The sequence below is a fragment of the Magnetococcus sp. PR-3 genome (assembly GCF_036689865.1).
Classification (GTDB): domain Bacteria; phylum Pseudomonadota; class Magnetococcia; order Magnetococcales; family Magnetococcaceae; genus Magnetococcus.
The window spans coordinates 1-115,343 of the sequence record NZ_JBAHUQ010000015.1; the positions used below are offsets into that span (position 1 = coordinate 1).

Annotated in this window: 91 protein-coding genes (1 of these 91 running past the window's edge); 52 read left to right on the forward strand and 39 right to left on the reverse strand. The window is 48.6% G+C overall.

What is annotated here, in order from left to right:
• The first annotated feature begins 102 nt into the window (after positions 1-102).
• Together V5T57_RS20930 and V5T57_RS20935 are read left to right on the forward strand one after the other, a co-directional pair.
• Entirely contained in the window at positions 103-297 is a 195-nt protein-coding gene (locus V5T57_RS20930; RefSeq protein ID WP_442918197.1) for a transposase, read from the forward strand.
• Positions 281-556 carry a transposase gene (locus V5T57_RS20935; RefSeq protein ID WP_442918198.1) on the forward strand — a complete coding sequence of 92 codons (276 nt, stop codon included), beginning with the start codon at positions 281-283 and terminating at the stop codon, positions 554-556. The genes V5T57_RS20930 and V5T57_RS20935 overlap by 17 nt, the downstream gene beginning before the upstream one ends.
• A gap of 59 nt (positions 557-615) precedes the next feature.
• Here the strand turns inward: V5T57_RS20935 and V5T57_RS10130 are convergent, their stop codons facing one another.
• The 4 genes from V5T57_RS10130 to V5T57_RS10145 all read right to left on the reverse strand — a co-directional run bounded on the left by V5T57_RS10130 (position 616) and on the right by V5T57_RS10145 (position 5,314).
• Positions 616-1,515 carry a substrate-binding periplasmic protein gene (locus tag V5T57_RS10130; protein WP_332891092.1) on the reverse strand — a complete coding sequence of 300 codons (900 nt, stop codon included), beginning with the start codon at positions 1,513-1,515 and terminating at the stop codon, positions 616-618.
• Positions 1,512-2,885: a pentapeptide repeat-containing protein gene (locus V5T57_RS10135; RefSeq protein ID WP_332891093.1), complete on the reverse strand. Its 1,374-nt coding sequence runs from the start codon at positions 2,883-2,885 to the stop codon at positions 1,512-1,514. The genes V5T57_RS10130 and V5T57_RS10135 overlap by 4 nt, the downstream gene beginning before the upstream one ends.
• Before the next feature lie 157 nt (positions 2,886-3,042).
• The gene (locus V5T57_RS10140; protein ID WP_332891094.1) at positions 3,043-4,986 is read right to left on the reverse strand and encodes a secretin GspD/PilQ domain-containing protein; all 1,944 of its coding nucleotides are present in this window, start codon (positions 4,984-4,986) and stop codon (positions 3,043-3,045) included.
• Between the two features lie 112 nt (positions 4,987-5,098).
• The gene (locus V5T57_RS10145; protein WP_332891095.1) at positions 5,099-5,314 is read right to left on the reverse strand and encodes a hypothetical protein; all 216 of its coding nucleotides are present in this window, start codon (positions 5,312-5,314) and stop codon (positions 5,099-5,101) included.
• 1,467 nt (positions 5,315-6,781) lie between these two features.
• Between V5T57_RS10145 and V5T57_RS10150 the strand changes: the two genes are divergently transcribed.
• The 4 genes from V5T57_RS10150 to V5T57_RS10165 all read left to right on the forward strand — a co-directional run bounded on the left by V5T57_RS10150 (position 6,782) and on the right by V5T57_RS10165 (position 19,373).
• Positions 6,782-12,298, forward strand: a complete 5,517-nt coding sequence (locus V5T57_RS10150; protein WP_332891096.1) for a transporter substrate-binding domain-containing protein — start codon at positions 6,782-6,784, stop codon at positions 12,296-12,298.
• 48 nt (positions 12,299-12,346) lie between these two features.
• Entirely contained in the window at positions 12,347-13,693 is a 1,347-nt protein-coding gene (locus V5T57_RS10155) for a sugar ABC transporter substrate-binding protein (protein WP_332891097.1), read from the forward strand.
• Positions 13,694-13,699: 6 nt separating this feature from the next.
• Complete coding sequence (locus V5T57_RS10160; RefSeq protein WP_332891098.1) at positions 13,700-18,055, forward strand: response regulator; 4,356 nt, start codon at positions 13,700-13,702, stop codon at positions 18,053-18,055.
• 487 nt (positions 18,056-18,542) lie between these two features.
• Positions 18,543-19,373 (forward strand): FkbM family methyltransferase, encoded by an 831-nt coding sequence (locus V5T57_RS10165; RefSeq protein WP_332891099.1) that lies wholly within the window; start codon positions 18,543-18,545, stop codon positions 19,371-19,373.
• A 30-nt stretch (positions 19,374-19,403) separates the two neighbouring features.
• On the opposite strand, the gene V5T57_RS10170 is transcribed toward V5T57_RS10165, so the two are convergent.
• On the reverse strand, positions 19,404-20,933 hold the full coding sequence (locus V5T57_RS10170) for a hypothetical protein (RefSeq protein WP_332891100.1): 1,530 nt from the start codon (positions 20,931-20,933) through the stop codon (positions 19,404-19,406).
• 666 nt (positions 20,934-21,599) lie between these two features.
• On the opposite strand from V5T57_RS10170, the gene V5T57_RS10175 reads away from it, so the two are divergent.
• From V5T57_RS10175 to V5T57_RS10200, 6 genes are all read left to right on the forward strand, one after another.
• Positions 21,600-22,448, forward strand: a complete 849-nt coding sequence (locus V5T57_RS10175; protein ID WP_332891101.1) for an HAD-IIA family hydrolase — start codon at positions 21,600-21,602, stop codon at positions 22,446-22,448.
• A 554-nt stretch (positions 22,449-23,002) separates the two neighbouring features.
• Positions 23,003-23,731 carry a class I SAM-dependent methyltransferase gene (locus V5T57_RS10180; RefSeq protein ID WP_332891102.1) on the forward strand — a complete coding sequence of 243 codons (729 nt, stop codon included), beginning with the start codon at positions 23,003-23,005 and terminating at the stop codon, positions 23,729-23,731.
• A gap of 108 nt (positions 23,732-23,839) precedes the next feature.
• Positions 23,840-27,655, forward strand: coding sequence for a class II fructose-bisphosphate aldolase (locus V5T57_RS10185; protein WP_332891103.1), 3,816 nt, complete (start codon positions 23,840-23,842; stop codon positions 27,653-27,655).
• 77 nt (positions 27,656-27,732) lie between these two features.
• Positions 27,733-29,265 carry an NTP transferase domain-containing protein gene (locus tag V5T57_RS10190; protein WP_332891104.1) on the forward strand — a complete coding sequence of 511 codons (1,533 nt, stop codon included), beginning with the start codon at positions 27,733-27,735 and terminating at the stop codon, positions 29,263-29,265.
• Positions 29,262-29,987 carry a glycosyltransferase family 2 protein gene (locus tag V5T57_RS10195; protein WP_332891105.1) on the forward strand — a complete coding sequence of 242 codons (726 nt, stop codon included), beginning with the start codon at positions 29,262-29,264 and terminating at the stop codon, positions 29,985-29,987. The genes V5T57_RS10190 and V5T57_RS10195 overlap by 4 nt, the downstream gene beginning before the upstream one ends.
• 22 nt (positions 29,988-30,009) lie before the next feature.
• Positions 30,010-30,600: a PI-PLC domain-containing protein gene (locus tag V5T57_RS10200; protein ID WP_332891106.1), complete on the forward strand. Its 591-nt coding sequence runs from the start codon at positions 30,010-30,012 to the stop codon at positions 30,598-30,600.
• 130 nt (positions 30,601-30,730) lie between these two features.
• Here the strand turns inward: V5T57_RS10200 and V5T57_RS10205 are convergent, their stop codons facing one another.
• From V5T57_RS10205 to V5T57_RS10215, 3 genes are all read right to left on the reverse strand, one after another.
• Positions 30,731-32,515 (reverse strand): inositol monophosphatase family protein, encoded by a 1,785-nt coding sequence (locus tag V5T57_RS10205; RefSeq protein ID WP_332891107.1) that lies wholly within the window; start codon positions 32,513-32,515, stop codon positions 30,731-30,733.
• 531 nt (positions 32,516-33,046) lie between these two features.
• A complete protein-coding gene (locus V5T57_RS10210) occupies positions 33,047-36,022 on the reverse strand; it encodes a methyl-accepting chemotaxis protein (protein WP_332891108.1) in 2,976 nt (991 codons plus the stop codon).
• A gap of 586 nt (positions 36,023-36,608) precedes the next feature.
• Positions 36,609-37,523, reverse strand: coding sequence for a LysR family transcriptional regulator (locus V5T57_RS10215; RefSeq protein ID WP_332891109.1), 915 nt, complete (start codon positions 37,521-37,523; stop codon positions 36,609-36,611).
• Between the two features lie 306 nt (positions 37,524-37,829).
• Between V5T57_RS10215 and V5T57_RS10220 the strand changes: the two genes are divergently transcribed.
• Positions 37,830-38,834 (forward strand): zinc-binding alcohol dehydrogenase family protein, encoded by a 1,005-nt coding sequence (locus V5T57_RS10220; RefSeq protein WP_332891110.1) that lies wholly within the window; start codon positions 37,830-37,832, stop codon positions 38,832-38,834.
• A 109-nt stretch (positions 38,835-38,943) separates the two neighbouring features.
• Here V5T57_RS10220 and V5T57_RS10225 read toward each other — a convergent pair whose 3' ends face one another.
• The 10 genes from V5T57_RS10225 to V5T57_RS10270 form a co-directional block, all read right to left on the reverse strand.
• The gene (locus V5T57_RS10225; protein WP_332891111.1) at positions 38,944-39,873 is read right to left on the reverse strand and encodes a CheR family methyltransferase; all 930 of its coding nucleotides are present in this window, start codon (positions 39,871-39,873) and stop codon (positions 38,944-38,946) included.
• A 10-nt stretch (positions 39,874-39,883) separates the two neighbouring features.
• Entirely contained in the window at positions 39,884-42,181 is a 2,298-nt protein-coding gene (locus V5T57_RS10230) for an adenylate/guanylate cyclase domain-containing protein (RefSeq protein WP_332891112.1), read from the reverse strand.
• Positions 42,178-42,570, reverse strand: a complete 393-nt coding sequence (locus V5T57_RS10235; protein ID WP_332891113.1) for a hypothetical protein — start codon at positions 42,568-42,570, stop codon at positions 42,178-42,180. Before V5T57_RS10235 ends, V5T57_RS10230 begins: the two co-directional genes overlap by 4 nt.
• On the reverse strand, positions 42,567-45,428 hold the full coding sequence (locus V5T57_RS10240; RefSeq protein ID WP_332891114.1) for a chemotaxis protein CheA: 2,862 nt from the start codon (positions 45,426-45,428) through the stop codon (positions 42,567-42,569). Before V5T57_RS10240 ends, V5T57_RS10235 begins: the two co-directional genes overlap by 4 nt.
• Positions 45,429-45,437: 9 nt before the next feature.
• Positions 45,438-45,854, reverse strand: a complete 417-nt coding sequence (locus tag V5T57_RS10245; protein ID WP_332891115.1) for a response regulator — start codon at positions 45,852-45,854, stop codon at positions 45,438-45,440.
• Positions 45,855-45,958: 104 nt separating this feature from the next.
• On the reverse strand, positions 45,959-47,077 hold the full coding sequence (gene cheB, locus V5T57_RS10250) for a chemotaxis-specific protein-glutamate methyltransferase CheB (RefSeq protein ID WP_332891116.1): 1,119 nt from the start codon (positions 47,075-47,077) through the stop codon (positions 45,959-45,961).
• On the reverse strand, positions 47,074-48,507 hold the full coding sequence (locus V5T57_RS10255; protein WP_332891117.1) for a chemotaxis protein CheW: 1,434 nt from the start codon (positions 48,505-48,507) through the stop codon (positions 47,074-47,076). Before V5T57_RS10255 ends, cheB begins: the two co-directional genes overlap by 4 nt.
• Positions 48,491-50,260, reverse strand: coding sequence for a methyl-accepting chemotaxis protein (locus V5T57_RS10260; protein ID WP_332891118.1), 1,770 nt, complete (start codon positions 50,258-50,260; stop codon positions 48,491-48,493). The genes V5T57_RS10255 and V5T57_RS10260 overlap by 17 nt, the downstream gene beginning before the upstream one ends.
• 147 nt (positions 50,261-50,407) lie before the next feature.
• Complete coding sequence (locus tag V5T57_RS10265; protein ID WP_332891119.1) at positions 50,408-50,887, reverse strand: hypothetical protein; 480 nt, start codon at positions 50,885-50,887, stop codon at positions 50,408-50,410.
• Between the two features lie 757 nt (positions 50,888-51,644).
• On the reverse strand, positions 51,645-52,301 hold the full coding sequence (locus tag V5T57_RS10270; protein ID WP_332891120.1) for a glutathione S-transferase: 657 nt from the start codon (positions 52,299-52,301) through the stop codon (positions 51,645-51,647).
• Between the two features lie 141 nt (positions 52,302-52,442).
• On the opposite strand from V5T57_RS10270, the gene V5T57_RS10275 reads away from it, so the two are divergent.
• The 3 genes from V5T57_RS10275 to V5T57_RS10285 all read left to right on the forward strand — a co-directional run bounded on the left by V5T57_RS10275 (position 52,443) and on the right by V5T57_RS10285 (position 53,838).
• Complete coding sequence (locus tag V5T57_RS10275; RefSeq protein ID WP_332891121.1) at positions 52,443-52,940, forward strand: GNAT family N-acetyltransferase; 498 nt, start codon at positions 52,443-52,445, stop codon at positions 52,938-52,940.
• Between the two features lie 265 nt (positions 52,941-53,205).
• Positions 53,206-53,373, forward strand: coding sequence for a hypothetical protein (locus V5T57_RS10280; protein WP_332891122.1), 168 nt, complete (start codon positions 53,206-53,208; stop codon positions 53,371-53,373).
• 57 nt (positions 53,374-53,430) lie between these two features.
• The gene (locus V5T57_RS10285) at positions 53,431-53,838 is read left to right on the forward strand and encodes a hypothetical protein (protein ID WP_332891123.1); all 408 of its coding nucleotides are present in this window, start codon (positions 53,431-53,433) and stop codon (positions 53,836-53,838) included.
• 84 nt (positions 53,839-53,922) lie between these two features.
• Here the strand turns inward: V5T57_RS10285 and V5T57_RS10290 are convergent, their stop codons facing one another.
• A complete protein-coding gene (locus V5T57_RS10290; RefSeq protein WP_332891124.1) occupies positions 53,923-54,246 on the reverse strand; it encodes a sulfur globule family protein in 324 nt (107 codons plus the stop codon).
• A gap of 575 nt (positions 54,247-54,821) precedes the next feature.
• Here V5T57_RS10290 and V5T57_RS10295 point away from each other — a divergent pair.
• From V5T57_RS10295 to V5T57_RS10315, 5 genes are all read left to right on the forward strand, one after another.
• A complete protein-coding gene (locus V5T57_RS10295; RefSeq protein ID WP_332891125.1) occupies positions 54,822-55,163 on the forward strand; it encodes a zinc ribbon domain-containing protein YjdM in 342 nt (113 codons plus the stop codon).
• Between the two features lie 64 nt (positions 55,164-55,227).
• Positions 55,228-55,509 carry a pyrimidine/purine nucleoside phosphorylase gene (gene ppnP, locus V5T57_RS10300; protein ID WP_332891126.1) on the forward strand — a complete coding sequence of 94 codons (282 nt, stop codon included), beginning with the start codon at positions 55,228-55,230 and terminating at the stop codon, positions 55,507-55,509.
• 124 nt (positions 55,510-55,633) lie between these two features.
• Positions 55,634-55,981: a translation initiation factor Sui1 gene (locus V5T57_RS10305; RefSeq protein ID WP_332891127.1), complete on the forward strand. Its 348-nt coding sequence runs from the start codon at positions 55,634-55,636 to the stop codon at positions 55,979-55,981.
• Between the two features lie 794 nt (positions 55,982-56,775).
• Positions 56,776-57,576, forward strand: coding sequence for a transglutaminase-like domain-containing protein (locus tag V5T57_RS10310; RefSeq protein ID WP_332891128.1), 801 nt, complete (start codon positions 56,776-56,778; stop codon positions 57,574-57,576).
• 47 nt (positions 57,577-57,623) lie between these two features.
• On the forward strand, positions 57,624-58,808 hold the full coding sequence (locus V5T57_RS10315) for a glycosyltransferase family 4 protein (RefSeq protein WP_332891129.1): 1,185 nt from the start codon (positions 57,624-57,626) through the stop codon (positions 58,806-58,808).
• Here the strand turns inward: V5T57_RS10315 and V5T57_RS10320 are convergent.
• The 5 genes from V5T57_RS10320 to V5T57_RS10340 are packed head-to-tail and all read right to left on the reverse strand — an operon-like array spanning position 58,805 to position 65,949.
• On the reverse strand, positions 58,805-59,800 hold the full coding sequence (locus tag V5T57_RS10320; RefSeq protein ID WP_332891130.1) for a hypothetical protein: 996 nt from the start codon (positions 59,798-59,800) through the stop codon (positions 58,805-58,807). The two genes, V5T57_RS10315 and V5T57_RS10320, sit on opposite strands and share 4 nt — an antisense overlap.
• Positions 59,797-61,107, reverse strand: coding sequence for a PIG-L family deacetylase (locus tag V5T57_RS10325; protein ID WP_332891131.1), 1,311 nt, complete (start codon positions 61,105-61,107; stop codon positions 59,797-59,799). The genes V5T57_RS10320 and V5T57_RS10325 overlap by 4 nt, the downstream gene beginning before the upstream one ends.
• 4 nt (positions 61,108-61,111) lie before the next feature.
• On the reverse strand, positions 61,112-62,398 hold the full coding sequence (locus tag V5T57_RS10330; protein WP_332891132.1) for a type III PLP-dependent enzyme: 1,287 nt from the start codon (positions 62,396-62,398) through the stop codon (positions 61,112-61,114).
• Positions 62,399-62,443: 45 nt separating this feature from the next.
• Complete coding sequence (locus V5T57_RS10335) at positions 62,444-64,369, reverse strand: methylaspartate mutase subunit E (protein ID WP_332891133.1); 1,926 nt, start codon at positions 64,367-64,369, stop codon at positions 62,444-62,446.
• Positions 64,370-64,377: 8 nt separating this feature from the next.
• Positions 64,378-65,949 (reverse strand): AMP-binding protein, encoded by a 1,572-nt coding sequence (locus V5T57_RS10340; RefSeq protein ID WP_332891134.1) that lies wholly within the window; start codon positions 65,947-65,949, stop codon positions 64,378-64,380.
• Positions 65,950-66,252: 303 nt separating this feature from the next.
• Between V5T57_RS10340 and V5T57_RS10345 the strand changes: the two genes are divergently transcribed.
• The 12 genes from V5T57_RS10345 to V5T57_RS10400 all read left to right on the forward strand — a co-directional run bounded on the left by V5T57_RS10345 (position 66,253) and on the right by V5T57_RS10400 (position 80,268).
• The gene (locus V5T57_RS10345) at positions 66,253-66,492 is read left to right on the forward strand and encodes an acyl carrier protein (RefSeq protein WP_332891135.1); all 240 of its coding nucleotides are present in this window, start codon (positions 66,253-66,255) and stop codon (positions 66,490-66,492) included.
• A 45-nt stretch (positions 66,493-66,537) separates the two neighbouring features.
• Positions 66,538-67,671 (forward strand): glycosyltransferase, encoded by a 1,134-nt coding sequence (locus V5T57_RS10350; protein ID WP_332891136.1) that lies wholly within the window; start codon positions 66,538-66,540, stop codon positions 67,669-67,671.
• Between the two features lie 156 nt (positions 67,672-67,827).
• Positions 67,828-71,001, forward strand: coding sequence for an ATP-binding protein (locus tag V5T57_RS10355; RefSeq protein WP_332891137.1), 3,174 nt, complete (start codon positions 67,828-67,830; stop codon positions 70,999-71,001).
• Positions 70,991-71,467: a nucleoside deaminase gene (locus V5T57_RS10360; protein ID WP_332891138.1), complete on the forward strand. Its 477-nt coding sequence runs from the start codon at positions 70,991-70,993 to the stop codon at positions 71,465-71,467. Before V5T57_RS10355 ends, V5T57_RS10360 begins: the two co-directional genes overlap by 11 nt.
• 325 nt (positions 71,468-71,792) lie before the next feature.
• Positions 71,793-72,767: a glycosyltransferase family 2 protein gene (locus V5T57_RS10365; protein WP_332891139.1), complete on the forward strand. Its 975-nt coding sequence runs from the start codon at positions 71,793-71,795 to the stop codon at positions 72,765-72,767.
• 134 nt (positions 72,768-72,901) lie between these two features.
• Positions 72,902-73,492: a cytochrome c oxidase subunit 3 family protein gene (locus tag V5T57_RS10370; protein WP_332891140.1), complete on the forward strand. Its 591-nt coding sequence runs from the start codon at positions 72,902-72,904 to the stop codon at positions 73,490-73,492.
• Between the two features lie 9 nt (positions 73,493-73,501).
• The gene (locus V5T57_RS10375) at positions 73,502-73,768 is read left to right on the forward strand and encodes a hypothetical protein (RefSeq protein ID WP_332891141.1); all 267 of its coding nucleotides are present in this window, start codon (positions 73,502-73,504) and stop codon (positions 73,766-73,768) included.
• A 90-nt stretch (positions 73,769-73,858) separates the two neighbouring features.
• Entirely contained in the window at positions 73,859-74,239 is a 381-nt protein-coding gene (locus V5T57_RS10380) for a hypothetical protein (protein ID WP_332891142.1), read from the forward strand.
• A 180-nt stretch (positions 74,240-74,419) separates the two neighbouring features.
• Positions 74,420-75,856, forward strand: a complete 1,437-nt coding sequence (locus tag V5T57_RS10385; protein ID WP_332891143.1) for a protein adenylyltransferase SelO — start codon at positions 74,420-74,422, stop codon at positions 75,854-75,856.
• Between the two features lie 538 nt (positions 75,857-76,394).
• Entirely contained in the window at positions 76,395-77,954 is a 1,560-nt protein-coding gene (locus V5T57_RS10390; RefSeq protein WP_332891144.1) for a cyclic nucleotide-binding domain-containing protein, read from the forward strand.
• A 325-nt stretch (positions 77,955-78,279) separates the two neighbouring features.
• The gene (locus tag V5T57_RS10395) at positions 78,280-79,278 is read left to right on the forward strand and encodes a serine/threonine protein kinase (protein ID WP_332891145.1); all 999 of its coding nucleotides are present in this window, start codon (positions 78,280-78,282) and stop codon (positions 79,276-79,278) included.
• Between the two features lie 360 nt (positions 79,279-79,638).
• Complete coding sequence (locus V5T57_RS10400; protein WP_332891146.1) at positions 79,639-80,268, forward strand: trimeric intracellular cation channel family protein; 630 nt, start codon at positions 79,639-79,641, stop codon at positions 80,266-80,268.
• A 7-nt stretch (positions 80,269-80,275) separates the two neighbouring features.
• On the opposite strand, the gene V5T57_RS10405 is transcribed toward V5T57_RS10400, so the two are convergent.
• Positions 80,276-81,562 (reverse strand): adenylate/guanylate cyclase domain-containing protein, encoded by a 1,287-nt coding sequence (locus V5T57_RS10405; protein ID WP_332891147.1) that lies wholly within the window; start codon positions 81,560-81,562, stop codon positions 80,276-80,278.
• 233 nt (positions 81,563-81,795) lie between these two features.
• On the opposite strand from V5T57_RS10405, the gene V5T57_RS10410 reads away from it, so the two are divergent.
• A complete protein-coding gene (locus tag V5T57_RS10410; protein ID WP_332891148.1) occupies positions 81,796-82,257 on the forward strand; it encodes a rhodanese-like domain-containing protein in 462 nt (153 codons plus the stop codon).
• Here V5T57_RS10410 and V5T57_RS10415 read toward each other — a convergent pair whose 3' ends face one another.
• The 6 genes from V5T57_RS10415 to pdxR all read right to left on the reverse strand — a co-directional run bounded on the left by V5T57_RS10415 (position 82,258) and on the right by pdxR (position 89,387).
• Entirely contained in the window at positions 82,258-82,416 is a 159-nt protein-coding gene (locus V5T57_RS10415; protein WP_332891149.1) for a hypothetical protein, read from the reverse strand. It lies immediately after the preceding gene.
• Positions 82,417-82,496: 80 nt separating this feature from the next.
• Positions 82,497-82,706 (reverse strand): DUF1653 domain-containing protein, encoded by a 210-nt coding sequence (locus V5T57_RS10420; RefSeq protein ID WP_332891150.1) that lies wholly within the window; start codon positions 82,704-82,706, stop codon positions 82,497-82,499.
• Between the two features lie 13 nt (positions 82,707-82,719).
• Positions 82,720-83,190: a Cys-tRNA(Pro) deacylase gene (gene ybaK / locus V5T57_RS10425; RefSeq protein ID WP_332891151.1), complete on the reverse strand. Its 471-nt coding sequence runs from the start codon at positions 83,188-83,190 to the stop codon at positions 82,720-82,722.
• A gap of 187 nt (positions 83,191-83,377) precedes the next feature.
• Positions 83,378-83,989 (reverse strand): LysE family translocator, encoded by a 612-nt coding sequence (locus tag V5T57_RS10430; RefSeq protein ID WP_332891152.1) that lies wholly within the window; start codon positions 83,987-83,989, stop codon positions 83,378-83,380.
• A 1,457-nt stretch (positions 83,990-85,446) separates the two neighbouring features.
• Positions 85,447-87,081, reverse strand: coding sequence for a hypothetical protein (locus V5T57_RS10435; protein WP_332891153.1), 1,635 nt, complete (start codon positions 87,079-87,081; stop codon positions 85,447-85,449).
• A gap of 890 nt (positions 87,082-87,971) precedes the next feature.
• Positions 87,972-89,387, reverse strand: coding sequence for a MocR-like pyridoxine biosynthesis transcription factor PdxR (gene pdxR / locus V5T57_RS10440; RefSeq protein WP_332891154.1), 1,416 nt, complete (start codon positions 89,385-89,387; stop codon positions 87,972-87,974).
• 107 nt (positions 89,388-89,494) lie between these two features.
• On the opposite strand from pdxR, the gene V5T57_RS10445 reads away from it, so the two are divergent.
• Positions 89,495-90,163, forward strand: coding sequence for a pyridoxamine 5'-phosphate oxidase family protein (locus V5T57_RS10445; protein WP_332891155.1), 669 nt, complete (start codon positions 89,495-89,497; stop codon positions 90,161-90,163).
• Here the strand turns inward: V5T57_RS10445 and V5T57_RS10450 are convergent.
• Together V5T57_RS10450 and V5T57_RS10455 are read right to left on the reverse strand one after the other, a co-directional pair.
• The gene (locus V5T57_RS10450; protein ID WP_332891156.1) at positions 90,160-90,828 is read right to left on the reverse strand and encodes a glutathione S-transferase family protein; all 669 of its coding nucleotides are present in this window, start codon (positions 90,826-90,828) and stop codon (positions 90,160-90,162) included. The two genes, V5T57_RS10445 and V5T57_RS10450, sit on opposite strands and share 4 nt — an antisense overlap.
• Positions 90,829-90,866: 38 nt before the next feature.
• Positions 90,867-91,286 (reverse strand): rhodanese-like domain-containing protein, encoded by a 420-nt coding sequence (locus tag V5T57_RS10455; RefSeq protein WP_332891157.1) that lies wholly within the window; start codon positions 91,284-91,286, stop codon positions 90,867-90,869.
• 586 nt (positions 91,287-91,872) lie between these two features.
• On the opposite strand from V5T57_RS10455, the gene ada reads away from it, so the two are divergent.
• The 3 genes from ada to V5T57_RS10470 all read left to right on the forward strand — a co-directional run bounded on the left by ada (position 91,873) and on the right by V5T57_RS10470 (position 95,371).
• Positions 91,873-92,925, forward strand: coding sequence for a bifunctional DNA-binding transcriptional regulator/O6-methylguanine-DNA methyltransferase Ada (gene ada / locus V5T57_RS10460; RefSeq protein WP_332891158.1), 1,053 nt, complete (start codon positions 91,873-91,875; stop codon positions 92,923-92,925).
• A gap of 208 nt (positions 92,926-93,133) precedes the next feature.
• Positions 93,134-94,672, forward strand: coding sequence for a transporter substrate-binding domain-containing diguanylate cyclase (locus tag V5T57_RS10465; RefSeq protein ID WP_332891159.1), 1,539 nt, complete (start codon positions 93,134-93,136; stop codon positions 94,670-94,672).
• 60 nt (positions 94,673-94,732) lie between these two features.
• Positions 94,733-95,371: a class I SAM-dependent DNA methyltransferase gene (locus tag V5T57_RS10470; protein ID WP_332891160.1), complete on the forward strand. Its 639-nt coding sequence runs from the start codon at positions 94,733-94,735 to the stop codon at positions 95,369-95,371.
• Here V5T57_RS10470 and V5T57_RS10475 read toward each other — a convergent pair.
• Positions 95,368-96,243, reverse strand: coding sequence for a LysR family transcriptional regulator (locus V5T57_RS10475; RefSeq protein ID WP_332891161.1), 876 nt, complete (start codon positions 96,241-96,243; stop codon positions 95,368-95,370). The genes V5T57_RS10470 and V5T57_RS10475 overlap by 4 nt on opposite strands.
• Before the next feature lie 115 nt (positions 96,244-96,358).
• On the opposite strand from V5T57_RS10475, the gene V5T57_RS10480 reads away from it, so the two are divergent.
• Both V5T57_RS10480 and V5T57_RS10485 read left to right on the forward strand, forming a co-directional pair.
• On the forward strand, positions 96,359-96,586 hold the full coding sequence (locus V5T57_RS10480) for a CDGSH iron-sulfur domain-containing protein (protein WP_332891162.1): 228 nt from the start codon (positions 96,359-96,361) through the stop codon (positions 96,584-96,586).
• 15 nt (positions 96,587-96,601) lie between these two features.
• Positions 96,602-97,474, forward strand: a complete 873-nt coding sequence (locus V5T57_RS10485) for a pirin family protein (protein WP_332891163.1) — start codon at positions 96,602-96,604, stop codon at positions 97,472-97,474.
• On the opposite strand, the gene V5T57_RS10490 is transcribed toward V5T57_RS10485, so the two are convergent.
• Together V5T57_RS10490 and V5T57_RS10495 are read right to left on the reverse strand one after the other, a co-directional pair.
• Positions 97,475-98,224 (reverse strand): sulfite exporter TauE/SafE family protein, encoded by a 750-nt coding sequence (locus tag V5T57_RS10490; protein WP_332891164.1) that lies wholly within the window; start codon positions 98,222-98,224, stop codon positions 97,475-97,477. It lies immediately after the preceding gene.
• A gap of 219 nt (positions 98,225-98,443) precedes the next feature.
• Positions 98,444-99,019 (reverse strand): TMEM165/GDT1 family protein, encoded by a 576-nt coding sequence (locus tag V5T57_RS10495; RefSeq protein WP_332891165.1) that lies wholly within the window; start codon positions 99,017-99,019, stop codon positions 98,444-98,446.
• A 251-nt stretch (positions 99,020-99,270) separates the two neighbouring features.
• On the opposite strand from V5T57_RS10495, the gene V5T57_RS10500 reads away from it, so the two are divergent.
• The 6 genes from V5T57_RS10500 to V5T57_RS10525 all read left to right on the forward strand — a co-directional run bounded on the left by V5T57_RS10500 (position 99,271) and on the right by V5T57_RS10525 (position 107,159).
• Complete coding sequence (locus tag V5T57_RS10500) at positions 99,271-99,909, forward strand: TetR/AcrR family transcriptional regulator (protein ID WP_332891166.1); 639 nt, start codon at positions 99,271-99,273, stop codon at positions 99,907-99,909.
• A gap of 340 nt (positions 99,910-100,249) precedes the next feature.
• Positions 100,250-101,314, forward strand: a complete 1,065-nt coding sequence (locus tag V5T57_RS10505) for an efflux RND transporter periplasmic adaptor subunit (RefSeq protein ID WP_332891167.1) — start codon at positions 100,250-100,252, stop codon at positions 101,312-101,314.
• 27 nt (positions 101,315-101,341) lie between these two features.
• Positions 101,342-104,482: an efflux RND transporter permease subunit gene (locus tag V5T57_RS10510; protein WP_332891168.1), complete on the forward strand. Its 3,141-nt coding sequence runs from the start codon at positions 101,342-101,344 to the stop codon at positions 104,480-104,482.
• 18 nt (positions 104,483-104,500) lie between these two features.
• Complete coding sequence (locus V5T57_RS10515) at positions 104,501-105,262, forward strand: sulfite exporter TauE/SafE family protein (RefSeq protein WP_332891169.1); 762 nt, start codon at positions 104,501-104,503, stop codon at positions 105,260-105,262.
• 19 nt (positions 105,263-105,281) lie between these two features.
• Entirely contained in the window at positions 105,282-106,409 is a 1,128-nt protein-coding gene (locus V5T57_RS10520; RefSeq protein WP_332891170.1) for a DNA alkylation repair protein, read from the forward strand.
• A gap of 15 nt (positions 106,410-106,424) precedes the next feature.
• Positions 106,425-107,159: a sulfite exporter TauE/SafE family protein gene (locus V5T57_RS10525; RefSeq protein ID WP_332891172.1), complete on the forward strand. Its 735-nt coding sequence runs from the start codon at positions 106,425-106,427 to the stop codon at positions 107,157-107,159.
• 206 nt (positions 107,160-107,365) lie between these two features.
• Here the strand turns inward: V5T57_RS10525 and V5T57_RS10530 are convergent, their stop codons facing one another.
• Positions 107,366-107,563, reverse strand: coding sequence for a hypothetical protein (locus tag V5T57_RS10530; protein ID WP_332891173.1), 198 nt, complete (start codon positions 107,561-107,563; stop codon positions 107,366-107,368).
• A gap of 429 nt (positions 107,564-107,992) precedes the next feature.
• Between V5T57_RS10530 and V5T57_RS10535 the strand changes: the two genes are divergently transcribed.
• Genes V5T57_RS10535 through V5T57_RS10560 form a run of 6 tightly spaced genes read left to right on the forward strand, consistent with a single transcriptional unit; the run spans position 107,993 to position 113,905 of the window.
• The gene (locus V5T57_RS10535) at positions 107,993-109,129 is read left to right on the forward strand and encodes a hydrogenase small subunit (RefSeq protein ID WP_332891174.1); all 1,137 of its coding nucleotides are present in this window, start codon (positions 107,993-107,995) and stop codon (positions 109,127-109,129) included.
• A gap of 10 nt (positions 109,130-109,139) precedes the next feature.
• Positions 109,140-110,165, forward strand: a complete 1,026-nt coding sequence (hybA, locus tag V5T57_RS10540) for a hydrogenase 2 operon protein HybA (protein ID WP_332891175.1) — start codon at positions 109,140-109,142, stop codon at positions 110,163-110,165.
• Positions 110,162-111,310, forward strand: a complete 1,149-nt coding sequence (gene hybB / locus V5T57_RS10545; protein WP_332891176.1) for a Ni/Fe-hydrogenase cytochrome b subunit — start codon at positions 110,162-110,164, stop codon at positions 111,308-111,310. Before hybA ends, hybB begins: the two co-directional genes overlap by 4 nt.
• A 26-nt stretch (positions 111,311-111,336) precedes the next feature.
• Positions 111,337-113,040 carry a nickel-dependent hydrogenase large subunit gene (locus V5T57_RS10550; RefSeq protein ID WP_332891177.1) on the forward strand — a complete coding sequence of 568 codons (1,704 nt, stop codon included), beginning with the start codon at positions 111,337-111,339 and terminating at the stop codon, positions 113,038-113,040.
• A gap of 56 nt (positions 113,041-113,096) precedes the next feature.
• Positions 113,097-113,648, forward strand: a complete 552-nt coding sequence (locus V5T57_RS10555) for a HyaD/HybD family hydrogenase maturation endopeptidase (RefSeq protein WP_332891178.1) — start codon at positions 113,097-113,099, stop codon at positions 113,646-113,648.
• Entirely contained in the window at positions 113,639-113,905 is a 267-nt protein-coding gene (locus tag V5T57_RS10560; RefSeq protein ID WP_332891179.1) for a HypC/HybG/HupF family hydrogenase formation chaperone, read from the forward strand. The genes V5T57_RS10555 and V5T57_RS10560 overlap by 10 nt, the downstream gene beginning before the upstream one ends.
• A 7-nt stretch (positions 113,906-113,912) precedes the next feature.
• Here the strand turns inward: V5T57_RS10560 and V5T57_RS10565 are convergent, their stop codons facing one another.
• Together V5T57_RS10565 and V5T57_RS10570 are read right to left on the reverse strand one after the other, a co-directional pair.
• Positions 113,913-114,566, reverse strand: coding sequence for a YkgJ family cysteine cluster protein (locus V5T57_RS10565; protein ID WP_332891180.1), 654 nt, complete (start codon positions 114,564-114,566; stop codon positions 113,913-113,915).
• A 65-nt stretch (positions 114,567-114,631) separates the two neighbouring features.
• Positions 114,632-115,343, reverse strand: the 3' end of a protein-coding gene (locus V5T57_RS10570; protein ID WP_332891181.1) for an adenylate/guanylate cyclase domain-containing protein. Its footprint extends 1,121 nt past the window's final position; only the last 712 of its 1,833 coding nucleotides appear in the window; the start codon falls outside the window, past its right edge; the stop codon is at positions 114,632-114,634.

Sequence of the window (115,343 nt, forward strand, 5' to 3'; positions counted from 1 at the left end):
TACGTTAAAAAAAAGATGCGCTATACGGAATGAAACCACAAGAAAAGAGTGGGTTATCTAAATAAACTGCGTCAGTGCTGGACTGAATATGGTAAAGAGAACATGGCTTTCTTTGATGAAAGTGGCTTTGAGGATGCGGTATGTAGGCAGCACGCTTGGGCAAGAAGAGGTAAGAAGCTCTTTGGTGAAAGGCCAGGCAGAAAACACAATCGTACCAATTTGATTCTGGCACAGAGGGTTGGTGAGTGGTTGGCTCTAGTGGTTTTCCACTTCTCGTGCAATGCGGAACTTGGTTGAGACCTGGCTAGAGGAAATGTTGTTACCCTTGCTGAACTCACCCAGTGTCCTCGTGATGGACAATGCAGCGTTTTACCGCACAAGACCTATTAAGGAATTACTGGAGGCCCATGGCCACAAATTGCTTCCATGGCCACCCTACAGTCCAGACTTTAATCCAATGGGGCAAGCCTGTGCTGTTCTGAAAAAGTGCCGAGAGTTTGCTCAACCTCCACCATCAATTGAAGACTTATTGATGTGTGATTTTGGTTTCACCTGACTAGAACATACAGCTGTTTATCTTTAGTACGGTGTTCCCTCTTGTTTACCCATAATGAGTTAAGGTTCATACGGTTCGGGCTCTTGACCGATGGGGGGTAAACGAGTTTCGGTCTGGATGAGTGGCCATTGATGAATCAGATCACGCATGCCATTGCGTTCTAAAATGCGTTGCCATGTTGGACTTTGCATAAATGTAGCAAGCCGTTGATTAAAGGCATCCCGTTGTGTTTGGGTAAACGTATTGTGTGAGAAAGCAGATCCGATCTCTACAAACCCCACAGCTGTCTTCATGACCGTCAGTTCAAGCTCCCGCATAACCCCTTCAGCCGTAAATTCAAAAATATCTGAGACCGAGCCAACAATAATGGCATCCAACTCACCAAGCATGAGCTTGCGTGCATTTTCACCATCTTTTAGATGGTAAATAAGGGTGATGTTGGGGTCATCTTGAAGCAGTGGGTAAAGAAAATTCTTACGTGCGCCAATGCGTTTACCATAGAGATCAGATCTTCTGTTTAATGTAAAACTGTCGCCATTACGCACCATGAGTACGTTGTATTCACGAATCAAAGGAGCACTGTACAGGAAGTGGTCTTCCTGAGAAGAGGGGATTGGTAGGCTGGTTCCGACATCAATACTCCCCTCTTTTAGAGCTTCTTTCATGGCGTCCGGTGACATGCGGATAAGTTTAACTTGGTAGCCTAGTTTTTTTAGAAGATGGATCGTTGCTTCACTGATAACCCCAACAGGATGACCATTACGCAGGGAAGAGAAAATTGTATTAGGCAAAGCAACAAGTAGAGTTTGGTTACTCTGTGCTTCCTCTACCACGGTTGCGTGATCAGCCTGTTCCCATACCTTTGGGTCGCCCGCCATGGATTGAGCATGTGTAGCAGGGCTATTGAACAGCACGATTGCGCTTATCAGTAGAACCGCAAAAGGTCTTAAATAGTTCATATCTCTTGCTCCTGTATGACAGGAAAACTCATGGGTTGTGATGGAGGGGGCGGTTTCTGTGCATGGTTATGAAGAGGGTTCGCCGGTGCCGTATTCCCCAACAGTTTATTATGGGGTGTCAAAGTATGAGGATCCACATCAGGCAACGGAACAGAATGTTCTAGAACGTCATGGGATGTTCCTACGAGAAGTTCCAAGCCAGGTAATGAATTTGAATGTAGAGGGTGTGTGCTAGGACCCTTTGTCGTGTGGGTGCCCGCTGTTTGGTTCGCCTTCGGCTGAGGGGCGGTATTGACCCAGAGATGAGAACGCCTTTGGTTAGAAAGAGAGCCCGCGGGTTGCTCTTTGTACGGGGCTACCTGGGGTTCTCTATATGCACTATTATGCGGCCCCATTGTTTCATTAGGGGTCAGATCAAGGGAGCGGTGATGGGTTCCCTTTGTACAAGGTGCCTTTGTGCCATTGGGTAAAATAGCACCACACAGATTGGCATTGATTAAGATTACATTCTTAAAGTGAGCCCCCCGAAAATTAGCAGACGAGAGGTCTGCCCCATGAAAGTTCACGGTATGCAAAGAGGAGCCTGAAAAATTGGCGCCTTGCAGTTTGGCGCTGCGAAAATTGGTTTGGCGAATAAAGGTTTGAGAGATATCAACATGGCGCATGTGGGCCGTGACAAAACTGGCATTTTTTAAATTGGCTCCACTTAGCTTGGCTTTCCAGAGTGAAGCACCTTGAAAATCACTATGGCGTAGATCTGCATCTGTAAGGTCTGCTTCACGAAGGTCAGCATTGCGCATATTGACCTCTTTGGCTTGCACACCGGTCAGACGTGCTTCATGCAGATTGGCCGTTAATAAGTTGGCCCCTTCAAGGACACTGGTAGAGAGGTCGGCATAGGCCATGTTGGCTCGGCGTAGATTGGCCCCACGAAAAGTGGAGCGGAACATAGCGGCCTCTTCTAAATTGGCTTTATTAAAGGAGGCATGGTCAAAGTTGGCCCACTCCATACGGGCAGTGGTTAGAATGGCCGATTTAAAATTGGCCCCTTTTAGGTCAGACCAGGCAAAGCTGCTTCCAAAAAGAAAAGAGCCTGTCCAGTCGGTACCTGCCAGTTGCTGCCGTGAGAAGTTCTCATACCTCAGATCACAAAGGTGGCAGCCCTTTTTATGCATACCTGTCATACGTTGGCTATTAATCATGGTCTGGCCGGTGTTTTTTACAGAAGCCGACTCATCATGCTTTGACCATAAACCAGCATAGGCTGCTAAGGGCAGTAGCAGGAGAAGGGCGTTGAGCACACTTATGAAGGCGACCTTAGCAAAAGGTGGTAGGGCACCCGTGAGGTTATGTTTGTTTGTTTGATACATATCCTTGCCCCCTTAGGGCATAAATAACAGTATTAGGCCAGTTTTGTTGTTTATAGAGCGCATGTGAACAGCTGGCTCTATAGAGCTTGCCGCACCGTAACCAGCATTACTCGGGTTGGGGTGCTCTACTTAACGCCATGACTAAAAGAGGTCGCTTTTAATACCATAAAAAGGTTAATGCCTGTTTTAAGCGGTCTTGCAGGTTATTGATGTTGCTCCAATGTTCCAGTTCAACATCACCTGTACGAAACTCCCGATAAAGGCTGTTTTGTTGCATGTGATGAAAAATGGAAGCCCAGTTGGGGTAGGGGCGGAACCAATCACTATAACGGGCTCTTAAGGCTGCAATGGCCACACCTTCCCCGTCATAGGTTTGTTGGGCTGAACGGCGCTGGTTCTCTTTGGGCTGGTAGACATACTGAACGGGACGAGGGGTTAGCAGAATAAGTACCGACTTTTGAAACTCTTTGGTCAATTGACGGGATGTTGCATACTGAATGACGGGAATATCTTGTAAGCCCGGTACGCCATCCCGGCTGGATTCCGACTCTTTTTCACTTAATCCACTTAGAATAACCGTTTCACCATAGCGCATAATCACATTGGCATTAACTGTGGTTTTTGAGGTCTCTAAACGGAAAGTAAAATTAACATCGGTACTTGGTGATTTTAAGAACGTACGTTCTGCGTAGACCTGCAACTGAATTTGACCATTCTCTTTAAACAGTGGCAGTACTCGAAGTTTTACCCCAATCTCTTTTTCAATGCTGATGGACTCTCCCCCTTGAGCCCCTGTTGCAACTGCAGCGGCATTGAGCTCTGTGCCGGAAAAAAATTCTGACTCCTGGTCGCTGGTCGCCAAGATGGTCGGTCTGGCTAAAATTTCATTACGTTGATTGTTGGCATTAACAATATTGAGTGTGTAAGTAATGGCAGGAATGGTCAGAGCACGGGTAATGGTATCGGTAAAGTAACTGCTTTCAATGGTGCCATCTGCAGCTTGCTGTACAGACTGTTTACGGAAAGCGGGAACCGAATTGTCGCTATCCCCAAACTGAATCTGCAAACCACTAAGAAGGTTAACGCCTTTGGCTGTGTTTAGTGTCTCTTCACTACGGATGATGACGACATCTACGACCACAGATTTTTCAGTCTCATCTTCATCCGTCAGACTTTCCTCAAGCTCTTCTTCATCTTCTTCACCCGATGCTTCAAAACCTTGTACCTGTTGAATAAAGGTCGATTTAACCTGCATCAAAGCGGGGGAGGGAGTTGTTACCAAGGGGGAAGCAGGTTTGGTCTGACTTGTTGTGTTGTATCGCGTATAGATGGACTGCCAGTCTGCAAGGCGTTGGTCAACACGTTGTGCAAGGGGGGCGGATGGGCCGGTTCGATCAAGTTTAGCTTGGTAATGGGCTGCTTTTTGTTGATGACCAACGGCGGACATAATAATCGCTGCATTGGTGATCTGACGGGGTGTTTGAATGTCCCCTTTGGCTTCCAATCGTACAATCATGGATGCTGCAACATCGACTTTGGCGGTCTTATAGGCCGCTTTAGCTGCTTGCCAAAGCAGTTGTGAAGAGTCGCCATGTAAAGATAGGGCCTGCAGGGTGTGGTAAAGAGATTTTTGGTGCTGCCCTTTTTCACTATAAAGAGCACCGAGCATGGCATGAGCGGACCAAAAACTGGTATCAAACCGTAAAGCCTGTTTATAGCCCTGTTCTGCTAAGTCCAGTGTCGTGGCTGACTGTTTAACTCCTTGTAAATGATAGGTTAAACCATTCAGGTAGTGTATGAGTGCGGACCTTGGATCGAGCTTTAGGGCTTGGTTGAAAACTTTGGATGCCGCATCGAGTTCCCCGTCTTTCAGGTCATTTAACCCCTTTAAAGCCATTTTTTGTGAAGCTGAATAGCTATGGGTTTTGGCTTGGGAGAGCAGGGTGTTCCAACTGGCCTGAGCGGATTGGGGGTCATGCACAGCCGTCATTGCCCCGCCAACTTGAGTCGGTGGGAATGGTGTGGCTTTGCAACCGCTCATGAGGGTTAAGAGTACCAATAACCCTGGGATCATCCCTTTAAAATAGGGCTGAAAAATCATGGTTAGAACCTTGCTGTAATATAGAAAACTCAAAGTAACTTCGCCAGTTGTGCTTTTGTACGGACTTACACAAAACAAGTTCTTATACATGGTTTGAGTTTCGTCATATGGCTTACTTCATGCCTTTTAGTACCATGGAGAGGCTCTTGAAGGCCTGGATCAAGCCAAAGACAAACATGCCATGATGCGCTTTTGGGTGGGTAAACTCCTGCTCAAGTTCATGAATGGTTTCAGCCAGTCCACACGCCAAGAGAAAAAGGCCAATAACGAGGTTAAGCATGGGGCTATTAGCCACACTGGCCATCATATCTACAGTTTTTTGCTTCATGACATCTCATCCTGTGGGTTTGACAGACTGCTCTCTCTTTTGAGCGAGTTGAACATATTTTGATGGTGAAAAGATTAAAGGTCGTGTTGAGCTTGCACCCATACTGGTTATTTATGAATAAGACCTGGCATCTTGACTTGCATCAACTATATGTCTTTAAAATTGTTGACAAAAAAATCCAAGCAAAGAGCTTTAGGTTGTTATCATTCATATTTTTTCGTCTATTATTTGACCGTATCATTTCTTAAGATACTTTTATGTATTGTATCCTAAAATATAAGAAACTATTTATCTAGCATAAAAATGACTGATTTTGTGGTATGTCGCAGCAGAAATTATTCCATTCAAATGGGGGAGAAGTATCATTTCTGCATCATATATATGTATGAATTTAGGGTCATCGAGGGGGTAGGGGAGATGACGGTTCTGAGTACAGCGCTGATTCTGCCCTACCGGTTTATGCTAAATGAACCTTATTCACATAGAGCGTTCAGCATCCTTTTGTAGTCCTTCCCCACATAAGTTCTAGCCTGGGCCCTCAAAGAATGTTAAAGCGGGCTGTGTATGATCCCCCCCCCATTACCTGGTCGTTACGGATGGGGCAATACTTTTATGGGTGGTTTTTTACGCACAAAGTTAAAAACCCAGATCGCCTTGCTCTGGTAGCATATAGCCGATGGTAGAATGCTTCTTCTGACGGCTTAGAACCCTCTTAATCGTCGTGTGCCTCTCTAAATAGGCGTCCTATACTCCCTGAGAACTGGTATCCAGAGAATGGTATCCACCGCCAATGATCCTTTTTCTAAAATATAACTTTCTATAGTTTGAGATACAAAATGATAAAATTACTCTGAGTAAAACTACTCAAAGCGTTAAAGGGTTGTGAAGGCAAATGTGTACCGACTGCAGCATCCACTCTTAATCGTTGAAAAGTCACACCTTTGTTTTGTTGATCTCTTTTAGCAACGTGATGAGAGGTTGAACAAAATGGTGTTGTAAAAATTAATGTACGTGATGTTTAGCTTAGGTGGTCGTGATCTTAGCGGGCTAACGTAGAGAAGTAAGGTGGTGTTTTAGGAATGGCCGAAGATGCGTGACACAGGAAGAGGGCTTTTTTTCGCTTTCTTGTCTTACTGAGGCTTTATGTGCAAACACCGTCACGATTTCGTAAAATACGGCCTTAGGAGGGGTAGGTCGCAAACGGACTTACTGGTTTAGTCTCGCCCTTCGTCATTATAGATTCTTGGCATGACTGATGAGAGAAATTGAAATAATATTTTCAAGCAGGTATGCGTAAGGTTAGTTATGCTAAGTGTGTGAACATTTCTTTACAAAAGGCATTTAGAGCATGCGGAATTAATTCGTTAGCTACTTGTCTTTATTAAGAGATCGTATGAATAGGGTGGGGTCGGTACCAATCGCCTTAGATCATCATTTTGACCTCTTTTGGGGTATGAGTTAAATAAGATGAAGAAAAAACAGTTTAATATACGGATAAGGTTGATCTTTTTTCTGATCGCTATCCTGCCATTTCTTCATATGGTCCCCCTGTATGCCACGCAAAAAGCGCCTGATCACGCGCAGCTCTTTTCGCAGGATCCTATCCGTATCGCTTACTGCTCAGATTGTGTGCCCTTTCATTTTCAAGATAAGGAAGGAAAACCCGCCGGTATACTGATCGATCTTTGGCGCCTATGGGCTCAAAAAACAGGTCAAACCGTAGCGTTCGATCCTTTTTCCTGGGATGAGAGCCTTAAAAAAGTAGGGGGGGGGGCTTACGATGCCCACGCGGGGCTGTTTTATAACGAAACGCGAGATCAATATCTGGATTACGGCAGCTCTTTAAGCCGTACCAGCACTCATATTTTTCTGCATAAAGGCTTACCCGCCATTACCAATATGGCTGAGATTACAGCCTACCGTATTGGGGTTTTGAGTGGCGATTATGTTGAAGGTTTTTTAAAGGATAAGTTCCCATCAGCAACCATTGTGCCCTACGCCAGTTATGAGGCCATTGTCCAAGCGTTAAACCAAGGAGAAATTAAAGCTTTTGCAGCCGATACCCCCTCGGGGATCTATCATCTTAAAAAAGCGGGCCGCTTGCATGAGTTTAACATTTCACCTTCTCAACTTCTGTATGCCAATGATTGGTTTGTTGCCGTTACGGCAGGTTCGAATGATCTTTTACACTATTTAAATGAAGGGTTTAAGCGCGTTAGTCGCCAAGAGAGGCTGGATGTTATACGGCGTTGGAGTTCTCAAGATCATGGAAAAGCGCTGGTCATTGCTATTGATCGTGACTATCCGCCGTTAACTAAAATGACCTCTTTTGGTGAGCCCGCAGGTTTGCTCGTCGATTTTTGGCGAGCATGGGCCAAAAAGAGTGGGCACGATGTTCGTTTTCGTATGAGTGATGGTGCAGGCACATTAAAAGCGCTCAAAGCGGGTGAGGCGGATATTCATTCAGGCCTTTTTTTAAATAAAGAACGTAAGGAATATCTCTCTTTTTCTAAGCCTATCTACAAAATAAATTCGAGCTTCTACTTTAGACGTAATCATCAACTTCCTAATGATCCCGCTCGATTTGGGGCGAGCCGTGTTGGGGTGATGGAAAGTAGTTATCAGTTAACGGCGCTCAAGCAGCAGTTTCCAGAAATGTCTTTGGTCTCTTACTCCAGTTGGCAAGGGGTTTTGCAGGCCTTGAAATCTGGCGCTGTCGATGCCGCGATTGGTGAAGATCCCACCATGGAGGTCTTGCTCGATGAACTTGGGTTACGCGGTGCCATTACCGTTGCGCCTGCCCCTTATTTTTCAAACAACGTGTATGGGGCCGTGGTTAAAGAGCAGCAAACTCTGTTAGAGAACGTAGATCAAGGGCTTGGCAGTCTGAGCCTTGAACAGAAGGCACAACTGGAGCGTATATGGATAAAAAACCCACGGCATTGGGTTTTTAAAGCCTCCCCAGAACAGGTTAAACGTTCGCTCAAGTTAACGGATGAAGAGCAGCAGTGGCTGAAAGACAACCCGGTAATTCGTGTGGGTAATGAAATGGATTGGCCACCATTTGATTTTGTTGAAAAGAAGAAAGCAAGCGGCTTTTCTATTGATCTTATGCGCTTATTGGCCAGAAAAAGTGGTCTGCGCTTACAGTTTATCAATGGTCTAAAATGGTCTGAACTGTTGGCGCGTTTTAAAACAGGCCAGATTGATGTTTTACCGGCCATTATGGATATACCCGAAAGACGAGTGTTTACTGATTTTACCGAGCATTATATCACCAACCCAACGGTCATTGTGGTTGATAAGAGGCATAAAAATATCCGTAATATTGAGGACATGCGGGGTAAACGTCTGGCCATTGTTAAAGGGTACTATTACGAACAGTCTGTGCGTGATCATTTTCCTGATATCACTGTGGTTCCTGTCCCTGGTTTTTTAGAAGGGTTAGAAGCGGTTGTGTATGGAAATGTGGATGGATTTGTCGGAAGCCAAATGGTGATCAACCATACCTTGGAAAAACATGCTTTGGCTGGATTACAAATCACCGGACGTTCGGGTATTGATGATATGGACCGGTTTAAAGTTAGGATTGGTGTCCGCAAATCCTACCCTAAACCCTTGCATAGTATTTTAGAAAAAGCCTTGCAAAGCGTGACCTCCGAAGAGCGGCAAGAACTTAGAAAACGCTGGTTGGGACTGAGTGCTCCAGAGTTTTTTCCTGCCCTTACCATTCAGGAGCGCCAATGGCTGAAGCAACACCCTGTTATTCGAGTCGGCAGTGAGTTGGATTACCCCCCTTACGCCTTGGTCAATCAAGCAGGAGAGGCCGACGGCTATAGTGTTGATCTTTTCAAAGCGGTGGCAAAGGTTATGGGGCTTGAGGTCCAATTTCAAGTGGGCCCCTGGGATACCGTACGTACCGCTCTGGAACAGGGGCATATTGAAGCTCTTCCCCTGGTAGGATACTCCCCAGAACGCGATAAGCTCTTTGATTTTACCCCCCCGCATACCATCTCCTATGCTGCTGTATTCAAGAATAAAAACACGAAAATGCCTAGCCGAATAGAAGATCTTAAAGGGCAGAGAATTGTCGTGATGCAAGGGGATGCAACCCATGATTATCTGGTGGAGAACAAGCTTGATCATCAGCTTGTTTTGGTGAAAACCATTCCTGAAGCGTTAAAAAAGCTGGACGCTGGTGACGCTGAGTTGGCGCTGGTGCCCCGCTTGGTGGGGGTGTTGACCCTTAAAGAGTTGAACCTGTCTAAGGTTGAGCTAACCAGTATGCAGTTTGATCTCTATGGACGGGGGTTTGGGTTTGCCGTGCAGGAAGGAAACTCTGCACTTTTAGCTCAGCTCAATCATGGATTGAAAATTATTAAGGAAATAGGGGAATACCAACGCATTCAGGATAAGTGGTTTGGTGTGGCTCAAGTTTCCACGCCTCCCCAAGAGGATGAGTATGATAAAGATCTACAGCTGACAACGGCTGAAAAAGCATGGCTAAAAGCCCACCCAGAGATACGGATGGGGGATGATTTTGCTTGGCCACCCTTTAGCTATCAAAATGATGATGGGCAGTTCAGTGGTATTGCTTCAGGCTTTGTGGATGTTCTATCTAACAAACTGAATCTCCAGTTCAACCCTGTGTGGGATCTTAAGTGGCCCCAGGTGATACAAGGGATAAAGGCGCGCAAACTGGATGTGGTGCCAATCATTGTACCCACCGAAGAACGGCGTAAAGAGTTTCTCTTTACTAAGCCTTATATCTCTTTTCCTGTCATTATCGCGACCCGTAAAGATGGGCAGTTTATCGATCAACTTTCTGACCTGGAAAAACAGAAGGTTGGTGTGGTTAATGGCTATATTACCCATGAACATCTGAAGCGGGATCACCCCACATTGAACCTGGTTCCTCAAGATACCACCCTGGCGGGTTTGCAGGCGTTGGAGCAAGGTAAGATTGATGCTTTTATAGGTAATTTGGGGGTTATTACCTATACCTTGGATAAACGACAAATGGACCAAATTCGGGTGGCAGCACCGACCCCTTATTCCTATGACCTGGCGATGGGGGTTCGTAAGGATTGGCCTGAACTGGTGAGCATACTTGATAAAGGTTTGAACACGCTGGATGCCCGCGATCGTGCCGCCATTAAAAACAGTTGGATGGCCATTAATATCCAGTTTGGGACAGATCTTCGTACCATTTTAATCTGGGTTTTACCGATTGGTATCGTGCTGTTATTGATCATTGGTATGACGTTATTTTGGAACCGGCGTTTGGGGCAGGAAATTGAACAGCGGCAGAGAGCTGAAGGGGAGATGAAAAAGCTCTCACTGGCTGTGGAGAACAGTCCATCCATGGTGATGATAACCGACCCCCATGGAATAATAGAGTATGTGAACCCCCGGTTTGTTGAGGTTACTGGTTTTGAGTGCTCAGAATTAGAAGGAAAAACCGCCAGTATTTTAAAATCTGAACCAACGGTACCAGATCATTTTCAGACGATGTGGCAAACCATTAATAAGGGTCAGATTTGGCGGGGTGAGGTAGAGAATTGCAAAAAAAATGGAGAGCGTTACTGGGCATCCATCTCTATTAGTCCGGTTTTAAGGGAGGGGCAAATTGACCATTTTATCTCTCTACAGGAGGACATTACCGAACAGAAGCAGGTGGCCGAGGCGATCAAGGAGCGTGAAGAGCGCTTAGATTTAGCGCTACGGGGTGGAAACCTGGGGTTTTGGGATGTGGATTTGGAGACCGGTCATACGGTGGTTAACCATCGCTATTCTGAGATCTTTGGCTATGCCACCAAAGATATTAAGCAGATCCGTCAGTTGTGGATGGACTCCTTACACCCTGAGGATCGGGAGCAGGTACTCAAAGTAGGTGAGGCGTACCGTCAAGGTCGTATGGATGATTATGAAGTGGAGTATCGCATCCTGACCAAGGAAGGAGAGACCAGGTGGGTTGTCTCTAAAGGGGCTGGTGTGGTTTGGCACCAAGATGGACGCGTACGGCGTATGGTTGGAACCGTCCAAGATATTACCAACTTTAAGCAAGCTGAGTTGACCATTAAACAGAGTGAAGCCCGGTTTAGAAATTTAGTGGAAGGCTTTGGCTCAGGTTACTTTTTTTACTCCCATGATCGTGATGGTGTCTTTACCTATGTCAGCCCATCTGTGGAGAAAATGCTTGGCTATACCCCTGATGAATTCATGGTAAACTTTACTGAAATCCTCACCGACGCACCGATGAATGAGGGGGCTGAATTAAAGGCGCAGCACGTTATGCAGGGTGAGAAAGTTCCGGCCTATCAAGTAGAAGTAAAGAATAAGGATGGCCGCGTCTTTCAATTGCAGGTCTCAGAGGTACCCCATTATGATGAAAATGGAGAGGTAGTTGGGCTGGAGGGCATCGCCCATGACATTAGTGAGCTTAAGAAAGCTGAGAAGGAAATTCGTGATAGTCAGCATTTGATGACCATGTTGGTTGATAGTATTCCGTCGATTGTGTTTATGAAGGATCGCGATGAAAAGCATGTGCTGATCAACGACTATTTTAAAACAGCGCTGGGTGTGACGAGCGACGATGTTATTGGAAAAACAGTTTATGACTTTCCAATACCTAAAGAGGCGGCTGATCTCGTTCATCAACAGGATCGTAAAGTATTGGATGATGATGTTCGGATGGAATATGAAGAGAGCCTACCTAACCCAGAAGGTGAAATGCGTCACTATTTTACCCGAAAAATTCCCTTTCGTGATGTCCAAGGCCAGCCCATTGGCCTAGTGGGTATTGCTACGGATATTACCGAACGGAAAATTGCAGAGCAGGGTATTCAAGAAAAATTAACCGAGTTGGAAAAATTCAGCGCCGTCGCCATTGGTCGGGAACTACGCATGATCAACCTTAAACAGGAGATCAATGAACTGCGTACCCAGTTGGGTCATGAGACGCGCTATGAAATTCCGGAATAGGTTTAAGTATACGTTTATCGGTTCTTAGGTATAAGTAGGTGCAAGAAAATGAAAAACCATAAAAAAAACATGTTACGTGGGGTTGTACTATCTCTCACCTTATTGATGTTTACGCTTGTTCCTACACTGCTGTATGCAGGCACTATTGATTGGCATAAAGTACGTCGTTTGCAAGGGGAGGCTTTTTTAGAGTATGTCTCCTCTTTGGATCTTAAGGGCCAACAGGCCATCGATTTTTGGAAAAAAATCCCTCTAAGCCGGGCTAATAAACAGGTGAGTAACCTGTTTAGAAAAGAAGCCTTCGCCATCTATATGAAAAAATATCCTCGACCTGGTCTAAAAAGGGTAGAAGCCTTTGTTGCTGGAACCGGGCAAGATATTACAGGTCCCATCAGTGGCCAAAAACTCAAGCTACCCTTTACCTCTCTCTATCCATTGGCAGACGGTCCGATCGGTGATCCTAACCGTACCTACCGTGTTGCCTATACCATTCATGGTTTAAGTCACCCCTGGTTATTGAATAATGCGGACTCTGCCCAGTGGCAAGCGGACAGACACCCCAATGTAGCGTTAACCGTTTTAGACCCAGAGTTTGATAATGATAAGCAGGCGGCTCAGATCGATGCTTTGATCGAACAGAAGGTGGATGGCATTCTTGTTTGGCCGATGCAGGAGGCGCCCACAGGACCCCCGGTTGACCGAGCAAGTAAAGCGGGTATTCCCACAGTTTCTGTTGATCGTTTAGTGGGTAGCCGTGCTGTGCGGGCCCAGGTAACAGGTAACTTCCCAGCCAATGGTGCCCAGCAAGGGCTCTATCTTGTCCATCGCTTGCGCCAGGAGACGGGCAAGGTTGCGGGTAAAATTGTCATGATCCGCAAACCCCACGGCAGTACAGCAGACTCTATGCGTACGGGGCATTTTTTAAAAGTCATCAGCTATTTTCCAGATATCCAAATTTTAGAGAGCCATCATAACAGCAGTAACCGTGCGGTTTCTAAACAGCAGGTGGCTGCGGTTCTAGAAAAATATCCACACATTGATGCCATTTTTTGTACAGGTGCCGAACAGAGCATGGGGGCTGTTGCTGCGGTTGATGAAGCCAAACGCTGGCACAGTCGTACAGAGGGTCGGCGTATGATTATTCTTAATAATGATGACCTCTTTGAAGCATTAAAGGCTGTGGAAGAGGACAAAATAGCCATGACAGCACCCTATACACCCCTGCTTGGTGCGTTGGGTTTGCGGGTTTTACTTAAGACAATCATTGGCGAGCCTATACCTAAAAATGTGACCTCTCCTGATCTACCTATGGTTACACACCAAGGAGAAAACATCTTTGGTATCCCTACCATCCCTGTCAAAACGTGGGTTCCCTATTCTTATGGGCGGCGGTAGTTGGTTATGGCATCTTCTCTGAAAATTCGAACTCGGCTTCTGCTGTTGTTGTGTGCCATTAGCTTGGTTCCTTTAACGCTGGTCACACTTTTTTTATTAGACCGCTCACAGCAAGCGCTCTCTGAAGCTGCGTACGCTCAGCTACGTACGGTACGTGATACTAAAATTATTAATATTCAGCGCTATTTTGCTGAGAACCGTTCTGATATCAGTGTTCTTTCCAAAACATCCCACATGAGTAATGCGCTGGATGCCTTCTCTTCTGCCTTAACCGAAGAGGGGTTGGATCAATCACAATACGATTATTATGAGAGTTTAGATTTTGGCGATGGCTTTAAAAATTTTATGACCGAAAATGGTCATTACGATCTGATGTTAATCACGCTGGAAGGGGATATTGTTTACTCCGTCCGCAAGGAGTCTGATCTAACCAAAAATGTGTTGGCAAAACCGCTGGCAAAGACCCTTTTGGGGCAAAGTTTCAAAAAGGGCTTGGAGCAGGTTGTGACAACGGATTTCTCCCTTTATGGACCTTCAAAAGATCAACCCATCTCTTTTTTGCTGGCCCCCATTATTAATTTGGGGCAGACCCTTGGTGTGGTGGTGCTTAAAACCACACCTGAACGTATTAATGAGATTATGTCTGATCGCTCTGGTATGGGTAAAACCAGTGAGTCCTACCTGGTTGGTGCAGACTATCTTATGCGCTCAAATTCCTATTTAGATCCAACGAACCGTACCATGTCCACCTCCTTTACCAACCCGGATAAAGGGCATGTTAAGACCTATGCCAGTAAACAGGCCATGCTTGGTCAGACCGGCCAGAACATTATTCTCGACTACCGTCACATACCGGTCCTGTCGGCTTATGCTCCCCTTGAATTGGAGTTTGGTCGGTACGCCTTAATGGCAGAGATTGATGAGTCGGAGGCTTTTGCCCCGATCTATCAACTGCAACGGCTGATGTGGCTTGTTGGGGGAGGGGGGTTGTTGCTGGTATTGGCCACAGCACTCATTTTTGCCACGCTGATCAGCCGGCCCATTGTTCTTTTAACCCAGGCTTCTAAAGAGATTTCAGAAGGTAATTTAGAGCAGAATATCGTGGTTAAAAGTGGTGATGAGTTGGGGATTTTATCGGACAATTTTAACCGAATGCGTCTCTCTATTCGTGAGAATTTACACCAGCTTCATGAAAAAAAAGAGGAGCTGGACCAAACCAACGCCGGTTTGGAGCATAAAGTGATTCAGCGAACCCAAGAGCTTGAAAAAGAGCGGGATCAGCTGAAAGAGATTTTTAATACCAGCCCGGTCGCGGTATCGATTATTACCGATGGCACGTTTCGTTTTGTCAATAAAATGATGCGCGATACGTTTGCGATGGAAGAAGGGGATGCGGCTGCCCAGGTTTTTGTAGATATTCAAGTATGGGATGAGATCTTAGCATCCATATCCCAGTGTGGTATTTACCAGGACTCTGATGTCTGTTTTCATGGGCGTGATGGTCAAATCCACCATATGGTGGCCACCTTTTACACCATTCACTTTCAAGGGGGAAATGGGCTGTTGGGGTGGGCGATTGATATTACCGAACGTAAACGTATGGAGGATGAAGTTCGCCGAATTGCTTTTCAGTCTGATCAGGCCCTGGATCTGGCGAAATCAGGATATTGGTATGTCTCCTTTGATGATCCGGATCATTACATCTCCTCTGAACGGACGGTGGCGTTGTTTGGTGACCCGCCACGACCCCCGAACTATCGCTATAATATTCAGAATGAGTGGTACAACAACCTGTTGGCGGCAGACCCCGACGTGGCAGCAAAGGCACTAAAAAATTATCAGTCTGCTATTTTAGGTGAGGTGCCGTTTTATGATGCAACCTTTGCCTATAAACGTCCTTTAGATGGTCGCGTTGTGTGGATCCATGCCCTGGGCCATGTGGTGCGGGATGATGATGGTAAACCCACAGACATGTATGGCGTGACCATGGATGTGACCGAAAGTAAGCGTTTGGAGCTTGAGTTAAAGGGACGTATTGATGAGCTGGCGGATGCCCGGCGCGCAAGCCTCAATATGATGCTGGATCTGGAAGAAGAGAGAAAGCTTGCGGAGCAATTGCGAGAAAAGGCGGATGAGGCCAACCAGGCAAAATCAGACTTTTTGGCCAATATGTCCCATGAAATCCGTACGCCTATGAATGCCATTATCGGTATGAGCCATTTAGCACTGCGTACAACACTGGATGCCAAGCAGAGAAACTATATCGAAAAAGTCCATCGCTCGGCGGAGGCTCTCTTAGGCATTATTAATGACATTCTCGATTTTTCAAAAATTGAGGCTGGTAAACTGGATATGGAGCAAGTGCCCTTCCGGTTGGAGGATGTCCTGGAAAATCTCGCCAATCTGGTTGGTTTAAAGGCAGAAGAGAAAGGTTTGGAGTTGCTGTTTGATACCGACCAAGAGACCCCAATGGCATTGGAAGGGGACCCGCTACGACTGGGGCAGATTCTTATTAATTTGGGTAATAATGCGGTTAAGTTTACCGATCGTGGAGAGATTGTTCTCTCCACCAAAGTACGTGAAATTGAGCATGGAGAAGCCCTCTTCCATTTTGCTGTTCGAGATACCGGTATTGGTATGACACCCGAGCAACAGGGCAAGCTATTTCAATCCTTCAGTCAGGCAGACAGTTCAACATCACGTAAATATGGTGGCACAGGACTGGGCCTAACCATTTCCAAACGGCTCTCTGAAATGATGGGTGGAGAGGTGTGGGTTGAGAGTGAGCAAGGGGTGGGGAGCACATTCCAGTTTACCGCTCGCTTTGTGATCCAAGCCAACCCCAAACCCCGTTTAATCGTTAAAGAGGAAGAGCTAACAGGGCTTAGGGTTTTGGTGGTGGATGATAATGCAACGGCACGGGAGATTCTCTCCACCATGGCTGTGAGCTTTGGTATGGAGGTGGATGTTGTAAGTAATGGTTCCCAGGCATTAACAGAAACCGCGGTGATGGATGAAAAGGGTATTCCTTATCATATCATTCTCATGGATTGGCAGATGCCGGGTATGGATGGGGTTGAGTGTTTAAAGCAGTTACAACAGTCTGTGCAGCATGCCCCCCCTGCAGTCATTATGGTGACAGCCTTTGGACGTGAAGAGGCCATGCATGCTGCTGAGCAAAAAGGGGCAGATGTACCCTTTGTGTTATCCAAACCCGTGACACCTTCTTCTCTGTTAGATGCCATTGGCCATGTGCTTGGCCGGGGTGTGATCCGAGGTGCAGGCAGTGAACATAGAACCGTTGAAGATAGTGATGCAGAGCGGCACTTAAGAGGGGCGCATGTGCTGCTGGTTGAGGATAACGAGGTGAACCAGGAGTTGGCTTTGGCTCTGTTGGCCAATGCTGGGGTAACGGCCAAAACAGCGGAAAATGGTGCCTTGGCACTGGAGCTTCTTAGCTGTGGTGAAGTCTTTGATGGTGTGTTAATGGATGTTCAAATGCCGGTTATGGATGGCTACACTGCAACCCAAGAAATTCGCAAGCAGAGTCAATATGATGCACTCCCTGTTATTGCCATGACGGCTAATGTTATGGCCGATGATCTGGAAAAAGCTCGGAATGCGGGGATGAACGGCCATATTGGTAAGCCCATTAATGTACGGGAAATGCTATCCACCATGGCAAAATGGATCACCCCTGCACACCCAGTAGAGAGCGTGGTCAGAGATGATTCTGATGATGTGCAAGCGCCCTCTGCCTTCATCGCTTTGGCGGGGATTGATACCGAAGCGGGTATGGAGCGTATGGGGGGGAATGCAGTTGCTTACGGTAAGCTATTGAAAAAGTTTGCTCAGAACCAGTCAGATGCCATTGAGCAAATCACAGAGGCTATGGCACAACAGGATCAAACCTTATCCATTAGGCTGGCCCATACACTTAAAGGTGTGGCAGGAAATATTGCTGCCCAGATGTTGTACCAAGTGGCTGAAAAGTTGGAAACTTCACTAAAAGAAGGGGATGACATACAGGCGGGTCTGGATCTTACAGAGGTTTCAGATCAGCTCTCTGTGGTATTGACGGCCATTGCCTCGTTGGATGCTGAGCAAGCAACCGATCATGTCGGCACGTCAACGGTCGATGAACAAGTGATCCAGTCTGAACTTCAGCGGCTACGTGATCTGCTGGAAGATGATGATTCAGAAGCGACGGATGCTGTGGAACATTTAAGAACACTGCTGCCTGAACAAAGCTTGGCCAGTGAGCCGTTGAAGATGATTGAAACAGCCGTTGATGGTTATGATTTTGATGAAGCTTTAGAAGCTTTAGACCAGCTGACGAATTTATTAGAGCTCTCTTCCTAAGTCGCCGCATGGGGTGACGCAGACTTTGTTCTAAGTGCTTTAAGGTGGCTGTGGTTTAGATCGCTGCGTATCGATGGTTACCGTGGGAAGAGTCAGGCTACAACCGTGTGTGTTAAGTGAGCGTAAAAGTTGGGCAGGGGGCTTGGTTTTCTTCACCGAGTGCAGGGTAGGCGCTCTCCCTGTATCCAAACTGTTTTAGCGGCATAGTCAAAATAACCAGTCGTGTGTCTCACTCTTTTCAAGACTTTGGCTGGTTGTTATGACAAACCCTTGAACCTAAGATATTTGTATCTCTTAAAAAGGGGGAAAGGGCCTTTATGGCCAATCAACCGCTGTGCCATGGGGTATGGATCCTGGGCTATATCCATTCCTTAGCGGCGTTGGCTGCTGGAGGCTTGTGCTTGTTTGGCGTGAATAGTGCTAATTATTTGTGTGTTCAATCTATTCTCTCCTGGCCTATAGCAGGCAAAGAAAACGGTTCGCCCTTATGTCTCCTTTGAAGCGTCTGATATTCCTTTTTGCGGTCATTCTAAAAAAGAACCCCATCACATTTATTTGGGCTTGGAACCTGTTACGCAAGTTTGCTTTTTATAAGCCTGCTCTGCTGCTACCGCATGATAAGAGCTATTTGGGGATCGGGCTTATTCCAGAGCTTGAAGGTGGCTTTTATCTGGATGTTGGCGCCAACAATGGGCTTTCTGCGCTATCGATTTTGGCCATAGATCCCAAGGCCAATGTGCTCTCTATTGAGGCAAACCGTTATCATCAGCGCTCCCTGAATGCCATCCATCAACGTTATCCACGTTGTGATTTTAAAATTGTCGCTGCTGGAACGGAACCAGGCACTTTGACCTTCACCACTCCAGTATTTCTTGGCCAGCCCATTACACTCTATACCTCACTTGATAAAGCGTATCTGCAGCGTGAGATGGGACGGGTCTTTCCTCCCCTGTTCAGACGTATGATGCGTTATGAACAGGATACTGTAGAGGTAATCCCTTTAGACCAGTTAGAGCTAAAGCCAGCTTTTATTAAAGTAGATGCCGAGGGTGTGGATCATCTGGTGCTTCAAGGTTTGAGACAGACGATCGAAAACGCTCAAGCTGTGGTGATGTTTGAGTATGATCCAGACAATTTTGAGCATATTGCCCAGCTGTTTACGCAACTGAACTATCATCTTATACAGTTCGATGCCCAGCAATCATGCTTTACACCGTTTGATATAAGCTCTACGCAGCAAGAGTATGATCAAGGCGAGCTGGCTGTTAATCCCTATGCCGTTCCAAAGGCCATGAAAGAGCGCTTGTTAAACCTCTAATCTACGCGTGTCTGGTGCCATCCATAGCTTTTAGAGCTTTGGCCCGAGAATAACCATATAGCGCCCATTTTTAAGATGGTGGGGGATGATCAATGGTGAGTTTTCTGGGGTAAAACGGCTGCTTATTTCAAAGCTTTCATATTCTACATAACCGTTCATCTGTTTAATGGACTGAATGATATCTTCATGAATGGCGTAGCTTTGGCTAAGTAGCGCAATGGGTTTTCCATCGGTTTTCAGTTCAGTTAAATGGGTGAGCTTATTGGTGAATGCTCTGGTTGCATAAATCCGGTATTGATCAGACAGTTCAGGCATAAAATTGGCGTTAATGGTTAGGTTAAGCTGCAAAACCGTCGCAACATCATGTTTTTCCAAGGTGGGGATCAGTATCTCTGGGTCCAGTTGATCGTTTCCCTGTTGCATCAGGTTTGGGTGGTGAGATAGAGCCGCACCTGCCATCAATACAACCAAGATGGATGCTGTCCATACCGGGTTGAATTGTTCCTTCCAGATCCGTTCAAGCACTCGGCTTACCGCCACAAATCCCGCCACAAAAAGTAGAGCAATAAAGGGTAGAAATACCAAACCATGGCGCGTGGGTGAGATGGGAGCCAGTCTCAGTAGGTGGAGTGAAAATACAGTTAACGCAAACAGCACTGTAAACCATCCAAAATAACGACTCTCTCTATTCTTTGACACCAAAAGCGATACTAAACCGACCCCCACAAGTGGTATGACCAATAGAGGGACTAGAGGATAAAGCAGATCATTGGAGGGGACAAAGGCGGTAAGATCCTGGATAACCTGCCAGGTCATGGTCACTAGAAACTTCAGGGGAATTAAAAAACTCTCTAAAGTGCCGCCATAAGGGGGAAGAGGAAAGAGAAACTCATGGTTTGTCCCGACATTCCACGACATGCCAGCATTGGTCTTAGAGCTTAGAAAAATCAAATAGATCGTTATAAAAAACGGGATGAAGATGAGGGTGAACAGAGCGATGTCTGCAAAAGATTTTTTTAATGGGCGTCGTAATGCGACATGGCTATTCCAAAGCAAGATTAAGCTAAGAGGTGGTAAAAAATAGATCGTTTGATAATTAAATGAAAATAAAATACCAACGAGAAGAGCAAAAGTAGTGACTCTTTTATATGAATAAGCACCTGATCTTAGGAATGAAAATAAAATAAGTATACATGTCGTGGCAACAAACGGGCTTGTAATATGACTGCTTATACCTTTGCTGTAGTTAATAAATAGAAGGGGTAAAGAAAAAAGAGCAGTGGCCATTAAAGCAGGGGATAACCATTTTGCTGCCCCATATAAAAGCCGTACGACCCACAGTAGTAGAACCATTGCGATCATGGAAAAAGCGACAGAAACCAGCCGGGCTTCCTGTTTAACTTCTTGATATGTGTTCGTGGCCGGATCCATAAAAGAGGCCGTTAACACATACATGGAGGGTGCATAGGTTGTATTATAACCCACGGTAAAGCCTGGACGGATAAAATTAAGGCCATGGATCATAGGCTCAGCAAGCCCAATATGATCCAGCTTTTTCAAGGCTTTCATAATGGAAGGGCAGATGGGGTTGCCCACACAAGGTGGTGGGTGCGTACCATCCAGATGTTTCATCTCAAAGGGGGTTTTCTCTACATTTTGGATAATCTGAATGGGTAAACAGTTATCCCAGTCACAGTAAAAGGTTTTAGAGTCTGCCCACCGTAAATACAAGCCTGTACCCAATATAAAAATGAGCACAACCCAACCAACGGAAACGGTGTTGAACTTAGGCATAAAAACCACCATGCTGTTTAACGGTGTATGATTTTAAGAGGGTAATAAGCTAAGCGATTTAGCCTATTTAGGGTGATGTTGTTTTACAATATGTTCGTCATATGAATACCGCTTAAAAGGCTACAAGAGCGCTCTATACATTGCAAGATGTCTCCCGCGTTTTGTGGTGCGTTGTCTCTGTTTGTTTTATGCACATACGCGTATGAAAAGATAGCGATCGAGCATCTGTTGATTCTTTCAGGCACGCTTGAGGTATGTTTTTTTTGACGGTTTTTTAATAGAGCATGGAACGTTAGTGGGGGAACTATGCCTTTGGCACAATCTAAACTAGCTCATATTGACCTTAACCAAGTAGCTGAAATATATGGGTCATATAAAGATCGTCTCTGCCAGACCTCGCCATCCCTTAAAACAGACCTAGGCAAAGGGGAGATGACCTATGTTGCAGGGCTTAATAGCCTGACAGAGCATTATCGTGCCGTGTTTTTAGATGCTTTTGGTGTGCTTTATAGTGCTGGAAAAGCCGTAGAGGGTACCGCAAAACTCTTGAAGCAACTTCGTGAATCCGGGCTTCTGCTGCGGGTGTTGACCAATAATGCTTCTCTGTCATCCCAGCAGTTGGCCGACAAATTTCTCAAGCTGGGGTTTGACATATCAGCCGAGGAGATTATCACGTCAGGCCAAGCCATTTTTAGTGATGCAGGGCAGCAAGCGCTTGGAGATCAGCCTTATCTCTTTATGGGGCGGTCTGCCAGTGTTGAACATTATGCACCGAATGCTGCTGAGAAAATGGTGAATTATCCGGGGAGGCAAACCGCTTTTTCACAGGCAGAAGCCCTGCTGATCTGCAGTGATTCTGAATTTTATGGAACCCCACTTCAGACACAAATAGAAGCTGAACTGGCTCAACGCCCTAGGCCTATTATTCTGGCGAACCCAGATCTTATTACCCCTGCGGGTACCTGTGGACTAGAGATGGTCGCCGGAATGACGGCCCACATGCTGGTAGAGCAGTATGGTGGATCTCTACTGTGCCTGGGGAAGCCCTTTCCCCCCATTTACCAAATGGCTATTGATAGCTTACCCACCATCCCCCGCAATAAAATTTTAATGGTTGGGGATACTTTGGAGACAGATATTTTGGGGGGGTGTCATATGGGGTTAGATACCTGCTTGGTTCATCACGGTATCTATCACTCACTATCACATGATGAGCTGGTGGCGATGTGCCAACGCCAAGGTATTCATCCTTCTTGGATCGTTCCAACCATTGCGGGATAATCTCCCTTCTCAACTACAGATGGGGGGCGTGTCAGCATACGTAGCTGAGTGCCAGCGATGGCCCCCTTCCTCTATTTTTACCATAATCCCGCCTTGTGACTGATCTGCGAGCTGAATTTCTTTGATTCTAAATCATGTCCCTGTCTGAACTAAATCATTCTACTCTCGGGTTTCATACGAACGATGGATTGATCCTTTATCCCCGTTGAGGGTCTAAAGTAGAGACGCCCTGTTTTAGACAAGACCATTCCGCCGGACTGTGGGGGAGGCGTTAAGGCTAAGCATTAAACGTATAAAGGGTGTGCACATAAAATAGCTTACACAAGTCCTTGTAAGCCCGTTGAGGTATGAAAGTGTTGTACCCTGCTCAACCTCTGGTGCTGGGTACATAGGATAAATCCAGTCTGTTCACTCTCTTAACACCATGGGGGGGGAAATCACCTTTATAGCAGCATTATGGACCATACATTGCATGATTCTCCGATACCTTTTGAGATGGATGTAAAGAACCTGTTCCCTATCGTAGATACAGGAACTTTTGGGAGATTTCATGAATGGCCGGTCGTTTTAATTTACTATCCAAGCTCTATTTTTTGCAGGACATAGTCTCTTGGTTTATTGCCAAGTTGGATGTTTCTGTTGTTCATAATATTGAAAAATATCAGGCCATTAAGAAATCCTTTTTTTTCTCAATGTCAGAAGGTGGTGGCGGCAGCTATTTGGAGTTTGGTGTCTATACAGGCAGCTCTTTTTGCCATGCTATGCGCTGCCACCACGCCCAAGCTTTTTTTGCACCTGACACACCGATGGATTTTTATGGGTTTGATTCCTTTGATGGTTTTGGGGAAATTCAAGAACAGGATAAACATCCGTTCTATACAGATATTAACTTTAAGACGGACTATCAGCAGGTCAAAAAACGTGCTGAACGGGCGTCCAAAGGTCTTTCTTGGCAGTTAATCCCTGGTTTTTTTGAAGAGTCACTTCAACCAGGAGCAAAACATTTTGGGATTAAAAAAGCGTCCATCATTTTTATAGATTCTGACACCTATGGAAGTGCCTCTGCCGCTTTGGATTTTTGCCGACCCATAACCGCGGTAGGGACTGTGATCATTTTGGATGACTACTTTGCTTACAAGGGCAGTAAAGACCATGGTGTTTGCCGGGCGTTTAATGAGTATCTCACTCAAGGTGGTTTTAAGGCACGTCATGCCCTGCACTATGGTAATGGTGGCGCTGTTTATGTGATTTCGTCTGTCAATGAAGACAACAAAGCACCATGACCGAGCGTTTAACGTGCGTCATGTAGAGATAAAATTGGTTGTTTGCGTTCACAACCGTGCTGGTGTTGTGGATATGTTTTCCCCATATTTAACATGGATACCATGCCCATGAGAGAGCAAGCCCTCCTACCCACTCTCATCACTCCTTTGTTGGAAAAAATCTCTTCTGCAGGGGAGAACCGCGTAACTGTCATAGGTGTGGATGGTCCAGCTGGTGTCGGCAAAAGTCATTTTTGCACAGCCTTGGAAAGTGCCATACAGAACGCGGGACAAAAGGTGTGGCGATATCAGCTTGATTGGTTGCTTGCCGCTCGTGAAGCGCGCACCCGTGATCTAGCTCATTTGCAGACACTGGAGGAGCCTTTTCTTTATGAATACCAGCACCATATGCATCTTGAAAAAGCGGTGCAGTTTCTGCAAAAAGTCGCTCAGTTCAATGAACGGCTTGCAGAGCTGGATGCACAACAAAGTGCACAGCTCAGTGAGTCAATAGAGCTGCTAGAGCTGTATAACCGGGATGATCAGGGGCAACTGACCGGTACCAGCCAATGTACTTTACACCCTGGGTTGGTGATTGTTGTGGATGGTCACTATACCTTACGCAGTGAGCTGGATGCGCATATCGATCTCAACCTTCTGTTGCTGGCTGATGCAGATACGCTGCGCCAACGTAAGGTGGATCGGGTTGAAAGTTATCGGGACCGTACACAGGCTTCGGACTATTTTGACCGTATTGATCTGCCCTCTTTTCGACACCACTTAGCGCGGTTTGGGTGTCGAGCTCATAAGGTGATCAATAATGATGACCCGACCAACCCCATTATCCAGCCCTTAGATGCTATTTCACACTGGCTAAACGAAAACCCGGTGAACCTACCCAGTACGGCAGATAGCGCATTGGATCTATCCCAGATCTCCTGTCGGATTTTTTCGCAATCGCTGTTACAAGACAAAGCCACAACCCATGCGATGGAACAGTTGATAGAAGCCATTAGTGAATGGGGGCGTTATGTGGGAAGTACTTTGGGCTTGCGGTGTGATCAGGTTAAGGCAGGGCTGCGGGAAAGAGGTTTGCAAATTCTGCAAGAAGCTGAGAAGCAGCTTCAAAGTGACACCCTTCGCTTTCATATCCGCCACACCAACTCTTTAAGCAACGTCTACCATCGACTGCTGCCAATCTCGCTAGGGGTTGGTATTGAAGATCGTGAGGCGGGGGTGCTGGCTAATGTGATTGTGGAGGTCCATAGCGACCATCTTGCTTTTCAGGTCGTGGCAGAAAGTGGGTATCATGCTTTTTCCATCTATGGGGCTTATAGTGCACCAGAAAAAGCGTTAAACCCGGTGCTCTCCTGGCAACCCGTCACTTTGGTTACGGAGGTCGAACGGGGGGCATTCCGGTTGCTCACACCTGCTCCGTTCATTGTGCCGGCCTTTCTTCACGGCTATGGCTATGACATTGTGACAACCAGTCTGGAAGATCGGAATATTTCGCCATCTGAGGCCATGGGGAGGTTGTTTCAAGAGGGGGGCTGCTGGATCCACCGTTTTGCCAAATTTGAAGAGTTACGCTTTTTCTATAACAGTGTCACTTGGGCTGGTGGCATGGCTATGCGGGTGGGGAACTACCTTATTGCGCTCTGGCATATGGATGAGCCTTTACTCACAAAGTTTCGTGCCTTCCGACAGGGCTGGACACCCCGCCTGAGCGATGCCTGTCGAATCGCCAACGATGAATCAGCTTATGATGCCATGGTTGATCAGGAGCGAGAGGCGGTTAAAGCCTTTATTGCCAACCATTGTGCCGATTTTGTCTATTTAGATGGTTTTCTGCACTATCGCTATGACCGTTATAGTCATGAGGGTCTACAGCAGGTTGCCGATCAGCTTGAGCGTATGCTGAACAGTGACCAGCGTTTATTGCGTAAGCGTGCGGTTAACTTTATTCAGTTTAATTTTCCAGATCTGAACCTGCCGACTTTGGATCTATGGCCAGATCTGCTGGATCATGCCCCTGCACACATTACCCTGGAAGATTTAAGTACCCTTTCGCCAACCATTTTGGCGGAAGTGTATCTGTGGATCGCTCTACGGGAAGATCAGAGTGCCGTACTTGGGGCCAATATCTATGATATCCGGCAAGATTCATTAGACTGTCGTGCGCACTTAGATGTTGCGGCCCAAATTGGGTCACCTGTTGTATTGCAAGGTTCCCTAAATGCGTTAGGGCAAAAGGAAACAACGGAAGATGGGCAAGAGGTCCATGGTTATCTTAAGGGTAAAGAGGGCCCGTTGGATCTGGTGGAAGCGGCATTGAGTGCCGCCCGGGACAATCTGCTCTTTAATGGGCAGGAGGTTCCTCTGTTTGGGATTGGTTTAGATCATATTGATGCCGCCCACGATACACCACCTGGCCGTGCACGGCGCTTTATGAATCTGGCCCTGGAAAGTCAGCACGTTACCCATTTTGTTTTGGATGGATCTTCTCTCTTTGAAGTCGATGACCGTAATCCTGAATCCATTTCAAAGGCTTTTGAAAAAGTCGTTGATTATGTGATGAGTTTGGTCAGTGGGGACCCCTCTACATACATCTATGATCGTGAAGTCTGTACAGGGGAGCTTAACTATGTGGGGGGGCGGCATCGTGCCATGATTCCCACCCCAAGTGAGATGTTTAGCTATACCGAGCTTTATAACGATAAGATGAGCTCCACAGGTTTAGGGGCACTGAATATGCGCCCCACCGTTTTTGTTGGCAATGTGGGAACAACCCACCATGACTTTGATGATGGAGATATCGATCTTCAAATTGCCCAACAATGGCGTGATCACCTCAAGAAAAATAACTTTGTCTCTGCTGTTTTACACGGTACATCCAACAGCCACCCGGACATTCTTTCTCGGGCGACCTGTGGTTGCCACAAAATTAATGTCGCGGGTGATCTTTTACAAACCTTGATCCAGGGTCTGCCCGAATCAATTAGGGCCAAGCTGACCGCACCTGAGGCTGAGGTTAAAAAAGAGCTTCACACCATCCGTGATCAGATGGACCGTATGACCTACAGTCAGAGAAAAGCGCTGTTAAACTCTCTGGCCGCACACTCCAGGCGCTTACAGGATATTATTAATTCTCCTCGACTTAGCCCTATGGATAGTGAGTACTTCCGCTATCGTTTTTATCGTTTCTCCAAAGCTCATGTCAAAGTCATCACAGATGTCATTCGTCACCATGCCATGAATGAAGTTTCAACTGCAGAGGTCCAACCTCTTTGCCCTGAAAGAGGCTTTCAGTTTGCAGCATCCATGATTGAAGTGACCTTTGATGCACACTACAAGGCGTTGGTTCATACGCTGTGGGATGAAGGTATTAACCACTACCATATTGATGTCTGTGATGGAAAGTTCACCCCCCGACGTATTGAGGCGTTGGATAAAGTGGACTTTTTGGTGCAAAACTACCCAGAAGCCACATTGCATGCGCATTTGATGGTGGAAAATCCCCATTTACCTGAACGGGATAGTTCTGGGGAAAAAGATTCTCCCATCGCGCGTTATATCAAGGCAGGGTGCCATGCGGTTGCGATCCATGCCCGAGCTGTGCATGGCAGTAATGGGTTGGATATGGCCATTGCACAAATTCGTGAGCTTGGGGCTCGGCCAGGTTTGATTATTGAAACCTCGCAACCGATCAACTTCCAGCTTGAACAGCTTTTAGAACGCCATAAGATCGACTGGCTGGTTGTGATGGGGGTTCCCATCGGTTTTGGTGGCCAAATTTTTGATATTTCCACCCTGCAGCGTATTACCAGCCTGCATACCCTTGCTCAACGACGTTCGGTGCCCATGTTGATTGAAGTGGATGGGGGCTTGACCATGGAGACCGCGCGGTTATGCCGTAGTGTTGGGGTGCAGCTCTTCTCAGGGTAGTCCATCGTTAAGGATGATTCCTTGGATGGTGTCCGTGGAAAAGTTGCTCAACTCAATAAGGTTATTGGCCATTAATAATGAGTAATCCGCTAAAGCCGCTCTATGTGATCATTCCCATGGTGGGAAAAGGCAGTCGCTTTAAAAAAGCAGGCTATGAGACCTATAAGCCTTTTATCTCTATTGAGGGACAAAGCATGCTGGCCCACGCTTTGAGTGCTTTTCCCTCAGATGTGCAGCCAATCATCATCACTAACCAAGCGCTCATTACCCCTCAACAGCAGCAGTATATGGAGCAAACGTTAGGGGCGCGTGTTCTATTTGTTCCTCAACATGCCGATGGACCGGCAGCTTCCATCTTGGCTGCACGGGAACAACTGCCGTTGGATGCCTCTTTCTTTATCGCCTACTGTGACATCATGTGGCGTTGGGATTTTGAGACGGTGCGACCTCTGCTTGATCATGATGGTGTCGTGTTTACCCATAAAGGGTTTCATCCACATTTGGTGCAAGACAACTTTTCGGCCTTTTGTCGGCCGCAAAAAGATCAGCCCAACCAGTTGGCACAGATACGAGAAAAAAGCTCTTTTACCGAAGCGTGGATGGAAGAGCCGCTCTCTATCGGCTCATTTTATGTCAAGCATGGACACCGTATGATTGCAGCGCTTGAACAGATGGTGGCCGAAGAGCAACGGGTTGCAGGTGAGTTTTTCCCCTCCCTCATGTTTAACCATCTTGTGGCGGATGGCGCTTCGGTTGCCCTTTCTCAGGTCTCGTTCTTCATCCATTTTGGTGTTCCCGATCAGCTGAATGATTACCTAAGGTGGCATCATGTTCTGGGTGTGCAAGCCGCACCAGAGGCACCACAGCTCTCTTCACTGCCCCACAATGCCGTGACGATGGCGGGGTTGGGGGAGCGTATGTCTGCGATCTCTCAACTACCGAAGGCGTTAATTCCTATTGATGGCCAGCCCATGTATGCCCATGTGGCGGAGAGATTTCCCAGTCGTGGTGGCTCCGTTATTACGACAGAGCCATTAAAGCCCCATCTCTCTGTACGGCCAGATGGCTTTGAACTGCTGGTCTTACCCAAACCGACCCGTAGCCAATTTGAGACCCTGCAAGCGTTGGCTCAAAGGTTACCTGAGACAGACAACCTCTATATTACTTCGTGTGATGCTTATGGGGTGTTTGATGTTGAAGATCTGTTAAAGCAGGTTGAGCAAACAGAGGCAGATGCGGTTATTTTCTGTTTTGCGCCTTCTTTGATGCAGAAAAAATTAAAAGGCCACCATACCCATGTCAGTGTGGATGATGGCCGTGTGACTAAGGTACACATTAAATCATTTGATCAACCTGATGACCCCGGTCTAGCAGGCTTTTTTTGGCTGCGTGACAGTCGTTTGCTGTCTCAGTTATCAGAGGTTCCACACGATGCCACCAATGAGATGTGTGCGGATCATTTCTTTAAATATCTTGTGGATAAAGGCTACCGGGTTTTAGGTTACGATCTGCAGCAATATGTGCATTTGGGGACAGTGGAAGAGCTTCTGGAGTATCACTGGTGGAGCGCCCATGCAGATGTGTTGTTTTCTGAAGAGGGTCCATCATGACACAGTTGTCCATTGTTCTACCCTGTTATAACGAGGGTGAAAACCTCCTTAATGTCGTCAAAGATTACCAACTCTGTTGCCAGAACAGAGAAGAGGTTGAGTTGATTTTGGTCGACAATGGCTCGCAGGATGAAACACCACAGCTGTTAAAAAAACTCCTGGATGATCCACACCCCTTTAAACTGAAAGTGGTGACCGTCGCTCAAAATAAAGGGCTGGGGGATGGTGTCATGCGTGGCATGCAGCAAGCTGAGGGTACATATGTCGCTTGGTCCCATGCAGATCTTCAGACACCGGCCAAGGATGTCTTTGCCCTGTATGATCGGTTACAGCAAGAACCGAATGCAGAACACTGTTTTGGTAAAGGGTTTCGTACAAATGATCGAGGGGGAGATGGTCTGATGACCCGTTTGCACACCCTCTGTTCTAGGGTCATCCTGGGTTACCAGATGTATGAGATTTATGCCCAACCAAAACTCTTCCATCGCTCCTTTTTGGATGAGCTGAAGAGCCATCCTGAGGGTTTTGAGTTGGATACCTTTGCTTTTTATAAGGCAATGATCTTAAAAAGACCCATTATTGTGGTGCCCGTGCACTTTTTAGCGCGACAAGCTGGGGAGTCTAAGTGGTCAACCACTTCACTGTCACGCCTGCGCTTTATGGCAAGAAACTTCTTTTATTTGATCGAACTGCGTTTACGTCGGTTGAGTGGACGTTTGTAATCGGTGATCTGGAGTGTAGAGCATGCAGCGTATTGTGCACCGGGTAAATACCCGTCAGCATCTGCGTGAAATACCGACGCAATATGGTGTGGAAATTGATATCCGCTCTCAGGGTGAGGCGTTGATTCTCCATCATGACCCTTTTCAGCCTGGTGAACCGCTCTCATCATGGCTGCCACATTTTAAGCATAAAACGCTGATTCTCAATGTGAAGGAAGAGGGGCTGGAAAAACGCTTATTGGCCCTTATGGAAAGCTATGGGATTGATGATTTTTTCTTTCTCGATCAAACCTTTCCATTTCTTATTAAAACCGTCAACGCCGGTGAACCACGGTGTGCGGTGCGTCTTTCTGAGCATGAACCCCCGCAGATTGCACTTAGCTTAAAGGGTTTGGCAAAGTGGATTTGGGTAGACTGCTTTACCCGTCTACCTTTGGATGGCACGGTTGCGCACACGCTACAACAGGCGGGATATCGGCTCTGTTTGGTCTCACCGGAGTTGCTGGGAAATGATCCAGAAATCGCCATTCCGCAGATGCATAAACAGCTTTTAGACCAAAAGATAGTTATGGATGCCGTCTGCACCAAAAGGCCAGATTTGTGGGATGAGTAGCACCGTGTTTGCTTGGGTAGAACCTAGTTAAACACTGAGTATCCCTTGCCCGTTTGGTGCGGGTTTTTAACAAAAACGACGTGTATACAGCTTGCTCTTATGGTGGTCTGCAAAGGGCAGGGTGACCTGATTAAAGTGTGCTTCTAAGTTTATCTGGCATACTGGGGTGTGAACAGATCATCAAGCCTTCTTGGTTAAAGTATAGGGTCTCTGCCCGGTTATAGGTCAGCTCCTGGCCCGCAAACCCCGTTATTATACCGCCGGCCTCCTGCACAATCAGTGCAATGGCTGCCAAATCCCATATGGCACATCCGCCAACCGCTTCTTTAGGGTATTTGAAATAACAGGCATTGGGGTGGTTCAGCACCTGTAGCGTATTGATGACCGCACCTCCGGTAAAGTGCAGGGTAAAGCTATTCTCTAGATCCGTGTAGTTTGGGGCCTCTTTTAAGCTGCGATCTACAAATAGATGCAGATCATCGGTATGGGCTGTGTGAGCCGTGGTGTGAAAACGCACATGATTTTTAAAGCACCCTTGGCCACGAACTGCATGGTAGAGCGTCTCAGAAACAGGGTCATACACAACCCCTAGTTGTGTTTCACCTGTTTGGCTAATCAGGGCAATAGAGACGGCAAATCCAGATTTACCCTCACTAAAAAACAGGGTGCCATCCAGCGGGTCAATAGACCAAAAGTAGGGTTGTGTTAAACGGTTGCCTGTATCCTGCTCTTCTTCCGTTAGTAGGCCCAGGCCATAGCTGTGCATGCTGGGTGAGAGTTCCGCTAGGATGATTTCTTGGCTGAGAACATCAACCTCTGTGACAATTTGCGCAGAACGGCTGGAGCCAGCCTTTTTCATCACCTCAAACTCTTTTTTCCAATAGTTTCTAATCAGCTTTCCCGCTTTGACAGCTGCTGTTGTTGCTGTGGTTAGCAGCTCATTCTGGATGCTCTCCATGACTTTTTGCGTGGTTTTTTCACTGTAGCTATTGATCTTCCAGTGGTCAGGGCTCCAACCTTTGAGAAACCGGTGAAAATCTGCCCAAGCAAATGGGTAGAGAGCCCGCCACTGAGTTTGCAGGTCATCTGTATCTATAGGGCTGTCTTGCAGGTGGTGACTGAGTACTTTGAAATAGTAGGTTAGAATCTCTTCTTCCAGGTGTTCCGCGGCCTCTTCATCCAGGCAGCTTCCAATAAAATAAGCCACATCCTTCATACCACAACCGTGGCCAATATATTGAAAATCTACAGCTGCGACTTGGTGAGCATCTTCAGAGAAACAAAAGTTGGCCAGCTTAGCATCACCATGTATTAGGGTGAGATAAGGGGTGTTGTTAAGCTTTTCGTCTATAAGGGGTGCGGCATTCCGTAAGTGTGGATCTTCAAGTGCTTGCAGTTCATCTGGCCGGGTTTTAAGGTGCCAGTAAGAGCCTGTGTTCCAAAGACCGTTCGGTTGGTAGCCCATGAATTTGGCATGGAAGCAGGCCAGCCAAGCCAGGACTACTTGAATGGCCGCCCAGTTGGCGTGGGTAAGTCGGCGGCTATAGCCTGTTGTGTCGAGATCTTCTAACAGGATAAAAAACTCATCAGCTTTTTGAAAACTGGCCAAACAGTGGGCCGTGCGTGACCCATTATCTTGAAGGTTAATGGGGTTGTAATCTTGATACCAGCTTGTCTCTACCTGGTAGGATTTAATTTTTCTCTGTTTGGCATGTGCGGAATTAAAGCCTTTTGGGTGGCTCTGCTCCAAGGGCAGGCGAATATGTTTTAAAATAACACTCTGAACATTCCCCCCCTTTAGGTAGACCCGTTGTAGGACGCCATAATCATTCCACAGTTTTTGAATCAATTGTGTGGACTCAATCTCTGTAGCTTGAGTTGCCTTGAGTATGTGTTGCTTGGCGTAAGGGTCCATGCCGTAGGGTTTCCATCCATTAGGTCAAAGGTCGATTGGGCTGGCGAGGTGTATTCTGCCTGATAAGCCCTTCGTAATCCAACCATGATGAGATTTAAAAGATCACCCATAAACGGGTGGCGGTCGAGCCGCTCAATGAGAGCGTATGAGGCGAGCTGGTTTGGAAGAGGTAGAGATACGTTGGCGCGACGCTGTTTCTCATGATGAAGCGTGCTGTTAGAGCTATTAGGTCCCTCTTACTCTCCATTCGTGTGTGGGTGCCCATGAGCAAACCGGTACAGTGGGGAGGCGTGAAGAGCCGCTCGTTTGGTGTGACGTGGGGCTGAATGGTTTTAAGGATAAGGGCGATGTCTAAAACAAGGGGGCATGATCAACTCGGCTGTGGCGTGATCATGCCCCCGCTTGTTCAAGGTTTATTGTCTGTCGTGCCCTAGCCCTTAATGAGTTCTCTACAAAAAAGGGCTTTTCCTCTGTAGGTTCACAAGGACTTTGCTTTCCCATAACGCTTAAAGGTAGAAGCAAGTGCATGGATCAATAGTCTTGCTCTTCCTCCAGCTTTTGGGTCATTTGGTCTAGGTTGGGTACATTCTCTTTCATCCACTTCGCGTAGACCCGATCTTCAACACTAATATGCTCAGATAACCAGGTTTCAACAAAATCTGAAAGTTCTTTGCCTAGGTTCTCAGGGTTCGTACCCGGTGCCCCCAAGCGCTCCCCAAACTTATCAAGGTCGGCGCGTAGATCCTTGTGGAGCTGGGCATGTTCTGCAATCCCGGGCCAGCCTGTTTGTTTAAAGAGGATCTCTTCAAACTGAAGGTGCCAACGGGCGTAGGAATCCATCGCCATAACGATGGGCATAAGAGGTAGCCCTTTTTCGATGGCTCGGCGTAAGCGAGCGGACAGTGCAAAGAGCCGCATATGCTGCAGATCAATAACCGGAATATTCAACATATACTTGGGGCCCCAGACACTGACACGTTTGAAGTCACTCTGGATATCCACCGCTTCTTCTGGGATCTTAAAGCGAACAACCTGCTGTTCAAGCAGTTGAGCAATAGCGCTAATATCTTGTGAGAACTGAGCAACCATGGCGCCCATGCCATCCATTTGCTGAATATCAATATTGATACGCTGCATGGACTCCGACATGGTTTTGGATTTGACTTGAGCTTGGGATACATTATGGGAGATCTCCTGACTGCTCTTGGAGGACTCCACCACATTGCGAGACATCTGTTCAACCCCAGAAGCCGCGGTGGCTACATTGCGGGTTACCTCAGAGATGCCTGTTGAAATTTCCGTAGCACTACGGGTCACTTCATCAATGCCCGCGCTGGATTCAGAGACCCGTTGGTTGACCTCTGTGGTCTCTTCAGAAACCTGCCGCATGGAACCGTAAATGGTATTGAGGTTTTCCTGCTGATCGGTTATGGACTCTTGAATGATCTGGTTTTTCTCATTGATGGAGTTAACAATATCACTGACCTCTGTCATCGAACGAACAGTCTCGCGGGCATTGGCCCGGATATCCTCAATACGTTGTGAGATCTGTTGTGTAGCATTACTGGTTTGGCTGGCCAGATCTTTAACCTCGTTGGCCACCACAGCAAAACCTTTACCGGCTTCACCCGCTCCAGCGGCTTCAATGGAGGCATTTAAGGCCAGCATGTTGGTTTGGGCCGCAATGTTGTTAATCATCTCCACAACCTTACCGATCTCTTGGGCAGAGTCAGAAAGTTGCCGGGATACTTGCGCTGAGTTAGCCACATACTCGGTGGCCTGACGGGAGGCCGCGCCAGCCTCTTCAGACTCTACGCAGACACTTTCCATCGCCTGTCGCATTTCAGCCATGGAAGTTTCTACCGAGGTGACGTTTTCATTCATACGTTCACTGGCCTGGGTAACCGACTGCATACCTGCGCCCGCTTCTTCTGTGGCACTGGCTACGGTTGACAGGTTCACACTTGCCTCTTCTGAAGCGGCTGAGATGGCACCCATATTTTCACTCATCTCATCTGCAGAGTGAGATACCTCCTGCAAGCGAGAGCTGGCCAGTTCTGCTGAGTCTGCAATGGCGGACATCTGCTGGCTCATCTCAGAAGTGGCATTGGCCGAATCCTGAGCAGAGTGGGTTACAAGGTTGGATTGTTGGTCCATCCCTTGGGTAACCCCGACTAAGGTAGAGGAGAAGCCTTGTAGATCTATGGAGGCATTTTTAATTCCGGTGATAATACCGGTCAGATTTTTAACCGTGCCTTGCAGAGCTCTGAGTGCGCGTCCCACTTCATCCGCACCAGCTTTGGGTGGATCTACGGTCAAATCACCTTCACCAACACGGCTGAGCAGGTCAGCCAAGCGGGTGACAGGTTGGATAACCGAACGGTTTAAAAAGACCGTAATGGCCATTAACAGCAGTGCCACCAACGCGCCGCCCATACCTAATGCCCAGAAGATCTGTGCGCGGTTTTCATCCGCCACTTGAGCGGCATGAACCACCAAATTATTACTTAACGTACGCAGTTGGTTGGATTGAACCAGCACAGCCTCTCGAGCGAGTGCCAAGTGGTTTTCATCCAAACCTGGGGTTAGAAGTTGTTGAACGGAACGGTCTAGCTCTGTGAATTTTTTTTCAACGTTGGCGATCAGGTGTTGGGCTGTTTCACTCTGCATGGCTTCCAGGCGTTTGTTGGTACTCATTTTCAAGTTAGCCGGATAATCGCCCCCAACTTTTACCGCCTGTAAGGTCCGCTGAAAAATGGTTTTTGCTGTTTTATACTCAGCTAAAGAAGGATTAATGGTGCGCAGCCCAGCAGCATAATCCTTGGAGACCCGGACATCAAAACGACGAATACCTAAAACATCACCTAACGCATACGTTTCTCCGCTACCCATGGCGTTATGACAATCCACACAGGCCTGTGCGGTGGCACGATCTGCGGAATAGTAGGAGAGATACAGAGCGCCATTTACATTTAGCGGTTCAGACATGAACAGTGATGAGCTGTCCTTTTTTAAATGTAGTTGGGCCTTGCTATCTTGTTCAGTTTTTAACTTTTGGGCTGGGTTAATGGGTGATTTGGCCAAAATATCTACAGAAATCTCACCGCCAAGCCCGCCGAAGGCTTCATTGACCAATCGCGTATACGTCGCGGGAAAGGGCAGGGCAGGATGAGAGAGCGATTGAGGATTTTTAGAGAGTCTCCACTCCCCTTGTTTGGCGGCTTTAACCACTGTTTGCGTATAGACCTTGCGCATGTTGGTGATGTAGCTGTTCAAGGTATTGATCTGCTTCAGTCGAGCGGTGTTACCAGCTTGGGCCGCGGCATATCCTAACGCCGATTTGCCCATGGCTTGTGACAACATTCTTTGACGACCTAAGGCGTTGATGCGCGCCGTATCATCCTCTGAAGCCGCCAGTCGGTAAACAACCATTGCACTTGAAGCGGTAACGAGTATGGCTATGGATGCCAGAGCGGCAAGAATTTTAGCGCGAACACTGGTCAACATGATGGAACCTTTCTCCAAGTTTTTAGGCTGAGCTTAGGCAGAGCAATACGATTTCTTGAAGAAATAGTTTTTTTAGAATGGAGTAATTAAGGTCACCATATCATTAGCTATAAGGCCGTTCAATAAGTTTGAAAATGAATAACTTATGCAGGCCTTTCTTTTAGTGACTATTTGACTGTGAGTAAAATTGATGTGTGTTAGTTCCGTCAATTACCTCTCACCAATGACGGTTTTAAATACAAAGAGAAAGTTGATGGAAGTAAAAGAAGGCTTATGGGGTATGATATGCGGATTAAATGAACAACCGGCCAATGATTAGCTGTACTCTGAACCCTTGGGCTTTAAATAGAGTTGATGTTTAAAAGAGTCGAAAATTATGTGTTTATACTGCAGATAAGGTCTTTTTATTTGAAGTATTAAAAGGTTTTTATATCGATAGTCTCTTAGTACCTGCCTTTAGAGGTGTTCTATCCTTCTATGAATCTGTTGGAATACTTCTAAATAGCGCGGTGGTCTGTCAGCCGCTCTAGTCTTGTGTGTCTTATATCTGATGATGTTTCATAAACGTAGTTGCTGGGTGGATATTCTATTTACGGTTAAACTTTATGGATTTATGGGTCTCAATACGTTCTTCAATACAGGCCAGTAAAAAGTCGATAAACCGTTGTGCATAGGGGTGAGACTGATCCGAATTAACATAACTCATCACAGATGTGTTGGGCAGTTTGGGTAGTGTGTTTTCAATAATGGGCATATCATCCACAACAGCTGAAAGGGGGAGAATGCTCACACCCAGTCCTGCGCGAATGGCAGATTGCACCGCATGCACTGAGTTGGCATCAATAGATAGTTTCCAAGAGGTACCTGTTTTGGCGAGAGCATCAAAGGCGATTTGCCGGTAACTACAAGGGGGGTGCATAAGAATAAGCTCTATGGGGGACTCTGGATTTTCCACAGGGTTGTTGGTCCCGGTCCAAACCAGGGGTTCTTCCCAGAGTACCTCTCCTTGATAAGGTTGGGGGCCGGCAAAAACAACATCTAGCTGGTTAGATTGCAGAGCTTCAATCATTGGGGCGCCAGATCCAAGGACCAAACTGAGGTCGCAATGGGGATGCGCCCGACGAAAACGGGCCAGTAAGGTGTGCAGGTGTTGGGGAACAAGGTACTCGGCAAACCCCACCCTTAATCTTGTGGTTTCATCAGGGGCCGAGACCGCCAGAATGGCTTCATCTGCCAGCTCAATTATCCGACGGGCATAGCGGACAAATGTTTCACCTGAGGGCGTAACCGATAAGGTGCGACTGGTTCGTTTCAGTAGTTTGGTATTCAGTCGTTGCTCCAACTTGGCAATTTGTAGGCTAATGGCCGACTGTGTTCGGTTAATCCGCTTAGCCGCAGCAGAAAATCCCCCCTCATCAATAACCGCTATCAAAGAACGAAGCGTGATTAGATCGGTCTCAAGCTTAAAGGGTGATCTATGTGTTTTGCTTGTAGAAGGCATGAGTATTACCAATTTTACTTATGTTTCAGGTCTGCTTATAATTTCTCATAGATTGCAGTCTATCAATAAAAAAATAAAATAGAGTGTGGCGATGCTTTTACCTGCACCTGTAATGTCGGGTCAGCCACGGTGAATGCTGTGCAAACAGATAATAGGCTGACTTCTGGTCTGTTGTCTGTATGAGGGTCGTTATATTGAAGGGTGTATATGATCATAGGGTAAAACCCTTATGCCTGAACCTTCGGTCGCGTCGATACAAAGTGCGGTATTTAGTCGGTAAGCGACATAACCAAGAGAGATCGTGATATGAAAGCCATTGGATACAAGCATGCCGGACCCATTGACCAAACAGATGCACTCGTTGCGTTTGAGGCGGAGGTGCCTGAAGTGGGGCCTCGTGATCTACTGGTGGAGGTTCGGGGGATTTCCGTTAATCCTGTGGATGTGAAAGTTCGGAGCAATATGACACCAGAACAGGGGATGAAAATCATTGGTTATGATGCATGTGGTGTTGTTCAGCACGTTGGCTGTGAAGTAAGCCTTTTTAACGTCGGTGATGAGGTTTTTTATGCTGGCGATCTTACACGTCCAGGTACCAATGCTGCTTTGCATGTTGTGGATGAACGCATTGTGGGGAAAAAACCAGCCTCTCTAGGCTATTCTGAAGCGGCAGGTTTTCCCTTAACTTCCATTACCGCGTGGGAAATTTTGTTTGACTCTTTTGCCTTTAAAGAGGGCGATGGCCAAGGCGAAAGTGTGTTGATTATCGGTGGTGCTGGTGGGGTGGGATCTATCCTTATTCAGTTGGCCAAAAAGCTAACAAACTTAACCGTTATCGCCACAGCGTCGCGCCCAGAGACGGTTGAGTGGGTAAAAAAAATGGGGGCTGACCATGTGGTTAATCACCATCAATCCCTGGTTGATCAGGTCAAAGCCCTGCAACTGGAGCCCCGTTATGTGGCCTCTCTTTCAGGTACCGAGGGGCACTTTTCTGCCATATTGGAGCTGATAAAACCCCGTGGTCATGTGGCACTGATTGATGATCCAGGGGCGGTTGATATTAAAGCGGCAAAGCCTAAGTCTCTGAGCTTTAGCTGGGAATTTATGTTCGCACGTTCCATGTTCCAAATGGAGGATATGGATCAGCAGCATAAACTGCTCAATCGGGTATCTGCATTGATTGATGAGGGAACATTGATCTCAACCGTCACCAATAACCTGGGAAAAATGAGTGCGGAAACCCTAACGGTTGCCCATAAACAGCAGGAGAGTGGCCGGGTGATTGGTAAACATGTATTGGATGGTTTTTAATCCGGTATACATTCTAAACAGGGCTTTAAGCCATGCTAGAGTCGCCACTCTACCGTAGCTGCTTTGGCCTGTAGTAGATGGCGGAGATCTGCCCTGTTTTATGGGCTGCTCAAGCGGGTTTGCGGTAGACCACGGCCTGATCCCCCCAAATGCTCTCAAACCTATGGGGGGCAGGGTCGGTTGGACCTAATATCAGGTGATGAGCGGGTTTGATGCGCTGGGATAGATGCGACAGCACTTGTTGCTTAGCCTCTGGCGTAAAGTAGATAAGAACATTACGACATGAAACCAAGTCAAAGAGATCTTCATCCCTAGACATGGGGTGCATGAGGTTATGTTGTTTAAAACGACAGAGCTTTTTTAGGGCTGTGTGTACCGCATAGATCGCGGTCACACTGCTTTGTTCCACCTCATCTGAGGCTGTAGCTTCTTTAAACCAAGTACGGTGTCTCTCGGGCAGGTTACGAAAAGGGGAGAGCCCGGGGAATTCCAGATAGTGCCCCCGTTCAGCCCGGACCAGAACGGGGCGGGAAATATCACTCCCCAAGATTTCCAGCCCCCATCCTGCACGAAAAATGATGTGATCAGATGTTGCATCAAACTGAGCCAGATTACGTTTAATCAGCTCTGTGACAAGCAGCATGGAGTAGGTGTAGACCTCCTCTCCCGTGGCGCACCCTGCCACCCAAATACGAATAATTTTTCCCCCAGCCTGCTGTAAACGGTCTAAGAGCTCGGGAATAATGGTCTCTTCAAGAAACTTTAACTGGTTGCGGTCACGGAAGAAGGAGGTTTCATGGACCGTCAGGTTCTCAATGAGGGATAACCACTCATAGTGATCACCGGGTAGTGCTTCCAGTTGTTTAATCCAACCACTGACCACGGTTGTGGGTAAGGCTTCAAAGACCCGTTCCAGCTTGCTCAAGACCTGTTCGGTTACCTTAATGCCAGTACGTTCATTCAAGGCACTGGCCAGTTGATGGACCGGATCATTCAAAGAGCGGATGCTCTCTGGCTTTGCAGAGGATGAAGCGCACATAGATCAGACCTTAACTGTTATAGGTCCATACCCCATCCCAATTGGGCATGGGGGAGAGCATAAGGTTGCGACACCGTGATAAGAGTGTAATGGCCGGCCCATACTGAATTTCTCCCTCCGCTGCATTTTGGAAGTAGCGTACAGCCCGGTCCCAGTTACCTATGCGGTAGGCTTCAAAAGCAATTTCATAATTCTCCATGGCAGCGTCAATGGCTTCGGATTGTTCGGTGTGGTGGTCATGGATGGCAAAGATCTTAGTGGGCATATGTTGGCCCCGCACCCGTATGATATCCACACAATGGCTTCTGAACTCACGTTGGCATTGAGACAGCGTATTACCGCAGATCATGACATCTAACCGATAGAGTTTGGTTAAACTTTCAATACGCGCAGAAAGGTTAACCGGGTCACCAATGGCGGTGTAGCTCATACGCTTACTGGAACCAATATTACCAGTAATGACCGACCCGCTTGATACCCCAATACCAATGGTTAGGGGCTCTTTTTTTGCAGCTTGTCGGCGGGCGTTGAGCATTTTTAGCACAATCTGCATATCTACTGCGCACTGTACGGCATTGTCAGCGTCCTGGCCCGCACGATTGGGGGCGCCAAACAGTGCCATAACAGCATCACCAATATATTTATCCACCATACCTTTATGGTTGGTGACCACATCTTCCATGTAGGAGAAATACTCGTTAAGCATGGCCACGGTTTCTTCCGGGCCTAAGCGCTCGGTCAAAGAGGTAAAGCCCCGGATATCCGAAAAGAGTACACTGATGTCATCGGTTTGCTGACCGAGTAACAGCGGGTTGGCATCTTCTTCAGCCAGTTTTTTAACCAATTCACCATCCAGGTAGCGCACCATGGTGCGCTGAATGCTCTTCTCTCGGGTGATATCTTCCAGAGTTATAACCACCCCGGATTGGAAGCCTCGTTCATGGTAGAGTGACTTTAGCTTGATATTGAGGGTTAGCCACTCTTCGGTACCAACGTCGTAGTCTGCTTCCTGTAGCTGTTTCTCTTCTCCACTCTCCAGAGCGCTGAGAATCTCCTCGACCAACCACTCATTCATACCAGAGAAAAGTTTTGCCAGAGGAATGTGTGTCTCTGGCTCCAAGGTGACACGGGTTAGTTTGCTCGCGGCTGGATTGATGTAGGTGACCAAGCCGTCTGGATTAACGGTGATAACACCATTGGTTAAGGTGCGTAGCACAGCTTCTTGGTTGGTCTTTAAGGTATGCAGTTGAGATAGGGCGTTCAAATTCCCCACAGAGAGGCCAGCTTGGGTGGCCATGGCCTGTAGGCGTTTTTCATCAACCAGTGAATAATCACCATATTTACGGTTAAGGACTTCCAGCACACCAAGCCGGTTGCCTGTGGCATCATCAATGGGGGCCACCATCACATTGCGGCTACGGTAGCCATTATGTTGATCACCAATGGGATCAAAACGGGGGTCATCATAGGCATCACGCAGGCGAACACACTCTCCCGTGCCGTAGACAAAACCAGGTAGACTCCAATACTCGGGAACCAGCTTTAGCTTAACGGATGTGCCACTGGTATGTGATATCTCCAGTGCATCATGTTCTGGGCGATGGATGTAAATACGCCCTGCGTGGGATTCTGTAATATCTGTCGCAATTTCCAGAATGTTCTGTAGGCTTTGGTGCATTCGTTCCCGGCCTTCCGGGTCCAAATCCTCCATGTCCTGTAACATGAGTGGGGCTTTTAAACTTTCTGGGTTGAGCTGTGCGACCATGCCCAAGGCAAGGGCACCGGCCATCTTGAGTAGGGTTGTTGCCTCTTCGGTGCTTTCATCCAGATGGGGATTATCTAAAATCAAAACCCCTTTGCGATTACCCGGGTCGGTAATGGGCAGAGCCAGCAGGGCATCAATCTCTTCTCCCGTGGGCAGGTCAATGTCCGCATCAAACCGTTCATCTTCATGGGGAGTGGCCAGTTTAAGAGGCTCATTTTCTTCCCATACCGCACTGACAATACCCCGTTCCGTAGTTGAGGGAACGCTCAGACGTGTACCGTTGGTACTCCAACAGAAAATATCGGCATCCGTCATAAGGTAGAGGCGCCCACTGCTGACTTCAACGGCGGCTAAAGCTGGCTCTAAAATACGTCTCAGCTTTTCAGCGGGCTGTTGATCCAGCTGCCCGGACTGTACAGCAAAGAGCTCACTTAGTGCATGGGTGACCCGGTTAATATGTGCGGGGTTGCCATTACCAGTACGGATCTCCAGCTGTAAAAGCAGCTCAGCCAGAGCTGTGAAGGAGTAAGGTTGTGTCGTCACGTCTTGGTTTTCCATAAGGGGTAGAGATTCTCACCTTGTTTGATAATGCCTTCAAACCACTGTGTCAGTTGAAAAAAACTGATAGGCAGTGGGTAGACCGGGCAGTTTTCCAACGGGATCATGCCTTCGACCTCATCAACGTACAGGCGTACATGTTGGTTTTGGCTAAACAGTACCAAAGCCACATCACCTGATTGAGCTAAACCCTGGCTAAAGTGGGTGGAAAGCTCAATGGGTTCCTGTTCACGCTGTATGAACATCTCATTACTGGTTTCAGCTTGGGCTGTTCGTGTGCCAACATGTTGTACAGAAGTTGCCGGAATTAAAAAACGGTAATCCGCCGCACGAACACATAAATAGTGACCACTTATACAAGAAGCATGGCTCACGATACCGCTTCCGAAGCTTTGGCATACTCCAACGCCAGCCCAAGAACAGCCAGAGCATCCAGAATAATCACCACTTTACCATCCCCCATAACGCCAGCTCCGCCCACAGAGGGAATGGCTGCCAATGCAGGGTGAACTTCTTTAAACATAAGCTCTTGGCGGCGAACAAACTCATCAACCTCAATGGCGATTCGTTGTTGACCATGACCTAGAATAATGAGGGATAAGGTCACGGATGGTGCCTGCTCTTGGGGTTGAGGCGGTGAAATTTCCGCGCCCACAATGGTGCCCAAAGGAACCAGAGGGATAAAATCCTGTCCATCAAGCATTACCCCTGGCACACCGTGCACCGTGGCCTTTTGCTGGCGGGGGACCACACAGGCTTTTCGCATATAATCTTCAGGAAAAGCCCAAAATTGGTCAGCTTGTCGAAGAATGACAACCCGCTGCATGGCGGTAGACAGTGGCATACGTAGGGTAAACGTGGTGCCTTTTCCAAACGTGGAGTCAATGTGTAGGGCACCCCCCAATTGGGTGATGGTGGTCAGGACAACATCCATACCAACACCTCGACCAGAGGTCTCACTGATCGCCTCACGGGTTGAAAAACCCGGCTGCAATATTAACCGCATGGCCTCGGCATCCGTCATATTGGTCGCAGTTTCTGGGGTAACCAGTCCTTTATCAATGGCTTTAGCTTTAATACGCTCTACATCTAGGCCGCGTCCATCATCCTGAATGGTAAGAACAGCTTCGCCACCTTGTTGTTCCGCATGAATAGATAGAAAACCCAAAGCGGATTTGCCCTGTTGTTCCCGTTCATGAGGCTCTTCTAGCCCATGATCACAGCTGTTACGTACCATATGTAGAAGTGGATCGCTTAAGCTATCAACAATGCTTTTATCCAACCGAACGTCACCACCAGAGCTATCAAATTTAATCTGTTTTTCTTGTGTCGTGGCAAGATCGTGCACAGTCCGGGTTAGACGTCCATATAGGAACTGTAGCGGTGCCATGCGTAGTTCAAGGGTGTTTTGATGTAAGAGACGCAGGTCACGGTGGATGCGATGAATTTGATCACGCATTTGGGTCAAAAGCGGGGTGGATGTCTGCTCGAGCTTGCAGCTGCTCTGTACGGCATCATCATGCAGCCGTTCGTTTAAACCACTCACCGCTGTGAGTAACTCGGATGCTTGATCAATCAGGGTGTTGACCGTACTGGCACGTACACGCAGGGTTGTCTCTACGGTATTTCCACTGCTACTTTTTGGGGCGGCCTCTTGAGCCGGCTTTGGTGCTTGTGTAAAGCTAATCTGTGCTGCGTGTTCTGGGGTAATGTGTTTTAAATCGTGTAAACATTTACCGTCGGCATCGACTTCAGCCAACATGCCGCTGAGCTGCTCTGGACCGTGGGGGGTCATGAGTAAAAATTCCAGCCCGGTCTCTTCATCTTGAAAGAGCGTACGGTTGGTAACAGAGAGTACTTCACGCAACCAAGTTACAAAGGTCTGCGCTATGTGGGCGTCCCGTTCTAAAAAGGCATGAACAATATAGATCTGCCAACCATCCCGTAAATGCTGTTCAATCTCTTGTATTTGGCTTTCTGTCAAAACCGCAACAAGTTCATCATTAATACGGTGCTTGTCAAACAAAGGGGTGGGCTCGGCTGATAGGCTGACAGCTTGTACCGTTTCCCCGTCATCACAGGTCTCTTTGATCTGTTTGAGCAACTCATCGGCAATGTCTGGGTCTAGGTCAGGATATTCTGGATCCAGCAGGGTTACACCATCGGCCAGTATGGAGAGCTCTTCTAACAGTGCTGTGGCCATGCTGGTCTGGCTTTCGTCAACCTTCCGTAACAGCTCTGCAATACGTAAGAAAATATCACCCATGCGTGGGGCACCCACCAGTTCACAGAGGCGGTGGAGTAGGGTCAGGGCTGGGGTGAGTGCGCGTACTTGCTCAAGGTTAGGATTGTTGACATCCAACGCGTGTAAATAGTCGGCAAGACCGTTGCCCTGTTTGGCCAACTCTTCAAATAAGGGGCTGGCTACAGCCTGCAGGAAGGCCTGCTGTCCGGTTTCAAAGCCGGTCATCTCTGTAATTAGTTCAGTCTGCGCACCAATTTCATGAAGTAGATCAATATACTGGCTAAGGGGACTGTCATCCCTTAAACAGGCCAGTTGAGACAGTTCATCCGATAACCCTTCAAAACCGACAACAGAAGCTCCGTGGGCCAGCTCTTCCGCATATTGACGGGCTTGGTTGCGGGCTTGGGCATCCTCTTCCAGCAATGCGGGTAGCAGGGGGAGTTGCTCAGAGAGGTTTTCAGCATAAAGGCTGATCATCTCATCATTGTCATCCAACGCCAAATCCTGTTCGGGCGTTTGTGTCGGCGTCTGGGGTTGAGGTTCCTCTATGGGGGCAACCGTGCTTGGTTCTGGCGCTTTGATGGCTGTAGCGGGTTCATTGAGAGAGGTGTAGAGTTTTTCTAATGTATTTACAAAGGATTGTGGTGCTTGGCCGTCTGATCGGGTTTCCAGCCCAGACTCCCGTAATGCACGCAGTTCATCCACAGATTGAAGCAGTTGAGGATTAATCTCCGTGAGGTTGGGCAGTGTCCCATTGCGTACAAGGCCCAGTAGATTCTCTGCATTATGGGCAACCGTCTCCATGGCATGAAGACTCATGGCGCGTGAAAGCCCCTTTAGGGAGTGAAAGGCACGAAACAGTGCGGCGATTTCATCATGGGCCAGATCTCGACTATTGCTTTCGAGCAAATAGGTTTCGATTTGCTCGAGATGCTCTTCTGTCTCAGCAGAGAATTCCTGCCATAAACTCTCAATGAAATCAGACATTATCGTGACTTATCCAGCCAATGGAGGTAGACCCAGAGCTGCACGGGAGGCGGCGACAATATCGTGGCCTCGTTTATCTGCCAAATCCAGACTCATGGCGCCTGAAGGTTTGGCGATCACATCCGCAGCGCCTAGTTTACGCGCTTGTACCGCTTCTTCAGAGCCAACTTGGCCAACTGAAGAGACGATGATGGTTTTGAATTTACCCAGTAGGCGCAGGCGTTTAAGCATCTCAAGGCCTGTCATCTCGGGCATTTCAATATCCAGAAGAATAAGGTCGGGTGTGTGTTCACGGACCATTTGTAGTCCAATCCGGCCATTCTCAGCTTCTGCAATAACAGAGAAGTCGTCATCACTTTCGATAATCTCTTTTACAATGGCTCGCATGATAAACGAGTCATCGACGATCAGAACTTTTTTACTCACGGTATCACCTGTTCCATTGGTTGAAAGGTTTGCCTTCCATAGCTTGTCGGATATGGGGCGCAAACCTGAAGAGCATTGGTACACAGTACGCTCTCCATGTAGATCTATGGACCGTGGCAATGTTTAGCCATCCATTTAGCCAAGTGTCGACCGATGTGGGCGACATCTAAAATCCAGCTGCCCGGACTCTTCGCAATGGCTGAGTCAGGCATGCCTGAAATAACGGCAGTGTGGGGGGTCTGTACCACCGTGGGGAACCCCCGTCGTGCCATATCTGCCAAGCCTTCTGCACCATCATCCCCCATACCTGTAAGCACAACCCCAATCGCACTGCTGGAAACCAGGGTAGAAGAGCGAAAAAGCAGGTTGGCTGCAGGGTGGTAGTTACCCGCATGTTGTTTGGGCCTAAGCTGAAAACCCGCCCGGTCCGCGGTACGGGCCAAAATGGCATCTTGGCCACCCGGGAGTATATAGACGGTTTGTGGGTCCAGAGGTGTGTTAAAGGTGGCCTCTTCCACGGGATAATCCAGATCAAAACTTAGATTTTCGGCAAAACTATTGGTAAATGTAGCAGGCATATGTTGGGCAATAATGACGGGAACACGGGGCCTGCCCATCTCTTTAAGTAGAACGGGTAATGCTGCTGGGCCCCCGGTTGACGAACCAATAAGGATACACTGTAAATTGGCTTTGGGTTGATGTTGCCCCTGTTGCTCGTGCTCCAGCAGTTGTTGGGGGTCTGCAGGGATGGTGGTGACTGGCTGTCCAACGCTGCGTTGTTGGACTATTTGGCGGCTAGGCTGTTCTCTGTGCCTTTTGGCCCAGGCTTGCAGCTTAGGTATAAGCTCATTGTCAATACGGCTCATATCCAACGCCGCTACATTGCTCTTTTTAGACACAAAGTCGACAGCCCCCGCACGGAGTGCTTGAACCGTTGCATGGGCGGATTCTGACGTATGGCTGCTCACCATAATAATGGGAGGTGCACTCTCTCCATGCTCTTCTAAAATATGACGAACAGCGGTTATGCCATCCATGGTGGGCATTTCGACATCCATGGTGATGACATCGGGTTTAAGTGCGCGTACCTGCTCAAGCGCCTCTTCACCATTGGCGGCTTCACCCGCCACCTGAAGTGTGCTGTTATCCACTTCAATCAGCTGACGCAAGATGGTTCGCATCATGCGGGAGTCATCCACAATCAAAATGGAGTAGGGGGTCATACACTCTCTCCTACCTGGTTGGCCCCAGCGGCCAAAACTTCATTGGATAACAACCAATGGGGGCGCCCTTCTCGGCGTACGGTACCCAAAACACCTTGTGCTTCCAGATGATGTTCAATCGCTGATTCTGGAACGGCATGTACTTTAGGTGTGCCCTGAACAGCCAAGGCGATTAGTTTGGGGGGGGCGCCCGCAATAATATGACTACCTGCTTGAGCTTGGCCATCGCTGTAGAGACCAAAGAGTTTATGCGGGTTGCCCACAGGAACGACCTGTTCACCGACGCTAATCACCCCTTCAATCGCATGGTGATCAAATTGAGAATTGGGCACCGGATCGGGCTCTTTCCACGGTAAAATACGCCAAGCACTCTCAAGTTTCATGCAGCAGCCCTCATCCCCAAGGTCAAAAAAGAGCATGCGATGGGTTTGTTCTTGCTGATGCAAGTTGCTTTCGGTCTGTGAAAGCCCCCATTCGGTTAAGTGCTCAATCAGCCCTATATGCTCTAACGCTGTCAAATCAATGATGGGTAAAGGGAGGGCGCCAGATCTTTGATAACATCCTGAGATGCCAGGTTCTCCCCGCATGAAATCACTGAGGGTGGTGCTTAGGGGGTTTTCCAAACCCAAAATACGATCCACGATCAGACCAATTCGGAAGTCTTGGTGGTGTACAATAACCAGGGCTTGCTCTTCGGGCTGTATGGTCTGAGGCTGCTCTATGGTGGAGGGGCAGGGCGGTTTGCCGAGCAGCCAGCCAAGATCAAGTACTGCGACGGTCAGTTCTCTGAGTTCCAAGAAACCCGAGACCATCTGCGCGCCATGAAAATTATGGCGCAGTGTCGGCAAGTGCATCACTTCAATAATATCAGTCAGTGGAATAGCCAGCGCTTCTTGGTTGAGCTCTACGACCATTAAACGGTCCCGTTGCTCTAACTGGCTGGGTTTATGACTGGTGACAGAAACATCAGGCACGATAAAGCTGTTATCACCGGCAACGGCGGCAATTTCCATCGCTTTAAGGTCAAGTATTGAGATGATTTGATCTTGGTAATGGCAGGATCCAATCCATGCCTTCCCCAGGTTTTGTTGTGGCTCACTGAGGGAAATATCCGGGTCTGTGCTCAGGCCCGTTACCATCGTAATCACTTGATCCACGCGTAGAGCAACACCCCAACCTGATTCGTCTCGATAACAAACCAGGGGGCTTTCTCTCCATTGAACCATACACCCTTGTGCATAGGCTTTTAACTCAACCTGAAGCCGAATTCCCCCTCGTTCAGCGATCATGCCGTCTACGTAGGGGGGCAGAAGGGGGAGTTTGGTTATTGGCAGGGCATCACAGACCAGCTCGACCTGATCTACCTTTATGGCATAGGTGTAGATACCGGCTTTAACCAGTAGATATCGACCATCAGTTGCCGCGGTCACTTTGCGCCTCTGCCAATAGCTCTTCGGTTTCCTGATCTTGTTCTGCAATGCTGCTAATTTGTTCACTGCTTTGGCGGGCAATATCCACAAGGTTATGCATGGTTTGATCAATCTCTTCAGATGCCGCAGCATTTGATTGACCAATACGGTTCAGTTCACTGACGCGGGTATTCAGCTCAGCCACGGTCATCTGTTGTTGCTCCATCGCTGTGGCAATGGCGGTGACTAGGTTGTCACTACGTCGGGCGTTGGCGCCAATGGTCCCCATATTGGTGGCCACTTGATCCGACATCTCAACCCCCCGTTGTACCTGCTCATTGGCGCGTTCCAAGATGACACCGATCTCCTGGGTCAAATTACGCGTACCTTCTGCCAGTTTACGGACCTCATCTGCCACCACAGAAAAGCCTTTTCCATGTTCACCTGCACGGGCAGATTCAATGGCGGCATTGAGGGCCAGCATATTGGTTTGGCTCGCAATTTGTGTGATATCGTCAGAGATTTTATTGATTTTTCTGCTCTCTTCGGCAATACCACGAACAATGCCCGTCAGATCAATCATCATCTGGCTGCCATCTTCAACCATGGTGGCAACATTTCGGGACTGTTCAGAAGCCATTTTGCTGCTTTCAGCAACTTCAGCAATGGCCTGTGTGCTTTGCGACAGAGATACGGCAACCTGTTTCAGGGCATCCATCTGAGTCATGGCACCCGATGAAATTTGAGAAACGGCTTCACGGGCCTGGTTGGCCGCCATGGCCACTTGACGTGCACTCTCCATGGCCTTATCGGTCAATTCACTCATTTGGTTGGAGTTGGCCACCATGGTTGCTGAATTCTGACGAAGTACCTGCAGTGACCGAGCCATACCACCAATTTCATCCCCACGGTCCATATCAGGAATGGTTGCTTCATACTCACCGTGGGCAATGCGGTCCATGACGCTGTGTAGTTTTTTTAGGCGGTTCGCAACAAGGTTGCTGATCATCAATGAAATAAACACGGCGATGGTCATGGTGATCAAGTTAGCAGGGGCAACCTGATAAAAGACCTGGGTGCCCATATCTTTGAGCTCTTGTACATTGATAACCATCCATAAGGAGCCCCCCCCCTTATTACCGGTTGGTAAGATCAAATGAAGCTTCAGTTGCTCTTGATCAAAGTAGACGGTATCCCCCGCCAATTGCTGAGCGGTTGGGCGTTGGTTGGCTTTTAAAAGAGCATCGGCCTTTTTAACTTCGCTTCGGTATAGGGCGACTTCGCTGCCCCATTCCGCAATTTTTTCTTGAATTTTGGTGTGCCTAGGTGTACCAGGCTCTGCCTTTAATAGTGCAGGCTGTGCGGCCCGCATTTTATGTTGCAGGCCACTGATATAGCCCGGGTTCAGTATGCTGCGAAAGGTGTCGCCTTTTTGAGCGTCATAGACAATAGCAAAAGGCTCTTTTTTATTGTCTGTTTTGCCTGAAAGTTGGAAAAAAAGGAGATTTGGGTTGGCCTTATAAAGTTTGTCGGCTGAGCTCGTCAACAGTTGAGCATAGTTACCACCAGCCATGGCACTGCTCACACGGTTAAGAATAGGCTGCGCCCCAATACGGCTTTGGTTGATCACCGACTGAAGAGCTCCATCGTAAGCTGAATAGTAACGTTCTAACCCTAGAACTAAGCTTAGCAAAACCAACAAAGCCACAGGGCTTAATAAAATGGTTTGTCTCAGGGTCAATCGTGCAGTCGGGGTTTGAGACGCATCAGCCATTGAAATCTCCATGGGCTATACCGATTATCTGAATCAGTGTTGCCTTTTATGCGGGTTCAGCCTGTGGGGTTAAGGTCGTTTGGTGTGTGCGCAGGCATATATGTGCGTTTATTTGCACCGATATGCCTACGCTACACAACCGACCTATTAGCGCATGTTGCACATACCAGTTTGACAGTAGTCGGAAAAACCGGAATGGCACTCTTGGCAGACCTTTGGATCCAGTGAGGGGTGGGCCGCTGTGATATCTTTACCATCATAGGTAAAGGCACCGTACTGAGCTTCCCCAAGAAAGTGCTCAGTGACCAGTAGAACCTTGATATCTTTTAGGTTCAAGACAGCTGTTGGCCCATCTTCATAGGATTCAGCACGTTTAGGTTTGCTGGGGACAATCCGGACATCATAGCTGCTTCCAGCGCCATCATTGACCCAGTTGTAGGTCTCGACGGTAGAGATAACGATGGGTGGCAAAGAGGCAGGAATTTTACTGCTCTGACCAAGAATGGTGCCTTCACCCAGGACGGGCCAGTTTTCCCAGCCTGTAGGAAAAGAGGCTTGAGACCCCGCGTGAGCTGTGACCGATGACAACATTAACAAAGCAGTGAACAGTTTAATGAGCGTGCGCATGGTTTCCTCTTAAATCACGATTATAACATGTATGACAAACTAGCATTTATGTTTGTCTTTAAGTTGGCTGGAATGTGTGCCTGAGCAGATTGTCTGACCGCAACGCGTATACATAGAATCTAGACAGAAAATCGCTTGTGTTTAGGTCCAATATCCAGCTTTAAAAGTTTCGTTATACGATGGTATGACAGACTTGAAAATGATATCTAAATCTATCAAGAAAGTGTCAAAATATATCCTTTTGTAACTGCCATATAATGTTACACGGGGCAGGAAACTGCAATCTCTTTTTTTGATTTTTATCAGGAAGTCAAAAAGATAGGTTTCATTTGTGCTTCATATGACAAAATGTCATTTCATGGGTTTTTATAAGATTGTATAAAGTACTGTATCTCTATGTATAAAACTTCTGTGTAAAATATTGATATTTATCAATAGTGATGATTTAGTCTGAAAAAATATACAAATAGGGATTAAAAACCCCAGGAGATTTTTTGTTATTTTTCTAACTTAAAACGTTGCAGATTATGTCATAAGTAAAGAACAGGCGTAAACACAAATTACTGGGAGGAGAGAAAAAGAGAACTCAAATCAGCTCAAGGCGGAACCTGTTTAAGGGGTGACCCATAGGTGTGGTTAAAGAGCTGTGTCAAATCGAGTGTGTACGGCCCATAGAGCGGAGTGTTTCATGAAATGAGGATGGTGACAGAGGCCTGTTGGACCACATATCTTTGGTGATCTACGATAGCGTTGGAGATCACTTTTTTGGCAATGTGGGCAGATATACCGGGCTGTCATCTTCATGCCACTGTGCATATTTTTGCATGATTGCTGTAAACAGAGGGGATTCTAAAAAAGTGGCAAGCCAGTGCTGTAGGGCGGTATAGGGGGTGCTGTCAAACCAGGCTTTATCCACAAAAGCAAACTGGCGGATAAAAGGTAAAATGGCAAAATCTGCTAAGCAGGGGGCATTCCCCAATAGGTAGGGGGTGTTTTGGAGTTGCTGTTCAAGGTGCTGCAGAATGCTTTGTGCTAACATACGGTGCTGCAAAGGGTCAGTGTTTTCATAGCGGTCAGGATATTTATACCGATCTAAATGGTGTTTAAACGATTGGTCGTTCCTTTTGATTAATTTCAACATTTCAGACATGTCAGGCTTTTTCCAACCTTGGGGATCATGCTGTTCCAGAGCCCATAACATAATATCTAGGCTTTCATCCACCACTGCGCCGTTTGGGTGGTGTAAAACGGGTACCGTCGCTTTGGGGGAGAGATCGATCAAAGCAGCTGGTTTATCCCTTAACACCACCTCCCTCAGTTCACACACTACATTACTGGTAAAGAGTGCCAGCCGGGCACGCATGGCATAGGGGCAACGTCTAAAACTGTATAAAATAGGGTAGGCTTGGTGCATGGTCGGGCTCTCTGTCGTTCTCTTTATTAAAAACCAAGTGTTGATAGGGCGTATGGGACGATCTATTTAGGGTTCACATCAGGCCGTGGCCAAATCTCATGTCATTCAAGATGATAGGTTAGGGGTAAAAAAGGGGGTAGAATGAGTCTTAAGATCGTACAAGCAGATTATGCCAACACGCAACATCAGAGAGACATCCCTTACTTGCTTAACCTCTATGCCAAAGATCCTATGGGTGGAGGGAAGGCTTTAAGCGATGATGTCTTGAAACATTTGGTTGGTTCTTTGGCCAAACGTAGGGATGCTTATACAGTTTTGGCTTATATAGAGGGTAGGGCCGTTGGTTTGCTTAATGGTTTTGAGGCTTTTTCAACATTTGCCTGTAAACCCTTAATGAATATTCATGATGTCTTTGTGCGTTCTGACTACAGAGGGCAAGGCATTAGTCGGCAAATGCTAGAAAAAATTGAGGGCATCGCAAGCGCACAAGGGTGTTGTAAACTGACGCTGGAGGTGCTCAGTCAAAATACGGTTGCCAAATCCAGCTATCAAAGCTTTGGCTTTGCGGATTATGTCCTGGATCCTGAGGCTGGCCATGCCCTTTTTTGGGAAAAACCGATCCAGGCACCGTATCAATAATCCTTAGGGGTCGGCTGGTTTGGCGTAGGGGGAGCTACCTTACCTCGTTTTTTGCACAAACTCATATGAGATTGGCAGGTTGGATGCCGTGTTAAAATGTAGTGGTTGATCAGGGCCGACACTGACTGGGGTCTTGTGTAGGTACATGAGCCATGGTGTTGTCGCTCAAGATATTCGGCCGTAGCGTGTGCGATTGCGTGTTAAAAGGTTGGTGGCTCTAAGCATGGAGCTTAGCATTTAGCGTTAATAGGTAAGGAGAACGGTGTTGCTGATACGACTTGCCATTATTCTTGTGATTGTCCTCGCCGTAGGCTGGTTTGTGCTACGCCTGTTTGGTGTAAAGGTGTCACTAAGTCCATCAGGCAAACGTACTCTGTTACGTGGGGCTTTTGTGGCCATTCGCCTGTTATTACGCCGTATGATTGGTCGATAATGGCTGAGGCTGCGCCTCGCTGAGCCCATAAAAGGGCTGAAATGGAGGAGGGCGTTTATGATGGTCTGGCAAAAAAGGGTTGTGGTTGCCTTATCAGGGGGGCTTTTTTTTCTATCGAACATGCCCCTCCATGCTGGGGACGTTACAGTGGTTCAAGCCAAAGCCCATTTTGAACCACAATCAGGTGACGGACAGGCGCGCTTTTTTACCTTATCGGTCACGTTACAACACAAAGATCAAGGCTGGAAGCACTATGCCAATCGGTGGGAGGTGTGGACGCCAGATGGTCTACACAAGTTGGGTGAACGAAAGTTGGCGCACCCCCATGTGAAGGAACAGCCTTTTACCCGCTCATTAGATGGGGTGAAGATTCCTAAACGTTATGCGGAAGTTTTAATTAAAGCAGGGGATACCGTGCATGGTACGTCGCCACATACACGATTACTGACCTTACCCGTTCAATAGTTGGTGACCCGAACAAAAAAACGCCGCAAGAGAGATCTCGCGGCGTTTTTTATAGGCTTTAACCTGTGTAGGTTAAATTAAACCTTACTTCTGTGCTTCAGGGGCCTTAGGTGCAACAGGAGCCTGAGGAGCATAAGCCCAAGCTGGGTGTGCAGGGTGGCCGTAACCGTTGTAGCCATTGTAAGCGTTGTAAGCATTGGCGGCGGTTTGAGCGTTGGCGTTGCCACTCATGTTGAAGTTCATGCCGAAGTTGCCAGAACCGTTACCAGCACCGTTACCGTTGCCAACACCATTACCAAAGCCGTTGTTGTTCCAAGGACCCCAGAAGGCGTCAGCATCGCTCAAAGAAGCAGCAGAGATAGCAGTGAAAGCAGCCAGGGCCAAGAAAAGAGCTTTTTTGTTACGCATGATCTTTCTCCATCAGAATTTGAAAAAATTGTTATTTAAGCCAACCATCAAACCGTGTTACTCGCAGACATCGACTCGAACCCGTTGGCGTTGTTTGCTGTGTTGAGAAGCATCATGACAGAACCTATTTCAGAATAGTAGTATATTCTTATAAACAAGTGTAAGCACTTGTATCACATATGTAAGGTAACTGTAACAGAAGGGGGTTAAACCGGGTTTCTGATAGTATTTGGCCATAAGCCGAGCACTTGTTACAGCTGCTGTCGCACATGTTTCTTTCTTGTTTCAGTTGCGGCGTTTTTTACGATTTTTTGTTTAGATTGTTCGGTTCGTTTGTACCGCCTAGGGGCTGGCCAACCCTAATAGGGCTTTTCCGCCTAAGGGGGGCCCAATCTTAGTTAGGGTTTTTTATGTCAGGCTCTACCTGAGTGTGCAGATCTTAAGAGTAGGCAGTGAATCCTTTTTGCCTTTCGTGGAATCAGCTACTATCCTGCGCTGGTATACAAAACAGCTGTGACCTTACGTTTGGGTAGGGCTCACCCATTAACCAGGACCAAACCAGTAAGAGTATGACGATGAGTGAGACACTTCCCCCCTGTCCCCAGTGCGAGTCCGTCTTTACCTATGAAGATGGTGAACTTCTGATTTGCCCAGAGTGTGGACATGAGTGGTCCCCTAACCAAGCTGCAGATGAGAGTGATGAGTTGGTGGTTAAAGATATTCATGGTAACCGCCTGCAGGATGGTGACTTTGTGACCCTGATTAAGGACCTGAAAGTCAAAGGGACCTCTTCCGTAGCAAAAGTGGGTACCAAGGTTAAGATCAACCGTCTTGTTGAGGGTGACCATAACATCGATTGTAAAATTACCGGAATTGGGCCCATGATGCTCAAGTCGGAGTTTGTTAAAAAAGCCTAACCGTTTTTCAGGAGGTGGCTTTTCTTCTGTTCGTATTGTGCGTGATAAAGATAGTGGTGAGATCATGTTAGAAGTGAATGAGTACTTTAATGGCTCGGTCAAATCTATTGGTTTTAAGACCGAAACTCTACCCGCTACGGTGGGTGTTATGGTGCCTGGTCGTTATGAGTTTGGAACCTCACAAAAAGAGACAATGACGGTCGTTAGCGGGGCTCTAACCGTTAAACTACCGGATCAGGAAAATTGGCAGACATTTACTCAAAATCAATCCTTTCAAGTAGATGCGAATAAAACATTTCAATTAAAGGTAGAGGTTGATACCGCATATCTCTGCACCTATGAATAATAAGAAATAAGGGAGGGGGGGGGATTCCCCCTTTCCCCATCAATCTGTTGTTTTAGAGGTGACGCATGGCCGTGCTTAACCAAAGATTGGTAGATGTCGAGGCGTAGGGTAGGCGCTTAAACGTATGAAAGATCGCATTGTATACTCGACGGAACAGGGGCGTATCTGTCCGAGCTGTGGCAAGGTGGCCAAGCAGTGTTCCTGTGCGCGCAAAAAGCAGCAACCTCCAAGTGATGGTATCGTTAGGATATCCCGTGAAACCAAAGGCAGAAAAGGTAAAGGGGTTACCCTCATTAAAGGGTTGTCTCTAGATTCAGCAGCCTTGGTGAAAATGGCCAAACAGCTTAAAGCAGCTTGTGGATCGGGTGGCACCGTTAAAAATGGTGTGATTGAGATCCAGGGCGATCACCGTGAGCATGTACTGGCATTTTTAAAAAAGCAGGGGCTGACAGTCAAACTGGCAGGGGGCTGATACCAAACGCTGCTTATGGATATTTGGTGTATTGGGGAAGGCGGTCAGGGTGCTTGGCTTCTTAAAGGCTATGTACCATGAACATGACCCTGTAACGTGTAAGGTCCCTGTGAGGTTATTCGATCAGCCGCTTCTCTTCACTCAATCCGTAGGCTGTGTTTGAGTGTTTATCTATGTTTCTACATTTATGGTAAAAGCATTTTTTTTCATGTTTAACGTGTGTTGCTAGCTTGTTCCCGTCTCTCTAGTTGGATCGTGCTCTTCCTGGACCATCCGATCAGACCTGCCTAACCCCTATGATCATGAAGGCATAATCTACTGGGCGGCCTGTGGATGTCGGTTGCCCCAGCCGTTGTGTGTGGCGTAATGGCTTGTATCGAAATCAGTCTACTGTCTATCTTCCCCACCCATGGCCGTTTATGTTGTAAATATTCTGGTTCGGTGGTTAGTCTGGACCTGTTCTTAAGCATCACCGTTAGGCGGTGCCATGCTGTGCGTTGGCTTGTGCTACAGGACAAAATCATGGGCGCATAGAAGAGCTGTGTATACTTGCCGATGGATTTTATCCTGTATCTGGCTCTAACTTGCTTGGGGCTACCTAAGCATACTGTTTTATGAAAGAACCAGGTTAGGGGTGGATTGGCTGTTTGTTGGGTCGTGACATGTACGATCAGGCGCAGGTATATGCGTTGAAAAAGCAGGTTATCTCTAGTTTGTTGTGCGGGATGACGTATAATTATTGCAATGAGGCCAAGGCCTGAATGGTGTGGGGATGTTAAAAAAGGGATGATTGAATGACGCGGTCAGGGTATGGCATGAAATCCATGGTGTTGACGCTTGTGGGGGGGGCTCTTTTATTGGCCAACCTGTTGGGCTTGGGAAGCTCTTTACGTAGCCCCGACGCACCGGCCTCATCCGTGGCACCAGGTATGGCCCGCTCCTTAACACAGGCTGATGTCTTAACACAGCTGCAAACCCCACCTGCAGCGGGTGAGTTAGAGATGGCGCGTGCCACCCTTTTGGTCAATAAAGCCATGCTACATGGCTCGGCGCCCGTTGTACCCTTTACAGAAAATTGGATTTTGTGGTTCGGGCAGTTTGTCTTGCCTCAAATGTTTGATGGGTATGAATTCCGTAATCCCGATAAAGCTTTAGAGCGTGGGGTTGGGCTCTGTTCCCAAAGTGCGATTGCACTCACAGGCGTGTTAGAGCGACAAGGGGTTAAGTCACGTATTATTGGGTTAGACGGGCATGTTGTGGCCAGTGGCAAACATGCGGATGGTCGCTGGTGGACGCTCGATCCTGACTATGGTGTGGTTATGCCGCTAAGCTTGGCACAGTTGCAAAAAGAACCGGCTTTGGCGTTGGCGTACTACCTTAAAGCAGGTGTTGAGCCTAATGAGGCAACCCGTATTACAGCTTTTTATAATGCGCAGGGTAACCGTATTTATGCAGGCCCCAAAGAGTATGGCCGGCGTGTCGGTATATGGAAATACCGTATGGAGATTACCGCTTATTATTTGAAATGGATCATTCCTGTTCTACTCCTTGGCTGGGGAGGGTGGCGTTTGTATCGGCATGGTGCGCATGCTTAAAACAGATAGGCTGCAAACCTTAGCTTCCATACCGGTAAGGTCTACCCATGCCTAAGTTGTTAGTGGTTGTGGAGCGTCTGTTACCACCTTCTGAAATATTTATTCTGGTACAGGCTCAAGCACTAAAAAAGTTAGGGTGGCAGGTGGTTTTTGCCACCACACAACGCCTTCCTTCATCCCCTGTATCTCTGAATGCCTTTGAGGTTCGGGTTGTTCCAACCCCTATTGCTACTCGGCCCTCTGGTGGCATACGCCGACTTGCTAAAGTCGTGAAAACGGTATGGTGGCAGAACCCTTATGGGGTGGATGTTCAGACTCAACATGCATGGCAACAGATGGTAGAAGATGTAGCGCCTGATGCCCTTTTGGTGCACTTTGCCCAACAGGCTGGCCGTCTACTTCCTCTACTTAAGAGGTTGTCTCAGCCTTGGGGGGTGCACTATCACGGTGTTGATGTACATACGCTAGGGCGACAGTGGGGGCATCGTCTACTGCTGCGCCAACTCTCTCAGTATGCAGCAGGTGGCTTTTGCCCCAGTTATTACCTTATGGATCTATTAAAGCAGTGGCTGCCTAGCAAGCGCCATGCTTATTTGCATCGCATTACACCCGGTGTGAATCGCCACTTTATTCAGGCAGATCAACAAACAGAGCCTTATCAATTGGGGCAGACCCCGCTTAAAATCATCAGTGTTGGGCGCTTGGTGCCTGTTAAAGGGTATGGGGTAACCTTACAGGCTTTAAAGTCCTTGGACTTCCCTTGGCAGTGGTCTGTGATTGGGGATGGCCCCATGCGTACAACCCTTATGCAACAGGCTGAAGAGCTGGGTATTGAGGATCGTATTGAGTGGCTTGGGGCAAAAAGTCATGCAGAGGTCTGTCATGCCATGCAGCAGGCTCATCTGTTTGTGCAATCTTCACATGCGACAGAGCAAGGGTCTGAAGAGGCGTTGGGGTTGAGCCCTCTGGAGGCCTCGGCCATGGGGTTACCTATTGTGGTTTCAACGTGTGGGGGGTTAGGGGAGACATGCCGCCATGGTGAAACGGGGTTGATCTATACCGCAGGGCAGGTGGATGGATTAACCAAGGCTCTGGTTGAACTGGCCCACAACCCCGCAACCATGCAAAAGATGGGGGCAGCTGGACGTTTTTGGGTGCGTGACGCGTGGGGGGATTATACCCAAGCCACCCTGCTCCATAAGCATATGCTAGGGTGGCTGGCCAAACGCTAACGACGGAAAGCTTTGATGCGGGCTTTAACCGCAACCCCCAGCGCAAACAGTCTCGCTGTATTCTTTTTCCATGGCGAGGCTCCTTGCAAGCTGTCCATGCGTGCATTGCTAAAGCTCTCCGTATACAGCATATCCAACGCTTCAGGTGCGGGTAGGTTTTTACCCTTATAGAGAATGTGCTTCTCCATATACTCCCATGCCAGACCCTCTTGCCGGGTAAACCATCGCTGGGGAATGGCTATTCTTGAGACCCCAAGCTGCCACCAGCAAGCTAGGCTTACCCAAGGTAGCCAGCGGTTGAACCGTTCGATATCACTCACATGCATCACATCCCCACGCCCAGATGCCCCATGGGCTTTACGCAGTAGAATGGTAAACAGTTGCTGTTCCCCCTCGATAATCAGCACCCCTACACCCCCCTCCTTAAGATGATCAGAGAACAGCTGTTGGTTGGCTTGATCCAGATGCCCCATGATTTTAGAAGGATTAAGAATAATCTTGGGATGAGGTTTGGCCCAATCCTGACGACGCCAGTTGAGAATAGGGATAAGGGTCATGCCGCTATCCCACGCTTTAAAGCCCATTAACCCCGCCAATTGGGAAAAAATGGGTGAGGGGGTTAAAGAGGTAAATAGGGTATCTGGGTAGGCTTTAAAGAGGGCCTGGATAAGCCCTAAGCTATATTTGCGATGCTCAGGGGTGATCAGCCATGTGGTGGTATTACATACCGCGACAGAGTGACCCTGTAGAGGGCGGTTGGCCACAATGGCCCCAATAAAGCCCTGTAACGCATGATCCACACGCAGAACCATGCCTAGGTTCTGCTGCTTCTCCAACCATGGACTATAGATCAATGAGCGAAAAAAAGCGGCAGGGTCTTGATTATAAGGGGAGGGCAGTTCAAACCCCTTGGCTAAAAAATCAAGAATCTCTGCACGCATGCTCAGGCTGGCTGGCTCGATGGTAATCACAGGTTTTGAAGCTGGGCTCATGCCGACTCTCCATCCCATGCTATGGGGGCAAAGATTTCTATTAAAACCGGTTTTTTTACAAGCGTTAACCCATAGTAAGCCTGCCAATGGGTTACTTGCTCTATATAGTCTACAGGCTTAAGTGCGGTGTAGTAGTGGTGTAGCAGGGCCATCTGTTGTGCATGGTAGGGGGTGATCTCAACGTAGTAATGGGGCGGGATGGTTCCCCACCCCTGATACCCTAACAGTTGTGGTCGGTGCTGAGGGTTAAGGGCTCGACACGCTTGTACCGCCAGTTGGCTTGCCGCTGTATGATCCTCATGGTGATCGGCTGGGTGTGGCATAAAGAGGGTCTGGGGCTGAATAGCACCGATTAAATCTTCAAGACGATCTTGCAGAAGCTGGTTGTCTGAGCAAAGGGTGCCATCGCTGACATCAGGCCAGCTATGGAAAATAAAACCCGCGTGTTGGGCAACCCGTTCAGCCTCTTTTAAACGTTCTGTCTTACGGCGTTCGATGGGTAAATCTGAGGTGCCGTAGGCACTGCTCCCATGGCTCATATGCAGTACATGAACGGATACGCCATGCGCACGCAGAGCCAGTAATGTGCCCCCACTGCCCACCAGTTCATCATCGGGATGTGGCGCCAGTAGTAGCACAGGTCCTTTAATCTGGCTAAGGGGCAGTTCGGTTGAGGTGATGTGTTGAAATTCTGGGTGGAACCACGGCTGATACTGTTGAAGCATCGTTTGGCAGAACTGCTTGGGTGATTGCCAAATGGTCGTTTTTATCCGTTCTGGCAGTCTCTCTTTGGGCCATGTTAAACAGAACTCAGCTGCTCGGTTGTGCAAGGGGCTTGCATGGTAGGTGTGCCAGGAACGCCCCAAACGGCAGGTGATGGTGGCCGGACCAAGCGCCAGATCTGGGGATAATTGCTGAAGTTGAGGCAGGCTAAGGTAGGTTTGTCTCTGTCGTGTCTTAGGGGCAGAAACGCCCAGATAACGCAATAGAGCGCGGGCTCTTTTTAGCCAGTTTACAGGATTAAACAGACGGGGCCAGCCAATACGATTTTGTGCATAAAGGGTGACATATCCCCCTGTTCTCGTCACTCGGGCGGCTTCTTGTAGTAGGGCTCGGGGCCAGGGTGTGGCTTGGGTTGCTCGCCATAGAATGACCTGATCAAACTGCTCAGATGCAAAAGGTAGGGGGTTTTCATCCACGGTATGGTACGTCACACCCGTAGGTGGGGCTGTACCTAACTGTTGACCGGGGTTGGTGATCAATAGCGTGGTTTGCTCGGCTTTAATCTGCTGCCAAAAAGGCTCCATGACTCTAACGCGCAGTCTCAGTGTTGAGGATACTGGCTTCCATACTTTCTCGAATAAGCAGAACTTGATCCTCAAGCAATAGCAGTTCTCGTGGGGTCTCATGTGAGAGAAAAAATAGAGGGCTGCAGGTTAGACCATAAGCGCCTGAGGTGTGAACGGCGATATAATCCCCTTCCTCAAGGGTCGAAAAAGGTACTTTCAGCCCCATCACATCAATGGTGGTACAGATGGGGCCGACAAAGGTCGTGGATTCCTGTTTTTCTGCCGGTGGGCGGCTTAGGTTACTAATGCGGTAATTACGTCGAAAAACCTGACCAAAGTTACCACTGGCTGGCAGATGATGGTTCATCCCGCCATCCAGTACACAGAAACGTTGTCCTCTGGAATGTTTGACATCCACTGCACGGGTTACATAGAGACCTGCTTCCCCCACCAGAAAACGACCAAACTCCAAAATTCCCCGGACCTCAGCACACCCTGGTTGTTGACGGAACTGGGCCATGCTGGCCCGTAGACGTTGGCCTAGATCAGCCAAGTCCAGTGGTTCTTGATCTTCATAGTAGGAGAGACCAAAACCACCACCAAAGTTGATCCACTGAATGGTATGACCGCTTTGCTGTTGAATATCCGTCGCTAAGCGTAAAATATCATTAAAATTATCGACTAAGGCATCCGGATCTAAAGACTGCGTGCCAGAGTAGATGTGAATCCCTTTAAAGTCACAGCGTTCTGTCTGTGCCAAGGCCTCGAAATAGCTTGGCCAAACCTCTTCATCCACCCCAAATTGAGAGGGTTTACCCCCCATCATGATCCCAAACCCTCGGGCTTTACGGGCGGGGTTAATGCGCAGACCAACATTGGCCCTTTTATCCAATTTTTGGGCTAAGAGGTCAATACGTTGTAGCTCACGGACCGATTCACAACTGATAAAACCCACACCGCTGTGAATGGCCAGTTCCAGCTCTTGATCGGTTTTTCCGGGGCCAGCAAAACTTAAATGGGTGGTTTCAATACCTGCACGGAGTATCTGTTGGAGCTCACCGCCGGAAGAGATGTCATACCCATCTGCTAGTTCATCCATATGGCCCAACAGGGTTAAGTTGGGGTTGGCTTTGACAGCAAAAAACAGATCCAGGCTATCCCCCAGGTGGGTGCGCAGGGTCTCAAACTGTCGGGCGATGACCGTCTGATCATAAATAAACAGGGGGGTGCCATAGGTTTCAGCCAAATGGGTCAGATCCCAGTGGCGCCACTGTGCGTGCCCGTTGGTTGCAGAGTAGGTGGGGGTCATAACAAGCCGTTGGGTATGAGGGTGAAAAAAAACATCGTGTTTGCTCTATCCCTTTAAAGGCCACTGCGTATATTGGCCACGGGCAACCTGTAGAACATCCTGTTCCACCAGTCGGTAGCTCTCTTTATCATGGCGTATGCCCTCCTGTCGACGGCGCTGGTTCATGCGCTCCCGGTGAAAGGCTTTAAGATCCTTGCTAAAGGGTAAATGGCCACAGTCCAAAAAACGTACAGCTCCCTCAACATCGCGGGCGGTTAGAACGTTACCCTGATTATGAATGCTGGGGGCAAACGGGATATCAAGCAACCCTCTTTGAAATCCCTTAATGATACCTTCGATCAGGTTGCCATTGCCAGCCAGCACAATGGCATCAAAAATCGACTCGACCTCCTGCTGGATAATCGACATTTCGTGGTGTAGCGCGTGTTGGTCCAGTTCAACACGTTGCGCCATCTGCAACCCGGCCTGGGCCAAGCGTATGGCTTCTAGATTATCCGTCTTGTTGGGGACTTTAAAAGCTTCCGCCACCGTTTTGATCAACATACGGGTCGCCCCAGAGCAACCCGCTGTGACGGCGGATTGTAAAATCAATTCACGGGCTTTATTGGGGTCCAGCGGAAAGGCCGCCATATATTGATGAAAGACGGTATTAACCTGAACATCATGATAGCCCAGGTTATCCAACATTTTACGCCCCAGTTGCGCCATGGTACGAATGGCCGCAACATCCTGAATGCGATTTCCCTGTTCGGCATAGCCTAAAGAGACACACTTCACCCCTTGTTGGGCTGCTAGAATAGACTCAAGAATACAGGTGGTAATGGCTAAGGAGGGGGGGATTAAAGTGGCGGTAAGGGTGCCAAAAAATTCCCGATCCAACACGATCCCAGCTTTTTCGTAGTAGTGGCCGGTTAGCCGGTCTACATACTGCCAGCAATGGATGGCCTCTTGCAGTGCATAATCCTTGAAATAAGGAATATTATAGCAGATAGGCCCCCCTTCGAACGCGGTAACTCCCCCTGCGTAGGAGACTTCGGCCAACAGTTCCGGGTAGCGGGTGCTGTGGCGGCACTGCAAGGGGGTCGCGACCTGTTGGCTTATGCGCCGAAGGGTGGGTACACCGTGATTGATCAGGGGAAAGCCGTTAAGCACGCTGGATGTTTTTAAATACGCATCCTTTAACAGTTCATCAACCCCCAAGTAATCATTGTTTCGTGTCAGGGAGTCTACTTGGTAAGAGAGAACATGGGCCCCCCGGTTGGCAAAGGCCTGGAACAGATCGATCTGCTCTTGGGCGTTGCCAACGCCTGAGCGTGGCTGGATCAGTATACTGTGCTGGCCTTGGTTCACCCGCTGTTGTAGGGCTGGAAAAGAGGGGGCTTGCTTAAGGAAGCCGAAGTTCTCTGCCCAATCTCGTGCCCCTTGGCCAGTTTTCCAATACTGTAGTACATCCTTGCGCTTGGGCAGCCACTGTAGGTCCATCAGCTTTTCTTCACTGGGTACCGTATGCAGCTGGGCACTTTTTTGAGGTTGGAAGTTGAGTCCAAGTCTTGGCGTGCCCAGGCGATGCATATCCTCCTCTAAGAGAGAAAGGACTTTTTGAATATCCACAAATTTAGGAAAGACCCGATGAAAGCCCATTTCCATGAAGTGCTGCTCAGCACCAGCTTCATCACCACTGGTTAAATTACCGCCCAAATACCACAAAGGGGTGGCTTTGTGCTGACCGTACTGGCGTCGTAATTCAGGGAATAAACGCAGATAGTGCGCGGCGTGGCCATCCATGTTGGATACCATGATCACATGGGCGCTGGGTGCCCAACGGAAAAAATCCTCCAAGGCACTTTGGGGCCCCAGGTAGTTGACCTGATAACCATGATGGCTGAGGGCTTGGCGCAGGATATTCAACCCGACAGAGTGGGCGTCGCCAGAGAGTCCTCCAAGTAGCAGTGTGGGTTTTTGCTGTTGCATGGGCACTCCTAAATGGCCTGGTTAGCATCCAACTGTTCGGCATGTTGTTTCAGTGCCGGATAGTCAATTTTGCCAGAGGCCGTCGTAGGTAGTGCCGTGTAGTGTTGAATAAATTGAGGAACTGCATAGGAAGGCAGTGTGTGGATCAGGGCCTTTTTTAAGTGCGGCAAGGGCATGGGCTCTGCATCAAAAGTTGCATAGGCTGCCACGACGACCTCACCGTACATCTCCGATGGCTGGCCAAAGACTGCAACTTGCTTAATGCCCGGTACAGCCAATACCGCTTCCTCCACTTCAGAAGGGCTAATTCGGTATCCGCTACACTTAATTTGCGTATCTGCCCGTTCATGGAAATAGAGGTAACCCTCTTCATCCATGGAAACCAAGTCTCCGGATCGCACGGCAATTTCAGGTAGGCAACCTGGCCCGCCGGTGGCCAGGTGCTGAAACTTCTCAGCGGTACGTTCCGGGTTGTTTAAATAGCCATAGGTAACAAATGCCCCGCGATGAATAAGTTCACCAATCTCCCCTGGCGCGCAGGGGTTGCCCTCTTTATTGACCACCAAAAGCTCAACCTCAGGAACCGCTTTGCCGATGGAGCCTGGGCGTTTAAACAGCTCACTAAAAGGTAGGTAGCTGGAGCGGAAGGATTCTGTTAAGCCATACATAATGATAAGGTCAGATTCCGCAAATAGAGCGGTCAGCTTTTCCAACAGTGACATGGGGTGTTTACCCCCTGCGGTGGTGACATAGCGGAGATGGGGCAGGGGGGTGCGCGTTTTAGCATCCAGAAAATCGGCCAGAAAAAAATGGGGCCACATGGAGGGAACGCCTGCCATGGCGGTAATCTCTTCCTCTCTCAAGATGGTTAAAATATCTTTGGGAAAGGTAAACTGGGCCAGCACAATGTTGGCTCCGGTTTGAACGCATGAGAGCAGTTGATTAAGGCCATAATCAAAATTGTACGGAAGAATGCTTAAAATCCGATCTTTTTGCGTGATTTTAAGATAGCCACTTACAATACGCGCCCCATCAAGCAAAGTCCGGTGGGGGACAACAACACCCTTGGGTTTGCCGCTGGAGCCAGAGGTATAGATAATACAGCCCACATCGGTCGGTATAGATCGCGTGTGGCACTGTTCCGGTAAGGTCTGGATGGTCTCAGGCTCTGCTCTATTTTCGATCACGCCTGAAGGGTGTAGTACCGTCAATTGCGTGTCGCGGTAGGCAAACATTTTTTCCAGCAGTTTACGCTTGGACGCCATGGTTAAAATATGGTTGGTACCACAATCCATGATCTGATGTTGGATCTGTTGAGACTTTAACTGTACCGATACGACAGTAAAGACGGCATCGGCCAAAGCAATACCAAAAAGGGCAATAACCTGAGCCAGAGAGTGGTTGATATGGATCGCCACCACATCTGCGCGTTGCACGCCACAGGTGTGTAAGTGATCGCGAACGGCCATCGCTCTACTGTAGAGTTGACGCCATGTCAGGGTTTGATCCAGATGGCGAATGGCCCGCTGATCGGGGGTTTGGCTTACGCGATGATGTAAAAGGTGGGCAAGATTTCTCATAACAACCAATGATCCATTGCAGCGGCTAACATGGCCTGTTTGTGCTCAGTAACGTCCTGTATTGATCGACCAGGCGTGTACGGCGTATGTGTGTGATCCCATCTTGTAACTTCTTCTGAACATGCGCCAGATCGGATGGGGTTTGTTTATGCATACTCCAGACCACGCAAGTGATACCAGGCCTGGATGGGTCTATATGGATTTTGGTGTGGTTCGGCGCGGTATGGTTATTGAATACCTTTGATCTTTCCAGTTACCATACCCAACCGTTAGACAACATGTTGATTAAGGAGGCGCCGCACCATGGATAAACCACAGGCTATTGAACGTATTCAGAGCTATCTGCAAGAGACCACGGAACATTGGCCAGAGCCAGATACCAACCTTTTTTTAGAAGGTATTTTAGACTCTTTTGCCATGGTTGAGCTGTTGGGCTTTTTAGAGTCTAGTTTTCCTGTCACACTTAATCGTGAAGATATTGGTCTGGACAATTTTGCCACCGTTGCTGATATTGTGGATTTTCTGGCAGAAAATGAAGATTGATCATCTCTTAGCAGCGGCTAATCTTTATCGAAATAGGCGATGGATATGGGCTGGTTAACACACCAAACCATTTTGCTGATCTCTCCTCAGCCATGGCAGCATGTGCATATTTCCAAGCATCACTACGCCTTGGAGCTATCTAAAAACAACCGGGTGTTTTTTTTACAGCCCCCAAAGCCAGGTATGGCATTGGCAGGGCCTGTGGTTGAACAGGTTGAGCTGGCAGGTCATGACCTTTCAACGGTCACCAGTCAGCTGTTTTTTCCAAGATCACTGCGCTTTCATATGCTGGTTTTTTACCGTTTGCTTATGCGTGTGCAGATGCGCCGGATTATTCAGGCCATTGGCGGGGTGTGTGATGTCGTCTGGTGTTTTGATCCCAACAGTTATCCTGACCTTGCAGGATTTGGCGCACGCTGTACGCTCTATCACCCGGTGGATAAATTAACCCAACCCATACACCGTCATATTGCCCAACAGGCTGATCTTATTTTGGCCCCTGCGCATACCTATCTGGACTTTATTGATGGACCGGAATTGTCATCTAAAAAGTTTTTTTTAAACCATGGGTTAAGTACACCATTTATTCACGCTGCCCAAGTGCCAACAGATGAGGCGAGCAACGATAGCCCGGAAAAAAGGGTGAGCTGCGGTTATTTTGGTAATTTGACCCGTACAGAGATTGATGTACAGATGATGGCCCAGATACTGGGTGAGCATCCCCAGGTGGCCTTTCATTTTTGGGGGCCTTGGGATCTTAAGACCCCGTTAGGTCAGCTGTTAGACGCTGCAGATAATGTGACGCTACACGGTATGGTTGATAAGTCACAACTGGCACAGGCTATCCAAAAAATGGATTGTTTTGTTCTCTCCTATAATAACGATCCTTTAAAGTTTGATCGAGATAACCCACATAAAGTATTAGAGTATTTAAGCACAGGGAAGGTGGTTGTCAGTAACCATATGGCTGAATATGCGGATAAGCGATCCCTGCTTTGTATGACGGAACCCGGGCAGGATGATCAGCTGCCAGCTCTCTTCCGCCAAGTGATCCAAAATCTGGCCCAGCATAATCATCCGGCCATTTGTCGGGCGCGGATGCACTATGCACAAAAAAACAGTTATGAACACCACCTACAGCAAGTGACACGTTGGATAGAGCTGAGCATGGAAGCATAAGCGGCTGCCTGATTTTAAAACAGACAAAGTGCTGTATATTTTACTGGCAGATCTTTTGTGGGGTAACTTACTCTGAGAGTGTGTCTGTTTAATCGTTGCCCCGTTCTATCTTTAGACTGACAGTTTAGAACCAAGGGTCATGTTCAGGAGAGATCCGTGCAGAGAAGAAGCTCTTCACTCAAAGTTAAATTAAGTCTCTTCCTGTTTACCGTAATTGCCATGACGGCATTGATCGTGAGTTTTGCTGTACAGCAACTGGCGATCGAGCAGTTTAAAGTCAATCGTGATCAACGTATTTTAGAGACCCAACAGCAACTGCTTAACCGCTTTCGTTCTTTTGACCTGTTTATGAATGAAGTGGAAGCCGAGCTGGACCAGCGCATTGCCGATGCCCTACCAAAAGTGGCGGCGCGCATTCACCAAGGCCCCCCTCCTGAACAGTGGACAGAGGCACAGTTAACCGCCCTGGCTAAAGAGTTTTCGGTGGGTGATATCTACCTGATTAACCAGGATCTGACGGTTTTTAAAACCACATTTAAGCCCGATATGGGGCTGAACTTGGGTCGTTTGGCCCAAAGCTTAAAGAGCAAACTTACCGGGTTGCTGGGTAGCGGCCGGTTGGAGGTCGATCGTATCTCCATGTCCAACAAAACGGGAATCATTAAAAAATATGCATACCACGGCCCGCGGGATAAAAACTATCTGGTGGAAGTTTCCATCAATATGTGGGAAGGGGCCGAGACTTTTGGTAGCGAGGCGCAAAAGCGGTTCTTTTTAGAAGAGTTCTTTCAAAGCCTGGTGGATAGCAACGACATTCTCAAAGCCCTAGATCTCTATATTGCCGACGATCTGGCCCAGTGGTCGCTGTTGCATGAAGGGCAGGCCATGGACCCAGAAGCTGCAGCGCGTTTAAAAGGTAAAGAGAGTCTTGAACTGCGAGATGAAAACCGGCTGACGATTTATACCATCCAGCCCCGACGAGAGAACATCAGCGGATTCCGCTTTTACAGTAAAACGGTGTTTGATACCGCCATGCCCACAGCCTTCTACCGGGTTGTGCATGTACGTACATTAGTGCTGGCCTTGGTGGTGGCTCTGTTGGCCTATCTGATGGCCAATCGGCTGATTTTTCGCCAGCTTTATGCACGTATTAGCACCATTGACCTGGGGTTGAAGCATATGCGCTCAGGGGCGTTGAATGTGTTGATCCCCATCCAGGGGCAGGATGAGCTGGCGCGTATTACCCAGGCTATTAATGAACTGGCCATGCAGGTCTATGATCGAGAACAGGAGCTCACCGCTGCCAAGGAGGAGTTGGAAAAGAGGGTTGCTGAACGTACCCAGGATTTGCAGTCATCCATGAAGGCACTCTCTGAACGGGAATCCAACTACCGGTATTTGGTTGAGCATGCCCGTAGTATTATCCTGCGTTGGCAACCTGATGGTGAGATCACCTTCTGTAATGAGTATGCGCTTACTTTTTTTGGGTATCGCGAAGCGGAGCTGGTGGGCAAAACCGTTTACGAGACCATTGTTCCACAGAAGGAGAGTAGCGGGCGTGACCTTCATCAACGGGTCGATGCGGTGGCCTGTGATCCCGCACACTATAGTTATCATGAAAATGAGAATGTGTGTCGGGACGGGCGGCGTGTTTGGGTGACCTGGGCAAACCGCGCCATTGTAGATGAGCAGGGTCAGATAAAAGAGCTGTTGAGTGTAGGGACCGATATTACCCACTTAAAAATGATTCAGCAGGAGCTGACGCTGGCGCGGGATGCGGCCGATGGGGCCAACAGAGCCAAAAGTGAATTCTTAGCCGTTATGAGCCATGAGATCCGTACCCCTATGAATGCTATTTTGGGGATGAGTGATCTGTTGATGGCATCTAAGTTGGATGATGAGCATCTGCAGGCTCTGCAGGCCATAAGTCGTGCAGGTGATGCACTGTTGGTCATTATTAATGATATTTTGGATCTGAGTAAAATTGAGGCGGATCGGTTAGAGCTGGAGATGGTGGAGACCGATCTGGATGCCCTGCTTGCGAGCTTGGCGGAAATGTTGACTCTCCGCGCCCAGGAAAAAGGGGTCGCGCTAATTTTAGAACGGGATCCGGATATTGCCCCCTACTGCTGGTGTGATCAGGTCCGCTTGCGGCAGATTTTGGTTAATCTTATTGGAAATGCCATTAAGTTTACCCAGCAAGGTTCCATTACGGTGGTACTTACCCGTGTCTCTGAAACGCTCATTCAATTTAAAGTGACCGATACAGGGATTGGCATTGAAGCCAAACAGTTGGAGGCTATTTTTGAATCCTTCAATCAGGGGGACTCCAGTGTTACGCGCAAGTATGGCGGCACAGGTTTAGGGCTCTCAATCAGTCAGCGGCTCACTAAGCTTATGGGGGGAGAGCTTCAGGTTGAGAGCACTCTGGGCAAGGGGAGTGCTTTTTACTTTACCATTCCCATGCAAGCCATTCCTCATTTGAGCGAGCAGTCTATCCAAGCAAAGCGTTTGGAGGAACATCACTGCTTACTCATTGAACCTGCACATGTGGCCGATGCGATTCATCCCCTGCTCACCGCCTTAGGTGGGCGTGTAACCTGTATTGAGAGTGTGCATGACCTGACAGATAAAGAGTCAAATTTAACGTCGGTCGATCTTCTGATTATTAACTTGCACACCCTGGAAGATACCGAGCTAGAGCAAATTTTGGCCGAGATACAGCGAGAGGAACAGACCAAACAACTGCCGTTGCTGGTCTTATTACCAGAGCCCAACCATGCTTGGTTTGAGCATATTATGGGTAGGGGGGGGCGTGTTTTAGCCAAACCTGTTCGCCGACAGGAGCTGATTCATAGCATCCTGTTAAGCATCAACCCCCAAGCTCTAAATGCAGATCTTCCTGTGCATTTACCCCACGGGTTGAAGATCCTCATTGCTGAAGATTCTGACGACAATATCCTTTTATTACAGTCCTATTTAAAAGAGGGTCGTCACCAGTTAACCATTGTACATAATGGTCAAGAAGCGCTGGAAAAGGTAAAAGATGCACCCTTTGACTTGGTTTTGATGGATGTGCAAATGCCTATAATGGATGGCCTGCAAGCAACCCGTGAAATACGGCAATGGGAGGCTCAACAGTCTGCACGTAAAGGGGTGCCTATTATTGCGCTGACGGCACATGCCATGCGTGAAGATGAGCAGCGCAGTGTGGAGGCCGGGTGCAGTAGCCACTTAACTAAGCCCATTAAAAAACAGGTTTTGCTTAAGGCTATGATGCCTTTAATCCCGATACAAGCACAACATCCGGAGCTGATGGATGAATCATGATAAATGGTTGGAGCAGGCTGTTTTGCTCTCTGCTGAAAAAATGCAGGCGGGGTGTGGTGGGCCATTTGGTGCGGTGATCGTGCATAGCCAGGATGAAACACTACTGGCTCAGGGGTGGAACTGTGTGACGTCTTGCAATGATCCGACGGCCCATGCAGAGATGACCGCCATTCGTCGTGCCACAGAAAAGTTGGGGCAGTTTCATCTGCAAGGCTATACCTTGTTTAGCTCCTGTGAGCCATGCCCTATGTGCTTAGCGGCAATCTACTGGGCACATTTGGATGCTGTTTTCTTTGCCAATACAAGGCAACAAGCTGCGGCCATTGGCTTTGATGATGCCACCATCTATGAAGAGCTGGCCTTACCCTTGGCGCAGCGGCAAAAACCGATGGTGCACCGGCCTTCTGAACACGCTTTGGCGGTGTTTCAGCAGTGGCAAACGCTGGAGAATAAAAAGCCCTACTAACATCGGTGCTTCATTGGCCAGAGAGCTCGACCCGACAGCTGCTGTTAAACGATGACGGCTGTGTCTGTGTTTGATCTGATCAGGCGTTCGGCATATTGTCTATACGGAGCTTGCTGGGGTAGGGGGCTGGTAAACAGGTCAGGCAAAACCGCTTTAAAGGGGATAAGGCTTTAAGGCTAGAGTCGGCTCTAAACTTGTATTTCTTGCTTCATCCCGGCGGGGTGTTTTTTTCCCGTAGCTGTCTGTCGCATGATCCTGCATCATGATCATTGTCTCTGATGTCTGCGGTTTTCGCTTGGGCTGGCAACTTTTCAATGGGTGAAAAATGACGGTGTTTAAACTGCTTATTGCTGTGCCCTGTTACAATGAAAGTGCAGAACTGGGCGCTGTTTTAGACCGTATGCCACAATCACTGGAAGGGGTTGATCAAATATCCCTATTGGTGGTGGATGATGGCTCTTCTGACCAAACCAGTCAGGTTGCAGCGGACCATGGTGCCTCTGTTATTCGCCATCATACCAATATGGGCTTGGGTATCGCTTTTCAAACCATCCTTAAGGAAGCTTTGGAAAGAGATGTCGATGCGGTGGTGACCATGGATGGGGATGGTCAGTTTAACCCAGATGACATCCCCAAGCTGTTAGGTGTCTTGGTTAAGGAGCAGGCGGCCATGGTTACTGCGTCGCGCTTTAAAGATGCCAACATGCTGCCAACCAACATTCCGGCTGCCAAGTTAAAAGGCAACCGAATGATGTCCTGGTTAATCAACCGGCTGACAGGGGCCAGTTTTTACGATGTCTCTTGTGGGTTCCGCGCCTATAGCCGAGAGGCGATCTTACACTTGAACCTACATGGGCGGTTTACCTACACCCAAGAGGTGTTTCTCGACATTCTCTCCAAACGCTTAAAGATTGTTGAGGTTCCGGTTCAGGTGATCTACAAGGATGGTCGCCGTTCCCGTATGGCCCATAGTTTGGTGCGCTATGGTTTGCAAACACTTTTAATTATTCTACGTAGTTACCGAGACTACAAACCTCTGCGCTTTTTCCTGTGGATATCCCTGCTTTTCTATGTGGCATCAGGTGCTTTTGGGCTTAACCTGCTGATGCACTATTTGGAAACCGGTAAATTTTACGGGGAAATTTGGTCGGGTATGATCTCTGGGGTGATGTTGATGCTCGCTGTTGCCATCACTTTGATGGGGTTGTTGTCAGATATGATGGTCAGAATTAGAGAGAACCAGGAACGTGTTCTCTATCTACTCAAGCGGCGCCACCATGACACGGATCACGACGCCTAGTCTCTACGACCGCTCTCCCTTCGGTTAATCCGCGCTAAAAACAGGGATGGTTGATAACTATCAAGCCCAGCAAAGTCTAAAACATTTATATTTTTGGTTGCAGGAAATATTCTTCAACGGAGTAATCAGCAGCCATGTCTTCCCAGTCCAGCGTGACCACAATGGAACGTTCCCCCTATCCTCCAGGTGATCTGGCGGTATGGATGTTAATTGCCATGGAGTTGCTCACCTTTGGCATCTTCTTTTGTGTCTATACCTTTATGCGTGCCAAGCAGCCTGAGTTGTTTGATGCCAGCCAACAGCTCCTCAACCGGCAAGCAGGTGCTATTAATACCCTGCTTTTAATTACCAGTAGCTTTTTTGTGGTGCGTGGTGTGGAGGCGATTAAACAAGGGGCTTCTCGCGTATGTGGGCATTGGTTGGCTGCTACGCTGAGTATGGGGGTGGGGTTTTTACTGGTTAAAGTATGGGAATATGGCCAAAAGTATGCTGCGGGTATTACGCCGGATACCGATCAGTTCTTCTTCTTCTACTTTGCCTTAACCGCTTTCCACGCTTTTCATGTGATCATGGGTATGGTCATCCTCAGCTTTATCATGTTTAAAGCGTATCGGGGGGGCTACAGTTCCGAGAACCATATGGGGGTGGAGAGTGGTGCCTCATTTTGGCACATGGTGGATCTTGTTTGGATTATCCTTTTTCCTCTCATCTATGTCATGCGTTAGGCGAAGAATATGGACTTTCTAAAAAGTTACGCCACCCGATCATGGCTTGTTCTTATGCTTCTTACGCTGACCACCATGGCGGTCGGGGAGCAAGGGTTGGCAGGGCCTGGAGCAATGTCTTTGGTGTTGCTGATGACCCTATTTAAGGTCGAGCGCATTGTTCATCGTTTTATGGGGTTTTCTCACGTTACAGGTTTGATGAAGGTGATGATGTGGCTGTTTGTGATACTGCTGCTTGCGACGATTAGTGGTGGCTACATGATCACCCAGGGCTAACCGTGCATGTGGTGATTGACAACCACACCGGGCAGGTGGGATAGTGCCAAACATTCTTTATTTGCCTCTTCTCTGATCCAGGAGTGTTTTATGCCCCGTTTTGCCGCTTTGACCGTTGCAGCGTTGATCGCTTTTTTTACTGCCATGCCTGTACAAGCTGGTGAGGTTACCAAAGTCTCTGTTGCTGATCTCTTTAGCAAGAAGGCAGACCTGCAAGGTAAGCAGGTGGAGTTGACCGGTGAGGTGGTGAAGGTCAATAACAACATTATGAACCGTAACTTCCTGCACATTCAGGATGGTAGCGGTGATAAAGCTCAGCGTAACCACGATATTACCGTTACCAGCTCCGGTACCGCCAATAAGGGAGACCGTGTCTCTGTGGTGGGTAAACTGGTTCTGAACCATGATTTTGGTGCAGGTTACCTCTACCCTGTGCTGGTTGAAGAAGCCGTGATTACCCCAGCTAAATAGAACAAAGACTAACGGTTCTTGTACGATTAACCGCCCGCTATCTGGTTGATAGCGGGCGGTTTTTATTTGGGGGTGGGGAAAGGGTTGAACGTTTATGGTTAAGTAGGACTCGAAAGGGAGAGCTTGCTTGCAAGATCATCCGTGTATTTATTGATTCATCTTCATAAAGGTAGATGTGCCATGTCGTGGCAGTTTGATAACAGTTATGCACAGTTGCCGGCGTTGATGTATGCCCAACTGGCGCCCGTACCTGTTCAAGAACCTCAGATGGTGGTGTTCAACAACGACTTAGCCCAACAGCTAGGGCTGGATTTTTCTTCGACAGAAGAGCAATCGTTGGCGGCTCTGTTTGCCGGAAATCTGTTACCGGAGGGTGCTCAACCATTGGCGCAAGCCTATGCAGGGCACCAGTTTGGTCACTTCACCATGCTGGGGGATGGCCGAGCCATTGTCCTGGGAGAGCATATCACCCCTGATGGTAAGCGGCTGGATATCCAGTTTAAAGGTTCGGGCCGAACCCCGTTCTCCCGCAATGGTGATGGTCGTGCGGCCTTGGGGCCTATGCTGCGTGAATACATAATGAGTGAGGCCATGCATGGGTTGGGTATTGCGACCACACGTTCTTTAGCGGTGGTGGCCACCGGAGAACCGGTATACCGAGAGGATGTTCTGCCTGGGGCTATTTTAACCCGCGTTGCGGCCAGTCATTTACGGGTAGGCACCTTTCAATATCTGGGTATGCGTGGGGATGTCGAGGCGATCAAAACACTGGTTCACTATACGTTAGACCGTCATGACCCACAGCTGGACAAAGGGGATAACCCAGCGCTGACCCTATTGTTGGCGGTTATGGCCCGGCAAGTGGAGTTGGTGATTAACTGGATGCGTGTTGGCTTTATTCATGGGGTTATGAATACGGACAATATGACCATCTCTGGTGAGACTATTGACTATGGGCCGTGTGCCTTTATGGATGCCTATAGCCAAGATACCGTTTTTAGCTCAATTGATGCCGCTGGGCGTTATCGGTATGGAAACCAGCCCCATATGGCCAAATGGAATTTAGCGCGCTTGGCGGAAGCTCTCTTGCCGATTATTCATTCGGATCAGGCACAAGCCATCTCTTTGGCTGAAGAGGCCATTGAATCATTTAACGGGCTCTATGCCCGCAAATGGCAGGTGATGATGGGGCGTAAATTGGGACTGTTTACTGTTCAGGATACCGATGATGCGCTTATGACAGAGCTGTTGGATCAGATGCAGCAATTGGGGTTAGATTATACAGAGACGTTCCGGTCGCTCAGTGAGGGGCAGGCCCCTCCCCATGCAGCTCTACAGGCTTGGTACCGTAGCTGGCAGTCTCGTCTAGAAGCCCAAACAGAGACATGGAGCCAGGCTCAGAGCATGATGCAAGCGAATAACCCCACTATTATTCCACGCAATCATAAGGTGGAAGAAGCATTGGATGCGGCCAATAATGATGGAGATCTGCAACCCATGCACACCCTACTTGAGCATCTATCCAATCCCTATGCAACCAAGCAAGGGGTGGATAAAGGGTTCCTAGCACCACCCCCACCCAGTGACCGTATCTACCAGACCTTTTGTGGTACATGAGGATATACAAGGGCTCTGTATCAGACGCAGAGCCCTTGTCCCTCACTTATTTAAACACACCCTCATTGTATAATATCTCCCTTGGCCTCTCCTTATGGCATCAAAGTGCTCCTATGATGGCTGTTTGATATAAATAGTGATTAATGATAATAAATATTGCTATTTCAAGTGTGTACATGCCATGTTATGCCCCGCTAAAATGGTTTGACTGCCTGAGCTTAGAGGGGGGTTGTGAGGGATTTTAGGGTGGCTGCTTTACACGCCTTTATCCAAGTTAAGTGTAAAAGGGGTTATCCAACCTATATTTAGACCGATCTATCTATAAGGTGTTGTTACGCCAAGAAACGTGGTGCAATGATAAGGCTTAAGTCTCATCAAGTAGGGGGGAGACTTAGGCTATACAGTAAGAGGGGGGATGATCCGAACAGATTGGTGAGGAGATGTTTGGATGATAGCTTGTGGCTGTGTATCATAGGTGCTGGGTGTTTGGTGTGAATATGCCTGAACGGGGCTGGTTGCATTAACTGGGGAAGAGTACGTGCTTTTTTTTCAACAGAACAAAAGTTTGCTGAAAATTGATGATCGGGGGCGTGTGCCCGTTGAGAATCTCAGGAAATTGGTTAAAAGCACGAAAATGGATACCTTTATCCAGCAATTTCCCCATATGGTGCTGGTGGGTAAAAGTTATGGTGCCTTCCGCACCAAAAAAGATGAGACGGAAATGCTGGTTTTTCCTCTGATCTGTCGGCGAGGGGTGGTGACGGAAGAGAGGGCGATCTCTTTAGGGCGAGACACGAACAATACGCTGGTTCTGCCCGATGCCTTTGTTTCTACATGGCACTTGACCTTTCATCCTGTGGACAGTGGGGTTGAGATTGAGGATTGCAACTCCACAACTGGGACCAAGCTTAACGAAAAGACTTTGATCCCCTTGCAACGCTATGCCCTTGAAGATGAAGACCAACTCAGGATCGCCAACTATCGTTTCCAAGTCTATGGACCGGCAGCCTTTTACTATTTTCTTACTGAAATTCTGGAAGTTAAGCAGGCTCAACCCCAAGAACCTGAACAGCAACAACCCGTACCTAAAAAAGTGATCCGCAAGACAGAGCGTAAGCTTGAAGAGGTTTCTCTGGAAGATCTTGCCCCTGTTGAAGTGCATGAAGAACCTGAGCTACCTGAGCTACCGCCCCATCGTCAACAAGTCTTAGATCAAGTAGAGCGGCTGCCCTTCTTCAACTTCTTTACGGCACAAGAGAAGCAACGCTTTGCCTTGGATGAAATTGAAGTAACCACCATACCGGAACAGACCCAGGTCATTGCAGAAGGCTCGAAAGATCCTAATCTTTACCTGTTACTCTCTGGACAGGCTCGGGCCATTAACCCCGCAACCAAAAAGACAGTTTCAACCTATAAACCTGGAACATTGTTTGGTGAAATGGGTTTTCTCGCCAACGAGCCCAGCCTCTATGAGATTGAAAGTCAACAGCAGATGGAGGTTATGGCCATAACCCCAGATGCTTTGTCCAAGCTCAGTTGGGATATCCAGGAGAAGATGCGCGATGCCTTAATTCGTCGCCTGCTGCGGCTGAATGATTTCCATGAGAAGAGGTTGTTGGAAAAAGGGTTGAGCATTCCAACCGCCAATCATGGCGATGATGCGATTTTAGTGGGCGATGGTTTGGCCGCTCTGGTTAACCATGCGGAACTGTTTTCAGACTTTACCGATCTGGAAAAGCAGCGCCTGACCAAAATTCCCCATAATTTTAAAATGCTCTATCCTGAGGATTGTTTGATACAGGAAGGGCAGGTTGGGAAGGCCTTTTTTCTGGTGCTCTATGGGCAGCTGGCTGCCTACAAAGGGGACGATCCTACCCCTTTGAGCTTGATGAACAGTGGTAGTTGTTTTGGTGAAACGGCTTATTTTGAAAGTGCCCCACGTACGGCGACGGTTAAAGCCACCAAGCCCTCTACCGTCTTGGTATTTGATGATAAATTGATGGCTTATCTGGGGGTTGTTGAGCGGGATAAGATCAAGCTTAAAATTATTGATACGCTGGTTGCGCGCTTTAAACGGAATATTGCCTTGCTCTCTTAACTGTTCTGAGTAGGGATGGTAGATAAGACGTCTTCCCCATAATGGGTGAAGACGTTTTTTTATGGAAGAAAGGTGCGCCTGTCTCTTCACTCAGAGCGACCATGAGCTCTTTTTAAGATCCACCGGTTTGGTTGATCCCTGCTCAAAAGAGATGTGGGTGGTGTCGTTTAGTGAGATCACCGTCGCAGAAGGTAAAGGTTGGTAGTGTGAGGAAGGCGGGCAGGCAGAACTCTGTTTTCCTTAGGCATGGCGTAAGTTGATGAACTGCGTATAATGCAGGGCACACTCTGCATATGTTTTGAATAAAAAGGGATACCCCTGGGCCATGACCTCTGATGATCTTCAAACGCCATACAGTAACCTAAGTCCAGATGCCGTATTGGATGCCGTTGAGCGATCTGGTTGGCGCTGTGATGGTCGACAGTTGGCCCTGAACAGTTTTGAAAACCGGGTGTATCAGATCGGCCTTGAGGATGGCTCCTTTGTCGTGGCCAAGTTCTACCGCGCCCACCGCTGGTCGGATGAGGCGATTTTAGAAGAGCACCATTTTACGCAAACATTGATGGAGATGGATCTTCCCGTCGTGCCCCCGATGATTAATGAAGAGGGAAAAACCCTGTTTCATGATGGCAGCTTTCGGGTGGCGCTCTTCCCGCGCCGGGGCGGGCGTACCCCTGATTTGGAAGATGCCGAAACCCTTAAACGTATTGGTCGTTTGATGGGGCGCATCCATGCTGTTGGCGCACAAAAACCTTTTGAGCATCGCCCAACCCTGGATATTCAATCTTTTGGGGTGGAGTCCTACCAATTTTTGCTGCAGTCAGGCTTTATCCCCCCTGCCATGGAAGAGCCGTACCGCACGATGGCTGAAACATTGATTGACCAGGCTACAGGCTGTTTTGAGCGGGCTGGGGATTTTCAGTCCATTCGTTTGCATGGTGACTGTCATGCCGGCAATATTCTTTGGACAGATGATGGCCCGCACTTTGTGGATTTTGATGATGCCCGTATGGGGCCGGCCATTCAGGATTTGTGGATGTGTTTGTCTGGTGATCGAGAGGAACGGGCCGTGCAGATGAACCATTTGCTGGATGGCTACGAGACTTTTATGGAGTTTGATTATCGACAGCTCCACCTCATTGAAGCGCTGCGAACCCTGCGTATGATCCATTATGCCGCCTGGATTGCCCGTCGCTGGGCCGATCCGGCTTTTCCAAGAGCCTTCCCTTGGTTTGATGGACCACGTTACTGGGATGAGCATATGTTGGCTCTGCGTGAACAGTCAGCCCTGATGAATGAACAGCCGCTCTCACTGGCCTTATAGATTTAGCGTAGGACCGTTAGGTTTATGGTGTTCCCCCTATCCGCGTAGGTGGTGTGTGCCGTCGCTTTTATCTCATAAAAGGGCTTGGTGGGGGGGGAGGCCCTCGTTGAATGTTGGTGCATGATATATCTAAAGTATATCAATGGTTTAGTTTGTGTGCTTGCAAAATTCTTGGTGCATCGTACATGGACCAGTAGAGCTGTTGTTATCCGGTTAAGCATGGTGCATCCCCCCCCTGAAAACTTGCTTTCCTCATGTAAGTATAGAGACCTGAAGCGCAATTTTTTTTGAAAAAATGGGGTGTCAGAGCCCATGATTAAGAGGTGTGTTCCATCGATCGCTGTGAGAAGGGTGTAGGGTGTGACAGATTTAGGGCTGGATCAGGTCATGTACTGGATTGGTCAAGGTGCGGTGGCTTCCATGGCGATGGCGGGTGTGTTGGAGGCTGGGAAGAAGCATTTTGATCTGTTTGGGGTGTTGATTGTTGCCATGGCGGCCTCATTGGGTGGGGGGTCGTTACGTGATCTCTTGCTGGATCGTGGGGTCTTTTGGGTGGTGGATCAAACCTATCTCATAGCTGCTCTGTTGGCCGCTTTTTGTACCTTTTATCTGGCGCGCTTGTTTCCCTTGAACGAACGCTTTTTTCTGGTGCCGGATGCGATTGGACTGGCGCTGTTTAGCATAACCGGTACTGAGGCTGCGCTTGCCCTGCAAGCACCTTGGTTGGTGGCCAGTGTTATGGGGCTGTTTACCGGGGTCATGGGGGGCGTTTTGCGGGATCTGTTTTTGATGGAGCAGCCTTTGGTGTTTCGTGAAGGAACGCTCTATGCAACTGCAGCCTGGGCTGGTGCGCTGCTGTTTATCCTCTTGTTAGCCCTTGGGGTGGCGGAATTGTGGGCAGCACTCAGCGGGGGATTGTGTACCTTTTTGCTCCGTATGGCGGCTATTCGTTGGGGGATCGCCCTGCCGACCTACCGTAGCCGGTCATGATGGGGAACTAAAGGCGATTAAGGGCTTGCTGTAAGGCTTGTTTAACCGCTTCTGGGTCATCCAGTTTATCCGGGTCCAAAAATAGTTTAAACCCATTGTGCTGAACCTGTTCAGGCTCCTTGGCGGCGTGGGGAGATATCAGTTGCCCTTTAACCCGGTAGGCGGGCACAGGGTAGGGTACCCCTTTGAGCTCAAGGGGGGGGACGGCTTCACATTGGTAGATATCATCAACTAAAGCATAGGTCTCTTTACTAATCAGGATCTCTCCCGCCATGGCTGCAGACTCCAGGCGGCTGGCCAGGTTGACGGTGGAACCAATAATGGTGTAATCCAACCGCTGGCTTGAGCCAAAGTTGCCCACCGTGACATAACCCGTGGCCATACCCATACGGACTTCCAAGGCTTCGGGTATACCCCTGCGTGACCAGCCTTGTCGTAGGCTTTTTAACTGTTCACGCATCTCTAAAGCCATGGCAACGCAAGCTTGGGCATCTTCACGGTGGCCCCGGCTTTCTGGATCGCCAAAAAAAACCAACATGCCATCACCAATAAATTTATCCAGCGTTCCCCCGTGGCTTTGTGCAATTTGTGCCATGACATCAAAGTACTCATTAAGCAGTTCAGTCAAAGGTTCGGCTTCCAAGCGTTCGGTTAGGGCTGTAAAGCCTTTAAGGTCGGAAAAAAAGATGGTGAGTAATTTCCGGTGTGAGGCAACCTCCGGTGTGCTCAAACCATGAAACATCTTATCGTAGACCTGGGGGGGCAGATACTTGGCCAACCCTTTGGAGAGCGCCTCTAACTTTTGATTGCGCTGTTCAGCCAGTGTATTGGCTTGTTCCAGCGCTGAGGCTTGTTCGTGCAGCCGTTGTTGATTCTCCTGCAACATCGCCTCATTCAGTTTGCGCTGGGTGATATCCCGAATAATACCGCCAAAATAGCGTTTACCAGCCTCTTCCCAACTGGACAGGGAAAGCTCGACCGGAAACTCTCGACCATCCTTATGGTGCGCCATAACCTCAACGGTACGGCCAAGTATATGGCTGGGTCCGCCCGTTGCAGCACGCTGCATGCCTTGTTCATGGGCCGCTTTATAGGATTGGGCAACCAGCATGGTAATGGGTTGATCCAGTGCTTCTGAAGCGCTATACCCAAAAATGGCCTCGGCACCCCGGTTCCAGCTGCCAATAAGACCAGAGGCATCGCTCAGAATAATGGCATCCACCGCTGAGGCCAGTACCGGCCAAGCGGTTTGACCCGTAAAGACGGGAGAGAGGTGGTGATGGGCTGCTTCCATGATGTTTTTCCTAACCTAAAGAGGAATCATTGGATGGAAAACCATACCATCTCTCCCCCTATAAAACAGGAGCTGATCTACCCTGCCATGATGTGTATCAATCCTGAGATATCACGGGCTTGCTTGAGAGGGGGATTTGTCGGGTATTTTACGGATACTGTAAAATATATCCCTATGTTAATTTGAATAAGTGTTGCTTAAGATGCGTTTTTTTAATGGATATGGAGAAGCTTATGTCACGCGCTGTTGTTCGTCTGCTGTTCGTCGGTTTGCTATGTGTGGGTACCCCCTTTATGTTCTGGCCTGCCCAGGCAGATGCGATGGAAGGTGAGGAGAGGGAGCTGATGATCGACGTGATGAATGATTACATGTCGGAATCAACACACACCCAAGGCATGGTTACGCCAGAGCAGGTACAGGTTAGTTATTTAGGGGTGGCACAAATTTTAGATACCCGTGAGGCCGAGCAGTATGAACAGAGCCATATTCCAGATGCCCTGCATATGGAGTGGCGAGAGGTCTTGGACCGCTTAGATGAGATTGCAACCGATAAACCGGTGGTGCTCTATTGTGGTACAGGTGCCCTTTCAGCGCAGGCGGGTTTTGCACTTCGGGTGTTAGGGTACAGCAATGTGGTTATCATGCGTGGGGGATATCGGGACTGGCTTAAGTTGGTTGCACCATCTATGAAGTGATCAGGCAGCACATAAAGAAAAAGCCCAATCTTTAAGGTGATTGGGCTTGTGCTTGGCTTTCTGCTGTTTCTTCTTGTTGGGGATGACCTGTTGGGGTATTTGCGTCACCACACGGGCCATGGCATTGCGTCGTTTAGGTTTCTTGGGCTTGGGCGCCATCTCTCTTCTCCTACAAAGGGTGGTTTGCTCACTTAACGTACAGGGTTGGAGCCCGCTTGTTGGGCAAGGTTCCATTAAAGTTATTCTTCAATAAGCTCAAAACGTTTGATGCCGGGTTGGGGGGCGTCAAACCAACTTTCAATGGGTCGTACCCAGGCACTGTTATGATCATATTCACACAGATAGTGCACCAACCATGCATCGGTCTCAGAGTGGCGAACCAGACCTAATACACGGTAGGTGCCACCTTTATAGTGACGGTAGCGACCTAGCTTAACCTCTGGCGTCATGTTCTCTTCCTTTTTAAAGTCGCCCAATAGGGGCTGTTCGGGCACCCGTGATTTTTACAAGATCTGCGGGTGCCAATTCAACCTCTAAACCCCGGCGACCGGCGCTTATACAGATGGTGTCATAGTCCAATGCTGTGTCATCCAGCACCATAGGCAAGCGTTTTTTCTGTCCTAGTGGGCTAATTCCACCCGCCAGATAGCCGGTTTCCCTTTCAGCACGGGCTACCTCAGCCATGGCTGCTTTTTTGCCGCCAAGTGCTTTGGCCAGAGCTTTAAGATCTAGAGTTCCTGCAACAGGAACCACCCCCACCACCAACTTTTTTCCATCCAATTCAGCGGCCAGTGTTTTAAAAACCCGTTGGGGTTCAACCCCCATCTTCTGGGCAGCTTCCTCTCCATAAGATTCAGCCTTCGGGTCATGTTCATAACTATGGACCGTATGGGGAACTTTGGCCTTTTTTAGAGCGTTTATGGCAGGAGTCATGGTGGATTTGTGTCCTAATGAAAGGTGTGGCTCATTCGTTTTGTGGGGTGTTGCAGCAAGTTTCAGCACTCCGTCCATAACGGTGTCTGTTTGTTCGGGGGCCTTAAAATGGGCTATGCCTCTTAAGCAAGAAGCCTCAAGCTGTGCGGTTGCTGGTTTGTCATTCGATTATGTTTTGTCGCATGGGCTATCTGCTACTTTCTAAGGCCAATTTGCCAGCCAACCCTGCAAACAAGGCTGCAAAACTGCGTTGAATGCGCTGGACCAGCTTAGGGGTTGAGAGCACTTTTTGGCGTAATGCTGCGGCCATCAGGCCATAAGCGGAGAAGACGATCCAGGTGAGTAGCATAAAGACCAGGGCCATCCCGACCAAAAGCATGGTGGGGTCTTGATGGCCTGCTGGAATAAATTGAGGAAGAAATGCGAGAAAAAAGAGGGATAATTTAGGGTTGAGTACATTGATTAAGACCCCTTCAAGAACATGTTTCCAGGTGGACTGCTCTTTGGGTTTATCCATGGCAACTCTGCCGCCAGCTTGCCACATACCCCAGGCCAGCCAGATTAAATAGAGTACACCTACCCATTTAATGGCTTGAAACAGCAGGGCGCTGGTGTGCATTAACGCGGCAAGTCCCAAAATAGAGGCTAAAAGATGGGGGATGATCCCAAGGGTACAAGCCAGTGCGGCGAACAGCGCAGCGCGGCGGCCATTAAAAATACCTCGGGATAGGGTGTAAAACACGCCCGTGCCAGGGATGATAACCACAAGCAAAGCCGTTAGAAAAAATTCGGGGCTCATCTTTTCGGTTCCTCTTAGAGGGGGGGAGATCAGATGTATTGTTGAAGGTTTAACCACGGTTGGCAAATAGAAAGCGACATGAAAACGGAAAAGGGCAGGGCGTACGCGTGCACTAAGGGCATGCAGCACACGCAGGGGGGCATATTAAGGACGTTCTGTTTACCATTCATTGGTGTATGGGGGTAGGATGCCATTTTTCTATACAATCATTTTGTTATCATGAGATTTTTATCGAACTTGAATATAATACGATCAGTTTTATAGCCACTATAAATCAAAGTTAGACAGTCTATAAGTATCGATAATGAGTGATGACATCGAGCGCCCCCAACGAGATCGGCTTCGTGGAATCCGTAGGTAAGAAGGTCGAGGCCGCCCGGAATTTTCAAGTAAGTCGAGCGACGGTTTACCATTGATTGTCACGAGACAGCCAGGAATCAATCCCAAGCGTTCCTAGGGAGCGAAAGATAAACAAGGCAGCCTTGATAGAAGCAGGTCAAAGCCTAGCCAGATGCTTTGCAAAGAGCGCACGCTGTTCATTTCGGGGTTTGTGATACCACCATCAGTGCTGCGCTAAGGAAGCTTTGGATGGGTAAAAAAAATGAAGCGCTACATTGAGAGGTGTACAGAAAAAAGAGGGTATGATTGGGCTGGTATGTATCAATATATTTATTAGTAAAGTTATTAAAAATTGAGGCTAATTATATGAAGGTTGATTTGAAGAAGAGGTGATTCACCGTCATACGTGGGCACCAAAGGGTGAGAAGGTCTATGGCGACTTAACATGACCCAGCGCGGTAATGAGTGGCTAACGCCCTTGATCTTTGAGGGGTCGTGTCATGCTCCGTTGGTTGAGGCATGGATTGAAAAGATGCGATAGCCTCAATTGAAAGAGCCCAGTGTGATCGTTATGGATAATGCTAGTTTCCACAATAAAAGGGAAGATTGCTGAAATACTTGCAAGAGATGGTCAGGTACGCCTCCCACCTTCCCCGTACAGCCCAGATCTTAATCCTATTGAATGATCATTCGCAGTCTTGAAAGTAATGTCGAGAGTTCACTGCGCCACCACCAAGGTTAGAAGCATGAATAACCTCTAACTATGGTATGCGGTGACGATAAACATCTCCAATCTCTACATAGACCTGCTCAAGGAAAAAGAATATCGACAAAGCGTAAAGCTCCCTTAGCGACTGTAGGGAAAACAGGTCAGGCGAGTGCTTTTTGGCGCCCCGAAAACAGAGTGGATTGGAGATCAACTCTGTTTTCGGGGGAGGAGGCTAAGTAGGCCATCTTTATGTAGATTGAGGTCTCTTACACTCGCCAAAGAACATGCTCAATTCATGGCGATATGACTGCTGAGCAGTGTGACAGGGTATTCTCAGTTTCTGCGGAAAATAATGTCCAGAAACGTGTTGCTCCATCATTAATTCGGAATCAGAACGGTTTTCTCATCTTTAGAGAGCACGCAACCTTTCTAAAAATTCAAGAGCATCGGATTCATCGGATTCATCGGATTGAGTGGCATCATGTAACATTTGAAAGAGTTTGCGAGCATCGGGTTCATCAGATGAAATCCCAGTTTTCACTCCATATCGTTGGAATAACTCGTCTAAATCGTCCTTCATCTGAATTCCGAGGGCAGTGTTTATAGCCTCTCGAATAAAGTCATCTCGCCATGTTGTTAAAGGACTTTCTGTCGCTGCAATTTTCACTCCCATTTCAAGGTATTTTTTATATTGTTCAACCCAATTTCCGATTCCGATCAATGAATAGGTCACAGACAGCTTACCTGGCAAATATGATGGAATGGCTTTACCTTTTTGGCGGTCCCAAACTTCCTGAGAAAAATGTTCCTGATCAGCATCATGTGAGAAATCTTCCTTTATAATTTGTTCTCCTAAACGAGCCCTTAATGATGCCTCAAGTATATCGCGCATACGCTCAAAACCACCCACTGAACGAACATGGTGTGCCATGTTCCACAATTCGTTATATGTAATTCCACTTTGTGGTAAAGGGCTGTCCGAGGCCGCAATTAACGCATTTGTGAAGGCGTCTGCAATGATATTTTCAGATATCTCGCCGCCACCAGAGTGCAGTTCTAGCTTAAAGCCCCCATTACCATCATCTTTGATCTCATATTTTCTCCCCATCGTCATTTGAAGCCTATACAACGCTAATTCATAACTGGCGAAGGGGGAAGCCCACGATGCTATCGTGAATAGCTGCAACGATTCATTTTCAAGCTCAGCCCTAGAAGCGGCCATGCCTGAATTGAATAAAAGATTGCTCTCTATCCGACCTTCTAGTCCTAAACGGATGATTCGTTTGAGGCGATCAACTGCTTCAAGGCGCTCTTTCTCTATGTCATTGGACATTTCACTCGGTCTGTTAAGGTTTTTAACAAAAAGGTAATCGAGATATGGGTCTGCGTTTTCGAATTTGATCTCTTCAGATGATTCTTTAGCTATTGATAGAATACCCTTATATTCCTCCATCTCCTTTTGAAGTTGTATAACATCATCCTTAAAAGCTTTTAAATAACGAGTTGTTTCGCCTGAAGATTGTAGGGCGATCCGTTCAATTTCCGTCGGTAGTGTAGATTGCAGTTTCGTTAATCGTTCTTCAACATCGTTGGACAACTGATCAAAACGTGTGCTAAGTCCAGTTTCGTAAAGTTCTCGATTTTCTGCGGTTGATTTGTCACGGAACTCAATTTTTTCTTCTAACTCTTTTTTATGTTTATCACCCTGGCGTCCAATAAGGATGATGCCGACTAAACCTATAAGAGCAATCAAGGTGCCGCCAAAGGTGATGGCAATGTTTAAATTACTAACAAGACCAGAAAATGCCTTCTCAGCATTACCTAGGGACTTTAAGGCAAATTCTGCATCAATTGTTGGTTTTGGTGAGGGGGGGAGGCTTGTGCTACTGTTTCGTTTGTGGTGGGGTGAGGTTGTGCAGCTCCTGCTGTAGCTGAATAGGAAAAAAGCAAGGATATGAAGATGGGTACAATCAAGATTAAAGAGAGCCGAGTCATAAACATTGAAATGGCACCTTTCAGCTAGCGCAATGTGAAAAGTAATCAAAGTGTAATGTCTAGTTATATTAAATAGATTTTTAAGCGGAAATTAAAGCAAAAAAAAACAGAACGAATTTTATTTTGCGTGATTGTATGGTTTATTTTTAAGAATGGCATACAATTAAAGTCTATGGGCTTTTCCCTTGTGGGGTCTTGGCCACCTCCTTTTTATGAGGATAATGCTGTGGCTATGATGGTTGTCCTGTGTTGGAACTTTGCTGGGTTGGCTCGCTCTTTTCAGTTTATGGCAAAATAGACCGGTGATCTCACCACCTCGGCTATCCTTCATCAATTAAGTACAGAGCAATATCCCATGAGATAATGGTCATCGGTTTTTTGGAAAACGTACCTTTAATCAAAGTATGTCACAGCAACTAGATAGCTCCTGTCTGCTCGAATAACAACCAGGGTGATCGTGTTTTTGTCGTATTCAGTGGAGTTCCCCCCTGTACGGAGCAAATAGTTAATATGGGTTATTATTAACCTTCAACTAAAGAGCTGAAGCATCACCTATTTTTTTGTTTGTTACTTCCAATAGTGTTGAAGTGTTTTATCAATGTCCCTGATCTTATTGGAAGAAACGTATTGTTGATTTTGAAAGATGATAAAAATCATTATGTGCGTTTAAAAAATTAGGACTCATGCAGTGTTTAATGGGCTGAGTGTGAAGTTTGAAGCGCACTGTTTATAGACGTCACACAAAAATTTGAGGGGTTATGTTATAGGGGGTCTCAAGAGGTTGCTTTCTCATTGAATCTAACCTTGCATGTGGATCAGCTTCATTGGGAGGTGGTCGTCACTTGGGTAAGAGAAATGTGCATGATGATACAAGTTAATGATCGAAAGTTAAAAAGTTGTGTGCTTGTTGTGCCTTAACGTTGGTCATGCGCCACTGTTTTATAGTAGCAATGCTTGTAACTGCGCGATGCCTTTTTTTAGAGCTTGTTCGTTGGCGCCGGAAAATCCCAGAATCAAACCCTGTTGCCCCCCTTGTTGGTAGTGTTGGGATAGGGCAGGAGCATAGATACCTTGGCTTTGTAGAAGCTTTTCAATCTGTTGATCATGCGGTTTTACGGTGGGGTGAAAAGAGGCCACCATATGCATACCGCGCTGGGGTTTGCTTACCCTTAACGGATCAGAAAGATGGGTGGTTAGTTGGTCATAGAGATAATCCCGCCGTTGCTGGTAACAGCGGCGCATACGTCTTAAGTAGGTGGCATATGATCTTTGACCTAAAAAATCAGCGATGGCGGGTTGAATGGGCACAGAGCTGAGTGGGCTAACGCTCTTTTGTGTGTCGATCAGTCTTTGTGCCATGCGTGGGGTGGCGATGATATAGCCAATGCGCAGGGTGCGGAACATCAGTTTGGACAAGCTCCCTACCATGATCATGCGTTCACATAGGGCAGGGTTTTGGTTGGCGGCCAATTGATAGAGAGGTAGTTGTGGTGATTTATGGTAGTGAAACTCGCCATTAAAGTCGTCTTCAACCAACCAGCTGGTACTCTGTTGAAGTAGGTTGAGCCACTGCAAACGTCGTTGGGTAGACATGCTCATCCCTAAGGGGAACTGACAGGCTGGTGTCATCCAAGCCATAAGGTGGGGGCTTTGGGGTAGGGTCATGCCTTCGGCATCTACTGGGGTGGGGGCAAGTTTGAAGTTTAGCTGTTTTAAGGCATGGCATATGGGGGGGTAAAAGGGATCTTCAATGGCAATGGTATCTCCAGATTTAAGTAAGGTCTGTGTGATCAAACCCAAAGCATCGCGGTTGCCTGCCGTTACAACAACCTGATCTTCCGAACACTCGACGCCTCTGAGCATATTAACCAAGTGGGCGATGGCACGGCGAAGGGCTGGGTAGCCACCGACATGGATATCCCGGAGTAAACTGGGGTCGGGTTTTCGCCACACCTTAGCCAATGAGCGTGCCCAATCTTGACTGGGAAATAAGGATGGATCAGGTCCAGGATCAAAAATCCCCTGGCTTAGGGGGGCGTGGGCGGTTGTCGGTTTAATGGAAGAGATGGTTTGAGACGGGGGTGGTTGCAGACGTTCTGCCACATAGAGACCGGATGCCGGGCGACTGATCACCAAACCTAGTGACATTAACTGCTCATAGGCATTGAGGGTTGCTGTGCGAGAAACCCCAAGCTGTTGAGCCAATTTACGGCTGGAGGGTAGCTGCATACCAACAGATAGGCGGCCATTTTCTATCAAAGTTTGTAGCTGTTGGGCCAGCTGTAGGTACAGGGCAGGTTTTGCGTGTGGATCTATGTTTAGACCCAGTGTGGCTAGATCTTCTTTAAAGCGCATAACTGGACCCTTTATAATTATAAAAACTGGATATTTTAAAATAGCCAGTTCAAGCATAGCATGTGGGTATATTTTTTTGGGATGCCTTTTAAAAGTAGGAGTTTCAGATGTCTTCTTGCCCACTTCATACGACAGAACCTTTAAAACAAGGGTGTCATGCGCAGGTAAAACGGGGTCGTAAACGTGCCCATTATGATCGCCAACTTGCCTATACCATTATGGATGAAGCGTTGGTGGCCTATATGGGTATGCAAATGGATGGGCAGCCTTTTGTGCTGCCAACCAGCCATTGGCGAGCAGGTGATCGGGTTTATTGGCATGCTGCATTGAAGGGGCGTATGGGGGGTGGAATAGTTGGGCAACCGGTTTGTTTGACCTTTGCGTTGCTTGATGGACTGGTGCTGGCGCGCTCAGCTTTTCATCACTCGGTTAACTATCGTTCATTGATGTTGTTTGGTAAACCAGAGATGGTAACGGATCCTCAGGAAAAAGCTCGACAACTGCAAAACTTAATTGAAAAAGTAGCGCCGGGACGGTGGTCAAAACTACGCCCTATGACGGAGCAGGAGGTTGCCATAACCGGGGTGCTCTCGATGCCGATCGATGAGGGATCCATAAAAATGCGTTCAGATCCTCCGGTCGATGAGCCGGAAGATTATGATTGGCCCGTCTGGGCGGGTGTTGTTCCGCTGCAGACCCGTTTAGGTGAACCTCAGGCATGTCCAAAGCTTAATGCTGGGTTAGAACCACCAAACGTAATGGATTGGTCCTCTTAGGTGGGTGGGTTGAGCTCAGCTTGTTTAATGGTCCATGGCTCTTTGGCGGCAGCTTCTGCCCATGCCTGCATGGGGGGGAGATCAAGCATGGCTTGCATATAGGCTAGGCAGGTCTCATCTTCACATAAGCCATAGCTGTTAAAGCGGAAAACCACGGGAGCATACATGGCATCTACAATGGTAAAATGTCCAAACAGTAAGGGGCCACTATCCGGGGTTTTTTGCTGAAGTGCCTGGACCCAGGTAGCTTGAATGCGCTCAATCTCCTTCTGGGTGCTGGGGCTTGGGGGTATGCCTAAAACTTGCCGACGAATATTCATGGGAAATTCATTACGTAGGCCAAAAAAACCGGTTGCCATCTCTGTGGCCATGGCGCGGGCATGGGCGCGCTGTTGGGGATCTTCTGGCCATAGTTGAGCGTTAGGATAGAGCTCCGCAATGTATTCACAGATGGCAAGGGATTCCCAAATCACCAAATCATCGTGTTGTAAAAAAGGCACCTTACCAGCTGGGGTATGACGCCCCATGATGGTTTCATGATCCACTTGAAAGAGTGGCAGGATGGTGGTGGAAAAATCCACCTGTGCCATGCTAAGCACCAGCCAGGGACGTAATGACCAGCTTGAATAGTTTTGATTACCAATGGTTAAGGCAATGCTGGACATGATGGATCTCCCTGGCTGGTTGAGCCTTGATTAAGCGTTTATGGACGTACCACAGGGAGGCCCTGTTTACGCCATAAAGTAATACCTGCTGCCACATTATACACGGTGGTGTAACCCATTTTCTCAATTAAATATTTGGCTAGGTAGGCGCTGCGGTTGCCTGTACGGCAAATGAGCACAACCGGCTTTTCAGGTTTGGTCTCTTGGGTAAAACGCGGAAAAAAGTCGGGGTAGACTTGACCGCCTTGGGTAACAAAACTCAGCAGTTTACTCCCTTTGACAATACCCGTCTGGCGCCACTCTTCTGGACGGCGGATGTCGTACAGTGGTACCCCTTGGTCCACCAACTGTTGCAGTTTGGCATTGTCTACATTGGTATAAGGGGGTTCGGAACAACCGGACAGTAGAACGACAAAAGCCAACAGCAGGGCATAGAGTGGACGCAGGGTCGTAAACATACTGGAATCCTTTGGGGTTAAGGTGAAAACACCTGATCCTGGCGTGAGTTGCTCTAAAAATCAAGCGTGCTTTTATAGGTAAGAATATACCCAACGCTTAAGTTGGTTTTTCCATTGGGCTTTTCTTAAGTTCTGCCAAGCGATATGGGCAAGCCTCCAACAGGCTTTTTTAATACAGAAGCATGGCATCACCTCATGGTTTAGCCATCGGTTGGTCATGGATAGAGTTTATCAAGAGAGCTTCATCTTTGGGGCTGGCTAAGAATGTTTTCCTATGAGGCTAAAGGGCCCGGCTTTTAGAAACCGTGAGAAGCTTGCAGGGTAAAGGAGCTTTTGACACAAGGGTGGTATGGCTCAAAAGAATAACCTGCAAAAAACAGGATGTCCGTTGGTAGCAAATAGCGCAGGATAGGAACCCACATGTGAGGACAAGCCCTGTGGGGTGGCTTCGTTGTGGCTTAAGAGTCTGTTGCCTTGGTTTGGTTGCATGGGGTGACCGCTTTGTTGGGGGCAGGTTCATGAGCACATCTCTGGATGTAGGGTTTCGATCCATCCAAAAACACCATGCTATTAATGGGGAGGGAACATGCCTGAATCTCAGCTCGATCAGAATGAGTGGCGTTGGCAACAGCTTTTACAACGCCAAACACCCAAAGCATTTCCTTTCTTTTATGGTGTGACGAGTACCGGTATTTATTGCTACCCCCACTGCAGTTCACGGCGGCCTAAGCGAGAAAATGTCCGCTTTTTTGATGATCAGCAACAGGCTGAAAATGCTGGTTTTCGTCCCTGTAAACGCTGCAAACCTAATCTGCAAGAGCCCGAAGGTGAGCCGCTATTGCTCAAAAAAGCATGTGCGTTGCTGACGGCTGAGGAGGGGGTGACCCTTCAGCGTGTTGCGCAACAGTTGGACATAACCCCCTGGCGACTGACCCGTTTATTTAAAAAGTGGTTGCATATCACCCCTAAGGCGTTTGCCATGCAGCGGCAACAGGATCGGTTACGGGCGCAGTTGCTGCAGGCTGAGAGTGTGACAGAAGCGATCTATGCGGCAGGGTATAATACCAGTAGTCGGGGGTATGCGGCGGTTGATCAACAGTTGGGTATGACGCCAACCCAGCTACGTCGTGGAGGTGAAGGGGTGGAGATCTCCTATGGCATGAGCCGTTGTTATCTTGGCTGGGTGATGGTTGCCATGACGCAACGTGGTATTTGCAGTATTCAGTTTGGGGATGATGAAGAGAGCTGTCTCGAACTTCTAAACCAGCAATTTCCTAAAGCTCATTTACACAGAGGTGGTGCCTCTTTTGTGCAGAGCCTGCAAGCTGTTGTCCACTTTCTTGATCAGCCGCAGCGTGGTTTGGACCTGCCTTTGGATATTCAAGGAACCGCTTTTCAACAGCGTATTTGGAAACTGTTGTTAACCATTCCGGCTGGGCAGGTGGTTACCTATAGTGCGTTAGCCCAGATGTATGGCAACCCCCGTGCTGTTCGTGCGGTGGCCCGAGCTTGTGCCAGTAACCGTATTGGGGTGGCTATCCCTTGCCATCGGGTGGTTGGTAAAAAAGGGGCAATTACAGGGTACCGGTGGGGGGTGGAACGCAAACAGCTGTTGCTGGACAAAGAGCAAGAAAGCTAACAAAGCCGAGCCAACGCTTATCAAGAAATCAGGTTCTTATGGCAGTGCTGTTGTACAATCTCCATAGCTGCCTCTTAAATTACGGTCACATTAAGATCTTTTGTGATTATTCCTCTTTATCCTGATTTCAATGGTTTCTTGTCAGGAAAGGGCATAGACTTTCCCTGTTGTGTTACAAAAATGCTTGTATCGTCCGCAGGGGGTGGTTATGTGTCGGGCCTGGGCTAGAGGTATACGACAATTTTTTGTGTGGTTTGTCTTGGCTGGTCTGCTGTTTGTCTCAACTGTGCTTTCAGCACCCGCTGTTGCCGCGCAGACCGTTATTACGGTTGGTGCTTATGAGAATAAACCCATTCTTTTCCGGGATAGTGATGGAGAGGTGAAAGGCTTTTTTGCCGACCTGCTCAACCATGTCGCGGCTTTGGAGGGATGGGAAATCCAGTGGCGTTTTGGCTCCTGGGGGGATGTGTACCATGAGTTGCAAACCGGAAAAATTGACCTCTTAGCGGCCATTGCCCGTTCGCCAGCCCGTGAAAAAATATTTGATTACCCGCATACCGATGTGTTTGCCAATTGGGGGCAAGTGTTTTTACCAAAAGGCTCAAAAGTCAATACCATCCTGGACCTGCAAGGCAAGCGTGTGGCTGTCTTCAGCAAAGATATTCACTATCAAAATTTCAAAAAAACAGTCTTGGATTTTGGTATTGAAATGGAGTTTGTTGAGGTTGCATCCAACCCAGAAGTGCTACGTATGGTGAATAAAAACCAGGTGGATGCAGGGGTGATCAGCCGTCTGTATGGCCTATTGCATGAGCGGGCGTATCATATCACGCGTTCCACCATTATTTTTAATCCCATCAATGTCTCCTACGCGGCCCCAAAAGGGAAACATCAAGCGCTGTTAGCAACCTTGGGTGATGAACTGAAAAAACTCAGGGAGGACCGTAGTTCGCTCTATTACCAATCCCATCAAAGTTGGTTAGAAGGGGATGCCGATAAGCGGACCTACCAATGGCTGATACGTGCCTTAACCATGGCGGTGGGGGTGGTATTGATCTTGGGCTTGATCAACCTGCTTCTTAAACGGCAAGTAGCGCTTAAAACACGCTCTTTGCAGGAAGAGGTAACCGAGCGGAAAAAAGCTCAGGCCTCCTTACAAAAAAGCCAGGAAATTATCCAGCGTCATAATGATGAGCTGGAAGCTAAAGTGGCGCAACGTACGGCTCAGTTAGAAGATAAAAATAGAGAGCTGGCACAAATATCCATTACCGACCCTCTAACGGGTGTTCATAACCGCTTAAAGTTAGATGAAGAGTGTGCTAAAGAGTTGAGTCGGGCCAAGCGTTACAACGCCTCTTTTGCCATTATTCTGTTGGATATTGATCATTTTAAACAGATTAATGATCGGTTTGGGCATCAGGTTGGTGATCTGGTCTTAACCGGTGTAGCCCAGCTGCTCAAAGACCATATTCGCGGAACCGATTTGGTGGGGCGTTGGGGGGGGGAGGAGTTTTTAGTCCTTTGCCCCAATGCTAAGCTAGACGGTGCAGCTAAACTGGCAGAGCATCTACGAATGATCATAGACTCGCACCATTTTCCGGGGGTCGGAAAGTGCACGGCCAGTTTTGGGGTTAGTCTCTACCATGAGGACGAGGAGGGGGATACATTGCTAGGCCGCGCAGACCGTGCCCTTTACTTGGCCAAAGAGCAGGGGCGTAATCAGTGCGCCTTGGAAACAGACCTCTAATACAGCCGTGGACGCGGCAATCATTGTGATAACCACTGCGCTTTATGATTAAAGAACCCTATGTCTAAACAAAATCTTAGTGTACATCATAAGCAGATCAGCCGTCGTACCATTGGGCATTATGAAGGACGTGCGGATATTTTTTGGCAAGCAACCTGTGATCATGACGTTGAACAAAATATTGAAGCTTTGCTGGCCGCTTTACCTGACCATAGAGCTTTGAGTATTTTAGATTTTGGTTGTGGGCCTGGGCGGGATTTAAAGGCATTTAAAGATCGTGGACATAAGCCCACAGGTTTGGATGGCTGTGCCGCCTTTTGTCGTATGGCCCGTGCGTATGCCCAGTGTGACGTTCTGCATCAGGATTTTCTTCAGTTGGACCTACCCCAGGGCCGTTTTGATGGGGTTTATGCCAACGCTTCGCTTTTTCATGTGCCCAGTGATCATTTGCCTGTGGTGTTGTCCCAGTTGGCCCATTCCCTAAACGCTGGCGGTATCCTGTTCTCTTCAAACCCGCGTGGTGAAACCGAGGGGTGGCAGGGCGAACGCTATGGTCACTATATGGAGCTGGAAGTCTATCAAGATTTCTTGCAGGCCGCTGGATTTGAACCCATTTCTCATTATTATCGACCAGCCGGCAAACCCCGATCTGAACAGAACTGGTTGGCGGTGGTAAGCCGTAAAGTGAACGTGGGTTAGGCCGCTTTTTTCAATCCATCCCATAACAGTTGAGCCACAGGTCCCATGGTGTGCTGGTGATGGCGCACCACATAAATGGGTAGATCTATGGTATGAAAATCTTCGCCCTCTAATTGGAGCAGCTTCCCCTCTTTCAGGCTCTCCTCTACCAGATGTATAGGCATATTTCCCCACCCTAAACCTGCTTCAATAATCTGTTTTTTCATCTGAAAGTCGTTAACAACCCAGTGGTTGGCCCCAGATAGAAGCCCTGCGCTCATGGGGGCGGTATGGCGGCTGGTATCTCTGACCACAACCTGGACCCACCCTTCAAGATCCTCTTTGTTAAGGATCTCTGTGTTTGTGGCGCGTGAGGTGTTGGTACCGATAACGGGCACCATTTGGCTCTTTTGTATGGGGTGGAGTGTGTAGTGGGCAGCTTGGGGTTGTTGTTCGGTGATCACCATATCCACATCACCATCTTCCAGACGTTCCAAGGTTCCGTTCATATTCTCCATCAACACCGTCAGTTTGGTGTGTGGTGTCTTCAGGCTGACGTGTTGAATCTGTTTGAGAATAGGAGGCATATAGGCCAACGCTGTAATGGCAATTTTTAACTCTGGCTCTGCACCGTTGGCCAACTGTTGAGCAAGGTTTTTTAGGCTGTCAGCCCGCTGTAAAACAAGTTGTGCTTGCTGATGTAAGGCGTGCCCTTGGGGGGTTAGAACAGGACGGTAGCCACTACGGTCAAACAGTTGTAGACCCAGTTGATCTTCCAAATTGCGCAGCGCCATACTCAGGGCAGACTGGCTACGGTGTAGCTGTTCTGCGGCAGGGCGAAAACCGCCACATTGCACGATGGTGTCCAGTACCCGTAACTGTTCCAATGTCATGACTCCACCTTGTTAAGAATAAGTGATCGAGATGATCAGTATATAATGCTTTTTATTGAACATCTAGCCAGGGTAGGGTTGAGTCCTCTTCTTCATCCAAATAAAGGAATACAAGATGTCCAATGATTCAATGGCGCCCATTCAAGTGACGGTTAAAGCAGGGGAAAAGAAGGCGTTTTGTACCTGCCAAAAAAGCCAAAATATGCCCTACTGTGATGGTGCACACAAAGGTACAGCGTTTCAGCCCCATATCGCCCAGTTTAAGGATGATGCCACGCTCTATCTATGTGGCTGCGGAAAAAGTGGCCAAACCCCCTATTGTGACGGAGCCCACCAGCACTAACTGCAGGAGGTTATGATGCATACCCAACCTTTAACCCGTGATAGGAGCGTGCAGTACCGAACACTCAAACAGATCACCTCCGGGTTGCCAACGTCGGATGGTGCTGGGGTTGATTTGACTCGGCTTATCGGATCTCCACAGCTCAATATGCTGGATCCTTTTTTGTTGCTGGATCATATCCATGCTGATGACCCTGAAGAGTATATCCAGGGTTTTCCCATGCACCCTCATCGAGGATTTGAGACCGTCACCTATCTTTTGGCGGGGCGCATGCGTCATAAAGATAGTGCGGGGCATGAAGGGGTTGTCTTACCTGGTGGTGTCCAGTGGATGACAGCCGGTCGAGGTGTCGAACACTCTGAAATGCCAGAACAGGCGGATGGATTGCTCTCAGGTTTTCAGCTATGGGTTAATCTACCTCGCGCGCAAAAAATGCAGCCCCCTGCCTATCAGGAATTTACGCCTGACTCTATTCCTGTGCAGCACTTACCCCAAGAGGGTGGGGCGGTTCGGGTTGTTAGCGGCCTTACCGATGCCGGTATACAGGGTCCGGTAGAGTCGCCATGGGTTGATGCGCTCTATCTGGATATTGCCCTGACAAGAAATACGCTTTTTGAGCAACATGTTCCCCATGGTCACAACGGATTTGTATACATTATGGAGGGTGATGGTGTCGTGGACCCAAACAGTCGGTTGTCTGCTCAGCAGTTGGGTGTTTTGGGTCAGGGGGACCGTGTTGCTGTACGGGCAGGTGATCAAGGGGTACGCATGTTGTTGGTTGCTGGGCGACCGTTGCATGAGCCTGTCGCTCGGGGAGGGCCCTTTGTGATGAATGAGCGAGAAGAGATTGTTCAGGCGTTTGAGGATTATCAACAGGGCCGGTTTTAATTAAGGACTCACGGCCCGTAGAGTGAGTTGTAGGCCCATAGCCACCAATACCAGAAAAAAGAATTGCTTAAAGCGCTTTTCTGAGAGTCTATTGCGTATCCAGCCCCCTAAAGCCATACCCGTAAAAGCTGGAATCAGAGCCCAAAGGGAGAGCAGGGCACTGTGGGTGGTGTAGAGGCCTACTTGACCCAGAGCGGCACCGAGCACAAGGCTGCTAAGCCCAAACCAAATGCCCATAGCTTGGACCAACGCTGGACGTGGCAGCTGTAAAAGCTGGAAATAGAGCACAGCCGGGGTGACGGCAGAGCCGGTTAAGCCGGTCAATAGGCCTGTGATTAATCCTGTCGTTGGGGTTAGCCACGGTTCATGTTGGGCGGGCTGTGGAAACTGGGGGGTGAGTAAGCCGACAGTACCATAGAGAATCATCAGAATCCCCAACAGGGCTGTTAGCCAAAAAGGGTTGATCTCTACCAGTAGTATGACCCCAAGCCACACCCCCATGCTACCTAACAGCAGCAGTGACCACAAACGTGTCAGCAAGGCCTTTAAATAGCCACCCCAAAAGCCCTGGGCAATATTGGTGATGACAGAGGGTAGAACAATCAATGGCATGGCTTGGTGCAGTCCCAAGGTCATGGTTAATAGCGCCAAAGAGAGTGTGGGCAGCCCCATGCCTGTCACCCCCTTGACCACACCACCAAGTAAAAAAATCCAGCTAATGGTCCAGAGCTGTTCTGGTACATCGAACATCGCTTTATCGCCTCCTATCGGTCAGGGGACAACGGGTTGTTTTTGTCATGGCGTGTTCCAAAAATATCCCCAGGCAAACGAGATTTGTTCTTCCCTTTTTTGCTCTTAACGACAGGGCTGCCATCTCATGCGACTCAGATTAAGGGGTTGTTCGGTCATCTCATCGGTTAAGGACAGAGCATGACGCTTGCCTGTTCTCTCCCCCCGCTATTTTTTGTCTTAAAAGAGGCGGGAAAAGGCCAGCGCCGCCATGCCCAAAAAAAAGAGACCTGCTATTTGATGTAAGCGTTGGGTGGGTATGCGATTCAGTAGCTTATACCCAAAAAACACCCCCATATAGGAGGTTAAGACCAGAGCTATGGTGGCACCGAGCCAGACATCGATGGGGTTTAATGTGGTTGCTAAACCTGCAATGGCAATCTGTGTTTTATCCCCCATTTCAGCCGTAAAGATCATGACACAGGCTGTAAGAAAAATATTGGATGTTGACGATTGCGCCTGCACTTCCTCTTCATCCTCGGTCGCGGTTCTTAGCATTTGAACCCCGAAAAAAGCAAACAGTACCGTTGCCGCCAGGGTGATCCACAGGTGCGGTAACCAAAGAGCCAGGGTTGCGCCCAATGTTACGGCCAGACCGTTAAGGAGCATAAAGGCCAAGCTGGCACCAAAAAGAACGGGAAGGGGGCGATGACGAGCGGCCAAAAGCATACAGACCAACTGACTTTTATCACCTATTTCAGCCAAACCAATGAGCAGGCTGGTACTAAAAATCGTCGTTGACTGCAGCTCAAGCATGAAGACCTCTATAACTGAGTGATGAATCCATATGCCCATACGTTGGCTGTGGTGTTCTAAAAAGTCCAATTTTCATTGGCGATCCTAGATATTGCATGGAAAAATTATATCTGAATAAGGGGCCTATCTCACTGTTGTAAAAAAGAAATCAATACCCTGTTTGTGTGTGTCGGTGGTGAGCGGGCGAAATAAGGCTTGAATAGCGTGACCGCTGGTCATAAAATAGCCGTCAGTCATTAATAGGAGGCCTTATGGGTGTGCAAGATCGTAAAGCGCGTGAATTTGCCAGACGAGAGCGGGAAATACTGGATGCCGCGCTTGAGTTGTTGGATCAAGCGGAATGGCAGACGGTCACAGTGGCGGATATTGCCAAAGCCTCTGAAATTGGCAAAGGGACAATCTACAAGCATTTTCCCAGTAAAGAGACCCTTTACGCCCAGTTATCGATTGATTTTGGAAAAGATTTTTATCATACACTGACCGACCAAATCGATATGCAACAACCTGTTATCCCGCTGTTCAGGCAGCTGATGGAGCGGGTATGGGATTTGCACCTCTCTGGACGTAAGTATCATCGTTTGTTGCTCTACTGCAGTGCCAAAGATTTTCGTGCGCGTTTGCCCGAGGCATATCGCCAAGAGATGATCAATAAGGATGCTGCATTTGAATCACTGTTTGCAGGTATTATTACACGGGGGATGGAAGAGGGTGTTTTTCCACGAAGTGTCCCTGTTGAAGAGATGATGCTGGCCGCCCATGCTGTTTTTGAGGGGGCTGTGGCCATGCTCTGGAATGAGCTGGAAGATGATGTCGACAAGAAACAGTTTTCCCAGCGTATTACACAGTTCATGTTAACCGGTTTGTGCTACATGGACAGGCAGGTCGGCTAGGCTGTTAGATGATGGCGGTGCGTAGGTTTTAAGTCCATTTTCACCCCGTCATGTTTGTTTTTTTGTTTGATTAAGCTGTTGAAAAACGTCCCTTTTTCTTGGTGTTTGCACGAGCAACAGAAGAATGGGGCTTTTTTTGACCGATTTTGTGACCATTGGTCACGATTTGAATGTGGGTCAAATCGGAAAATGCTGCCACACTTAATCTGTGTGACCCACACCCCCCATGGGGCAACGGAACGCTCGATCCGTAAACCCCGGCCCCATGGGGTGCTCTTTTTAGAATCTGCCATACCCCTTTTGGGGGTATGGATTGTTTATGAGTCGGGAGGCTCTTAAGATGAAACGTTCACTCTTTCTTGCTCTAATCATGGCTGTGGCTATGACGGTTTGGTTGGCCGGTGGTGCCCATGTGCGGGCAAGGGAGACGCCGCCGCCTACAGCCAGGGTGATGGAACCTGCCTTGGTGCTTCCACACGTTAAGGTAGAGCGCATACCCATGGAAAAGATTACCCGTGAGGTGGTCTTGCGGGGGCAGGCGCAGCCTAACCGGGTGGCCACACTAAAAAGTGAGACCACAGGTAAAGTGGTACGACTGCCGGGTGCCCGTGGTGCACGTCTATCCAAAGGCTCTCCATTGGTTCAGCTTAGTGGGGATGACCGTGCTGCCAGACGGGTGCTGGCACAAGCCAATGTGGCACAAGCCGAGGCGGCATCCCATGCCGCAAAATCTCTGAATAAAAAAGGGTTTCAAGCAGATTTAAAAGTTAAGCAGGCTAATGCTGACCTGCAAGCTGCCCGTGCTGAGCTGGAGTCCATTAATTTGGATATTCGACGTTCCACCCTTTATGCCCCTTTTAACGGTATTGTGCGGGAGCGCTTTGTGGAGCTGGGCGAGTATGTTACGCCGGGTGATGAAATGGTGGAGCTGCTGGATGACCACACCATTAAAATCGTTGCCGATCTACCCCAACAGAAAGTGGGTAACCTGACGTTAGGCATGGAAGGTCAGGCGATTTGGATGGATGGCCAAAAGCGGACGGGTAAAATCTCTTACATCAGTCCCCGTGCAGATGAACAGACCCGAACCTTTAAAGTGGAACTGTCCATTGATAATCCACAAAGTACGTTACCTTTGGGCGCGAGTGTTGAGATACATATTCCTTTAGCGCAAGCACTTGCACACCACCTCTCCCCAGCTTTGTTGAATTTGGATAGCAAGGGCCAATTAGGCGTCAAGGTGGTGGGGGCGGATAGCGTGGTTGTGTGGCATTCCGTCAAAGTGATACGGGCTGGGTTAACAGGTATTTGGGTGATGGGGGTTCCTGAAGGGGCGCAGATCATCACACTGGGTGGTGGGTTTGTAGAGGTGGGGCAGGAAGTCACCACCGATAAGAGCTCTTAAGGACCACGGGAAGCGTAGGAAAAAACCATGAATGCCATCATCTCTGCTGCGTTTAGCCGTGCTCGCACAACGGTATTGATTCTGCTGTTTATCATCATTGCGGGTGCCTCAGCGTATATGACCATCCCTAAAGAGTCTGATCCTGATGTGAAAATTCCCATCATCATCGTCTCTGTCGGTTATGAAGGGATCTCCCCTGAAGATGGGGAGCGGCTACTGGTCAAGCCTCTTGAAAAAGCCCTGCGTGGTCTGGATGGGTTGAAGGAGATGGATGCCGTCGCAGCCGTGGGTAATGCCTCTGTTACCCTGACGTTTGAAGCGGGTTTTGATGCGGAAAAGGCCCTACGTAAAGTTCGCCAAAAAGTGGACGATGCCCGGCCTGATATGCCTTCTGAGTCTGATGAACCGGTGGTTCAAGAGATCAATGTTGCGCTGTTTCCAGTCATTACCGTCTCCCTGTCTGGACAGGTAGATGTCATGACTCTGCGCAAGACAGCGCGTAACTTAAAAGATCGTATAGAAGCGGTGGCCGGTGTTCTGGAAGTGGATATTGGTGGTGATCGCGAGGAGATGGTTGAGATCCTGGTGGATCCTCTACTGCTTGAGACACACGGCATTAGTTTTGGTGAAGTGGTGCAGCTGGTTTCCCGCAACAACACACTGGTACCTGCAGGGGCGATTGATACCGGTTTGGGCCGCATGACCATTAAAGCACCGGGTGTGGTCGAGGGGATTGCTGACCTGCTGTCCATGCCGGTTAAGGTGGCGGGAGATACGGTCATTACGTTTGATCAACTGGCCACAGTACGACGTACCCTTAAAGATCCGGAAGGTTTTGCCCGTATGGACGGTAGGCCTACCCTTACCCTGGAAGTTAAAAAGCGGGTAGGGGCCAATATTCTGGATATGGTGGCGGCCGTTAAGGAGACCGTAAAAAAAACCCAGGAAAACTGGACCGTACCCATTACCGTTGGATACTCCAATGATCAATCACGGCAGATTGGCGATATGTTGGGAGATCTTGAGAACAACGTTCTGGCGGCGATTGCGCTGGTGATGATGGTGGTGGTTGGTGCTTTGGGTGTGCGTTCCGCCTTGCTGGTGGGGTTGGCCATTCCTGGGGCCTTTCTTGCGGCCATTATGGCGTTGGATCTTATGGGTGTCACCATGAATATTGTGGTGCTGTTCAGTCTTATCCTTGTGGTTGGTATGTTGGTAGATGGGGCCATTGTGGTGGTGGAGCAGGCCGAGCAACGTAAGCAAAAGGGTGAAGCGGGTATGGCGGCTTTTCAGCATGCGGCCAAACGCATGGCCTGGCCGGTTATTGCCTCTACTGTGACCACGCTGGCGGTGTTTATGCCTTTAATGTTCTGGCCAGGGGTGATTGGTCAGTTTATGAAATATCTGCCCCTTACCGTGTTGCTGGCGTTATCGGCTTCCCTCTTAATGGCTTTGGTCTTTATGCCGGTTTTGGGGGGCTTGTCTTCAGGGCGTGCGATGCCTGAACAGACGCAAAAGGTGGGGATGTGGAGCCAGCTGTATGGCAAAGTTTTAGGGTATCTGTTGCATCACCCAACCAAGGTATTCATGGTGGCTTTGGCCCTGATGATGGGCTCTTTTATGCTCTATGCAGAAAAAGGGCGTGGGGTTGAGTTTTTTCCGGATGTTGAACCCGATCTTGCGCAGATTGTTATCCATGGCCGGGGTGATCTCTCGGTTCATGAAAAAGATCGGGTTGTGCAGGCGGTTGAGGCACAACTGCTGGGTCATAGTGAGCTGAAGGTGGTCTACGGTCGCTCCTTTGCGCGTGGGGGTGGTGCAGGTCGCTCTGAAGATACCATTGGGGTGATCCAGTTGGAGTTTGTGGATTGGCATCAACGTCGCCCTGCCAACCGTATTTTAGATGAGCTACGGGAACAGTTAGCTAGCGTTGCAGGTGTGACCATTGAGGTGCGTAAACAGGAGAATGGACCCGGTGGTGGTAAACCGGTGCAGTTAAAGGTTGTGGCTGCTGATGGGGCGCTACCTGATGATGCGGTGGCCAACATTCGCCATGAAATGGCCCGCTTGGGCGGCTTTGTCGATTTAGAAGATGACCGTGCCCCTGCCGGGGTGGAGTGGCGGGTGTTGGTGGATCGTGCGGAAGCAGCCCGGTTTGGTGCAGATGTGGTGACTGTGGGTTCAGCTGTTCAGTTGGTGACCAGTGGGGTTTTGGTCGGTACCTACCGGCCTGATGATGCTGATGATGAAGTAGATATTCGTCTACGCTTTCCAGAAAATTCACGACATCTTGATCGGCTGCATGCCCTGCGTACCCCGACGCCACGGGGTATGATTCCCATGAGTAACTTTGTACGGGTAGAACCTGCCCCTAAGGTCGATGCCATTAAACGCAGTGATGGTAACCGGGTTGTCACCATCTCTGCGGATGTGGCTGATGGTTTATTGGTGGATGATCAGGTGACCCAGTTAAAAGCCGTGGTGGCTGACCTGTCTTTAGGGCGTGGGGTCGAGGTCACCTTTAAAGGGGAAGATGAAGATCAACGAGAAACGGTGGCTTTTTTAGGTAAAGCTTTTACCGTGGCGATTTTCTTGATGATGTTGGCACTGGTGACTCAGTTTAATAATATCTTCCAGGCGATGATTGTCCTTTCAGCCATTATCTTCTCAACGGCAGGTGTGTTGTTGGGGTTGTTGGTCAGTCATCAACCTTTTGGTATTGTGATGGGCGGGATTGGTGTTATTGCCCTGGCCGGGATTGTGGTTAACAACAATATTGTACTGATTGACTGTTACAATGAGCTCCGGGGGCAGGGCTTGGATGCTTATCAAGCAGCCAAGCAAGCTGGGGAGCAGCGTCTACGTCCCGTCTTACTGACCGCTGTCACAACCATTTTAGGGTTAATGCCCATGGCGCTTGGGGTTAACCTAGACCTAATGGGCCGGGAGATTTTGATTGGCTCTCCATCGACACAGTGGTGGACTCAGCTGTCGACTTCCATTGCCGGTGGGTTGGCTTTTGCAACCCCATTAACCCTCATCTTGACCCCTTGCTTACTGGTTGGTTGGGCGGTTTTGGGGGGGAAACTTCTGTCACTTAAAGCGCGCATACGTCCTGCCCAAAAGATCCAGCCGGTTGTTGACGAGCCGGTAGAAGCGACCGTCTAACTAAAAGGGAGCGTCAAATTGGGTAACCCAGGTGACAGTATACTGTTGATGCTGGGTGCCCTGGTGCTGCCCCTGCTTTTTACGCTCTTTGCAGGTACTGTACACGGCTTGTTGGGGCTTGGTTTTCCGTTGGTTGTTACGCCGCTTCTCGCGTTGATAACCGATGTACGGCAAGCCATACTACTGACCTTGCTCCCCACCTTGCTGGTCAATGTGCTTACTTTGCTGGCTACCAAGGAGTGGTCTGCACTTCGTGCCCACTGGTTGATCCTGGTGGGTATTGTACCGGGTGCTTGGTTGGGGGCAGAGCTGTTGGTGTCGGTGGATGCCAACCCCTTTCGTCTTGTCCTGGCGGCTATGATTATCCTTCACCTATGGCCCAAGCCACCGGGCCATGGCGCGGTGCACCATTCATGGGTGGATCTGCTGGTTGGTGTGGTTGCCGGGTTGGCCGCAGGGACAGTCAATGTCATGGTGCCGGTTTTAGTGCTCTACTTAACCACCATGCAGCTGCCAGTGATGGCGATGGTGGTACTCTTTAACCTCTCTTTTTTAACCGGCAAACTGGTGCAAATCCATGTGTTTGTTGGACATGATATATTGACGACATCATTGATGGCGCAGACTCTCCCTCTTATGATGGCGGCTGCGCTGGGTGTCTGGATCGGGCTATGGATGCGACGGTATGTCTCTGAGCAGCGGTTCACCTTGGCCATACGTGGTGTGTTGATGATTATGTCTATCCTGCTTGTGGGTCAATATGTTCAACATGTGAGATAACGGGTATCTGGAATGTCTTATGGAGCCTTTTAAAGAACGCTTCAACCAAGAGCTTATCCGCGCAATGGCAGTCCATTTTAAACGGGTAGAACCCACTTTTGATGTTGAGCGGTTCTGCCATGTGGCCATAACAGGATTGGATCAGCTGGAGCTTAAAGCCCGATCTCAACAGATTACCGATGCATTGGCGCAAACCTTACCAACCTCTTTTCCGCATGCCGCTACCACGCTCGCCGCTAGCCTGCACCCTGTGGATGATGCGGCTCTTGCTGATATGGGGATGGATGATCAGGGTCTTGCGGGGTGGGCTATTATGCCAATGGCAGACTATGTGGCGGAATATGGTCAGGGGGATGTGAACGTTGCACTGGATCTATTGGGGGCCATGACCAAGCGTTTTTCAGCTGAGTTTGCCATTCGCCCCTTTCTGCTTACCCATACGGATCAAAGTTTGAGACAGCTTACGCTGTGGAGCCGTGATGACAATGAGCATCTGCGTCGGCTGGCCTCGGAGGGGAGTCGCCCCCGGTTACCATGGGGCATGCAACTCCCCATTTTTATCGCAGATCCCGCTCCACTCTTTACCTTGTTGGACCCTTTAAAAGATGATCCTTCCGCCTATGTTCGCCGTTCGGTGGCCAATAATCTAAATGACATCAGCAAAGATCATCCCGATTCAGTGGTGGCTTTTTTAGCCAACTGGATGGTTGGTCTCCATCCCCAGCGGTTGAAACTCATTCAACACGCTCTACGCACTTTGATCAAGCAGGGGCACCAAGGGGCGCTGCATCTCTTGGGGTACAGTGAGCCAGATCTGCACCAGGTAAAATTTGAGCTGCACACTCCCCAGATAACCTTAGGAGATAAACTCTGTTTTCGTGTCGAACTACTGGCTAGGGGGGCGCAAAATCTGATTGTGGATTATCGCATTCATCATGTGAAGGCCAATGGGCAACGAACGCCCAAAGTCTTTAAATGGAAAAAACTTAGCCTAACCGCCGGTAAGTCTCATTGTGCTCAGCGCTGCCATGCGATCAAGCCCGTTACCACAAGGGTTTACTACAGCGGTACACACTTAGTTGAGCTACTTGTTAATGGGCAGGTTATGGCGGAGGCGGCCTTTGAGTTAAAGGTCCCTCACGCATGAGCGGGTAACCACGTTATGTTTGCCTTGTTTGAAACCCTACCGGCTATACATCTGCTCTATATCTCTATGGCGGTTTTGGTGGCAGCTCTGCTACAGGGGGCAACCGGTTTTGGTTATGCACTGGTGGCGGCCCCGGTGGTGATGTTGCTGCAACCTGAACTTATGCCAGCCCCTATTGTTATCTCCGCACTGCTGCTGACGCTTTTAATGAGCGCACGTAATCTACCCCATATCCAGTGGCGGTGGTTGGGGATTGCGCTGATTAGTTATTTGCCTGGTTTATGGATCGGTGCTTGGTTACTCACCTCCTTACCACCCTCCTGGGTCTCTTTACTGTTTGGGGGGTTAACGCTTCTGGCTGTTGGGCTTTCATGGGTTGGTCGGTATCCCTCGGCAAGTCATGCACTGCTGCTTCCTTCGGGGGTGGTTTCCGGCATTATGGGGGTGACAACCACCATGAACGGCCCGCCACTTGTACTGGCTTTACAGCATCTAACAGTCGCTCAACTTAGAGGGACCATGGGCGGCTTCTTTTTTATGGCCGCCATCCCCACCTTATTTACGCTACATGAAATTGGACAGTTGGAGCGATTGCCTGTACAGCTTGGCTTTTGGTTGATGATTCCGGTCTCTATGGGATTTCTCTGTGCGCTGTACCTCTCGCATTGGTTTGATCAAGAGAAAGGTAAAAAAGTGGTTCTGTTACTGGCGGGGGTTTCAGGTGTGGTCATTGTGCTGCGGAGCATATAGAAGGGGGTTGGAGCACCTACATGCACCACACACCGAAAAAAGGGGGGAGAGGAAGCCTGTTTAACGACCCGTGGATGCATGCTGAACGGGCCACCAAACTGCGAAGAGTTAAGCCCGGCATAACGTTCAGGGATAGCTCTTTACAGTTTGGGTGACGGTTGTTTTAGGCCGGTAAACAAGGGATCCTGCTTCGAGTGAGACGGGTATTAACGGTCGGATGGCATGAACATCATGGTTAGCAGGCCCGTGACAATGGCCAAATAGAGACCCACATAGCCAATAGTACCCATAAGGTTGGAGAGTTCTTCATTGCTGTCTGCAAAGTAAGCCATCCCCCCCAGACCCACCACAGCCGTGATCAGTCCTAAAGCTGCTAGGCGCGGGAAAAAACGGTAAATTTTCACAAGCATAACTCCTAAAAGGTCGGCGATCAGCCACCTTTAAAAACCCCCATCATCTGTTCGGCATGAAAAAGTGTGATGCAAGGGTAAGCATATGGGATTGATCGGATCATTCTAGCAGTCTACCTAGCGAGGGTCCATCCTTGCATCCCAGGATTCTAGATCAAAGCGCGTCTGTGTAAGCGGTGTGGCTAGGGGTGGCAAGCAACTTTCCAGCTATCAGAATATAACGAAATTTTACTTTCCACCAAAGCCTGAACTTTAAAATGGTTATTGTTGTAAGTTCATGTAAATAAAGATGAAAAAGTTGGTCTCTGGGTTGCTATGTAGGGAGGGGTCTGGCGTCGGGTTGTAAGAGAATAAACACGCCAACCAATGTACCAGTTTTGCGCTGCCCACTGGGGCAGGCTGTTAGCACTAGGGAGACCCTCAATGGCAGTAACAGAGAGTGATTTTCTGGATTTGGAACAGCGACTGGGGGTTTCCCGTCGGGCTTTCCTTAAATTCTGTGCCGGTATCGCCGCCTCTATGGGCTTAGGTGGTAACGCAGGTTTGGCTATGGCTGAAGCGGTGGTGACGGCAAAAAAACGTCCTCCGGTGATCTGGCTGCATGGTCAGGAGTGTACCGGTCCTACTGAGACTTTGTTGCGTTCCGAACAGCCGAGTTTGGAGACCTTAATTCTGGACCTGATCTCCTTGGAGTATCATCAGACGCTGGATGCCGGGGCTGGTCATGTTGTGGAGGAGATGAAAAAGCACTCCATGGAGGCCAATAAAGGCAAATATGTGTTGGTCATTGAGGGTTCCATTCCTCTCGCGGATGATGGCATTTACTGTAAAATTGGTGGCCAGACCATGTTGGATGCCACCAAAGAGGCCGCTGAGCATGCCGCTGCGATCGTCGCTTTTGGCTCTTGTGCCAGTTGGGGTGGGGTACCTTCTGCAGGTATCAACCCTACGGGTGCTGTGGGTGCTCCTTCCGTCATTACGGATAAACCGGTGGTGACCATCCCTGGTTGTCCGCCTAACCCAGCCAACTTCTTGGGTACGATCCTCTATTTTGTCACCTACGGTAAGCTGCCACCATTGGATGCCCAAGGCCGCCCTAAGTGGGCCTATGGTCGATTAATTCATGAAAACTGCTACCGTCGTCCCCATTTTGATGCCGGTCGTTTTGCGACTGAGTTTGGGGATGAAGGTCACAAAAAAGGGTGGTGTCTTTATAAACTGGGGTGTAAAGGTCCTGAGACCTATAACAACTGCCCCAGTTTGGAGTTCAATAATGTGGGTGGTGGTGTTTGGCCCATTGGTGTGGGACATCCCTGTTTTGGGTGCTCTGAAGGGGGCGTAGGCTTCAATAAGCCGCTCTTTTCTTTGGCGGAGGTTGAGACCCACACCTCCCCCAATACTTTCCCTGCCATCGACTCCCGTGAACATACCAATGCTGCGACCTCCATGTCTGCAGGTCTGGCTGGTGTTGGTATTGGTATCGCGATTGGGGCCAGTGCCATGGCGGCTAAAAAATTGGGCGAGCAAGAGGACGGCTCCGATAACCAGGACAAAGGTTAAGGGGGCCGTTATGAAACGTCGAGAGTTTCTTAAGGCGGCGGTAGGTAGTGCAGCTGCCGTCACATGCGGTGGCGTAGCCGGCTCTGCTGAGGCCCGTGAAAATTTAAAGCCTGCTCCAGAAGCGGTGGGTATGCTCTACGATTCCACCCTTTGTGTGGGCTGTAAGGCATGTGTGACCAAGTGTAAAGAGGTCAACGGCATGCCTCCGGAAATTGATGGGGAGCATAAAGCTTGGGACTCTGCCCGCGACCTTTCCGGTAAAACCCACAATGTCATCAAAGTCTTCAGATCTGGGTCCGGTCAAAATAAAGATCAAATGAAGGATGGCTATGCCTTTGAAAAACGCAGTTGTATGCACTGCGTAGATCCTGGTTGTGTCTCCGCTTGCCCGGTAACGGCCATGCGTCGTCATGATCTCACCGGCATTATTACCCATCATGCGGATGTCTGTATTGGCTGCCGTACCTGTATGACCGGCTGCCCCTATAACGTGCCACAGTTTGAGTATGACAAGCCTTTTGGCCAAATTCAAAAATGCCAAATGTGTAATCAGGCTGGGGTGGAGCGGATTGATCAGGGTCAGATGACCGGTTGTGCAGAGGTCTGCCCGACAGGTGCTACTTTGTTTGGTAAGCGTAGTGACCTGTTGGCAGAGGCCAAGCGCCGCTTAACCCTGAAAGAGGGTGAACATTACCTATACCCTCGTGGGGATTTAGCCAACCCCAGCAAGCCACATGAAAAGGCTGTTCCAGACTACCAGCAACATGTCTGGGGTGAAAAAGAGGCGGGTGGCACCAACGTGATGCATATCTCCTCTATTCCGTTTGACAAGCTGGGTATGCCACCCCTTGATGAGCGCTCTTATGCCTCAATCTCTGAAGGGGTGCAGCATGGGTTATATAGCTACATGGCACTGCCTGCCGTAGCACTGGCTGGTCTAACCGCCATTGTGCGCCGTAATACGGTGGCACAAGGGGATGAGTCCGGTATGGATACGGACTTTGAACATGATGAGAAAGAGGAGGGGCAGTCATGAGCCATTACAGCTCCTATCAGGCGGTTGGTACCAAGGTGCTGACCAAATCCTTTATCTTTCTTGGGGTCATTGCCGCCATCGGCATCTACTTCATGATTGATCGTTTCGTCAATGGTATGGGTGCGGTATCCAACCTTAATGGTGGATACCCTTGGGGTATCTGGGTGGTCTATGACGTGGTTGTTGGGACGGCATTGGCCTGCGGTGGATATGCCTTGGCCATTACCATCTATGTTTTTAACAAGGGGCAGTACCATCCTCTCATCCGTCCAGCCATTTTGGCCTCTTTACTGGGGTATGCTTTGGGTGGCTTTGGGGCCTTGTTTGACATGGGGCGGTGGTGGCAGTTTTACAATATTCTTCTGCCAGGGAACTGGAACTTTAATGCGGTAATGCTTGAGGTGGGGCTATGTGTCTTTACCTACATTATCGTGTTGATCATTGAGTTTGCTCCTGTACCTTTTGAAAAAGCAGGCAAGGCGCATAAGCTTAAAGCATTGAACAAGGTTTTGTTCTTCTTCCTGGCTTTGGGTGTGTTGTTGCCTACCATGCACCAGTCCTCTTTGGGCTCTATGCTTATTGTCATGGGCTACAAAGTGACCCCCCTGTGGCAATCCCTACACCTGCAACCGCTGTTTGCCATCCTAACGGCATTGATCATGGGTTTCTCAGTGGTGATCTTTGAGGTTTCCATGGGAACGGCAGCATTGGGACAGCCCTCTGAAGCGCCTCTGTTGAGTAAGCTTACCAAGGCCATTGTATGGTTGCTCTCCATCTACCTGCTGTTCCGTTTTGGGGAGTTGGCTGTGCGGGGTAAGCTGGGCTTTATCCTGGATGCCAACCTCAACGCTTTCATGTTTATTCTGGAGACATCACTGTTTGTCATTCCTTTGATGATTCTGCGGGATGAAGAGAAGCGTAAAAAAGGTAAACAGCTATTGATTGCTGGCACTTGCCTGTTGTTGGCGGGCTCTCTCTACCGCTTTAATGCTTTCTTGATCGGCTATGATCCTGGCCCCGGCTTTAGTTACTTCCCGTCGGCCCCTGAGATCATGGTTACCCTGGGTATTATTGCCATTGAGATCATGGCCTATCTGTTCATTGTAAAAATCTTCCCCGTGCTGCATCGCGCCGAACAGGCCTGAGCACGCTTGAATAAGGAGTAGAGATTGTGGCGACTCGTATCACTGTCGATCCCATTACCCGAATTGAAGGCCACCTGCGCATTGATGTTGAGGTGGATGAAGGCCGTGTGACCAAAGCGTGGTCCTCTGGTCAGATGTGGCGGGGTATTGAAAAAATTCTTGTGGGCCGTGACCCTTTAGAGGCTTGGACCTACACCCAACGCTTCTGTGGCGTATGCACCACGGTTCATGCGATTACCTCTGTGCGTGCTGTTGAGAATGCGTTGGGCATGGAAGTTCCGGTCAATGCGCAATTGATTCGAAACATCATTCAGACCGCGCATGCGATTCAAGATCACATTGTTCACTTTTATCACCTCTCTGCGGTGGATTGGGTGGATGTGGTCTCAGCCCTGAAGGCGGACCCCCGTAAAGCAGCCCAGTTGGCTGAATCGCTCTCAGACTGGTCGCTAAACGGTGTGCATGAGATGACCGCGGTGCAAAATCGTCTGAAGAAGTTTGTCGAGAGTGGACAGCTTGGACCCTTTGCCACCGGTTTTTGGGGGCACCCAGAGATGAAGCTTCCACCGGAAGTGAACTTGATGGCCGTGGCGCACTATCTTCAAGCGCTGGAAGTACAGAATTACTGCAACAAGATTGTGGCTATTCTGGGTGGTAAAAGTCCGCATATTCAAAACGTGGCCGTGGGTGGTGTTTCCAACTCCATTGGTCATGATGCACCATCCGTACTGAATATGGAGCGCCTGATGTTCGTTAAGGGCTTCATCGATAAACTGGAGAAGTTTATCCACTCGGTTTATATGGTGGATGTGCCTGCCGTTGGTGCCTTCTATTTGGATTGGACCAAAGTTGGGGGTGGTGTGACCAACTATCTCTCCGTTCCTGACTGCCCTCAAGATAGCAAAGGTACCATCTTTGACCTGCCTGGCGGGTATATTAAGGGGGGGGATCTCTCAACCTTTAAACCCATTAAAACCCATGGTGATAAGTACTTCCAAGATGGTGTGGCGGAGAGCTCGAAGCATGCGTGGTACCACGGGGATAACACGCTTCATCCCTGGGATGGTGAAACAGAACCTAACTATAATGACTTCAATGATGACGGCCAGTACTCCTGGATTAAAGCGCCGACCTTCTATGGCGAGCGGGCAGAGGTTGGTCCGCTGGCCAATGTCTTGGTTAGTGTCGCAGCGGGCCACGAGCCAGCCAAAAAGCACCTAAATACCGCCATCAATACCTTGAAGACCGTGGGTAAGCTCAAAGAGGTACCTCTGGAGGCGCTCAATTCAACCATCGGTCGTCATGCTGCCCGCGCAGTACGGTGTGCGGTGATGATGGATACCCTTAAAGATCAGTGGCACGCCCTGGTTAACAATATTGGTACGGGTGATCTGGATACCTTCAATGCTCCGGTCTTTCCCAAAGGTGAAGTGCGTGGCTTTGGTTTTCATGAAGCTCCCCGTGGTGCTTTGTCTCACTGGGTGGTGATTGAGAAGAAAAAGATTAAGAACTATCAGGCGGTGGTGCCCTCCACTTGGAACGCAGGCCCGCGGGCAGAGAATGGGGACCCTGGCCCCTATGAAATGTCTCTGCTCAATAACCCTGTGGCAGATCCTGAAAAACCCCTTGAGGTACTGCGGACGGTCCACTCTTTTGATCCTTGTATTGCTTGTGCCATTCACATGGTGGATACAGAGCAAAAAGAGATCGTCAAGGTTAAAGCGCTTTAATGAACCATGGCTGGGGTGGTCTTCCGCCCCAGTCTCTTCTCTTGAAAGGTATCCCTATGTATTCGGATAACAAAGAGATTTTGGTGCTGGGTCTGGGTAATATTCTCATGCAGGATGAAGGGGTTGGTGTTCGCGCTGTTGAAGCCCTGGAATGCCGTTATATTCTGCCTGAAACAGTGACCCTTATGGATGGTGGCACCACGGGTACTGAGCTGTTGGAACCTATGCGCAACGTCAAGCAGTTGTTGGTGGCGGATGCCATTAATACAGGGGACCCCAACGGTACTTTGGTACGTATTGCCGATGAACAGGTACCTGCTTTTTTTCAGACTAAGCTTTCCAACCACCAATTGGGGCTGTCAGATCTGCTGGCTTTGTTAATGCTGACGGATGAACAGCCAGATCATGTCACCATTGTTGGTTTGGTTCCCCACAGTTTGGAAAACCAACTGGGTCTGACACCAGAAGCTGAGCAGGGTGTTGAAGATATGGTTGAGCAACTGTTGGTTGAGCTTAAGCGACTTGGTGTTGAGCCGATAAAACGTGAAAAACCGTTGCTGGGCCATTGGCAGCATCAGGCAGATCTGGAGCAGATGAAATGTGCCTAGGTACACCGGTTAAGGTGGTGGAAGATCATGACTTCATCGCCGTGTGCGAAGATCGGGATGGTCGCTTGGTCGAGGTCAATATGATGCTGACAGGATCTCAAGTTCCGGGGACTTGGGTGGTTAATTACCTGGGGTCGGCCCGTGAGGTGCTTGAAGAGGCCGATGCCAAACGTATTCTGGCCGCCATGGATCAGTTACAAGCGGCTGTAAATGGTGACCCTAACGCCAATTTGGATCTGTTTTTTGATAACCCCTGAAGGTGGCTTATGGCTGTAGGTTTGGCTGCGGATTAAGCACCGTTTCTTCATCGGCTTTTTCCTCTTCTATGGCGGCCAATCGCTGTAACCAAATGGCATATTTGCCCATCAGGCTGCTCTCATGAAAATGTCGACGGATCAGGCATAAATAGTCGAAGGTACTACGTACAAAATCCCGCTCCTTGGCATTCAGGGGGCGTTTTTTTTGCTTGCGATAGAAGTTGTAGAGGAAGGTGCGCAGATTGATCTGAGCAGGGTGGACTGGGTCTAAATCTCTGGCTTGATCAATTAGCCAGAGATAACGGCTTTTGGCCTGTTGAATAAGCGCAGCACCTTCTTCTGTTGAGATATCTCCCATCCAAATGCTTTTTAACAGTTGGCAGTTGTAGCCTTGGCATTTTTTGGGGCGTTCATCATAGATGCTACAGCAGCTCTCTTTAAGTCTGGGGCAGGGTTGATCAAAAACAATCTCCCCTTTGCCTTGCTCATAGGTGGGAATACCCAGTTCCGTTAAGCGGGCTTGTTCTTGAACAAAAACATTCACGAAGCTGAAAAAACTGCCGGTGCAGCAGAGCCCACAGCTTTTACAGAGGTTTCCCGCTTCAACGGCCCGGTTATTGGGGGCATCAAACGGGGTCATGTTGGGTGTCTCTGACGTCATGTTACGCTCCACCTTAAGCTGACTTTCCTCCGGTCGGAAAGCCTAAGGAGGAAAGGGTGCTGTCATCAATCTTTGGGTGCTGTGTCCTGCAATCCCAGCAGTTGGAAGACCTCTAAGGGTTCCTGGCGACCTTTAACGGCATGTTCACCAACATGTTTGGTTGCAAAATTCTCTCCAATACATCCTGCAACCTGTCCACTAACCAAAATAATGGTGCTCTCTTCTGGGGTTGCATAGTGCCGCCCCAGGGATTCTAAGCGCTGGCAGCTGTTAACAGTATCGCCAACAATGGTGTAGTTAATGCGGCCAGGGGCTCCAATATTTCCCACAACCACATCGCCTAAATGAATGCCAATGCGTATTTGTAGGGTCGGTTTTCCTGCAGCCTGTCGGGCAAGATTGTCCTTTTGCATGGCATCCCGCATGGCTAAGGCGGCATAACAGGCCTGGGTGGAGGACTCTGGCATGGGATCAGGCGCTCCCCAAAAAGCCATTAAGGCATCTCCAATATACTTATCAATGGTACCACCGGTGTTCTCGACATGGCTGCCAAGTAGGGTGAAGTGGTCATTAAGCAGGGTAGCAACCTCTGGGGCGGAGAGTGTTTCTGACAAGCTGGTAAAGCCAGCTATGTCGGTAAACATAACGGCTAATTGCCTTTGATCACTTAGATTATCTAGGTTCTGCTCACCTTGTTGACCTTGAAAATCAATAAGGTTACGCACCAGTTTGCGTGGAACATACCGTTCAAAGGCTCGTAGGCCTTCGAGCATGCCG

What these genes read in the sequence shown, in the direction of transcription:
- V5T57_RS20930 (WP_442918197.1), top strand. Translation starts at nt 103, where the DNA reads ATGGCTTTCTTTGATGAAAGTGGCTTTGAGGATGCGGTATGTAGGCAG.
- V5T57_RS20935 (WP_442918198.1), top strand. Translation starts at nt 281, where the DNA reads ATGCGGAACTTGGTTGAGACCTGGCTAGAGGAAATGTTGTTACCCTTG.
- V5T57_RS10130 (WP_332891092.1), bottom strand. Translation starts at nt 1,515, where the DNA reads ATGAACTATTTAAGACCTTTTGCGGTTCTACTGATAAGCGCAATCGTG.
- V5T57_RS10135 (WP_332891093.1), bottom strand. Translation starts at nt 2,885, where the DNA reads ATGTATCAAACAAACAAACATAACCTCACGGGTGCCCTACCACCTTTT.
- V5T57_RS10140 (WP_332891094.1), bottom strand. Translation starts at nt 4,986, where the DNA reads ATGATTTTTCAGCCCTATTTTAAAGGGATGATCCCAGGGTTATTGGTA.
- V5T57_RS10145 (WP_332891095.1), bottom strand. Translation starts at nt 5,314, where the DNA reads ATGAAGCAAAAAACTGTAGATATGATGGCCAGTGTGGCTAATAGCCCC.
- V5T57_RS10150 (WP_332891096.1), top strand. Translation starts at nt 6,782, where the DNA reads ATGAAGAAAAAACAGTTTAATATACGGATAAGGTTGATCTTTTTTCTG.
- V5T57_RS10155 (WP_332891097.1), top strand. Translation starts at nt 12,347, where the DNA reads ATGAAAAACCATAAAAAAAACATGTTACGTGGGGTTGTACTATCTCTC.
- V5T57_RS10160 (WP_332891098.1), top strand. Translation starts at nt 13,700, where the DNA reads ATGGCATCTTCTCTGAAAATTCGAACTCGGCTTCTGCTGTTGTTGTGT.
- V5T57_RS10165 (WP_332891099.1), top strand. Translation starts at nt 18,543, where the DNA reads ATGTCTCCTTTGAAGCGTCTGATATTCCTTTTTGCGGTCATTCTAAAA.
- V5T57_RS10175 (WP_332891101.1), top strand. Translation starts at nt 21,600, where the DNA reads ATGACCTATGTTGCAGGGCTTAATAGCCTGACAGAGCATTATCGTGCC.
- V5T57_RS10180 (WP_332891102.1), top strand. Translation starts at nt 23,003, where the DNA reads ATGGCCGGTCGTTTTAATTTACTATCCAAGCTCTATTTTTTGCAGGAC.
- V5T57_RS10185 (WP_332891103.1), top strand. Translation starts at nt 23,840, where the DNA reads ATGAGAGAGCAAGCCCTCCTACCCACTCTCATCACTCCTTTGTTGGAA.
- V5T57_RS10190 (WP_332891104.1), top strand. Translation starts at nt 27,733, where the DNA reads ATGAGTAATCCGCTAAAGCCGCTCTATGTGATCATTCCCATGGTGGGA.
- V5T57_RS10195 (WP_332891105.1), top strand. Translation starts at nt 29,262, where the DNA reads ATGACACAGTTGTCCATTGTTCTACCCTGTTATAACGAGGGTGAAAAC.
- V5T57_RS10200 (WP_332891106.1), top strand. Translation starts at nt 30,010, where the DNA reads ATGCAGCGTATTGTGCACCGGGTAAATACCCGTCAGCATCTGCGTGAA.
- V5T57_RS10205 (WP_332891107.1), bottom strand. Translation starts at nt 32,515, where the DNA reads ATGGACCCTTACGCCAAGCAACACATACTCAAGGCAACTCAAGCTACA.
- V5T57_RS10210 (WP_332891108.1), bottom strand. Translation starts at nt 36,022, where the DNA reads ATGTTGACCAGTGTTCGCGCTAAAATTCTTGCCGCTCTGGCATCCATA.
- V5T57_RS10215 (WP_332891109.1), bottom strand. Translation starts at nt 37,523, where the DNA reads ATGCCTTCTACAAGCAAAACACATAGATCACCCTTTAAGCTTGAGACC.
- V5T57_RS10220 (WP_332891110.1), top strand. Translation starts at nt 37,830, where the DNA reads ATGAAAGCCATTGGATACAAGCATGCCGGACCCATTGACCAAACAGAT.
- V5T57_RS10225 (WP_332891111.1), bottom strand. Translation starts at nt 39,873, where the DNA reads ATGTGCGCTTCATCCTCTGCAAAGCCAGAGAGCATCCGCTCTTTGAAT.
- V5T57_RS10240 (WP_332891114.1), bottom strand. Translation starts at nt 45,428, where the DNA reads ATGTCTGATTTCATTGAGAGTTTATGGCAGGAATTCTCTGCTGAGACA.
- cheB (WP_332891116.1), bottom strand. Translation starts at nt 47,077, where the DNA reads ATGACCCCCTACTCCATTTTGATTGTGGATGACTCCCGCATGATGCGA.
- V5T57_RS10260 (WP_332891118.1), bottom strand. Translation starts at nt 50,260, where the DNA reads ATGGCTGATGCGTCTCAAACCCCGACTGCACGATTGACCCTGAGACAA.
- V5T57_RS10265 (WP_332891119.1), bottom strand. Translation starts at nt 50,887, where the DNA reads ATGCGCACGCTCATTAAACTGTTCACTGCTTTGTTAATGTTGTCATCG.
- V5T57_RS10270 (WP_332891120.1), bottom strand. Translation starts at nt 52,301, where the DNA reads ATGCACCAAGCCTACCCTATTTTATACAGTTTTAGACGTTGCCCCTAT.
- V5T57_RS10275 (WP_332891121.1), top strand. Translation starts at nt 52,443, where the DNA reads ATGAGTCTTAAGATCGTACAAGCAGATTATGCCAACACGCAACATCAG.
- V5T57_RS10285 (WP_332891123.1), top strand. Translation starts at nt 53,431, where the DNA reads ATGATGGTCTGGCAAAAAAGGGTTGTGGTTGCCTTATCAGGGGGGCTT.
- V5T57_RS10290 (WP_332891124.1), bottom strand. Translation starts at nt 54,246, where the DNA reads ATGCGTAACAAAAAAGCTCTTTTCTTGGCCCTGGCTGCTTTCACTGCT.
- V5T57_RS10295 (WP_332891125.1), top strand. Translation starts at nt 54,822, where the DNA reads ATGAGTGAGACACTTCCCCCCTGTCCCCAGTGCGAGTCCGTCTTTACC.
- ppnP (WP_332891126.1), top strand. Translation starts at nt 55,228, where the DNA reads ATGTTAGAAGTGAATGAGTACTTTAATGGCTCGGTCAAATCTATTGGT.
- V5T57_RS10305 (WP_332891127.1), top strand. Translation starts at nt 55,634, where the DNA reads ATGAAAGATCGCATTGTATACTCGACGGAACAGGGGCGTATCTGTCCG.
- V5T57_RS10310 (WP_332891128.1), top strand. Translation starts at nt 56,776, where the DNA reads ATGACGCGGTCAGGGTATGGCATGAAATCCATGGTGTTGACGCTTGTG.
- V5T57_RS10315 (WP_332891129.1), top strand. Translation starts at nt 57,624, where the DNA reads ATGCCTAAGTTGTTAGTGGTTGTGGAGCGTCTGTTACCACCTTCTGAA.
- V5T57_RS10320 (WP_332891130.1), bottom strand. Translation starts at nt 59,800, where the DNA reads ATGAGCCCAGCTTCAAAACCTGTGATTACCATCGAGCCAGCCAGCCTG.
- V5T57_RS10325 (WP_332891131.1), bottom strand. Translation starts at nt 61,107, where the DNA reads ATGGAGCCTTTTTGGCAGCAGATTAAAGCCGAGCAAACCACGCTATTG.
- V5T57_RS10330 (WP_332891132.1), bottom strand. Translation starts at nt 62,398, where the DNA reads ATGACCCCCACCTACTCTGCAACCAACGGGCACGCACAGTGGCGCCAC.
- V5T57_RS10335 (WP_332891133.1), bottom strand. Translation starts at nt 64,369, where the DNA reads ATGCAACAGCAAAAACCCACACTGCTACTTGGAGGACTCTCTGGCGAC.
- V5T57_RS10340 (WP_332891134.1), bottom strand. Translation starts at nt 65,949, where the DNA reads ATGAGAAATCTTGCCCACCTTTTACATCATCGCGTAAGCCAAACCCCC.
- V5T57_RS10345 (WP_332891135.1), top strand. Translation starts at nt 66,253, where the DNA reads ATGGATAAACCACAGGCTATTGAACGTATTCAGAGCTATCTGCAAGAG.
- V5T57_RS10350 (WP_332891136.1), top strand. Translation starts at nt 66,538, where the DNA reads ATGGGCTGGTTAACACACCAAACCATTTTGCTGATCTCTCCTCAGCCA.
- V5T57_RS10360 (WP_332891138.1), top strand. Translation starts at nt 70,991, where the DNA reads ATGAATCATGATAAATGGTTGGAGCAGGCTGTTTTGCTCTCTGCTGAA.
- V5T57_RS10365 (WP_332891139.1), top strand. Translation starts at nt 71,793, where the DNA reads ATGACGGTGTTTAAACTGCTTATTGCTGTGCCCTGTTACAATGAAAGT.
- V5T57_RS10370 (WP_332891140.1), top strand. Translation starts at nt 72,902, where the DNA reads ATGTCTTCCCAGTCCAGCGTGACCACAATGGAACGTTCCCCCTATCCT.
- V5T57_RS10375 (WP_332891141.1), top strand. Translation starts at nt 73,502, where the DNA reads ATGGACTTTCTAAAAAGTTACGCCACCCGATCATGGCTTGTTCTTATG.
- V5T57_RS10380 (WP_332891142.1), top strand. Translation starts at nt 73,859, where the DNA reads ATGCCCCGTTTTGCCGCTTTGACCGTTGCAGCGTTGATCGCTTTTTTT.
- V5T57_RS10385 (WP_332891143.1), top strand. Translation starts at nt 74,420, where the DNA reads ATGTCGTGGCAGTTTGATAACAGTTATGCACAGTTGCCGGCGTTGATG.
- V5T57_RS10395 (WP_332891145.1), top strand. Translation starts at nt 78,280, where the DNA reads ATGACCTCTGATGATCTTCAAACGCCATACAGTAACCTAAGTCCAGAT.
- V5T57_RS10405 (WP_332891147.1), bottom strand. Translation starts at nt 81,562, where the DNA reads ATGGAAGCAGCCCATCACCACCTCTCTCCCGTCTTTACGGGTCAAACC.
- V5T57_RS10410 (WP_332891148.1), top strand. Translation starts at nt 81,796, where the DNA reads ATGTCACGCGCTGTTGTTCGTCTGCTGTTCGTCGGTTTGCTATGTGTG.
- V5T57_RS10415 (WP_332891149.1), bottom strand. Translation starts at nt 82,416, where the DNA reads ATGGCGCCCAAGCCCAAGAAACCTAAACGACGCAATGCCATGGCCCGT.
- V5T57_RS10420 (WP_332891150.1), bottom strand. Translation starts at nt 82,706, where the DNA reads ATGACGCCAGAGGTTAAGCTAGGTCGCTACCGTCACTATAAAGGTGGC.
- ybaK (WP_332891151.1), bottom strand. Translation starts at nt 83,190, where the DNA reads ATGACTCCTGCCATAAACGCTCTAAAAAAGGCCAAAGTTCCCCATACG.
- V5T57_RS10430 (WP_332891152.1), bottom strand. Translation starts at nt 83,989, where the DNA reads ATGAGCCCCGAATTTTTTCTAACGGCTTTGCTTGTGGTTATCATCCCT.
- pdxR (WP_332891154.1), bottom strand. Translation starts at nt 89,387, where the DNA reads ATGCGCTTTAAAGAAGATCTAGCCACACTGGGTCTAAACATAGATCCA.
- V5T57_RS10445 (WP_332891155.1), top strand. Translation starts at nt 89,495, where the DNA reads ATGTCTTCTTGCCCACTTCATACGACAGAACCTTTAAAACAAGGGTGT.
- V5T57_RS10450 (WP_332891156.1), bottom strand. Translation starts at nt 90,828, where the DNA reads ATGTCCAGCATTGCCTTAACCATTGGTAATCAAAACTATTCAAGCTGG.
- V5T57_RS10455 (WP_332891157.1), bottom strand. Translation starts at nt 91,286, where the DNA reads ATGTTTACGACCCTGCGTCCACTCTATGCCCTGCTGTTGGCTTTTGTC.
- ada (WP_332891158.1), top strand. Translation starts at nt 91,873, where the DNA reads ATGCCTGAATCTCAGCTCGATCAGAATGAGTGGCGTTGGCAACAGCTT.
- V5T57_RS10465 (WP_332891159.1), top strand. Translation starts at nt 93,134, where the DNA reads ATGTGTCGGGCCTGGGCTAGAGGTATACGACAATTTTTTGTGTGGTTT.
- V5T57_RS10470 (WP_332891160.1), top strand. Translation starts at nt 94,733, where the DNA reads ATGTCTAAACAAAATCTTAGTGTACATCATAAGCAGATCAGCCGTCGT.
- V5T57_RS10475 (WP_332891161.1), bottom strand. Translation starts at nt 96,243, where the DNA reads ATGACATTGGAACAGTTACGGGTACTGGACACCATCGTGCAATGTGGC.
- V5T57_RS10480 (WP_332891162.1), top strand. Translation starts at nt 96,359, where the DNA reads ATGTCCAATGATTCAATGGCGCCCATTCAAGTGACGGTTAAAGCAGGG.
- V5T57_RS10485 (WP_332891163.1), top strand. Translation starts at nt 96,602, where the DNA reads ATGCATACCCAACCTTTAACCCGTGATAGGAGCGTGCAGTACCGAACA.
- V5T57_RS10490 (WP_332891164.1), bottom strand. Translation starts at nt 98,224, where the DNA reads ATGTTCGATGTACCAGAACAGCTCTGGACCATTAGCTGGATTTTTTTA.
- V5T57_RS10495 (WP_332891165.1), bottom strand. Translation starts at nt 99,019, where the DNA reads ATGCTTGAGCTGCAGTCAACGACGATTTTTAGTACCAGCCTGCTCATT.
- V5T57_RS10500 (WP_332891166.1), top strand. Translation starts at nt 99,271, where the DNA reads ATGGGTGTGCAAGATCGTAAAGCGCGTGAATTTGCCAGACGAGAGCGG.
- V5T57_RS10505 (WP_332891167.1), top strand. Translation starts at nt 100,250, where the DNA reads ATGAAACGTTCACTCTTTCTTGCTCTAATCATGGCTGTGGCTATGACG.
- V5T57_RS10510 (WP_332891168.1), top strand. Translation starts at nt 101,342, where the DNA reads ATGAATGCCATCATCTCTGCTGCGTTTAGCCGTGCTCGCACAACGGTA.
- V5T57_RS10520 (WP_332891170.1), top strand. Translation starts at nt 105,282, where the DNA reads ATGGAGCCTTTTAAAGAACGCTTCAACCAAGAGCTTATCCGCGCAATG.
- V5T57_RS10525 (WP_332891172.1), top strand. Translation starts at nt 106,425, where the DNA reads ATGTTTGCCTTGTTTGAAACCCTACCGGCTATACATCTGCTCTATATC.
- V5T57_RS10535 (WP_332891174.1), top strand. Translation starts at nt 107,993, where the DNA reads ATGGCAGTAACAGAGAGTGATTTTCTGGATTTGGAACAGCGACTGGGG.
- hybA (WP_332891175.1), top strand. Translation starts at nt 109,140, where the DNA reads ATGAAACGTCGAGAGTTTCTTAAGGCGGCGGTAGGTAGTGCAGCTGCC.
- hybB (WP_332891176.1), top strand. Translation starts at nt 110,162, where the DNA reads ATGAGCCATTACAGCTCCTATCAGGCGGTTGGTACCAAGGTGCTGACC.
- V5T57_RS10555 (WP_332891178.1), top strand. Translation starts at nt 113,097, where the DNA reads ATGTATTCGGATAACAAAGAGATTTTGGTGCTGGGTCTGGGTAATATT.
- V5T57_RS10560 (WP_332891179.1), top strand. Translation starts at nt 113,639, where the DNA reads ATGTGCCTAGGTACACCGGTTAAGGTGGTGGAAGATCATGACTTCATC.
- V5T57_RS10565 (WP_332891180.1), bottom strand. Translation starts at nt 114,566, where the DNA reads ATGACGTCAGAGACACCCAACATGACCCCGTTTGATGCCCCCAATAAC.